Origin of the sequence: Streptomyces sp. NPDC028635 (assembly GCF_040637635.1) — a bacterium.
Lineage (GTDB): Bacteria > Actinomycetota > Actinomycetes > Streptomycetales > Streptomycetaceae > Streptomyces.
The window spans coordinates 1-110,197 of sequence record NZ_JBEZWX010000013.1; the positions used below are offsets into that span (position 1 = coordinate 1).

General features: G+C 70.3%; 120 protein-coding genes and 4 tRNA genes (1 of these 124 cut by a window edge). 26 read left to right on the plus strand and 98 right to left on the minus strand.

The features are described from left to right. Positions 1-335 precede the first annotated feature (335 nt). Both AB0E88_RS16315 and AB0E88_RS16320 read right to left on the minus strand, forming a co-directional pair. Complete coding sequence (locus AB0E88_RS16315) at positions 336-1,211, minus strand: polysaccharide deacetylase family protein (RefSeq protein ID WP_361630456.1); 876 nt, start codon at positions 1,209-1,211, stop codon at positions 336-338. Positions 1,212-1,237: 26 nt separating this feature from the next. Then, complete coding sequence (locus AB0E88_RS16320) at positions 1,238-2,188, minus strand: polysaccharide deacetylase family protein (protein WP_361630459.1); 951 nt, start codon at positions 2,186-2,188, stop codon at positions 1,238-1,240. A 110-nt stretch (positions 2,189-2,298) separates the two neighbouring features. On the opposite strand from AB0E88_RS16320, the gene AB0E88_RS16325 reads away from it, so the two are divergent. After that, the gene (locus AB0E88_RS16325; protein WP_361630462.1) at positions 2,299-3,468 is read left to right on the plus strand and encodes an SAM-dependent methyltransferase; all 1,170 of its coding nucleotides are present in this window, start codon (positions 2,299-2,301) and stop codon (positions 3,466-3,468) included. Here the strand turns inward: AB0E88_RS16325 and AB0E88_RS16330 are convergent. The 7 genes from AB0E88_RS16330 to tsaB form a co-directional block, all read right to left on the minus strand. After that, positions 3,465-4,718 (minus strand): RNA polymerase sigma factor, encoded by a 1,254-nt coding sequence (locus AB0E88_RS16330; protein ID WP_361630465.1) that lies wholly within the window; start codon positions 4,716-4,718, stop codon positions 3,465-3,467. The two genes, AB0E88_RS16325 and AB0E88_RS16330, sit on opposite strands and share 4 nt — an antisense overlap. Before the next feature lie 44 nt (positions 4,719-4,762). Beyond that, entirely contained in the window at positions 4,763-5,119 is a 357-nt protein-coding gene (locus tag AB0E88_RS16335) for a YciI family protein (RefSeq protein WP_361630468.1), read from the minus strand. 262 nt (positions 5,120-5,381) lie between these two features. Next, positions 5,382-6,437, minus strand: coding sequence for a LacI family DNA-binding transcriptional regulator (locus AB0E88_RS16340; RefSeq protein ID WP_361630471.1), 1,056 nt, complete (start codon positions 6,435-6,437; stop codon positions 5,382-5,384). A 300-nt stretch (positions 6,438-6,737) separates the two neighbouring features. Further along, positions 6,738-7,004 carry a hypothetical protein gene (locus tag AB0E88_RS16345; RefSeq protein WP_361630473.1) on the minus strand — a complete coding sequence of 89 codons (267 nt, stop codon included), beginning with the start codon at positions 7,002-7,004 and terminating at the stop codon, positions 6,738-6,740. Further along, on the minus strand, positions 7,001-8,086 hold the full coding sequence (gene tsaD, locus AB0E88_RS16350) for a tRNA (adenosine(37)-N6)-threonylcarbamoyltransferase complex transferase subunit TsaD (protein ID WP_361630475.1): 1,086 nt from the start codon (positions 8,084-8,086) through the stop codon (positions 7,001-7,003). Before tsaD ends, AB0E88_RS16345 begins: the two co-directional genes overlap by 4 nt. Continuing rightward, a complete protein-coding gene (gene rimI, locus AB0E88_RS16355; RefSeq protein WP_361630923.1) occupies positions 8,079-8,552 on the minus strand; it encodes a ribosomal protein S18-alanine N-acetyltransferase in 474 nt (157 codons plus the stop codon). Before rimI ends, tsaD begins: the two co-directional genes overlap by 8 nt. 29 nt (positions 8,553-8,581) lie before the next feature. Next, complete coding sequence (gene tsaB / locus AB0E88_RS16360) at positions 8,582-9,238, minus strand: tRNA (adenosine(37)-N6)-threonylcarbamoyltransferase complex dimerization subunit type 1 TsaB (protein ID WP_361630478.1); 657 nt, start codon at positions 9,236-9,238, stop codon at positions 8,582-8,584. Positions 9,239-9,353: 115 nt separating this feature from the next. Here tsaB and AB0E88_RS16365 point away from each other — a divergent pair, with 115 nt between their 5' ends. Further along, on the plus strand, positions 9,354-9,911 hold the full coding sequence (locus AB0E88_RS16365) for a hypothetical protein (RefSeq protein ID WP_361630481.1): 558 nt from the start codon (positions 9,354-9,356) through the stop codon (positions 9,909-9,911). 292 nt (positions 9,912-10,203) lie between these two features. On the opposite strand, the gene AB0E88_RS16370 is transcribed toward AB0E88_RS16365, so the two are convergent. The 5 genes from AB0E88_RS16370 to AB0E88_RS16390 all read right to left on the minus strand — a co-directional run bounded on the left by AB0E88_RS16370 (position 10,204) and on the right by AB0E88_RS16390 (position 15,041). After that, the gene (locus tag AB0E88_RS16370; RefSeq protein WP_361630484.1) at positions 10,204-10,368 is read right to left on the minus strand and encodes a hypothetical protein; all 165 of its coding nucleotides are present in this window, start codon (positions 10,366-10,368) and stop codon (positions 10,204-10,206) included. Between the two features lie 193 nt (positions 10,369-10,561). After that, positions 10,562-11,074 carry a tRNA (adenosine(37)-N6)-threonylcarbamoyltransferase complex ATPase subunit type 1 TsaE gene (tsaE, locus tag AB0E88_RS16375; protein ID WP_361630487.1) on the minus strand — a complete coding sequence of 171 codons (513 nt, stop codon included), beginning with the start codon at positions 11,072-11,074 and terminating at the stop codon, positions 10,562-10,564. Next, positions 11,040-12,275 carry an alpha/beta hydrolase gene (locus AB0E88_RS16380; RefSeq protein WP_361630490.1) on the minus strand — a complete coding sequence of 412 codons (1,236 nt, stop codon included), beginning with the start codon at positions 12,273-12,275 and terminating at the stop codon, positions 11,040-11,042. The genes tsaE and AB0E88_RS16380 overlap by 35 nt, the downstream gene beginning before the upstream one ends. Before the next feature lie 31 nt (positions 12,276-12,306). Next, complete coding sequence (gene alr / locus AB0E88_RS16385) at positions 12,307-13,500, minus strand: alanine racemase (RefSeq protein ID WP_361630493.1); 1,194 nt, start codon at positions 13,498-13,500, stop codon at positions 12,307-12,309. Positions 13,501-13,601: 101 nt separating this feature from the next. Beyond that, positions 13,602-15,041, minus strand: coding sequence for an NAD(P)H-hydrate dehydratase (locus tag AB0E88_RS16390; RefSeq protein ID WP_361630496.1), 1,440 nt, complete (start codon positions 15,039-15,041; stop codon positions 13,602-13,604). A gap of 136 nt (positions 15,042-15,177) precedes the next feature. On the opposite strand from AB0E88_RS16390, the gene AB0E88_RS16395 reads away from it, so the two are divergent. Then, positions 15,178-15,630: a hypothetical protein gene (locus AB0E88_RS16395; RefSeq protein WP_361630499.1), complete on the plus strand. Its 453-nt coding sequence runs from the start codon at positions 15,178-15,180 to the stop codon at positions 15,628-15,630. Between the two features lie 41 nt (positions 15,631-15,671). Here AB0E88_RS16395 and AB0E88_RS16400 read toward each other — a convergent pair whose 3' ends face one another. The 4 genes from AB0E88_RS16400 to AB0E88_RS16415 all read right to left on the minus strand — a co-directional run bounded on the left by AB0E88_RS16400 (position 15,672) and on the right by AB0E88_RS16415 (position 20,213). Beyond that, complete coding sequence (locus AB0E88_RS16400; protein ID WP_361630502.1) at positions 15,672-16,043, minus strand: holo-ACP synthase; 372 nt, start codon at positions 16,041-16,043, stop codon at positions 15,672-15,674. 55 nt (positions 16,044-16,098) lie between these two features. Then, on the minus strand, positions 16,099-17,946 hold the full coding sequence (gene glmS / locus AB0E88_RS16405; RefSeq protein WP_361630505.1) for a glutamine--fructose-6-phosphate transaminase (isomerizing): 1,848 nt from the start codon (positions 17,944-17,946) through the stop codon (positions 16,099-16,101). Between the two features lie 95 nt (positions 17,947-18,041). Then, positions 18,042-19,238, minus strand: a complete 1,197-nt coding sequence (locus AB0E88_RS16410) for an acyltransferase (protein WP_361630508.1) — start codon at positions 19,236-19,238, stop codon at positions 18,042-18,044. 192 nt (positions 19,239-19,430) lie between these two features. Beyond that, complete coding sequence (locus AB0E88_RS16415; protein ID WP_361630510.1) at positions 19,431-20,213, minus strand: hypothetical protein; 783 nt, start codon at positions 20,211-20,213, stop codon at positions 19,431-19,433. 296 nt (positions 20,214-20,509) lie between these two features. Between AB0E88_RS16415 and AB0E88_RS16420 the strand changes: the two genes are divergently transcribed. From AB0E88_RS16420 to AB0E88_RS16430, 3 genes are all read left to right on the plus strand, one after another. Further along, a complete protein-coding gene (locus AB0E88_RS16420) occupies positions 20,510-21,832 on the plus strand; it encodes a hypothetical protein (RefSeq protein WP_361630513.1) in 1,323 nt (440 codons plus the stop codon). Between the two features lie 92 nt (positions 21,833-21,924). Beyond that, a complete protein-coding gene (coaA, locus tag AB0E88_RS16425; RefSeq protein ID WP_361630516.1) occupies positions 21,925-22,893 on the plus strand; it encodes a type I pantothenate kinase in 969 nt (322 codons plus the stop codon). Positions 22,894-22,924: 31 nt separating this feature from the next. Continuing rightward, positions 22,925-23,878, plus strand: coding sequence for a DUF389 domain-containing protein (locus tag AB0E88_RS16430; RefSeq protein WP_361630519.1), 954 nt, complete (start codon positions 22,925-22,927; stop codon positions 23,876-23,878). An 18-nt stretch (positions 23,879-23,896) separates the two neighbouring features. Here the strand turns inward: AB0E88_RS16430 and glmM are convergent, their stop codons facing one another. From glmM to rplM, 3 genes are all read right to left on the minus strand, one after another. Beyond that, positions 23,897-25,255 (minus strand): phosphoglucosamine mutase, encoded by a 1,359-nt coding sequence (glmM, locus tag AB0E88_RS16435; RefSeq protein ID WP_361630522.1) that lies wholly within the window; start codon positions 25,253-25,255, stop codon positions 23,897-23,899. A 256-nt stretch (positions 25,256-25,511) separates the two neighbouring features. Beyond that, the gene (gene rpsI / locus AB0E88_RS16440; protein ID WP_145879486.1) at positions 25,512-26,024 is read right to left on the minus strand and encodes a 30S ribosomal protein S9; all 513 of its coding nucleotides are present in this window, start codon (positions 26,022-26,024) and stop codon (positions 25,512-25,514) included. A gap of 42 nt (positions 26,025-26,066) precedes the next feature. Next, positions 26,067-26,510, minus strand: a complete 444-nt coding sequence (gene rplM / locus AB0E88_RS16445) for a 50S ribosomal protein L13 (RefSeq protein ID WP_014674395.1) — start codon at positions 26,508-26,510, stop codon at positions 26,067-26,069. Positions 26,511-26,812: 302 nt separating this feature from the next. Here rplM and AB0E88_RS16450 point away from each other — a divergent pair, with 302 nt between their 5' ends. Continuing rightward, positions 26,813-27,697, plus strand: coding sequence for a hypothetical protein (locus AB0E88_RS16450; RefSeq protein WP_361630526.1), 885 nt, complete (start codon positions 26,813-26,815; stop codon positions 27,695-27,697). Between the two features lie 90 nt (positions 27,698-27,787). Then, a complete protein-coding gene (locus AB0E88_RS16455; RefSeq protein ID WP_361630529.1) occupies positions 27,788-28,948 on the plus strand; it encodes an NDP-sugar synthase in 1,161 nt (386 codons plus the stop codon). Between the two features lie 29 nt (positions 28,949-28,977). Here AB0E88_RS16455 and truA read toward each other — a convergent pair whose 3' ends face one another. The 33 genes from truA to AB0E88_RS16620 form a co-directional block, all read right to left on the minus strand. After that, positions 28,978-29,835 (minus strand): tRNA pseudouridine(38-40) synthase TruA, encoded by an 858-nt coding sequence (gene truA / locus AB0E88_RS16460; protein WP_361630532.1) that lies wholly within the window; start codon positions 29,833-29,835, stop codon positions 28,978-28,980. A gap of 81 nt (positions 29,836-29,916) precedes the next feature. Continuing rightward, positions 29,917-30,402, minus strand: coding sequence for a 50S ribosomal protein L17 (gene rplQ, locus AB0E88_RS16465; protein ID WP_361630535.1), 486 nt, complete (start codon positions 30,400-30,402; stop codon positions 29,917-29,919). Between the two features lie 185 nt (positions 30,403-30,587). Continuing rightward, positions 30,588-31,610: a DNA-directed RNA polymerase subunit alpha gene (locus AB0E88_RS16470; protein ID WP_024755423.1), complete on the minus strand. Its 1,023-nt coding sequence runs from the start codon at positions 31,608-31,610 to the stop codon at positions 30,588-30,590. Positions 31,611-31,755: 145 nt separating this feature from the next. Then, the gene (gene rpsK, locus AB0E88_RS16475; protein ID WP_003956432.1) at positions 31,756-32,160 is read right to left on the minus strand and encodes a 30S ribosomal protein S11; all 405 of its coding nucleotides are present in this window, start codon (positions 32,158-32,160) and stop codon (positions 31,756-31,758) included. Positions 32,161-32,225: 65 nt separating this feature from the next. Continuing rightward, a complete protein-coding gene (gene rpsM, locus AB0E88_RS16480; RefSeq protein ID WP_009300593.1) occupies positions 32,226-32,606 on the minus strand; it encodes a 30S ribosomal protein S13 in 381 nt (126 codons plus the stop codon). Between the two features lie 201 nt (positions 32,607-32,807). Next, entirely contained in the window at positions 32,808-32,921 is a 114-nt protein-coding gene (rpmJ, locus tag AB0E88_RS16485) for a 50S ribosomal protein L36 (RefSeq protein WP_004984509.1), read from the minus strand. A gap of 71 nt (positions 32,922-32,992) precedes the next feature. After that, the gene (gene infA / locus AB0E88_RS16490; protein ID WP_003948620.1) at positions 32,993-33,214 is read right to left on the minus strand and encodes a translation initiation factor IF-1; all 222 of its coding nucleotides are present in this window, start codon (positions 33,212-33,214) and stop codon (positions 32,993-32,995) included. Positions 33,215-33,455: 241 nt separating this feature from the next. Beyond that, the gene (gene map / locus AB0E88_RS16495; protein ID WP_361630926.1) at positions 33,456-34,292 is read right to left on the minus strand and encodes a type I methionyl aminopeptidase; all 837 of its coding nucleotides are present in this window, start codon (positions 34,290-34,292) and stop codon (positions 33,456-33,458) included. Between the two features lie 100 nt (positions 34,293-34,392). Continuing rightward, positions 34,393-35,055 carry an adenylate kinase gene (locus AB0E88_RS16500; RefSeq protein ID WP_361630540.1) on the minus strand — a complete coding sequence of 221 codons (663 nt, stop codon included), beginning with the start codon at positions 35,053-35,055 and terminating at the stop codon, positions 34,393-34,395. Then, complete coding sequence (gene secY, locus AB0E88_RS16505) at positions 35,055-36,368, minus strand: preprotein translocase subunit SecY (protein ID WP_361630543.1); 1,314 nt, start codon at positions 36,366-36,368, stop codon at positions 35,055-35,057. Before secY ends, AB0E88_RS16500 begins: the two co-directional genes overlap by 1 nt. A gap of 179 nt (positions 36,369-36,547) precedes the next feature. Further along, positions 36,548-37,003, minus strand: coding sequence for a 50S ribosomal protein L15 (gene rplO / locus AB0E88_RS16510; protein WP_067018996.1), 456 nt, complete (start codon positions 37,001-37,003; stop codon positions 36,548-36,550). Positions 37,004-37,005: 2 nt separating this feature from the next. Beyond that, positions 37,006-37,188, minus strand: a complete 183-nt coding sequence (rpmD, locus tag AB0E88_RS16515; RefSeq protein WP_003998814.1) for a 50S ribosomal protein L30 — start codon at positions 37,186-37,188, stop codon at positions 37,006-37,008. Positions 37,189-37,190: 2 nt separating this feature from the next. Continuing rightward, positions 37,191-37,796, minus strand: coding sequence for a 30S ribosomal protein S5 (gene rpsE / locus AB0E88_RS16520; RefSeq protein WP_030201551.1), 606 nt, complete (start codon positions 37,794-37,796; stop codon positions 37,191-37,193). Positions 37,797-37,833: 37 nt separating this feature from the next. After that, the gene (gene rplR / locus AB0E88_RS16525) at positions 37,834-38,217 is read right to left on the minus strand and encodes a 50S ribosomal protein L18 (RefSeq protein WP_361630548.1); all 384 of its coding nucleotides are present in this window, start codon (positions 38,215-38,217) and stop codon (positions 37,834-37,836) included. 3 nt (positions 38,218-38,220) lie between these two features. Next, a complete protein-coding gene (gene rplF / locus AB0E88_RS16530; protein ID WP_361630551.1) occupies positions 38,221-38,760 on the minus strand; it encodes a 50S ribosomal protein L6 in 540 nt (179 codons plus the stop codon). Between the two features lie 24 nt (positions 38,761-38,784). Then, positions 38,785-39,183, minus strand: a complete 399-nt coding sequence (gene rpsH / locus AB0E88_RS16535) for a 30S ribosomal protein S8 (RefSeq protein WP_361630554.1) — start codon at positions 39,181-39,183, stop codon at positions 38,785-38,787. 210 nt (positions 39,184-39,393) lie between these two features. Then, on the minus strand, positions 39,394-39,579 hold the full coding sequence (locus AB0E88_RS16540) for a type Z 30S ribosomal protein S14 (protein ID WP_003948630.1): 186 nt from the start codon (positions 39,577-39,579) through the stop codon (positions 39,394-39,396). Between the two features lie 5 nt (positions 39,580-39,584). Further along, entirely contained in the window at positions 39,585-40,142 is a 558-nt protein-coding gene (gene rplE, locus AB0E88_RS16545; RefSeq protein WP_014674377.1) for a 50S ribosomal protein L5, read from the minus strand. Further along, positions 40,142-40,465, minus strand: a complete 324-nt coding sequence (gene rplX, locus AB0E88_RS16550; protein ID WP_190181494.1) for a 50S ribosomal protein L24 — start codon at positions 40,463-40,465, stop codon at positions 40,142-40,144. The genes rplE and rplX overlap by 1 nt, the downstream gene beginning before the upstream one ends. A 2-nt stretch (positions 40,466-40,467) precedes the next feature. Then, positions 40,468-40,836, minus strand: a complete 369-nt coding sequence (gene rplN / locus AB0E88_RS16555; protein ID WP_003998823.1) for a 50S ribosomal protein L14 — start codon at positions 40,834-40,836, stop codon at positions 40,468-40,470. Between the two features lie 100 nt (positions 40,837-40,936). Then, a complete protein-coding gene (gene rpsQ, locus AB0E88_RS16560) occupies positions 40,937-41,221 on the minus strand; it encodes a 30S ribosomal protein S17 (RefSeq protein ID WP_014674375.1) in 285 nt (94 codons plus the stop codon). Then, positions 41,221-41,445 (minus strand): 50S ribosomal protein L29, encoded by a 225-nt coding sequence (gene rpmC, locus AB0E88_RS16565; protein ID WP_003974259.1) that lies wholly within the window; start codon positions 41,443-41,445, stop codon positions 41,221-41,223. Before rpmC ends, rpsQ begins: the two co-directional genes overlap by 1 nt. Next, a complete protein-coding gene (rplP, locus tag AB0E88_RS16570; RefSeq protein ID WP_009190136.1) occupies positions 41,445-41,864 on the minus strand; it encodes a 50S ribosomal protein L16 in 420 nt (139 codons plus the stop codon). The genes rpmC and rplP overlap by 1 nt, the downstream gene beginning before the upstream one ends. 5 nt (positions 41,865-41,869) lie before the next feature. Beyond that, a complete protein-coding gene (rpsC, locus tag AB0E88_RS16575; RefSeq protein ID WP_116148545.1) occupies positions 41,870-42,697 on the minus strand; it encodes a 30S ribosomal protein S3 in 828 nt (275 codons plus the stop codon). After that, a complete protein-coding gene (rplV, locus tag AB0E88_RS16580; RefSeq protein WP_019329637.1) occupies positions 42,697-43,044 on the minus strand; it encodes a 50S ribosomal protein L22 in 348 nt (115 codons plus the stop codon). Before rplV ends, rpsC begins: the two co-directional genes overlap by 1 nt. Before the next feature lie 43 nt (positions 43,045-43,087). Then, positions 43,088-43,369: a 30S ribosomal protein S19 gene (rpsS, locus tag AB0E88_RS16585; protein ID WP_041665437.1), complete on the minus strand. Its 282-nt coding sequence runs from the start codon at positions 43,367-43,369 to the stop codon at positions 43,088-43,090. A gap of 12 nt (positions 43,370-43,381) precedes the next feature. Continuing rightward, a complete protein-coding gene (gene rplB / locus AB0E88_RS16590; RefSeq protein ID WP_240118074.1) occupies positions 43,382-44,218 on the minus strand; it encodes a 50S ribosomal protein L2 in 837 nt (278 codons plus the stop codon). Positions 44,219-44,256: 38 nt separating this feature from the next. After that, positions 44,257-44,676 carry a 50S ribosomal protein L23 gene (gene rplW, locus AB0E88_RS16595; protein WP_361630562.1) on the minus strand — a complete coding sequence of 140 codons (420 nt, stop codon included), beginning with the start codon at positions 44,674-44,676 and terminating at the stop codon, positions 44,257-44,259. After that, positions 44,676-45,326 (minus strand): 50S ribosomal protein L4, encoded by a 651-nt coding sequence (rplD, locus tag AB0E88_RS16600; RefSeq protein ID WP_361630565.1) that lies wholly within the window; start codon positions 45,324-45,326, stop codon positions 44,676-44,678. Before rplD ends, rplW begins: the two co-directional genes overlap by 1 nt. Before the next feature lie 8 nt (positions 45,327-45,334). After that, positions 45,335-45,979, minus strand: coding sequence for a 50S ribosomal protein L3 (gene rplC / locus AB0E88_RS16605; RefSeq protein ID WP_129307396.1), 645 nt, complete (start codon positions 45,977-45,979; stop codon positions 45,335-45,337). Between the two features lie 16 nt (positions 45,980-45,995). Beyond that, positions 45,996-46,304 (minus strand): 30S ribosomal protein S10, encoded by a 309-nt coding sequence (gene rpsJ / locus AB0E88_RS16610; RefSeq protein ID WP_003948644.1) that lies wholly within the window; start codon positions 46,302-46,304, stop codon positions 45,996-45,998. A 395-nt stretch (positions 46,305-46,699) separates the two neighbouring features. Beyond that, on the minus strand, positions 46,700-46,909 hold the full coding sequence (locus tag AB0E88_RS16615) for a DUF397 domain-containing protein (protein WP_361630569.1): 210 nt from the start codon (positions 46,907-46,909) through the stop codon (positions 46,700-46,702). Beyond that, positions 46,906-47,781, minus strand: a complete 876-nt coding sequence (locus tag AB0E88_RS16620; protein WP_361630572.1) for a helix-turn-helix transcriptional regulator — start codon at positions 47,779-47,781, stop codon at positions 46,906-46,908. Before AB0E88_RS16620 ends, AB0E88_RS16615 begins: the two co-directional genes overlap by 4 nt. A 160-nt stretch (positions 47,782-47,941) precedes the next feature. Between AB0E88_RS16620 and AB0E88_RS16625 the strand changes: the two genes are divergently transcribed. Together AB0E88_RS16625 and AB0E88_RS16630 are read left to right on the plus strand one after the other, a co-directional pair. Beyond that, the gene (locus AB0E88_RS16625) at positions 47,942-48,397 is read left to right on the plus strand and encodes an ATP-binding protein (protein WP_361630575.1); all 456 of its coding nucleotides are present in this window, start codon (positions 47,942-47,944) and stop codon (positions 48,395-48,397) included. A 257-nt stretch (positions 48,398-48,654) separates the two neighbouring features. Then, on the plus strand, positions 48,655-49,557 hold the full coding sequence (locus AB0E88_RS16630) for a helix-turn-helix domain-containing protein (RefSeq protein ID WP_361630929.1): 903 nt from the start codon (positions 48,655-48,657) through the stop codon (positions 49,555-49,557). Between the two features lie 5 nt (positions 49,558-49,562). On the opposite strand, the gene AB0E88_RS16635 is transcribed toward AB0E88_RS16630, so the two are convergent. From AB0E88_RS16635 to AB0E88_RS16715, 17 genes are all read right to left on the minus strand, one after another. Beyond that, positions 49,563-52,223, minus strand: coding sequence for a peptidoglycan recognition protein (locus tag AB0E88_RS16635; protein WP_361630578.1), 2,661 nt, complete (start codon positions 52,221-52,223; stop codon positions 49,563-49,565). Positions 52,224-52,492: 269 nt separating this feature from the next. Next, on the minus strand, positions 52,493-53,686 hold the full coding sequence (tuf, locus tag AB0E88_RS16640; RefSeq protein ID WP_361630581.1) for an elongation factor Tu: 1,194 nt from the start codon (positions 53,684-53,686) through the stop codon (positions 52,493-52,495). Positions 53,687-53,844: 158 nt separating this feature from the next. Then, on the minus strand, positions 53,845-55,971 hold the full coding sequence (gene fusA, locus AB0E88_RS16645; RefSeq protein WP_361630584.1) for an elongation factor G: 2,127 nt from the start codon (positions 55,969-55,971) through the stop codon (positions 53,845-53,847). A gap of 39 nt (positions 55,972-56,010) precedes the next feature. Next, positions 56,011-56,481 (minus strand): 30S ribosomal protein S7, encoded by a 471-nt coding sequence (rpsG, locus tag AB0E88_RS16650; protein WP_003992340.1) that lies wholly within the window; start codon positions 56,479-56,481, stop codon positions 56,011-56,013. A gap of 2 nt (positions 56,482-56,483) precedes the next feature. Then, positions 56,484-56,855 (minus strand): 30S ribosomal protein S12, encoded by a 372-nt coding sequence (rpsL, locus tag AB0E88_RS16655; protein ID WP_003948652.1) that lies wholly within the window; start codon positions 56,853-56,855, stop codon positions 56,484-56,486. A gap of 353 nt (positions 56,856-57,208) precedes the next feature. Next, positions 57,209-57,733: a DUF1707 and DUF4190 domain-containing protein gene (locus AB0E88_RS16660; RefSeq protein ID WP_361630587.1), complete on the minus strand. Its 525-nt coding sequence runs from the start codon at positions 57,731-57,733 to the stop codon at positions 57,209-57,211. Between the two features lie 122 nt (positions 57,734-57,855). Beyond that, positions 57,856-61,755, minus strand: a complete 3,900-nt coding sequence (locus AB0E88_RS16665) for a DNA-directed RNA polymerase subunit beta' (protein ID WP_361630590.1) — start codon at positions 61,753-61,755, stop codon at positions 57,856-57,858. 97 nt (positions 61,756-61,852) lie between these two features. Further along, positions 61,853-65,338 (minus strand): DNA-directed RNA polymerase subunit beta, encoded by a 3,486-nt coding sequence (gene rpoB / locus AB0E88_RS16670; protein ID WP_361630593.1) that lies wholly within the window; start codon positions 65,336-65,338, stop codon positions 61,853-61,855. Between the two features lie 565 nt (positions 65,339-65,903). Next, positions 65,904-66,293: a 50S ribosomal protein L7/L12 gene (gene rplL / locus AB0E88_RS16675; RefSeq protein ID WP_361630596.1), complete on the minus strand. Its 390-nt coding sequence runs from the start codon at positions 66,291-66,293 to the stop codon at positions 65,904-65,906. Between the two features lie 118 nt (positions 66,294-66,411). Beyond that, positions 66,412-66,942, minus strand: a complete 531-nt coding sequence (gene rplJ, locus AB0E88_RS16680; RefSeq protein ID WP_361630599.1) for a 50S ribosomal protein L10 — start codon at positions 66,940-66,942, stop codon at positions 66,412-66,414. Between the two features lie 292 nt (positions 66,943-67,234). Then, positions 67,235-68,074, minus strand: a complete 840-nt coding sequence (locus tag AB0E88_RS16685; protein WP_361630602.1) for a DUF1396 domain-containing protein — start codon at positions 68,072-68,074, stop codon at positions 67,235-67,237. Between the two features lie 83 nt (positions 68,075-68,157). Continuing rightward, positions 68,158-69,003: a hypothetical protein gene (locus AB0E88_RS16690; protein WP_361630605.1), complete on the minus strand. Its 846-nt coding sequence runs from the start codon at positions 69,001-69,003 to the stop codon at positions 68,158-68,160. 147 nt (positions 69,004-69,150) lie between these two features. Beyond that, complete coding sequence (gene rplA / locus AB0E88_RS16695; RefSeq protein ID WP_361630608.1) at positions 69,151-69,876, minus strand: 50S ribosomal protein L1; 726 nt, start codon at positions 69,874-69,876, stop codon at positions 69,151-69,153. Positions 69,877-69,950: 74 nt separating this feature from the next. Beyond that, positions 69,951-70,385, minus strand: coding sequence for a 50S ribosomal protein L11 (gene rplK, locus AB0E88_RS16700; RefSeq protein ID WP_006130605.1), 435 nt, complete (start codon positions 70,383-70,385; stop codon positions 69,951-69,953). Between the two features lie 192 nt (positions 70,386-70,577). Next, positions 70,578-71,444, minus strand: a complete 867-nt coding sequence (gene nusG / locus AB0E88_RS16705) for a transcription termination/antitermination protein NusG (protein WP_361630611.1) — start codon at positions 71,442-71,444, stop codon at positions 70,578-70,580. Positions 71,445-71,525: 81 nt separating this feature from the next. Next, positions 71,526-71,813 carry a preprotein translocase subunit SecE gene (gene secE / locus AB0E88_RS16710; RefSeq protein WP_361630614.1) on the minus strand — a complete coding sequence of 96 codons (288 nt, stop codon included), beginning with the start codon at positions 71,811-71,813 and terminating at the stop codon, positions 71,526-71,528. 108 nt (positions 71,814-71,921) lie between these two features. After that, positions 71,922-71,994 (minus strand) — tRNA-Trp (locus AB0E88_RS16715). Positions 71,995-72,258: 264 nt separating this feature from the next. On the opposite strand from AB0E88_RS16715, the gene AB0E88_RS16720 reads away from it, so the two are divergent. After that, the gene (locus AB0E88_RS16720) at positions 72,259-73,485 is read left to right on the plus strand and encodes a pyridoxal phosphate-dependent aminotransferase (RefSeq protein ID WP_361630617.1); all 1,227 of its coding nucleotides are present in this window, start codon (positions 72,259-72,261) and stop codon (positions 73,483-73,485) included. A gap of 122 nt (positions 73,486-73,607) precedes the next feature. Then, positions 73,608-74,639: an adenosine deaminase gene (locus AB0E88_RS16725; RefSeq protein ID WP_361630620.1), complete on the plus strand. Its 1,032-nt coding sequence runs from the start codon at positions 73,608-73,610 to the stop codon at positions 74,637-74,639. A 10-nt stretch (positions 74,640-74,649) separates the two neighbouring features. Here AB0E88_RS16725 and AB0E88_RS16730 read toward each other — a convergent pair whose 3' ends face one another. From AB0E88_RS16730 to AB0E88_RS16770, 9 genes are all read right to left on the minus strand, one after another. Further along, positions 74,650-75,408 carry a thioredoxin domain-containing protein gene (locus tag AB0E88_RS16730; RefSeq protein WP_361630623.1) on the minus strand — a complete coding sequence of 253 codons (759 nt, stop codon included), beginning with the start codon at positions 75,406-75,408 and terminating at the stop codon, positions 74,650-74,652. A 52-nt stretch (positions 75,409-75,460) separates the two neighbouring features. Next, complete coding sequence (locus AB0E88_RS16735) at positions 75,461-76,516, minus strand: UDP-N-acetylmuramate dehydrogenase (protein ID WP_361630626.1); 1,056 nt, start codon at positions 76,514-76,516, stop codon at positions 75,461-75,463. A gap of 679 nt (positions 76,517-77,195) precedes the next feature. Further along, on the minus strand, positions 77,196-78,626 hold the full coding sequence (locus tag AB0E88_RS16740; RefSeq protein WP_361630629.1) for an MFS transporter: 1,431 nt from the start codon (positions 78,624-78,626) through the stop codon (positions 77,196-77,198). An 80-nt stretch (positions 78,627-78,706) separates the two neighbouring features. Further along, on the minus strand, positions 78,707-79,264 hold the full coding sequence (locus AB0E88_RS16745; protein WP_361630632.1) for a helix-turn-helix domain-containing protein: 558 nt from the start codon (positions 79,262-79,264) through the stop codon (positions 78,707-78,709). Between the two features lie 119 nt (positions 79,265-79,383). Next, positions 79,384-79,812 (minus strand): MaoC family dehydratase, encoded by a 429-nt coding sequence (locus AB0E88_RS16750; RefSeq protein ID WP_361630932.1) that lies wholly within the window; start codon positions 79,810-79,812, stop codon positions 79,384-79,386. 8 nt (positions 79,813-79,820) lie between these two features. After that, positions 79,821-80,273 carry a MaoC family dehydratase N-terminal domain-containing protein gene (locus AB0E88_RS16755; protein ID WP_361630635.1) on the minus strand — a complete coding sequence of 151 codons (453 nt, stop codon included), beginning with the start codon at positions 80,271-80,273 and terminating at the stop codon, positions 79,821-79,823. A 120-nt stretch (positions 80,274-80,393) separates the two neighbouring features. Then, a complete protein-coding gene (gene rpmG / locus AB0E88_RS16760) occupies positions 80,394-80,558 on the minus strand; it encodes a 50S ribosomal protein L33 (RefSeq protein WP_003948671.1) in 165 nt (54 codons plus the stop codon). 89 nt (positions 80,559-80,647) lie between these two features. After that, a tRNA-Met gene (locus AB0E88_RS16765) sits at positions 80,648-80,720 on the minus strand. Positions 80,721-80,766: 46 nt separating this feature from the next. Next, positions 80,767-80,839 (minus strand) — tRNA-Thr (locus AB0E88_RS16770). A 211-nt stretch (positions 80,840-81,050) separates the two neighbouring features. Between AB0E88_RS16770 and AB0E88_RS16775 the strand changes: the two genes are divergently transcribed. Further along, positions 81,051-82,292 (plus strand): amidohydrolase family protein, encoded by a 1,242-nt coding sequence (locus AB0E88_RS16775; RefSeq protein ID WP_361630638.1) that lies wholly within the window; start codon positions 81,051-81,053, stop codon positions 82,290-82,292. A 95-nt stretch (positions 82,293-82,387) separates the two neighbouring features. Then, a complete protein-coding gene (locus tag AB0E88_RS16780) occupies positions 82,388-83,044 on the plus strand; it encodes an SDR family oxidoreductase (RefSeq protein ID WP_361630641.1) in 657 nt (218 codons plus the stop codon). 17 nt (positions 83,045-83,061) lie between these two features. Here AB0E88_RS16780 and AB0E88_RS16785 read toward each other — a convergent pair whose 3' ends face one another. Next, complete coding sequence (locus AB0E88_RS16785) at positions 83,062-83,274, minus strand: hypothetical protein (protein ID WP_361630644.1); 213 nt, start codon at positions 83,272-83,274, stop codon at positions 83,062-83,064. 93 nt (positions 83,275-83,367) lie between these two features. Here AB0E88_RS16785 and AB0E88_RS16790 point away from each other — a divergent pair, with 93 nt between their 5' ends. Further along, positions 83,368-83,646 carry a hypothetical protein gene (locus tag AB0E88_RS16790; protein WP_361630647.1) on the plus strand — a complete coding sequence of 93 codons (279 nt, stop codon included), beginning with the start codon at positions 83,368-83,370 and terminating at the stop codon, positions 83,644-83,646. A gap of 166 nt (positions 83,647-83,812) precedes the next feature. On the opposite strand, the gene AB0E88_RS16795 is transcribed toward AB0E88_RS16790, so the two are convergent. Further along, positions 83,813-83,894 (minus strand) — tRNA-Tyr (locus AB0E88_RS16795). 224 nt (positions 83,895-84,118) lie between these two features. On the opposite strand from AB0E88_RS16795, the gene AB0E88_RS16800 reads away from it, so the two are divergent. Beyond that, complete coding sequence (locus tag AB0E88_RS16800; protein ID WP_361630649.1) at positions 84,119-84,607, plus strand: YajQ family cyclic di-GMP-binding protein; 489 nt, start codon at positions 84,119-84,121, stop codon at positions 84,605-84,607. A gap of 94 nt (positions 84,608-84,701) precedes the next feature. Here AB0E88_RS16800 and AB0E88_RS16805 read toward each other — a convergent pair whose 3' ends face one another. Continuing rightward, complete coding sequence (locus AB0E88_RS16805; protein ID WP_361630652.1) at positions 84,702-84,968, minus strand: GlsB/YeaQ/YmgE family stress response membrane protein; 267 nt, start codon at positions 84,966-84,968, stop codon at positions 84,702-84,704. A gap of 150 nt (positions 84,969-85,118) precedes the next feature. Between AB0E88_RS16805 and AB0E88_RS16810 the strand changes: the two genes are divergently transcribed. Beyond that, a complete protein-coding gene (locus tag AB0E88_RS16810; protein WP_361630655.1) occupies positions 85,119-86,375 on the plus strand; it encodes an APC family permease in 1,257 nt (418 codons plus the stop codon). A gap of 52 nt (positions 86,376-86,427) precedes the next feature. Here AB0E88_RS16810 and AB0E88_RS16815 read toward each other — a convergent pair whose 3' ends face one another. From AB0E88_RS16815 to AB0E88_RS16870, 12 genes are all read right to left on the minus strand, one after another. After that, entirely contained in the window at positions 86,428-86,820 is a 393-nt protein-coding gene (locus AB0E88_RS16815) for a YccF domain-containing protein (protein WP_361630658.1), read from the minus strand. Continuing rightward, complete coding sequence (gene htpX / locus AB0E88_RS16820; RefSeq protein WP_361630661.1) at positions 86,817-87,680, minus strand: zinc metalloprotease HtpX; 864 nt, start codon at positions 87,678-87,680, stop codon at positions 86,817-86,819. The genes AB0E88_RS16815 and htpX overlap by 4 nt, the downstream gene beginning before the upstream one ends. Positions 87,681-87,863: 183 nt before the next feature. Beyond that, positions 87,864-89,399, minus strand: a complete 1,536-nt coding sequence (locus AB0E88_RS16825) for an NADH-quinone oxidoreductase subunit N (RefSeq protein ID WP_361630664.1) — start codon at positions 89,397-89,399, stop codon at positions 87,864-87,866. Next, positions 89,396-90,970 (minus strand): NADH-quinone oxidoreductase subunit M, encoded by a 1,575-nt coding sequence (locus AB0E88_RS16830; protein WP_361630667.1) that lies wholly within the window; start codon positions 90,968-90,970, stop codon positions 89,396-89,398. Before AB0E88_RS16830 ends, AB0E88_RS16825 begins: the two co-directional genes overlap by 4 nt. Positions 90,971-90,976: 6 nt before the next feature. Next, entirely contained in the window at positions 90,977-92,971 is a 1,995-nt protein-coding gene (locus AB0E88_RS16835) for an NADH-quinone oxidoreductase subunit L (RefSeq protein WP_361630670.1), read from the minus strand. After that, positions 92,968-93,357: an NADH-quinone oxidoreductase subunit NuoK gene (gene nuoK / locus AB0E88_RS16840; protein WP_361630673.1), complete on the minus strand. Its 390-nt coding sequence runs from the start codon at positions 93,355-93,357 to the stop codon at positions 92,968-92,970. Before nuoK ends, AB0E88_RS16835 begins: the two co-directional genes overlap by 4 nt. Further along, positions 93,357-94,025 (minus strand): NADH-quinone oxidoreductase subunit J, encoded by a 669-nt coding sequence (locus AB0E88_RS16845; RefSeq protein ID WP_361630676.1) that lies wholly within the window; start codon positions 94,023-94,025, stop codon positions 93,357-93,359. The genes nuoK and AB0E88_RS16845 overlap by 1 nt, the downstream gene beginning before the upstream one ends. Beyond that, positions 94,022-94,567, minus strand: coding sequence for an NADH-quinone oxidoreductase subunit I (locus AB0E88_RS16850; RefSeq protein ID WP_361630679.1), 546 nt, complete (start codon positions 94,565-94,567; stop codon positions 94,022-94,024). Before AB0E88_RS16850 ends, AB0E88_RS16845 begins: the two co-directional genes overlap by 4 nt. Before the next feature lie 2 nt (positions 94,568-94,569). Further along, a complete protein-coding gene (locus AB0E88_RS16855) occupies positions 94,570-95,538 on the minus strand; it encodes a complex I subunit 1 family protein (RefSeq protein ID WP_361630681.1) in 969 nt (322 codons plus the stop codon). After that, positions 95,535-96,905: an NADH-quinone oxidoreductase subunit C gene (locus AB0E88_RS16860; protein WP_361630684.1), complete on the minus strand. Its 1,371-nt coding sequence runs from the start codon at positions 96,903-96,905 to the stop codon at positions 95,535-95,537. The genes AB0E88_RS16855 and AB0E88_RS16860 overlap by 4 nt, the downstream gene beginning before the upstream one ends. Beyond that, positions 96,902-97,540, minus strand: a complete 639-nt coding sequence (locus tag AB0E88_RS16865; RefSeq protein WP_361630687.1) for an NADH-quinone oxidoreductase subunit B family protein — start codon at positions 97,538-97,540, stop codon at positions 96,902-96,904. The genes AB0E88_RS16860 and AB0E88_RS16865 overlap by 4 nt, the downstream gene beginning before the upstream one ends. Beyond that, the gene (locus AB0E88_RS16870) at positions 97,531-97,917 is read right to left on the minus strand and encodes an NADH-quinone oxidoreductase subunit A (RefSeq protein WP_361630935.1); all 387 of its coding nucleotides are present in this window, start codon (positions 97,915-97,917) and stop codon (positions 97,531-97,533) included. Before AB0E88_RS16870 ends, AB0E88_RS16865 begins: the two co-directional genes overlap by 10 nt. A 244-nt stretch (positions 97,918-98,161) precedes the next feature. On the opposite strand from AB0E88_RS16870, the gene AB0E88_RS16875 reads away from it, so the two are divergent. The 5 genes from AB0E88_RS16875 to AB0E88_RS16895 all read left to right on the plus strand — a co-directional run bounded on the left by AB0E88_RS16875 (position 98,162) and on the right by AB0E88_RS16895 (position 104,827). Beyond that, entirely contained in the window at positions 98,162-99,358 is a 1,197-nt protein-coding gene (locus AB0E88_RS16875; protein ID WP_361630690.1) for a sensor domain-containing protein, read from the plus strand. Between the two features lie 143 nt (positions 99,359-99,501). Next, entirely contained in the window at positions 99,502-100,839 is a 1,338-nt protein-coding gene (locus tag AB0E88_RS16880; protein ID WP_361630695.1) for a sensor domain-containing protein, read from the plus strand. Between the two features lie 129 nt (positions 100,840-100,968). Next, entirely contained in the window at positions 100,969-101,640 is a 672-nt protein-coding gene (locus AB0E88_RS16885) for a response regulator transcription factor (RefSeq protein WP_361630698.1), read from the plus strand. Positions 101,641-101,847: 207 nt separating this feature from the next. Then, positions 101,848-103,776, plus strand: coding sequence for a 2-oxoacid:acceptor oxidoreductase subunit alpha (locus AB0E88_RS16890; RefSeq protein WP_361630701.1), 1,929 nt, complete (start codon positions 101,848-101,850; stop codon positions 103,774-103,776). Next, entirely contained in the window at positions 103,769-104,827 is a 1,059-nt protein-coding gene (locus AB0E88_RS16895; RefSeq protein ID WP_361630704.1) for a 2-oxoacid:ferredoxin oxidoreductase subunit beta, read from the plus strand. The genes AB0E88_RS16890 and AB0E88_RS16895 overlap by 8 nt, the downstream gene beginning before the upstream one ends. Positions 104,828-104,840: 13 nt before the next feature. On the opposite strand, the gene AB0E88_RS16900 is transcribed toward AB0E88_RS16895, so the two are convergent. Further along, positions 104,841-105,269 carry a helix-turn-helix domain-containing protein gene (locus AB0E88_RS16900; RefSeq protein ID WP_361630707.1) on the minus strand — a complete coding sequence of 143 codons (429 nt, stop codon included), beginning with the start codon at positions 105,267-105,269 and terminating at the stop codon, positions 104,841-104,843. A gap of 103 nt (positions 105,270-105,372) precedes the next feature. Between AB0E88_RS16900 and AB0E88_RS16905 the strand changes: the two genes are divergently transcribed. Together AB0E88_RS16905 and rarD are read left to right on the plus strand one after the other, a co-directional pair. Beyond that, positions 105,373-106,227 (plus strand): SDR family oxidoreductase, encoded by an 855-nt coding sequence (locus tag AB0E88_RS16905; RefSeq protein ID WP_361630710.1) that lies wholly within the window; start codon positions 105,373-105,375, stop codon positions 106,225-106,227. 129 nt (positions 106,228-106,356) lie between these two features. Next, positions 106,357-107,409, plus strand: coding sequence for an EamA family transporter RarD (gene rarD, locus AB0E88_RS16910; protein ID WP_361630713.1), 1,053 nt, complete (start codon positions 106,357-106,359; stop codon positions 107,407-107,409). A 22-nt stretch (positions 107,410-107,431) separates the two neighbouring features. Here the strand turns inward: rarD and AB0E88_RS16915 are convergent, their stop codons facing one another. Next, a complete protein-coding gene (locus AB0E88_RS16915) occupies positions 107,432-108,007 on the minus strand; it encodes a CGNR zinc finger domain-containing protein (RefSeq protein WP_361630938.1) in 576 nt (191 codons plus the stop codon). 96 nt (positions 108,008-108,103) lie between these two features. Between AB0E88_RS16915 and AB0E88_RS16920 the strand changes: the two genes are divergently transcribed. Both AB0E88_RS16920 and AB0E88_RS16925 read left to right on the plus strand, forming a co-directional pair. Further along, the gene (locus tag AB0E88_RS16920) at positions 108,104-108,571 is read left to right on the plus strand and encodes a VOC family protein (RefSeq protein ID WP_361630716.1); all 468 of its coding nucleotides are present in this window, start codon (positions 108,104-108,106) and stop codon (positions 108,569-108,571) included. Positions 108,572-108,706: 135 nt separating this feature from the next. Then, entirely contained in the window at positions 108,707-109,654 is a 948-nt protein-coding gene (locus tag AB0E88_RS16925) for a M28 family metallopeptidase (RefSeq protein ID WP_361630719.1), read from the plus strand. A gap of 18 nt (positions 109,655-109,672) precedes the next feature. Here AB0E88_RS16925 and AB0E88_RS16930 read toward each other — a convergent pair whose 3' ends face one another. Next, positions 109,673-110,197, minus strand: partial view of a tetratricopeptide repeat protein gene (locus AB0E88_RS16930; protein WP_361630722.1) — the end only. Its footprint extends 795 nt past the window's final position; the window shows 525 of its 1,320 coding nt (coding positions 796-1,320); its start codon lies beyond the right edge, outside the window; its stop codon occupies positions 109,673-109,675.

Below are 110,197 nucleotides of genomic sequence, written 5' to 3' on the forward strand. Positions count from 1 at the left end.
CGGTACGGCAGCGCGGCCACATCGTGGTTGAGCAGGTCGTAGGGGAGGACGAACTCGACGTACGGCGGTGGGGGCCGGCGTCCGCTCGGTCCGCCCGCAGCGGCCGGCACCGGGCAACGGCGCCCCTCGTCGGAAACGGCCGGCCGGACCGAGGACGGACACCCCCCACCCCGGCCCCGACCCACAACGAACCGCAGGCGCGAGAGCAACCACCCACCGGACAGCAACGGGCCGCCGCAGGCACAAAAGGGGCGCGGGGAACGGCGCGACCAGCCCCCCACCGGCCCGCACCCGAAACACGACCAACGAAACCCGCAGCCGAGACGCGCCCCGCCCTACAGGTAGTCCTCCAGCCGCCCCACCGTCAGCCCCCCGGCCTGGATCTCCCGCAGCAACCGCACCGTCCGCTCCCGCAGCAACGGCCCCGTCGTCTCGTCCGGATCCACCGCGATGATGTCCCCCGGCCCCAGCCGCCGCTCCCCCGCGACGTACGACAACGTCCCGTCACCGCCCACCGACACCCGCCACAGCACCACCGCCGAGATCCCGCAGTCCCCCGCCGCCCGCAGCGTCGTCGCGTCGTACGCGCCGTACGGCGGCCGGAACAGCCGCGGCCGCACCCCGAACCGGGCGCGCAGCCTGCGCTGCTGACCGCAGATCTCCGCCCGCTGCCCGGCGTACGACAGGCCCCGCATGGCGGGGTGGTCGAGCGTGTGGTTCTCCAGCGTCGCCCCGACCGCCCGCAGCCGCGCGAAGTGCGCCCGGCCCGGCCCGGCCCCCGGCCCGACCACGCTGTCCGTGAGGAACATCCCCACCGGCAGCCGCAGTTCCCGCACCAGGTCGACGAACCGAGGGTCCCGCTCGGCTCCGTCGTCGTACGTCAGGAAGACGACCTTGTCCCGCGTCGGCACCCGGTCGACGACCACCGGCAGACCGGCCCCGGACCCGGACCCAGGCCCGGACACGGATCCGGAGACGGATCCGGACGCCGCCCCGCCGGGCACCCGGCCGACGCGCCCGCGCGCAGCGGCCGGCGCCGGAGCCAGCGGCCGGGAAAGCCCCCAGCGCCGGTACGCCGGCCGGGCGGCGGGACGGTGCGTGCCGACCCGTTCCGCCGTCTTCTTGCCGAGCCGTTCGATGGGGTCCACCGACTGCGCGCACCCCGCCAGACAGACCACCGCCGAGCAGACCGCGGCCAGGAGAACGGCCACCGGCCCCCGCCCTCGCCCCCGCGTCCTCACAGGTAGTCCTCCAGGCGTGCCACCGCGTATCCCTTGTCCGTCACCTTCTTCAGGAACCGGCGGACCATGTCGGGCATCGTGCCCTTCCAGTCGTCCCGGCCGCGGAAGTGGGTCAGGACGATGTCGCCGGGGTGGAGGTCCTGGTCGTCCTCGCGGTACTCCCAGTGGTCGACGAAGACCTCCTCGTCCCAGAGCGGTGCGTACTTGATCCCGCAGGACTTGGCGGCACGCAGCGTGTCCTGGTTGTAGTTGCCGTACGGCGGCCGGAAGACGGTCGGCCGCTTGCCGTACTGCTTCTCGATGATGTCCTGCATGTCGCAGATCTCGTGCTTCTGCTCGGCGTAGGACAGCCCCGGCAGATACGGGTGGTGCAGGGTGTGGTTGTTCAGCGTCACCCCCCGCGCCTGCATCTTCTTGAAGTAGCCGTAGTCGTTCTTGATCAGGTAGTTGCTGAGGAAGGCGGTGTACGGGATGCGCAGCTCGCTCATCATGCGCAGGAACGCGGGGTCCTTCTCGGCGCCGTCATCGATGGTGAGGAAGACGATCTTCTGGTCGGTCGGGATCCGGGTGAAGACGGGCGGCAGGCCCAGTTCCTCCTGGTCGTCGACCTCGAAGCCCTGCCGGGTGTGGATCCTGGGCTTCAGCCGGGGCGGCGCCGGAGCGGTCAGCGGGACCTTGGACAGGCCCCAGCGCTTGGCGGCCGCCACCCGCGCGGCGTACTCGGCGCGCAGCTTGGTGGCGTAGGAGTCGAGGGCGCGCGCCGGGGGCGCGTGCAAGGCTTGCTGCTGGCCGGCGGCCGGGGCGACCCCGGTCCCCGTGGCACCCGTGGCACCCGTGCCGGCGGCGCAGCCGGAGGCGAGGGCGGTGGCGGCGAGCACGGCGAGCGAGCCACGCAGAACCCGACGTCGGACCACCCGATTTTTGTCATTTTGTACGACTACTCCCATGGGTTCGGATCTTCGCAGCCCGCCCTCCGCGAGCCGCCCCGACACCACCACCGGCCGCCCGCCGTCCACCGAGTGGCCCACACCCCGCCCCCCTGCCCGACAATGACCCGGTGAACGACCTCGCGCCCCTCCTCACCCCCGAAGGCCGCGCCCTGCTCGACCAGGTGCGTGACACCGACCCCGCCGACGAGCTCGCCGTCGCCACCCGGTTGCGCCGGGAGCATCCGGCGGAATTGGTGTCGGCCGCACTCGGCCAGGCGCGGCTGCGGCAGCGGGCGGTGGCGAAGTTCGGGGCCGAGGACGCCGCGCGGATGTTCTTCACGCCCAACGGCGTCGAGCAGTCCACGCGGGCGAGCGTCGCCGCCTACCGGGCGGCCCGTATGAAGGACCTGGGTGTCACCTCCGTCGCCGACCTGTGCTCGGGCATCGGCGGCGACGCGCTCGCCCTCGCCCGCGCCGGGATCCGCGTCCTCGCCGTGGACCGCGACCCGCTGACCGCGGCGGCGGCCCGCGCCAACGCCGAGGCGCTCGGGCTCGGCGACCTGATCGAGGTGCGGGAGGCGGACGTCACCGAGGTCGACACCACGGGATACGACGCGGTGTTCGTCGATCCCGCCCGGCGCGGCGGACGCGGCCGCATCTTCGACCCCGAGGCGTACTCACCGCCCCTGTCCTGGGCCGTGCGGGCGGCGCTGCGGGCCCCGCACGCCGCGCTGAAGATCGCCCCCGGCGTTCCGCACGAGGCGGTCCCCGCCGAGGCCGAGGCGGAGTGGATCTCCGACGGCGGCGACGTGAAAGAAGCGGTGCTGTGGTTCGGCACCGGCGCGCCGGGCGCCGTCCGGGCGACGCTGCTTCCGGGCCCGTACACCCTGGCCGGCCGCGGACTGCCCGATCCGGCCGTCCGTCCCGTCGGACGCTACCTCTACGAACCCGACGGCGCCGTCATCCGTGCGCACCTGGTCGCCGAGGTGGCCGAACAGGTCGGCGGCGGACTGCTGGACGCGACGATCGCCTACGTCACGTCCGACGAGCTGCACCCGACGCCGTACGCCTCCGCCTACGAGATCACCGACCGGCTTCCCTTCAACGTGAAGAAGCTGAAGGCGCTGCTGCGGGAGCGCCGGGTGGGCGTGCTGACGGTGAAGAAGCGCGGTTCGGCGGTCGAACCGGAGGAACTGCGCCGCAAGGTCCTCCCGAAACCCCAGGGCCCCCACCCGCTCACGGTCTTCCTCACGCGCGTCGCGGGGGCCCCCACCATGCTGCTGGGCCGGCCCGCCTAACGGCACTCCGCCGCGCGCCGCTGGAGCAGCTCACGCTCGCGCTCGTTGGACGTCAGGGACGCGGCGCGTTCGAACTCCGCGCGCGCCTGCTCCGTACGGCCGAGGCGTTGCAGCAGGTCACCTCGGACGCTGGGCAGGAGGTGGTAGTCGCGCAGCCGGTCGGCGAGGCCGTCGACGATCTCCAGGGCGGGGCCCGGGCCGTCGGCCATGGACACGGCCACCGCCCGGTTCAGTTCCACCACCGGCGAGGGGGCACGGGCGGCCAGCAGGCCGTACAGGGTGGCGATGGACGCCCAGTCGGTCTCCTCGTAGGTGTGGGCGCGGGCATGGCAGGCCGCGATGGCCGCCTGGAGCGCGTACGGCCCGGGGGAGCCCGCGGCCGTGGCCTCGGCGCGCCCCAGGGCGGCGACACCCCGGGCGATGAGCAGGCGGTTCCAGCGGCTGCGGTTCTGGTCGGCGAGCAGCACCGGCTCGCCGTTCGGGCCGGTGCGGGCGGCGGCGCGGGCGGCCTGGAACTCCAGCAGCGCGGCGAGCCCGTGCACTTCGGGCTCCTTGGGCATCAGCTGGGCGAGTTGCCGGGCGAGCCGCAGCGCGTCCTCGCACAGCGACGGGCGCAGCCAGTCGTCGCCCGCGGTGGCCGCGTACCCCTCGTTGAAGACCAGGTAGATGACGTCGAGGACCGAGCCGAGGCGGGCGGCGCGGTCGGGGCCGCAGGGGACCTCGAAGGCGACGTTCTTCGCTGCCAGGGTGCGTTTGGCGCGCACGATCCGCTGGGCGACCGTCGGCTCCGGCACCAGGAACGCGCGGGCGATCTCGGCGGTGCTCAGACCGCCGAGCAGGCGCAGGGTGAGGGCGGTGCGGGCCTCGGGGGACAGCACCGGGTGGCAGGCGGTGAAGACGAGCCGGAGCAGGTCGTCGTCGATGTCGTCCGGGTCGGCGGGCTCCTCGGGCGGGACCGTCGTGTCGAGGCCGCGGCCGATCTCCTGAAGCTTGCGGGCGTAGCTCTCCCGGCGCCGGATCAGGTCGACGGCACGGCGGCGGGCGGCGGTGGTCAGCCAGGCGCCCGGGTTGTCGGGCACGCCGTCGCGCGGCCACTGTTCCAGGGCGGCGACGAGGGCGTCCTGGGCGAGCTCCTCGGCGATGCCTATGTCCCGGACGACACGGGTGACCGCGGCGATGACGCGCGGGAACTCCATCCGGAAGACGGTCTCGATGGCGCCGCGCGGCTCGATGATGGGCTGCTCCTCCACAGCCCACCATCGAACACCGCTCACCGGCCCACGCCAAGCGGACGTCAGCCTTCGGCGATTTCGCGGACCTCGCAGGTGACCGTCCAGAACTCCTCGTGCACCTTCAGGAAGCGCTTGGTCCACTCGACGGCCTCGGCCATGTCCTTGCACTGCATGATCGCGTAACCGCCGACGACCTCCTTGGTCTCGGTGAACGGCCCGTCGGTGACGGAGAGCTCGCCGCCCTCCCAGCGGACCCGCTTGCCCTGCGCGGACGGCGTCAGCCCGTCGGTGGCGAGCATGACGCCCGCCTTGGTGATCTCCTCGATCAGCTCCCCCATGCGCTGCATCAGCTCGTCGCTGGGGCCCCCGGCGGGCGCGTTGTTCTCGTCGATCCGCACGAGCGACAGGTAGCGGGGCATGACGCCTCCTCGGTGTCCGTTCGGCCGGGTCCTTCCCGGCCTCTCACCCCTGCGTCGAACGGCGGACGACGGGATCGACATACGCGCCGGATTTTTTTCCGGGCAGTTTTCCGGGCCCGCTTCACGGGGCCGCGCCGGGGGTGAGCAGGGTGGTGGTTGACGGCGGGGAGACCGAAAGTTTCGCTTGTGCAGCCGATCACCTTCGGAGGGGCGTGCGGCACCCGCTCCCGTCGCGGGAGTACGAGGGCCCCCGGTCAGTACGTCACCTTCCGGCCGCCGGCGCCCCGGTGCTCGCCCGTACCACCAGGCTGGTCGCCAGCTCCACGCGCGTGGCCGCCGGCGTCCCGTCCCCGCGTCCCAGCTCCAGCACCAGCCGGGCCGCCGCCTCGGCCATCTCGGTCAGGGGCTGGCGCACGGTGGTCAGCGGCGGCCCGACCCAGCGGGCCACCGGCAGGTCGTCGAAGCCGACGACGCTGAGATCCTCGGGGATGCGCAGGCCCAGCTCGCGCGCTGCCTCGTACAGGCCGAGCGCCTGGAGGTCGTTGCCGGCGAAGACGGCCGTGGGCCGCTCGGGCAGCCGCAGCAGCTCACGGCCGAGCCGGTAACCGGTCTCGTGGTGGAAGTCGCCGGTCCTGATCAGCGCCGGGTCGACGGGCAGTCCGGCGGTCTCCAGGGCGGCCCGGTAGCCGTCGACGCGGGCGCGGCTGCACATCATCCGCTTCGGTCCGCTGAGCGCGCCGATCCGGGTGTGGCCGAGATCGATCAGGTGACGGGTGGCGGCGAGGCCGCCCTGCCAGTTGGTGGCGCCGATGGAGGGCACGTCGGCACCGGGGTCGCCGGCCGGGTCCATCACCACGAACGGGATGGAGCGGCTGGTCAGCAGGGCCCGCTGGGAGTCGTCGAGGTCGGACAGTACGAGGATCACGCCGTGCGGGCGGCGGGCGGCGACCTGGTCGGCCCAGGTCCGCCCGGGGGTGAGCCGCCCGGCGCTCTCGCTGAGCACGACACTCAGCCCGGCGTCGCGGGCGACGTTCTCCACGCCCCGGATGACCTCCATCGCCCAGGCGCTCTCCAGCTCGTGGAAGACCAGGTCGATCAGCGGGGAGCGGCTGGCCTCGGCCCGCCGGCGCCGGTAGCCGTGGGCCCGCAGCAGGTCTTCGACCCGGGTCCGGGTGGCCGGGGCGACATCGGCACGGCCGTTGAGGACCTTCGAGACGGTCGGGGCCGACACGCCGGCCTCACGGGCGATCTCGGCGAGCGTCGCGGTGCGGCCGGACCGGCCCGAGGGCTGCGTTCCGGCGGATTCCGAGGCTGTCATGGCGGCGATCGTATCCCCGCCCGCCCGAAACATTCGAGTCCCGGCCGCTCCCGACAATCGGGCGGACCGTGGTCGACCCCGCGCCCGGCAGCCCGCGACCCCGGCGACCACGACCGCTCCACCATGCGGGAGCTGCACCATGCGGGAGCCGCACCATCAGAGAGCTGCACGATACGGGAGCCGCTGCGCCCGCCGGAGGCGACGGCCGACCTGTGCGCCATGGACTCCGCCCCGCCGCTGGTGGTTCACGGCACCCGCAGCCACCGCCGGAAGGGGCGTGCGTGCCCCCGGTGACCCCCGTCAGCCCTGCCGGCCCTCCCCCACCGACTCGAACCGCCACCGGTGCACCGGCCGCGTCACCAAGCCGGCGTCCGGCTCGGGCAGTTCGGGCAGGTCGGCGTCGTACGGGGCGTCCCACCAGGTGATGACCAGGACGCGGTCCTGCGGGGCACGGAAGGTCTCGCGGCGCAGCGGGGTGCCGTCCACGGCCCGGGACCGGACCCAGTCGAGCAGCTCCGCACCCCGGCCCTCGGCCGCCCGCGCCTCCCACATCAGCGCGACGGTCATGAGTACAGGTTGTCCTTGCTGACCTCGTGCACATGGTCGTGCCCGGGCACGTGCGGGTCCGTGACGGGCAGGGAGGAGTCGGCGGACAGGTCCCAGCTTGAGGCGGCCCGGTTGCGGGCGACCATCTCGGCGCCGAGCGCGGCCACCATCGCGCCGTTGTCCGTGCACAGCTTGGGCCGCGGGACGCGCAGCCGGATGCCGGCCTTCTCGCAGCGCTCCTGCGCCAGGGCGCGCAGCCGTGAGTTGGCGGCCACGCCGCCGCCGATCATCAGGTGGTCGACGCCCTCGTCCTTGCAGGCGCGCACCGCCTTGCGGGTGAGCACGTCCACCACGGCCTCCTGGAAGGACGCGGCCACGTCACGCACCGGCACGTCCTCGCCCGCGGCCCGCTTCGCCTCGATCCAGCGGGCGACGGCGGTCTTCAGCCCGGAGAAGGAGAAGTCGTACGCCGGGTCACGCGGCCCGGTCAGGCCGCGCGGGAACGCGATCGCCGCCGGGTCGCCCTCCTTCGCGTACCGGTCGATGACCGGTCCGCCCGGGAAACCCAGGTTCAGCACGCGGGCGATCTTGTCGAAGGCCTCACCCGCCGCGTCGTCGATGGTCGCGCCCATCGGGCGGACGTCGGAGGTGATGTCGGAGGACAGCAGCAGCGAGGAGTGCCCGCCGGAGACCAGCAGCGCCATCGTCGGCTCCGGCAGCGGGCCGTGCTCCAGCTGGTCGACGCAGATGTGCGAGGCGAGGTGGTTGACGCCGTAGAGCGGCTTGCCGAGGGCGTAGGCGTACGCCTTCGCCGCCGACACGCCGACCAGTAGGGCGCCCGCGAGGCCGGGACCGGCGGTGACGGCGATGCCGTCGAGGTCCTTGGCGCTGACGCCCGCCTCCTTCAGCGCGCGGTCGATGGTGGGGACCATCGCCTCCAGATGGGCGCGGGAGGCGACTTCGGGGACGACGCCGCCGAAGCGGGCGTGCTCGTCGACGCTGGAGGCGATGGCGTCGGCCAGCAGGGTGGTACCGCGCACGATGCCGACGCCGGTCTCGTCGCAGGAGGTCTCGATCCCCAGGACCAGGGGTTCGTCAGCCATTGATCTCGGTTCCTTGTACGGAGGAAGAAGGGTCGGTCAGGCGCATCACCAGGGCGTCCACGTTCCCGGGCTGGTAGTAGCCGCGCCGGAAGCCGATGGGCTCGAAGCCGAAGCGCTCGTAGAGCTTCTGCGCGCGGGTGTTGTCCACCCGGCACTCCAGCATCACCTCGGCGCACTCGAAGGCGGTCGCGGCCCGCAGCAGTTCGGTGAGCAGCCGGCTGCCGAGCCCGGTGCCCTGCTGGTCGCGGGCGACGGCGATGGTCTGCACGTCGGCCTGCTCACCGGAGGAGGCGAGCCCGGCGTAGCCGACGATCCGCTCGCCCGCCTGGGCGACGACGTACCGCCTGGTCGCGTCGGCGCCGCGGGCGTGCGCCAGCTCGGACCAGAACATGCCGCGCGACCAGGCGTCCTCGGGGAACAGGTCGCGTTCCAGCTCCAGCACGGGATCGATGTCCCACCAGCGCATCTCGCGCAGGACGGCGGTGTCGGCTCCGGTCACTTGGGGGTGACCACCTTGTAGTTCTTGGGGACCTGGGCGTCGGGCCTGCGCAGATACAGCGGACGCGGTGCCTCCAGCTCCTCACCGGCGGCCAGCTTCGCCGCGGCGAGCCGGGCGAGGGCGGCGGCGGAGACGTGCTCGGGTTCGTGGACCTGCGGGAAGGTGTCCGGGTAGAGCAGCGCGCCCGCGCCGACGGCCGGTAGGCCGGCGACCTGGTCGGCGATGTCGGCGGGCCGGTCTACGGCCGGGCCGGTCAGCCGGGTGCGGGAGTCGGCGTACGTGGCCCAGTAGACCTCCTTGCGCCGGGCGTCGGTCGCCACGACGAAGGGGCCGGAGTCCAGGTCGGCGGCGTAGGCCAGGCCGTCCAGGGTGCAGACGCCGTGCACGGGCACGCCGAGCGCGAGGCCGAACGTGTCGGCGGTCATCAGGCCCACGCGCAGCCCGGTGTACGGGCCCGGGCCGGTGCCGACGACGATGTCGGTGACGGCGTCCAGCTTCAGTCCGGCCTCGGCGAGCACACGGTCCACGGCAGGCAGCAGCAGCTCGCCGTGCCGGCGCGCGTCCACCTGGCTCGTAGAGGCGATGACGTCCGTACCGTCGTGCAGCGCGACGGTCACGGCGGGTGTGGCGGTATCCAGAGCGAGCAAGAGCACGCAAACAGCCTACGGCGCCGCGGGCCCCGTGTCGGACGCGCCGGTGGGGCGGCCCGTGACTGCTACCGTCACCGAAAAGTCCGTTTCTTATGCGTTTATGGTGAGGTGTACGACGGTGGCAAGCAGCAGCGCGGGGTTCGTGGCCGGGCTCACCGCGGCGGCCCTCGCGACGGTCGGTTTCCTCGGCTGGCAGGCGTCGGCGAGCCTCCCGCCGGAGCTGGGCGGCGCCGCCAAGCCGACCGTGCCGCCCGCGGTGAGCGCCTCCAAGGCGCCCCGGGACAAGAAGAACCCGGCGGAGCTGCCCGCCGGCACCGGCAGCGGACCCCGGGTCGTGTACGGCCTGGACGACAACCGGGTGTGGCTGGTCGACCGGGGGGACAAGGTGCGCCGTACGTTCCGCGTCGATCCCGGCAGCGTGGACCCGGCACCCGGGGTCTACATGGTCACCTCGCGCTCGGGCTCGGTCACCGGCACGGACGGCATCCCCGTCGAGCACGTCGTCCGCTTCACCGCCGTCAACGGCGTCTCGATCGGCTTCAGCGCGCAGACCGGGCCCGCGACCCAGCCGCCCGACGAGGGCGTCCTGACGGGCGGCATCCGCGAGTCCCGCCCGGACGGCACGGCCATGTGGGACTTCGCGACGATCGGCCGCCAGGTGGTGGTGATCCGCTAGGCCCTCCGGGCGGACGCGGACTCAGACCCCGCCGCCGGGCGCGAGGCCGCGGGCCGACGCGGACCCGGACACCCGCCGCCAGGACGTGCCGAGGCCGCACGCCGGGCGCGAGGCCGCCGGCGGCGAGCAGACCCCGCACCCTGCCGGCCAGAAGCAGCCCGACGCCCCGCCGGACAGCGCACCGCCGGGCCGCGGACCCGGGCACCCCGGGACGCGGACCCGGGCACCGCCGGGGCGCCGACCCGGGCACCGCCCGGCCGAGGGGGCGTCGGCTCCCCGTCCGCCGGAGGCCCTACGCGGCCTTGCTGCGCTCCGGCGCCGGCACCGCCGGTTCCGGGTCGCGTGGGGGCCGGGAGAGCTCGGCTGCCGCGGCACAGGAGGCCAGCAGATCGCGCATGGACAGCCCGGGGCGCACGGCGGGGCGGGGCTGCGGCTCGGGGGTCTCGGCAGCGGGCATGGGACGCCTCCTGAGGGTCGGGGGCGAGCAGAGTTAGGTAGCCCTAACTTCAATCCGGATACCATGTGACCACGCCCCCGACCCGGGACGCAACATCTTGCCGACACTGTGTCGGAACGTACGAGACGGCGTACCGGACACCCCTCGGCCCCTCCGGACCGGGCCTCGGCCCCTCCGGACCGGGCCGCCGGCTTCAGGCCGCCAGCGCGCTCAGGTCGGTCCCCGACCAGCGCTCCCCCAGACCGGTCAGCGTCACGTGGCGGACCTCGTCCGTGGTGTCGCCGACGGCCCGGTGGATGACGACCTGGAGCCGGTCCTCGGTCAGCTCCTCGACCTTGCCCTCGCCCCACTCCACGACGATCACCGAATCCGTCAGGGAGACGTCCAGGTCGAGGTCCTCCATCTCGTCCAGGCCGCCGGACAGCCGGTAGGCGTCGACGTGGACGAGCGGCGGACCGTCCCCGAGGGACGGGTGCACTCGGGCGATCACGAACGTCGGCGAGGTGACCGCACCCCGTACGCCGAGCCCCTCGCCGAGGCCGCGCGTCAGGGTGGTCTTGCCCGCGCCCAGCTCCCCGGAGAGCATCACGAGGTCACCGGCGCGCAGTTGCTTGGCGAGCCGGCGGCCCAGCTCGCGCATCTGCTCGGGGGAGGTGACGGTCAGCTCGGTCTTATCCGGGTTGTGCGGTGCTGCTGGTGCTTCCATAGCCCTTCACGGTAGCCGCTGCCGGCACGGCACCCGCACGGGTGAGGAGGTCGGCGAGGCGGTCGGTGACCACTTCCGGGTGTTCCAGCATCACCAGATGCCCGGCGTCCGGCACCAGCACCAGCTCGGCGTCCGGCAGCAGATCGGCGATCGCCTCGCTGTGCTCGCTGGGCGTGACCAGGTCGTCCACCCCGGCCAGCACCAGCACCGGCATGTCCCGGAAGCAGGCCAGTGCCTCGGTCTTGTCGTGGTCGGTGAACGCCGGGTAGAACTCGGCGACCACGTCGATCGGCGTGCCCTCGATCATCCGCTCGGCGAACCGGGCGACGGCCGGGTCGATGTCCCGGGAGGCGAACGAGTACCGCTTGATGATCCCCGCGAACAGGTCGGCGGTCGCCCGCCGCCCCTTCTCCACCCACTCGGCCCGCTGCCCCAGCGCCTTCAGCACCCCGGGCAGCACCCGCCGCACCGCGTTGACGCCGGCCACCGGCAGGCCGAAGTTGACCTCGCCGAGCCGCCCGGAGGAGGTCCCCACGAACGCGGTGGCGACGACGCGGTCGCGGATCAGCTCCGGATACTGCGCGGCCAGCGCCATGACCGTCATCCCGCCCATGGAGTGCCCGACGAGCACGATCGGCCCCTCGGGCACGGCCGCGTCGAGGACGGCCTTGAGGTCCTGCCCGAGCTGGTCGATGGTGAGGGCGGTGTCGTCCCGGGTCTGCGCCACCCCGCGTCCCGAGCGGCCGTGGCTGCGCTGGTCCCAGTGCACGGTGCGGACGACACCGCGCAGCGCGGCCCGCTGGAAGTGCCAGGAGTCCTGGTTCAGGCAGTAGCCGTGGCTGAAGACGACGGTGACGGGCGCCGGGGTCTTACGGCCGAACAGCCGGCGGCGCCGGGGCGCGGAGCCGCCCTCCGGCTCGACGTCGTCGACCTCGTAGTACAGCTCGGTGCCGTCGTCGGCGTACGCCTTGCCGGGGGTGCCGCGCAGCGCGCCGTAGGGGCCGGCGGAGTCGAGTGCGAGCCGTGCCTTCGCCCGCATGCCGCGTCCCACGGTCATCCGCTCTATGGCGACACCGGCGGCCGCGCCGGCGGCGAGCACGCCTATCGCGGCGCCCGCGATGCCGGTGGCCCGGCGCCAGCCGGCCGAGTCCGCCGCGGCCGCGGCGGCCGACACGACGGACTCCACAGGGCTCTCGCTCACGTACCGCTCCTCTTCACCGGGCCGCTGCTGGTCACTCGTCGCCGGGTTGCCCGACCGGTCCCTCGTTCACATAGACGCGGGGAACGCGCGATGAGATGCGGGTCACGATCTCGTAGGCGATGGTGCCGGCGGCCTGCGCCCAGTCCTCGGCGGTCGGCTCGCCGCGGTCGCCCGGCCCGAACAGGACCGCCTCGGAGCCCGGCTCGGGCGTGTCGCCGCCGAGGTCGACGACGAACTGGTCCATCGCGATCCGCCCGGCGGCGGTACGCCACTTGCCGTCGACCAGCACCGGTCCGGCGCCGGAGGCGTGCCGCGGGATGCCGTCGCCGTAGCCGAGCGGGACGAGGCCGAGGGTGGTCTCGCCGGGGGTGACGTAGTGGTGGCCGTAGCTGACGCCGTGCCCGCCCGGCACCTCCTTCACCAGGGCCAGCGACGCGGTCACGGTCATCACCGGGCGCAGTCCGAAGTCGGCGGAGGTGCCGAGTTCGGGGCTGGGTGAGATGCCGTACATGGCGATACCGGGGCGGACCAGGTCGAAATGGGTCTCGGGGAGCGTGAGCACGGCCGGGGAGTTGGCGATGTGCCGCACCTCGGGGCGCACGCCCTGCGCCTCGGCGTACGCCGTCATCTCCCGGAAGCGGGTGAGCTGGGCGGCGATGGAGGGGTGGCCGGGCTCGTCGGCGCAGGCGAAGTGCGACCACAGTCCGGTGACGCGCAGGATGCCCTCGCGCTCGGCGGCCAGTGCGGCGCCGACCAGTTCGGGCCAGTCGGCGGGCTGGCAGCCGTTGCGGCCGAGGCCGGTGTCGGCCTTGAGCTGCACGCGCGCGGGGCGGGTGGCGGTGCGGGCGGCGTCGGTCAGTTCGCGCAGGGCCCACATGCCGCTGACCGAGATGTCGATGCCGGCCTCGACGGCCTCGCGCCAGGGCCCGCCGGGCGTCCACAGCCAGCACATCACGCGGACGTCCGCCGGGATCCCGGACTCCGGGGCGCGTACGGCGAGGGCCTCCTCGGGCGTGGCGGTACCGATCCAGGTGGCGCCCGCCGCGACGGCCGCGCGGGCGCACGGGATCGCACCGTGGCCGTACCCGTCGGCCTTGACCACGGCCATGAAGGCGGCGCCCGGGGCCTTCTCGCGCAGCGTGCGCACGTTGGCCCGCAGGGCGGCCAGATCGATCTCGGCGCGGGCCCGCAGTGTCGCGGTCCGCGAGGTCGCTGTCTCAGTCATCGCGCCCCCAGTGTCTCAGAGGGCCCGGACGGGCCCACGGCACCGTGCCCATGGGTACGCCACGCCCCGCTTTCCGGCAGCCGGCGTGCGCCCGCTTCCCCTCAGTCCGCGTGCCGTACGTCCCGCCAGGCGTCCGGGATCGCCGACGCCACGTCATGCGCCCCCACCGGTACGCCCCGCGCGGCGAACCGGCCCGCGAGTCCGTGCAGATACGCCCCCACGCTCCCCGCGTCCCGCGCGGAGAGCCCCGAGGCCAGCAGAGATCCGGTCAGCCCGGACAGCACATCCCCGCTCCCCGCCGTCGCCAGCCACGGTGTCCCCGTCGCGTTCACCCGGACCGCCGCCTCCCGCCCCGGGTCCGCGACCAGCGTGGTGGACCCCTTCAGCAGCACCGTCGCCCGGTAGCGCTCCGCCAGCTCGCGCACCGCGCCGAGCCGCGCCCCCTCGACCTCCTCACGGGCGACCCCGAGCAGCGCGGCGGCCTCCCCGGCGTGCGGCGTCATCAGCGTCGGCGCCGTACGCGCGCGTACCGCCTCGCGGTCGGCGAGCCGCAGCCCGTCGGCGTCGATCAGCACGGGTACGTCGCTCTCCACCACCTGCGCCACTGTCTCCGCGTCGTCCCCGGCCCCCGGCCCGACCACCCACGCCTGCACGCGTCCCGCCTTGGCGGGCCCCTGGTCGGAGACGAGCGTCTCGGGGAAGCGGGCGACGACCTCGTCCCCGGCGGGCCCCACGTACCGCACGGCCCCCGCGCCGCCCCGCAGCGCCCCCGACACCGCGAGCACGGCGGCGCCGGGGTAGCGCGCCGACCCGGCGGCGATGCCGACGACACCGCGCCGGTACTTGTCGCTCTCCGCGCCCGGCACCGGCAGCAGCCGGGCCACGTCCGCGTGCTGCAACGCCTCCAGTTCGGCCCGGTCGGGCAGCGTCAGCCCGATGTCCACGAGCCGCACGCTGCCCGCGTACTCCCGGGCCGGGTCGATCAGCAGCCCCGGCTTGTGCGTGCCGAAGGTGACGGTCAGATCCGCCCGCACGGCGGCCCCCCGCACCTCCCCGGTGTCCGCGTCGACCCCGCTCGGCAGGTCGACGGCGACGACGGCGGCCCGCGACCGCGCCGCCGCGTCCGCCAGCGGCACCGCCTCGGGCCGCAGGCCGCCCTTGCCGCCGATCCCGACGATGCCGTCCATGACCAGGTCGGCCCGCTCGATCAGCTCTTCGGCGCCCTCCGCGCCGGTGACGCGCCCCCCGGCCCGGCGCAGCGCCGCGAGTCCGCCGGCGTGCGCCCGTTCCGGACTGAGCAGCACGGCGGTGACCCCGGCGCCCCGCCGGGCGAGCCGCGCTCCGGCGTACAGGGCGTCACCCCCGTTGTCCCCGCTGCCGACGAGCAGCACGACCCGGCTGCCGTACACCCGCCCGAGCGCTTCGGCGCAGGCGGCGGCGAGTCCGGCGGCGGCCCGTTGCATGAGGGCGCCCTCCGGTAGCCGCGCCATGAGCTCCCGCTCGGCTGCCCTGACCGTCTCGACGCTGTACGCGGTACGCATGCACCCGAGTCTGCCCCGGAAACGGCGCGACGAGCACGGCCAACGCGCTGCCGCCGCAGGGCACTTATACGTGTGACGCGTCACCCCGCGGCTCATAAGCTGATCACTTCATCCGATCGACGACTCGAGAGGGCTCATGCCTCACACCAGCGCATCCCCCACGTCCGTCCCGCGTTCCCCCCGCCCCCGGCGTCTCGCCGCCGCGCTGGCCGGTGCCGCCGCCCTCGCCGCGCTGGCCACCATCACCGCGCCGTCCGCCTCGGCCGCCGTCGCACCGCCGAGCGGAACGTCGTGGGACCACGTGTGGTCCGGCACCGGCGTCAAGGTCTACGTCAAGGAGCACGGCGACATCGTCTCCGTGTGCGACACGGCCGCGAACGGCCACTCGGCGTGGGTGACGGTGGACGACGTCACCGCCAACCGCTCCGGCTACAAGCTCACCGCGAGCGGCGGCAAGGGCACATGTGCCTCGCACTCGGCCGCTGAGGGCATCCGGTACGACATGGACGAGTACGACCGCTTCGGCCTCAACTACGAGGGCGCGGGCGGGCGCGGCTCCTACTACGTGAGCTTCGTCAACGACCACTGACGGCCGAGGGGGCGGCCTGCGCGGGCCGCCCCCTTCCTGCTTCAGCCCTCCGCGATCACCACGGCGGAGGCGACTCCCGCGTCATGACTGAGCGACACGTGCCAGGTCCGCACGCCCAGTTCGGCGGCCCGGTCCGCGACCGTCCCCGTCACCCGCAGCCACGGCCGACCGCTGTCCTCGACGCAGACCTCGGCGTCGGTCCAGTGCAGTCCGGGCGGCGCCCCGAGCGCCTTGGCCAGCGCCTCCTTGGCGGCGAAGCGCGCGGCGAGCGAGGCGACACCGCGCCGCTCCCCGCTCGGCAGCAGCAACTCGTCCTCCACGAACAGCCGCTGGGCCAGCCCGGGCGTGCGCTCCAGCGACGCCGCGAACCGCTCGATCTCGGCCACGTCGATACCGACCCCGATGATGCTCATGCGGTGCACCCTACGGCGGCGGACGGCTGTTGACCTGCGTCGGTCTGGACGACCGTCACTCCACCGTCACCGACTTCGCCAGGTTGCGCGGCTGGTCCACCTCGTTGCCGCGCGCGGTGGCGAGTTCGCAGGCGAAGACCTGCAGCGGAACCGTCGCGACCAGCGGCTGGAGCAGCGTGGGGGTGGCCGGGATGCGGATGAGGTGGTCGGCGTACGGGACGACCGCCTCGTCGCCCTCCTCGGCGATCACGATGGTGCGGGCACCCCGCGCCCGGATCTCCTGGATGTTGGAGACGATCTTGTCGTGGAGGACCGACCGCCCGCGCGGGGAGGGGACGACCACGACCACGGGCAGGTCCTCCTCGATCAGCGCGATCGGCCCGTGCTTCAGCTCGCCCGCCGCGAAGCCCTCGGCGTGCATGTACGCCAGTTCCTTCAGCTTCAGCGCGCCTTCCAGCGCGACCGGGTAGCCCACGTGCCGGCCGAGGAACAGCACGGTGTTCTTGGCCGCCAGCGAGCGCGCCAGCTCCCGTACCGGCTCCATCGTCTCCAGGACCCGCTCGACCGCGCCGGGCATCTGCGTGAGGTCACGGATGACCGCGCGGATCTCGTCACCCCACTTCGTACCCCGGACCTGGCCCAGGTACAGCGCGACCAGGTAGCACGCGACGAGCTGCGTCAGGAACGCCTTGGTGGACGCGACCGCGACCTCCGGCCCCGCGTGCGTGTACAGCACCGCGTCCGACTCGCGCGGGATCGTGGAGCCGTTGGTGTTGCAGATGGCGAGCACCTTGGAGCCCTGCTCGCGGGCGTGCCGCAGCGCCATCAGGGTGTCCATCGTCTCGCCGGACTGGGAGATGGCGATCACCAGGGTCTGGGCGTCCAGGATCGGGTCCCGGTAACGGAACTCGCTCGCCAGCTCCACCTCGCAGGGGATCCGCGTCCAGTGCTCGATGGCGTACTTGGCGATCAGGCCGGAGTGGAAGGCCGTACCGCAGGCGATGATGACGACCTTGTCGACCTCGCGCAGTTCGGACGGCGTGATGCGGACCTCGTCCAGGGTCAGGGAGCCGGAGGCGTCGATACGGCCCAGCAGCGTGTCGGCGACGGCCTTCGGCTGCTCGGCGATCTCCTTGAGCATGAAGTAGTCGTAGCCGCCCTTCTCGGCGGCGGAGGCGTCCCAGTCGACGTGGTAGGAGCGGACCTCGGCGGGGGTGCCGTCGAAGCCGGTGACGTGCACGCCGTCCCGGCGCAGCTCGACGACCTGGTCCTGACCGAGTTCGATCGCGGAGCGGGTGTGCGCGATGAACGCGGCGACGTCGGAGGCGAGGAACGCCTCGCCCTCGCCGACGCCCACCACCAGCGGGGAGTTGCGCCGTGCGCCGACGACGACGTCCGGCTCGTCCGCGTGCACGGCGACCAGCGTGAACGCGCCCTCCAGCCGCCGGCACACCAGCCGCATCGCCTCCGCGAGGTCGGCGCAGGAGGAGAACTCCTCGGCGAGCAGGTGCGCGACGACCTCGGTGTCGGTCTCCGAGGCCAGGTCGTGCCCGCGCTCGGCGAGCTCGGCCCGCAGCACCGCGAAGTTCTCGATGATGCCGTTGTGGACGACGGCGACACGGCCCGCGTTGTCGAGGTGCGGGTGGGCGTTGGCGTCGGTCGGGCCGCCGTGCGTGGCCCAGCGGGTGTGTCCGATACCGGTCGTGCCGGCCGGGAGCGGCCGGTCGACCAGCTCCTTCTCGAGGTTGACGAGCTTGCCGGCCTTCTTGGCGGCGGCCAGCCCGCCGTCCGCGAGCACGGCGACGCCCGCCGAGTCGTACCCGCGGTACTCCAGCCGCTTGAGCCCGGCCATGACCACATCGAGCGCCGACTGCGCCCCCACGTATCCCACGATTCCGCACATGGCACCGCAGCCTACGATCCGGAGCGGGCGCGAACCCCCCGCTGTGTGCCCGAATTCGGAAATTCCCACGGGGATACGAACGCCCCGTGGGCGGTTCAGCGGCGCGGAGCCGGTGCCTCGAGTCCGAAGCTCGCCGACTTCAGCCAGCGCCGCATGCGGGTGGCGAGGGGGCGTTCGACGAAGCGGTGGGCCAGGTAGGACAGCAGCACCAGGGCGCTGACGGTGACGCCGACCAGCGTCCAGGGGGCGACCCGGCCGGCGAAGTGGTGGACGACGGTCATGCCGATGACGTCGTGCAGCAGGTACAGCGGGAAGGTCATCGTCCCGGCGACGGTCAGCCAGCGCCAGCGGATCCGGCTGGTCCAGCCGAGCGCGATCGCCGCGATCAGCGCGAAGAACACCGTGACCGCGAGGATCAGCGAGCCGCGCCACGGCGACCAGACGTCCCAGTTGTTGCGGCCGCCGTCGGGGGCCAGCAGGAAGTGCAGGGCGAGCAGCCAGGACATCACGACGATGCCCCACAGCAGCGGCGTCGACCGGAAGCGGTGCATCAGGTAGAACGCCATGCCCGCGATGAAGTACGGCGCGGACGGCGGGTTGACCAGCAGGGTGAGCAGCGGGACGTGTGCGGAGGGCGCCAGTACCACGCCGACGGTCCACAGTCCGCAGAAGACGACGACCCGCTGGTAGGTCAGGCCCTTCCACACCACGACCGCGAAGGTGAGGTAGAAGCACAGCTCGGGCCAGAGGGTCCAGTAGACCGAGTCGAGGTCCTTCACGCCGAGCGGCTGCTGGAGCATGGTGAGGTTGGCGAAGACGACCCGTGGGTTCGGGTGTCCGAACGGCGTGTCGAAGAGGAAGATGACGGCCGCCGCCACGACGACCGAGATCCAGTACATCGGGTACAGCCGGGTCACCCGCGAGATGAAGAAGTCACGCGGGCTGCGGCCCCAGGCGCTCATGCAGATGACGAAGCCGCTGATCAGGAAGAACAGGTCGACGCCGAGGCGGCCGTAGGCGAAGTAGGCGTGCGCCTCGGGGAACAGGTCCTGGTAGGGGCGGCCCCAGATGTGCTTCACGGTCGACGGCTTCTGGCCGACGAAGTGGAACAGCACGACCGCCAGGGCCGCGACGAAACGCAGGCCGTCGAGCGCGGCCAGCCGCTGGCCTCGCGGGCGCGCCTCCGCCGCGGGTGCTCCCGGGGGCGAGGGCACGGCGGGTGCGGTCGGCCCGTTCTCTCCTCTTTGGCCCGTGGGCGCTTCGAGGAGTCGCGTGCTGTCCGCCTGGCTCATCCGTTCACCGTTTCGTTGTCGCTGTCTGTTCCCTGTGCCTCCCCCATGGCAGCGTTCCATCCCGCACGGTACGGGTGACGGTCCGGGCCCTCGCGTCCGGGGACCCCACACAGCACCGGCACGCGGCGGTCACGCAGTGGTCACGGGATTCCCATCGGGCGTCGACGGCCCGGTGGGAACGCCCGCGACGGCTCAGCCGAGCTTGGCGAGCTGCGCCTGAAGCAGCTCGGGCGGGAAGGGGTAGTCCTTGCCGGTGGCGGCCGCACCGAAGTTGACGGCGTTGAAGTACGCGACGGTGGCGCCCTTGCGGACGACGACCGCCTTCACCGGCACCTGGTCGCCGTCCGCCTCCATCATCGACGTCAGCGCCAGCGCCTCGTCGCCGCCCTGCGGCGCGGGGGTGCTGATGACCTTGGCGTACGGCGTCTTGTCGCTGCCCGCGGTCCAGGAGTACCCACCGGCACACGCCGCCACGGCGCTCTTCAGATCGGCGAAGGCCTTCTCGGCGCCCCCGTCCGCGTAGGACGCCAGCGTCACGAAGGCGTTCGTACGGTCCAGGGCAGCGGTGAGCTTCTCCTCCGGCGCCGCTCCGGCGGCCGGCTTCTTCTGGTCGGCGAGCCAGTGCCGCTTGACGTGGGCCGCGGGGGCACCGACGTAGGTGCCGGCCTGGACGTCGGCGAGCGGCGCGCAGGCGGGCTTGTCGGTCTTGATCTCGCCCTGGGCGATCTCGTCCTTGGCCGCCACCTCGGAGACCTTGCCGCTCTTGACGTCCGCCTGGGCGACCACGACCTTCTCCAGCTCGGCGGCGGTCAGCGGCTTCGCCGCAGCCGGCGCGGCGGAGGCCGTCTTGTCGGCCTGCGCGGTCTTGCCGTCGTCGGCCTTGTCGTCGCTGCCCGACCCGCAGGCGGACACGAGGAGCGCGAGCGCGGCGACCGAGGCGGCGAGACCGGCCCGGCGAACGGTGGTGAGACTCACGAAAACTGCTCTCTCTTCTTCACAACCCGGCGTTTTACGTGGACATTACACACAGCAGACCCACAGATGATCTCCAGAACACCCATTCGCGACCCGACCGTGACCCCCACGTGATCACCACCCGCGCGACTCTCGCGCAGCGCCCATGGAGGCTTCCGGCCATTTCCCGGCCGCGCCGCACGCATCGACGACCACACATCACACACACCGCGCACGCGTCCCATGCGCAGGAAAACCCCCTACTCTCTGGGAAAAGCCCACCCGCCGAAACCTTCCGAAGGCAGGGCACCCCCACCATGGCAAGACGGCCTGAGCGGTACAGCATTCTCTACGAGGGCGACTTCGGGCTCAGCGCGCTCGCCGGGGAACTGTCCACGACGGATCACTCCCCCGACGAGACAGTGTCACTGCACCTCGCGGGCGAGATCGCCGCTCTCGCTGAGGGCGAGGGCGCCGTCGAGCTGGGCGTCGACGTGCGCTGTCTCCTGGACTCGCCGTTGGCGGACGACGACGTCCGCACCGTCTGGCTCGCTGCCACCCAGGGGCGTTTTGATCCGGCTCAGTGCGAGTCGGGCGTACGCGGCTGGCTGCGCCGGCTCGCCGAGCACCTGCCGGAGCCCGAATCCGAGCGGGCCGCCGACCAGGGGTGGAGCGTCCGGCCGACCATCGACGAGGAGGAACTCCGTACGGCCGTCGCCACGGAAATCCGCACATCGGCGGGCGCACTCGGCCGACGCGTCGCCGACAGCGGCCACGTCGCACCGCCGTCCGGCGCGCTCGCCGAGTCGCTGGAGGCCGTCGTTCGGCAAGGCGACGGCGACCTCGGACTCCGGTTCCTGCTAGGGATGTTGAAGGCGTACGACGTACCGGTCGGCAAGGACCAGTACGACCGTCTCATGGCGTTGGGCACCGCGCTCGGCTTTCCCGGACCGCTGGTGTACGACGGTCTCAACGTGCTGTGGCCACCCATCGACCCGGCACGCCGTGACGCCTCCGGCGACTTCGGGTTCTCGGCCCTCACCTGGTGGTTCGAGGGAGCCTGGCAGGAGGACACCGCACGAGAACGCGTGCGGCGGGCCGCGGCCGCCGACGACAGCGCCCAGACCCCTGGATCGGCAGCGGCACTGCTGCTCACGGACACGCAGCGCCTGCTCGGCTCCTCGCTGCCCAGCCGGACGATCGAGACGCTGTGGCTGTCCGCAACGGCCCGGGGCTACAACATCGACCGGATCGGAACCGACGCGCGGGACTGGCTCCGGCTGATCGGGAGCCTGTGCGAGGAACGCCTGAAGGAGGCATCCCCCTGCTACCGCCATACCGCCCCGCCTACCCGGACCGGCCCGCGCGAGGCGGTGCTGGGGCTGGTACGGGAGACGGCACCACTGCTGAGGGATGTCTCCATCAGCCCGCACTGGGAACCGATTCCCGGCCCCGCCGCACTGGCCGCCGTCGAGGAGGTCGCCGCCCATGTGGACGCCGACCTCGGCTTCCGGATGCTGCTGCGTTTGCTCCGCGTGGTCTCCCCGTCTCTCACCGAGGAGCAGTACGGTCGCTTCCACGAGCTCGGGAGACGGTTCGGGTACGGCGATGCCCACGTCACCGAGGTGCTGGACCTGTGATCTTCCCTGAAAGCGTCCCGGCGTGACGCACCCCACCCCCCGTCCCGTTCAAACAGCGTTAACAATGGACTGTGATCTCTCCGGTCTCCTCGATGCCCCGGAGCGCCCACCGGAACCGTCCGGAGGCGACTCCCTACGTCGATCTCACCCGTGCCGAGTGGAGCGCGCTGCGCGACAAGACTCCGCTGCCGCTGAGCGCGGAGGAGGTCGAACGGCTGCGCGGACTCGGTGACGTCATCGACCTCGACGAGGTGCGGGACATCTACCTCCCGCTGTCCCGGCTGCTCAATCTCTACGTCGGCGCCACCGACGGCCTCCGAGGGGCCCTGAACACCTTCCTCGGCGAGCAGGGCTCCCAGTCCGGCACCCCCTTCGTCATAGGCGTCGCCGGCTCGGTCGCCGTGGGGAAGTCCACCGTCGCCCGTCTCCTCCAGGCGCTGCTCTCGCGCTGGCCCGAGCACCCCCGCGTCGAGCTGGTCACCACGGACGGGTTCCTGCTGCCCACCAAGGAGCTCCAGGCGCGCGGCCTGATGTCGCGCAAGGGCTTCCCCGAGTCGTACGACCGCCGCGCCCTGACCCGGTTCGTCGCCGACATCAAGGCAGGAAAGGGCGAGGTCACCGCGCCCGTCTACTCCCACCTGATCTACGACATCGTCCCCGGCGAGAAGCTCGTCGTGCGCCGCCCCGACATCCTGATCGTCGAGGGCCTCAACGTCCTGCAGCCCGCCCTGCCCGGCAACGACGGCCGCACCCGGGTCGGCCTCGCCGACTACTTCGACTTCAGCGTGTACGTCGACGCGCGCGTCGAGGACATCGAGCGCTGGTACCTCAGCCGCTTCCGGAAGCTGCGCGAGACGGCCTTCCAGGACCCGTCGTCGTACTTCCGTAAGTACACGCAGGTGTCCGAGGACGAGGCCCTCGACTACGCCCGCACGATGTGGCGGACGATCAACAAGCCCAACCTGGTCGAGAACATCGCCCCCACCCGCGGTCGCGCCACCCTCGTCGTCCGCAAGGGCCCGGACCACAAGGTCCAGCGCCTGAGCCTGCGCAAGCTGTAGCGGCACCCGAGGCGCCTGTTAGAAAGAGCGCATGCTGCATCTGCGCCTGATCACCCCGTCCGGCACGACGGACGACGTGGTCCGCCTGATCGAGAAGACCGTCGGCACCGCCCACCTCGTGGTGCTGCCGGGCGCCGCGCGCGACCCGGCCGGGGACGTGGTGCTGTGCGACGTCGCCCGGGAGGCCGGCGACGAGCTGCTGTCGGGACTCCAGGACCTCGGTCTGGACCGCACCGGTTCCATCGCCGTCGAGAACATCGACCTGTCGCTGTCCCGCCGCGCCGACCAGGCGGAGGACGACGCACCGGGCGAGGGCGCGGACGCGGTGCTGTGGGAGCACCTCACCGAGGCCACTCACGAGGAGTCGACCCTCTCGGTCACCTACGTCGCGTTCATCACGCTGGCCACGATGATCGCGGCCTGCGGTGTGGTGCTGGACAACGCGATCCTGATCGTCGGCGCGATGGCGGTCGGCCCCGAGTTCGGGCCGCTGGCCGGCATCTGCACGGCGATCGTGCAGCGCGCGCCGCGCCTCGCCCTGCGGTCCCTGATCGCGCTGCTGGTCGGCTTCGCGGCGGCCATGGCGGTGACCGCCGGCTTCAGCCTCTTCATGGACGCCGTCGGCCTGTTCACCAAGGGCCGCTTGGAGGCGGAGCGGCCCAACACCGGCTTCATCTACGCGCCGGACTGGTTCTCGTTCGTCGTCGCGGTCCTCGCCGGCTGCGCCGGCACTCTGTCCCTGACCTCGTCCAAGTCGGGCGCCCTGGTCGGTGTCGCCATCTCCGTCACCACGGTCCCGGCCGCCGCGAACGCGGCCGTCGCCCTGATCTACGGCGACACCCACCAGACGCTCCGCTCGAGCCAGCAACTCCTGCTGAACCTCTTGGGCATCGTCCTGGCGGGCACGCTCACCCTGCTGGCCCAGAAGTACTTCTGGACCAGGCAGAGGCAACTGGCGAAGGTACGGCCGGGCAGCCGGACCTGAAGGAGCGCGGGGCTCTGCCTAGCCCAGGACCGACTTCACGACGTCCGCCAGCCGCCCGGCGACCGACCGAGCCTGCTCGATGTCCGCCGCCTCGACCATGACCCGGACCAGCGGCTCGGTCCCGGAGGGCCGCAGCAGCACCCGCCCGGTCTCCCCGAGCTCCCGCTCCGCGTCGGAGACGGCCGCGGCCAGATCGGCCGAGCTCCCCACCCGGGACCGGTCGACGTCGCGCACGTTGATCAGGACCTGCGGCAGCCGGGACATCACGGAGGCCAGCTCCCGGAGGGACCGCCCCGTCTCGGCGACCCGGGCAGCCAGCAGGAGGCCCGTCAGGGTCCCGTCACCCGTCGTCGCGTGGTCGAGGATGATCACGTGCCCGGACTGCTCGCCACCGAGCGCGTACCCGTGCTCCTTCATCTCCTCCAGCACATAGCGGTCGCCGACCGCGGTCTGGACGAGCTTCAGCCCCTCCTGCTCCAGAGCCAGCTTGAAGCCGAGGTTGGACATCACGGTGGCCACGACGGTGTCGGAGCGCAGCGCGGACCGCTCCCGCATGGCGAGGGCCAGCACGGCGAGGATCTGGTCGCCGTCGATCTCCTCACCGGTGTGGTCGACGGCGAGGCAGCGGTCGGCATCGCCGTCGTGGGCGATGCCGAAGTGGGCGCCGTGCTCGAGCACCGCGGCCTTGAGCAGGTCGAGGTGGGTGGAGCCGCAGCCGTCGTTGATGTTGAGCCCGTCCGGCTCGGCACCGATCGTGACGACCTCCGCACCGGCGCGGGTGAACGCCTCGGGCGACACACGCGCGGCAGCGCCGTGCGCCTCGTCGAGGACGATCTTCAGCCCGTCGAGCCGGTTCGGCAGCACGCCGACCAGGTGCTCGACGTACCGGTCGGAGCCCTCCTCGTAGTCGCGCACCCGGCCCACGCCGGCGCCGGTCGGGCGGTCCCACGGCTCGCCGTGGCGGTGGGAGTCGTACACCGCCTCGATCCGGTCCTCGAGCTCGTCGGCGAGTTTGTGGCCGCCGCGGGCGAAGAACTTGATGCCGTTGTCGGGCATGGCGTTGTGGCTCGCGGAGAGCATCACGCCGAGGTCGGCGCCGAGCGCGCCGGTGAGGAACGCGACGGCCGGGGTCGGCAGGACACCGACGCGCAGCACGTCGACGCCGGCGCTGGCGAGGCCCGCGACGACGGCCGCCTCCAGGAACTCCCCGGACGCGCGCGGGTCACGGCCGACCACCGCGGTCGGCCGGTGCCCCTCGAAGGTGCCCGCCTCGGCGAGTACGTGCGCCGCCGCGACGGACAGACCGAGTGCCATCTCGGCGGTCAGATCCGCGTTGGCGACACCGCGCACACCGTCCGTGCCGAAGAGTCGTCCCACGTGTCCTCCTGAGGAAGCGTCAGTTACGAAGAGCGGCGCGCCGGTGCGGCCCATGCGCGTGCCGACGTTCGTGTCCCGGGACTGCGCCGCCCGGGCACGCAATCGCACAAGCTGCTGAATGTCTTGTGCCGTTATACGCCCGAAGGCTGTGATAAACGAACGCCCCGGCGGCACACTGGCGTGCCGCCGGGGCGTTCGGAGTACGCGGGGGGCAACCGAAACGGAAGCCCGGATACGTACGAGCAGGCAGCGAAGCTTAGCGCTTGCTGTACTGCGGGGCCTTGCGGGCCTTCTTCAGACCGGCCTTCTTCCGCTCGACCGCGCGGTCGTCGCGGCGCAGGAAGCCGGCCTTCTTCAGCGGGCCACGGTTGTTGTCGACGTCGGCCTCGTTCAGGGCACGGGCGACACCGAGGCGCAGGGCACCGGCCTGACCGGAGACACCGCCACCCGCGATGCGGGCGATGACGTCGTAACGGCCCTCGAGCTCGAGCACCTTGAAGGGCTCGTTGACTTCCTGCTGGTGCACCTTGTTCGGGAAGTAGTCCTCGAGGGTGCGACCGTTGATCTTCCACTTGCCGGTGCCCGGAACGATCCGGACACGGGCGATGGCGTTCTTGCGACGGCCCAGGCCGGCGGCCGGCTGGGGCTCGCCGAAGCGGGAAGCCAGCGACTCGGAGGTGTACTCGCCCTCGACGGGGACCTCGGACTCGGTGGTGTAGCTCTCGATGTCGATCTCTTCGATCGGCTGCTCGGCAGTGGTCTCGGCCACGATTCTCCTCAGATTCTCTTCAGTCTTAGGGGGTGGCCGGACTTACTGCGCGACCTGGGTGATCTCGAACGGCACCGGCTGCTGGGCAGCGTGCGGGTGCTGGTCACCCTTGTAGACCTTCAGCTTCGAGAGCATCTGACGGCCCAGGGAGTTCTTGGGGAGCATGCCCTTGACGGCCTTCTCGATGGCCTTCTCGGGGTTCTTGTCGAGCAGCTCGTCGTAGCGGACGGAGCGCAGACCACCCGGGTAGCCGGAGTGGCGGTACGCCATCTTCTGGGTCCGCTTGTTGCCGGACAGGTGCACCTTGTCGGCGTTGATGATGATGACGAAGTCACCAGCGTCGACGTGCGGCGCGTAGATCGGCTTGTGCTTGCCCCGGAGAAGGGTGGCTGCGGTGGTGGCGAGACGGCCCAGGACAACGTCCTGAGCGTCGATGACGTGCCACTGGCGCGTCACATCGCCGGGCTTGGGGCTGTACGTACGCACGGTTCGTAGCCTTCGCTTCGAGTGAATGGTCCTAGACAAGGTCACCGAAACGATCACGACAGCCTTGACCCACGGCGGCGACGCATACCGCGTACGTGGGGTCGCTGGTCATCGGCCCGGTGGACCGGTGTAAGGGCCCGTCCCGTGAGAATGAGCAAGCCAATACACAACGAACAAGCAGAATACCGGGGCCGACGGGGTGGGTCAAAACGACCCCGCTCAGACCCCCTGCGGCCACCGCCGCCCCATCCTCCCCACTGCACGGGCCATGACACACGGGCACCCCGTCTAAGATGCGCCCCATGAGCTATGGGCAGGGGGGACCCCAGCAGCCCCAGTGGGATCCCTGGAAACCGAACTCCCAGCAGCCGTGGAGCGACGGCGGTGACGGCGAGACCCCGGACTGGGCGGCACTGGCCGAGGCGTCCGAGGCGCGCGCCAAGCGGCGCCGGATGCTGTTCATCGGCGGCGGCGCACTCGCCACCCTCGCGGTCGGAGCCGCCGTCGCCCTGGCCGTGACCTCGGCGAACGGCAGCAACGAGGCGGGCGGCGACCCCAGCTCGCTGCCGCCCACGGCGTCCATCCCGGGCGGCACGGCGACGGCACCGTCGTTCGCGCCGACGAGCGCCCCGCCCCCGCTGGACCCGAAGGAATTCGTCTCCGACAAGAAGAAGGACACCGCGCCCCTCGGCCCGGACATCCTCTTCCCCGGCTCGCAGCTCACTATGGGCTCGACCGTGTACCAGAAGGGTCCCACCGCCGACACCAAGGACTGCGCCACGGCGTCCAAGGGCACGCTGCCCAAGGCCCTCGCCGCGAACGGCTGCACCCGTGTGCTGCGTGTCACCTACACCGAGGGCGGCATCGCGGTCACGGTCGGTGTCGCCGTCTTCGACACCGAGGCGCAGGCCCTCGCGACCCGCAAGGGCAGCTCCCCGAAGACGGGCATGGTGCAGCCGCTGACCGGCAAGGGCGTCAAGCCGTTCTGCGACGGCGCGGTCTGCCGCTCCACCACGAACTCCTACGGCCGCTACGCCTACTTCACCCTCACCGGCTTCACCAGCGGCAAGAACGTCACCACCAAGGACACCAAGGCCTTCAGCGCCGGTGACGACCTCGCCCTGTTCGCCTTCAACCAGATCAAGCGGCGCGGCGAGGCCCAGGCGTCGGCGGCGGCGAACGGCTGACCCGGCGGACGCGTCGGGCAGGTTAACTTCTCCCGACAGCTCCTCCACAGGCGTTTCCCGCCCCCGGCACGCGTGCCAGCATCGGGGATCATGTCCGAAGCGATCCTGCTCGTGGGGGGTCAGGGCACCCGGCTGCGCCCCCTGACCAGCCACATCCCCAAGCCGCTGCTGCCCGTCGCCGGGGTGCCGTTCCTCACCCACCAGCTGGCGCGGGCCGCCGCCGCGGGTGTCACCCGCGTCATCCTCGCCACCTCCTACCTCGCGGAGCTCTTCGAGGCGGAGTACGGCAACGGCGCGCGGCTCGGCCTGGAGCTGGAGTACGTCACCGAGGAGAGCGCCCTCGGCACCGGCGGCGCCATCCGCAACGCGGCCCGGCGTCTGCGCAGCGCGCCCAGCGACCCGGTGCTCGTCCTCAACGGCGACATCCTCTCCGGCGTCGACATCGCCGCCCTGCGCGCCCACCACCGCCTCACCGGCGCGGACGTCACCCTGCAGCTGAAACGGGTCGGCGACCCGCGCGCCTTCGGCCTGGTCCCGACCGACGAGGGCGGCCGCGTCACCGCGTTCCTGGAGAAGCCGCAGACCCCGGAAGAGATCATCACCGACCAGATCAACGCCGGCTGCTACGTCTTCACCCGCTCGGTCATCGACCGCATCCCGCCGGACCGGGTCGTCTCCGTGGAACGCGAGACGTTCCCCGAACTGCTCGCGACCGACGCCCAGGTGCGCGGTGTGGTGGACGACACCTACTGGCTCGACCTCGGCACCCCCGCCGCCTTCGTCCAGGGCTCGGCCGACCTGGTGCGCGGCCGCGTCACCTCCCCCGCGCTGCCCGGCCCGCCCGGCGACGCGCTGGTCCTGCCGGGCGCCCGCGTCCATCCCGCCGCGGTGCTCAGCGGCGGCACGGTCGTCTCCCCCGGCGCGGTGATCGAGGAGGGCGCGGTGGTCGAGGGCAGCGTGGTGATGACCGGCGCCCACATCGCCCCCGGCGCCACCGTCCACGCCTCGGCCGTCGGCCGCCACGCCCAGGTCGGTCCCGGCACGTCACTGGAGGCGACGGTCGTCGGCGACGGCGCCCACGTCGAAGAGGGCAACGAACTCCCCCCGGGGGTGCGCATCGCCTGCGGCGCGCGCATGGCGCCGTACAGCGTGCGCCTGTCTGCGGCCCCGACGCCCTGCGCGACGGAACACACGGCGGTACGACCCACCTCGGGGGCGCGGGGAACCGCGCGACCGGCCACGACGGCGTAGCACCGGGGGACGACAGGACCCGGCACCGCCTAGCAGCAGCCGCCCCCCAGGGGCAGGCTGCGCTTGTTACGGGCCTCACGACTCCGCGCGGCCAGCAGCTCGTCGGCCGGATACCCGACCTCCTCGAGCGTCAGCCCGTGCGGCCGCACCACGTGCACCGCCGAGTCCCGCACCCCCGCGGCCAGCACCTTCGCCGGCCACTCGGGCCCCCGGTGCCCGTCGCCCACAAACAGCAGCGCCCCGATCAGCGACCGCACCATGTTGTGGCAGAAGGCGTCGGCCCGCACGGTCGCGGTGACGATCCCGTCCGCGCCCCGCGAAAGGCTCAGCTCCTGCAAGGTACGGATGGTGGTCGCCCCCTCCCGCTTCTTGCAGTACGCCGCGAAGTCGTGCTCCCCCAGCAGTCCCCGCGCGGCCTCGTTCATGGCGTCGACGTCGAGCGGCCAGTCGTGCCACAGCACGTGGTTGCGCAGCAGCGGGTCGACGCCACCGGGGTTGTCGGTGACCCGGTAGGCATAGCGCCGCCAGATCGCGGAGAAGCGGGCGTTGAATCCACTGGGCGCCGGCCGCAGCGCCCACACCCGCACGTCCTTCGGCAGCCGCCCGGCGAGCCGCTTCAGCAGCTTCTCGTGGTGCTCGCGCCAGACGTCTTCCGGCAGATCCACATGGGCCACCTGCCCGCGCGCGTGCACACCGGCGTCGGTGCGGCCGGCGACGGTCAGCTCGTACGTCTCCCGGGACCGGGTGACGGTCCGCAGCGCGTCCTCGATCTCCCCCTGCACGGTCCGCCGGCCGCCCGCCTGCTTGGCCCAACCGGAGAAGTCGGTGCCGTCGTAGGACAGGTCGAGACGGACACGGACGTAACCGGGCGCTGCTTCATCACTCACGTACAGATCCTCTCAGAACACGGAAAGCGGGCCCGCTCCTCAAAAAGGAGCGGGCCCGCAAACGCCCTGAAGGCAGAACGCTTACGCGCCCTTGGACTCCTCGGCCGGAGCCTCGGTGGCCTCGGTCGACTCGGCCTTGGCCTCGTCGGCCTCCTTGACGGCACGCTTGGTCGCCGCCTCGGCCTCGCCCACGGCGTTCTGCTGCACCGTCAGCGCCTCGACCAGCTCGATGACAGCCATGGGCGCGTTGTCGCCACGGCGGTTACCGATCTTGGTGATGCGGGTGTAGCCACCCGGACGGTTCTCGTAGCGCGGGCCGATCTCGGTGAAGAGCGTGTGGACGACGCTCTTGTCCGTGATCACCTGGAGCACCTGACGGCGGTTGTGAAGGTCGCCCTTCTTCGCCTTGGTGACCAGACGCTCGGCGTACGGACGCAGCTTGCGCGCCTTCGCCTCGGTGGTGGTGATGCGACCGTGCTCGAAGAGGCTCTTCGCGAGGTTCGCGAGGAGCAGCTTCTCGTGCGCGGCGCTGCCGCCCAGACGGGCACCCTTGGTGGGCTTCGGCATGATCAATCTCCTGTGTGTCTGCCCCGGCCGTATCAGGTACCGGAGTCAGTATCCGAGCAGGCGGTCGCCTGTCGGAGATCCGGACGACAGCCCCGAAGGGGCATGTCGTCCGGAAGGGGCGCGGGGAACTGCGCGATCAAGCACAGCGCACCCGCACCCGAGTACGGACCGTGAGTCCCGAGCTCTTAGTACTGCTCGGTCTCGACGAACCCGGCGTCCGCGTCGTCGTCCGCGCCGAAGGCGTCCGCGGCCGCGGTCGGGTCGAATCCGGGCGGGCTGTCCTTCAGGGCCAGGCCCATGCCGGCCAGCTTCGCCTTGACCTCGTCGATGGACTTCGCACCGAAGTTGCGGATGTCCAGCAGGTCGGCCTCGGAACGGGCGACGAGCTCACCCACGGAGTGGATGCCCTCACGCTTGAGGCAGTTGTACGACCGAACGGTGAGCTCGAGCTCCTCGATCGGCAGCGCCAGGTCGGCGGCGAGCGCGGCGTCCGTCGGGGACGGACCCATGTCGATGCCCTCGGCGTCGATGTTCAGCTCGCGAGCGAGACCGAACAGCTCGACCAGAGTCTTACCGGCGGAGGCCATGGCGTCACGGGGACGCATCGCCTGCTTGGTCTCGACGTCGACGATCAGCTTGTCGAAGTCGGTGCGCTGCTCGACACGCGTGGCCTCGACCTTGTACGTGACCTTCAGCACCGGCGAGTAGATGGAGTCGACCGGGATACGGCCGATCTCCTGGCCCGCCTGCTTGTTCTGCACGGCGGAGACGTAGCCGCGACCGCGCTCGACGGTCAGCTCCATCTCCAGCTTGCCCTTGCCGTTGAGCGTGGCGAGGACGAGGTCGGGGTTGTGCACCTCGACACCGGCCGGGGGCGCGATGTCGGCGGCGGTGACCAGACCCGGGCCCTGCTTGCGCAGGTACATCACGACCGGCTCGTCGTGCTCCGAGGAGACGACCAGCTGCTTGATGTTGAGGATCAGGTCGGTGACGTCCTCCTTGACACCCGGCACGGTGGTGAACTCGTGCAGGACGCCGTCGATCCGGATCGAGGTGACGGCGGCACCCGGGATCGAGGAGAGGAGCGTGCGGCGGAGGGAGTTGCCGAGGGTGTAGCCGAAGCCCGGCTCCAGCGGCTCGATCACGAACCGGGAGCGGAACTCGTCGACGACCTCTTCGGTCAACGAGGGACGCTGAGCGATCAGCATGTGTGGATCAGATCCTTCTTTCGTGGACGCCCGCTATTTGACGCCCGACGGAAACCGCGCCCGGTGAAAAGCGCGGGTACTGCAAGGGTACGGGCGGCACGACCCGACAGCGCCGTACCGCCCGAGAAGCCCGGAGAAAGCGAGGTCAGACGCGACGACGCTTCGGCGGACGGCAGCCGTTGTGCGGGGTCGGGGTGACGTCCTGGATGGAGCCGACCTCGAGGCCCGTGGCCTGCAGGGAGCGGATCGCGGTCTCACGACCGGAACCCGGGCCCTTCACGAACACGTCGACCTTGCGCATGCCGTGCTCCTGAGCGCGGCGGGCAGCCGACTCGGCAGCCATCTGCGCGGCGAACGGCGTGGACTTCCGGGAGCCCTTGAAGCCGACGTGGCCGGCGGAGGCCCAGGAGATCACGTTGCCGGACGGGTCCGTGATGGAGACGATCGTGTTGTTGAACGTGCTCTTGATGTGCGCGTGGCCGTGAGCGACGTTCTTCTTTTCCTTGCGGCGCACCTTCTTGGCAGCGCCCTGACGACCCTTGGGGGGCATCTACTAACTCCTACGGGAGGTGGTCGGTCCTACAGCGAAGACCGTGGACAGAGGTCCGCTGCGGACTACTTCTTGCCCGGCTTCTTCTTGCCGGCGATGGCGCGACGCGGGCCCTTGCGGGTACGAGCGTTGGTGCTGGTGCGCTGACCGCGGACGGGCAGACCGCGACGGTGACGCAGACCCTGGTAGCAGCCGATCTCGACCTTGCGGCGGATGTCGGCCTGGATCTCGCGACGGAGGTCACCCTCGGTCTTGATGTTGTTGTCGACGTACTCGCGGATCGCGACGAGCTGCTCCTCGGAGAGGTCGCGGACGCGGGTGTTCGGGTCGACGCCGGTCGCAGCCAGCGTCTCCTTCGAAAGGGTCCGGCCGATGCCGAACACGTAGGTGAGGGCGACCTCCACGCGCTTTTCGCGCGGGATGTCAACACCGGAAACGCGTGCCATTCAATGGCTCCTGGTGATCTTCGGAGGTCTTCCGCAGGACCGGTTCCCAGCCGCCGTATCAGGTACGAACTGGGTCCCCGGCCTCCGAACCGGGGGTGTCAGGCAGAAAGAAACCCCGCCTGGGTCCTGCGTATGAACAAATTCAGCTCGCGTCGCGCGAAAACTCTGCGAAGAGATGCAGAGGGTGCGATCCGTGTGCGATCAGCCCTGGCGCTGCTTGTGGCGCGGGTTCTCGCAGATGATCATGACCCGGCCGTGACGGCGGATCACCCTGCACTTGTCGCAGATCTTCTTGACGCTCGGCTTGACCTTCATGGGATGTGAGGTTCTCCGGGTCAGTTGCCGGCGGCCCCGTGCACAGGGAGGGCACGGGACGTGGGCAAGATCTACTTGTACCGGTAGACGATCCGGCCACGCGTCAGGTCGTACGGAGACAGCTCCACCACGACCCGGTCGTCAGGGAGGATGCGGATGTAGTGCATACGCATCTTGCCGCTGATGTGTGCCAGGACCTGGTGGCCGTTCTGGAGCTCGACCTTGAACATGGCGTTCGGAAGAGACTCGACGACAGTGCCCTCGATCTCGATGGCACCTTGCTTCTTGGCCACGCTTCGCCCTTCGAATCGACTACCTTGATCGACTCCGGTGAGCACCGTTCGTAAGCATGCGGACATGCGGGTGCACCAGAGCCGACGAGTCAGTCTACGTCAGCACACCCGAAAAGGCGAAACGAGGAAGTCTGCCCTACGAGGGAGATCGTCATGCATCAGGGGCACGGCTCACCCCCGCGGGCCGGCGGGCAGGGGCGGGACACTCAGCCCCGCGGGCCGGCGGGCAGGGGCGGGACACTCAGCCCAGCGGGTCCGGGGCCACCGTCACGCCGTACTCGGCCAGCTTGGCCTTGCCGCCGTCGGGGCTCGTCAGGACCAGGGGGCCCTCTTCCGTCAGGGCGACGGAGTGCTCCCAGTGGGAGGACCACGTGCCGTCGGTCGTGATGACCGTCCAGTCGTCGGAGAGCACCTCGGTCTTCGGTGTGCCGAGGGACACCATCGGCTCGATCGCCAGGCAGAAACCGGGGACCAGCTTGGGGCCCTTGCCGCGGCGCTTCTCGACGTAGTTCAGCAGGTGCGGGTCCATGTGCATCTCGGTGCCGATGCCGTGGCCGCCGTAGTCCTCGATGATCCCGTAGCGGCCGCCGCCGGGCTTGGGCTGGCGGCGGATGTACGTCTCGATCGCGCGGGAGATGTCGACCAGCCGGTTGCCGAGCTTCATCGCGGCGATGCCCGCCCACATCGACTCTTCGGTCACCCGGGACAGCTCGACCAGCTCCGGGGCGTGACCGGATCCCACGAACGCCGTGTACGCGGCGTCGCCGTGCCAGCCGTCGACGATCGCGCCGCAGTCGATGGAGATGATGTCGCCGTCCTTCAGCACGACGTCATCCGAAGGGATGCCGTGGACGACGACCTCGTTGACGGAGGTGCAGATCGTCGCGGGGAAACCGCCGTACCCGAGGAAGTTCGGCTTGGCCCCGTGCTCGGCGAGGACCTTGCGCGCGACCTCGTCCAGGTCCTTGGTCGTGGCGCCCGGCACCGCGGCCTCGCGGGTGGCCTTGTGGATGGCGGCGACGACCAGACCCGCCGCACGCATCTTCGCGATCTGCTCGGGCGTCTTGATCTGCACCATGGGGGGCCTGCGCTCTCCGTCACTCACGTCAACCGGTTACCAACACAACAGTACGGCCGTGACGCCCCCCAGGGCGCCACGGCCGGCTGCGGACCGACGGCTACTGGCCGTCGTCCTCACGCTTCAGCGCACCGAGTGCGCGCTGGGTGACCTCGTCCACTTCGCCCATGGCCGAGATCGTCACGACCAGGCCCTGGGCCTTGTAGTAGTCGATGATCGGCTCGGTCTGCGTGTGGTAGACCTCCAGCCGCGTGCGCACCGTCTCCTCGGTGTCGTCGTCACGCTGGTACAGCTCGCCGCCGCAGACGTCGCAGACGCCTTCCTTGGCCGGCTTCTTGTACGTCACGTGGAAGACGTGCGCCGAGTCGTTGCGGCAGATGCGACGGCCGGCGATGCGCTTCACGACCTCGTCCTCGGGGGCTTCGAGGTCGAGTACCGCGTCCAGCTTGATGTTCTCGGTGGTCAGCAGTTCGTCCAGCGCCTCGGCCTGCGAGACGTTGCGCGGGAAGCCGTCCAGCAGGAAGCCGTTCTCGGCGTCCGGCTGCTCCATGCGGTCCTTCGCCATCGCGATGGTGACCTCGTCGGGGACGAGGTTGCCGGCGTCCATGTAGGACTTCGCGAGCTTCCCGAGCTCCGTCTGCTGGCTGATGTTGGCGCGGAAGAGGTCGCCCGTGGAGATGTGCGGGACGCGCAGGCGCTCGGCAAGGCGCGTGGCCTGCGTACCCTTTCCGGCACCCGGCGGCCCGACGAGGACGATTCGCATCAGCGGAGGAACCCTTCGTAATTGCGCTGCTGGAGCTGGCTCTCGATCTGCTTCACCGTCTCGAGACCCACACCCACGATGATCAGGATGCTGGTCCCGCCGAACGGGAAGTTCTGGCTTGCCCCGAAGCCCACCAACGCCATCGTCGGCACAAGAGCGATCAGACCCAAGTACAGCGAACCCGGCCAGGTGATCCGGTTGAGCACGTACGAGAGGTACTCAGCGGTCGGTCGGCCAGCCCGGATGCCCGGGATGAAGCCACCATACTTCTTCATGTTGTCCGCGACTTCCTCGGGGTTGAAGGAGATCGCCACGTAGAAGAACGCGAAGAACACGATGAGCAAGAAGTACAAAGTGATGTAAATCGGGTGGTCGCCCTTCACCAGGTTCTGCTGAACCCAGGTCTTCCACCCGGAGTTGCCCCCGGCGAACTGCGCGATCAGCGCGGGGATGTAGAGCAGCGACGAGGCGAAGATGACCGGAATCACACCCGCCTGGTTCACCTTCAGCGGGATGTAGGTCGACGTACCGCCGTAGGAACGGCGGCCGATCATCCGCTTCGCGTACTGGACCGGGATGCGGCGCTGGGCCTGCTCCACGAAGACCACGAGCCCGACCATGATCAGGCCGACCAGGATCACCGTGCCGAACTCGATCCAGCCGCCGGCCAGGTTGCCGGACTTCTTGATGGACCACAGGGCGGACGGGAAGGTCGCGGCGATCGAGATGAACATCAGGATCGACATGCCGTTGCCGATGCCGCGGTCGGTGATCAGCTCACCCAGCCACATGACGACGGCCGTGCCGGCGGTCATGCAGATGACCATGGTGATGGTGGAGAAGATGGCCCGGTCGGGCACGATCTGCGACGCGACGGTGCAGCCGTTGAAGAGGGCGCCACTGCGGGCGGTGGCCACCAGGCCGGTGCCCTGCAGGATGGCCAGCGCGATGGTCAGATAGCGCGTGTACTGCGTGATCTTGGCCGTGCCGGCCTGGCCCTCCTTCTTCAGGGCCTCCAGGCGCGGGATCACCACGGTCAGCAGCTGCAGGATGATGCTCGCCGTGATGTACGGCATGATGCCCAGCGCGAAGACGGTGATCTGCAGCAGCGCGCCGCCACTGAACATGTTGACCAGACCGAAGAGGCCCTGGTTGCCGGACGCCTCGTCCACGCACTGCTGGACGGACTTGTAGTCCACGCCGGGAATCGGGATGTGGGTACCGACCCGGTAGACCACGATGATGCCGAGCGTGAAGAGCAGCTTCTTGCGCAGGTCGGGCGTCTTGAACGCCCGGGCGAACGCGGTGAGCACGGTGCCTCCTGCGACCCCCGCGCAACTGCGTCGAAGGGCGGTCTTGAGGTTCGACGAATACGAAAAGAAACAGTGGACGCTACCTTACCGGCGACACTGCTCCCCTAGGAACGACCAACCGGGGATACCCCAATTGTGGGGTATCCCCGGTTGACGCGTTACGCGTTACGTCATCGGGCTCAGACGAGCTCGGTGACCGTACCGCCGGCGGCGGTGATCTTCTCCTTGGCGGAGCCGGAGACGGCGTCGACCGTCACCTGCAGCGCCACGGAGATCTCGCCCTGGCCGAGGACCTTGACGAGGCTGTTCTTGCGCACGGCACCCTTGGCCACGAGGCCCTCGACCGTGACCTCGCCACCCTCGGGGTAGAGCGCGGCCAGCTTGTCGAGGTTCACGACCTGGTACTCGGTCTTGAACGGGTTCTTGAAGCCCTTGAGCTTCGGGAGACGCATGTGGAGGGGCATCTGCCCACCCTCGAAGCGCTCCGGAACCTGGTAGCGGGCCTTGGTGCCCTTGGTACCACGACCGGCCGTCTTACCCTTCGACGCCTCACCACGACCGACACGGGTCTTGGCGGTCTTGGCGCCCGGGGCGGGACGGAGGTTGTGGATCTTGAGCGGGTTGTTCTCCGCCATGATCAGTCGACCTCCTCGACCGTCACGAGGTGGCGGACGGTGTGCACCATGCCGCGGAACTCGGGGCGGTCCTCCTTGACGACCACGGTGTTGATCCCCTTGAGACCAAGCGACCGCAGGGTGTCACGGTGGTTCTGCTTGCTGCCGATGTAGGACTTGACCTGCGTGATCTTGAGCTGCGCCATGATTACGCACCCGCCCCGGCACGCGCACGCAGCAGGGCCGCGGGAGCGACGTCCTCGAGCGGCAGACCACGGCGGGCCGCGATCTCCTCGGGGCGCTGCAGACCCTTCAGGGCCTCCACGGTCGCGTGCACGATGTTGATGGCGTTGTCGGAGCCCAGGGACTTCGACAGGATGTCGTGAACGCCCGCGCACTCGAGCACGGCACGCACGGGACCACCGGCGATAACACCGGTACCCGGCGAAGCCGGCTTGAGCAGCACGACGCCGGCAGCCTTCTCACCCTGGATCGGGTGCGGGATGGTGCCCTGGATACGGGGGACCTTGAAGAAGTGCTTCTTGGCCTCCTCAACACCCTTGGCGATGGCGGCCGGCACCTCCTTGGCCTTGCCGTAACCGACACCCACGGTGCCGTCACCGTCGCCCACCACGACCAGCGCGGTGAAGCTGAAGCGACGACCACCCTTCACAACCTTGGCGACACGGTTGATCGCGACGACGCGCTCGACGTACGCGGTCTTCTCGGCGGCAGCAGCGCCGCCGTCACGGCCCTTCCGGTCCCGCCGCTCGCCGCCACCGGCACCGCTTCCGCGGCGCTGGGGTCCAGCCATTGGATTACCTCTCTCTTTTTCCGCTAGCTACGGCGGCTCAGAACTTGAGCCCGGCCTCGCGGGCGGCGTCCGCCAGGGCAGCGATGCGCCCGGCGTACTGGTTGCCACCACGGTCGAACACGACGGCCTCGACACCGGCGGCCTTGGCACGCTCGGCGACCAGGGCGCCGACCTGCTTGGCCTGGGCGGACTTGTCGCCCTCGGCACCGCGGATCGAGCTGTCCAGGGTGGACGCCGACGCCAGGGTGTGGCCCTTCAGGTCGTCGATCACCTGCGCCACGATGTGACGGTTGGAGCGGGTCACGACCAGGCGGGGACGCTCCGCGGTACCGGAGACGTTCTTGCGGATCCGAAGGTGACGGCGCTTGATAGCAGCACGCTTGTAAGCGTCGCCCTTGAGAATCTTCTGTCCGTATGCCATGGCTTACTTACCCGCCTTTCCGACCTTGCGGCGGATGACTTCGCCCTCGTACTTGACGCCCTTGGCCTTGTACGGGTCGGGCTTGCGCAGCTTGCGGATGTTGGCCGCAACCTCGCCGACCTTCTGCTTGTCGATGCCCTCGACCGAGAAACGGGTCGGGGTCTCCACCTTGAAGGTGATGCCCTCGGGGGCCTCGACGGTGATCGGGTGGCTGTAGCCCAGCGCGAACTCGAGGTTCGAACCCTTGGCGGTCACTCGGTAACCGACACCGCTGATCTCGAGCTTCTTGACGTATCCCTGGGTCACACCGGTGATCATGTTCGCCACCAGCGTGCGGGACAGGCCGTGCAGGGCCTTGCTCTGCCGCTCGTCGTTCGGGCGGAGCACCTGGAGGGTGCCGTCCTCGCCCTTAGCGATGTCGATCGGCGCGACGATGGTGTGGGTCAGCTCGCCCTTGGGGCCCTTGACCTTGACCGTACGGCCGTCGATGGTGACGTCCACGCCGGCGGGAACCGGGATGGGGAGCTTGCCGATACGCGACATAGCTGTTTCCTCCGTTCCCTTCCGTTACCAGACGTAGGCGAGGACTTCCCCACCCACGCCCTTCTTCTGCGCCTGCTTGTCGGTCAGCAGGCCGTGAGACGTGGAGATGATCGCCACGCCGAGGCCGCCGAGCACCTTCGGCAGGTTGGTGGACTTCGCGTAGACCCGGAGACCGGGCTTCGAGATCCGCTTGATGCCCGCGATGGAGCGCTCACGGTTCGGGCCGAACTTCAGGTCGAGCACGAGGTTCTTGCCGACCTCGGCGTCCTCGACCTTCCAGCCGGTGATGAAGCCCTCCTGCTGGAGGATCTCCGCGATGTGAGACTTGATCTTGGAGTGCGGCATCGACACGGAGTCGTGGTAAGCCGCGTTCGCGTTCCGCAGACGCGTCAGCATGTCTGCGATCGGATCAGTCATGGTCATGAATTGGCCTGTGGCCTTTCTCGCCGGGGTTTCCTATATGCGCCATCCCTCTCCCCATACATGGACGGGACGGGTGCGGTGCGGGGACCTACGGCGTAGTAAGTCGTTCAGGGCGGCAGAGGCCCAACCCTCCTAGCCTAAGCCATGAGAGCGGCGGCCTCTGCCGTCCCGGTTGCTTACCGAGAGGTCCAGGTATCCCTAACTAGGGGATTACCAGGAGCTCTTGGTCACGCCCGGCAGCTCGCCACGGTGAGCCATCTCACGAAGGCACACGCGGCACAGGCCGAACTTGCGGTACACGGAGTGGGGACGACCACAGCGCTGGCAGCGGGTGTAGCCACGCACACCGAACTTGGGCTTGCGAGCAGCCTTCGCGATGAGAGCCTTCTTCGCCATCTCGCTCACGCCTCCTTGAACGGGAAGCCGAGGTGACGGAGGAGCGCGCGGCCCTCTTCGTCGTTGGTCGCCGTGGTGACCACGGTGATGTCCATACCCCGGACACGGTCGATCTTGTCCTGGTCGATCTCGTGGAACATGACCTGCTCCGTGAGACCGAAGGTGTAGTTGCCACGGCCGTCGAACTGCTTGGGGGACAGGCCGCGGAAGTCGCGGATGCGCGGCAGCGCGAGCGACAGGGTGCGGTCCAGGAACTCCCACATGCGGTCGCCACGGAGCGTGACGTGGGCACCGATCGGCTGACCCTCACGCAGCTTGAACTGCGCGATGGACTTGCGGGCCTTGGTGACGGCCGGCTTCTGACCGGTGATCGTGGTGAGGTCGCGGATGGCGCCCTCGATCAGCTTGGAGTCGCGGGCGGCGTCGCCCACACCCATGTTGACCACGATCTTGACGAGGCCGGGGACCTGCATGACGTTCTCGTACTTGAACTCGTCACGCAGCTTGCCCGCGATCTCCTCGCGGTACTTCGTCTTCAGACGCGGAGTCGTGGTGGTAGCCATCAGATGTCCTCACCCGTCCGCTTGGCAACGCGGATCTTGTTGCCCTCGTCGTCGAAGCGGTAGCCGACACGCGTGACGACCTTCTGGCCGTCCTTCTCCACGACCAGCTGGACGTTGGAGACGTGGATCGGGGCCTCGGTCGTGACGATGCCACCGGCCTGCGAACCGCCGGCGGTGGGGCCGGCCTTCGTGTGCTTCTTGACCCGGTTGACACCCTCGACCAGGACGCGCTCCTCGCGCGGGTAAGCGGCAATGACCTTGCCCTGCTTGCCCTTGTCCTTGCCGGTGATGACCTGGACCAGGTCGCCCTTCTTGATCTTCATGCTTACAGCACCTCCGGAGCCAGCGAGATGATCTTCATGAACTTCTTCTCGCGCAGCTCACGCCCGACCGGGCCGAAGATGCGGGTGCCGCGAGGGTCGCCGTCGTTCTTCAGAATGACGGCGGCGTTCTCGTCGAAGCGGATGTACGAGCCGTCCGGACGGCGGCGCTCCTTGACGGTGCGAACGATGACCGCCTTGACGACGTCACCCTTCTTCACGTTGCCACCGGGGATCGCGTCCTTGACGGTGGCGACGATGACGTCACCGATGCCCGCGTAGCGGCGACCGGAGCCACCGAGCACACGGATGCAAAGGATCTCCTTCGCACCAGTGTTGTCGGCGACACGCAGTCGCGACTCCTGCTGGATCACGTCTATCTCCTGGATGTCTGCCGGTTCCCGGCAGGGGTTCCTTCACGAAACCCCTGCCGAGCCTGGCGGAACGATGCGTAGGGGGTCCCCCTACGAGGGATTACTTGGCCTTCTCGAGGATCTCGACGACGCGCCAGCGCTTCGTCGCGGACAGCGGCCGGGTCTCCATGAGGAGGACGCGGTCGCCGACGCCCGCAGCGTTCTGCTCGTCGTGGGCCTTGAGCTTGTTCGTACGGCGGATGACCTTGCCGTACAGCGCGTGCTTGACACGGTCCTCGACGGCGACGACGACGGTCTTGTCCATCTTGTCGCTGACGACCAGACCCTCACGGGTCTTGCGGAATCCGCGTGCCTCGGTGTTCTCAGTCACGTTGCTCTCGCTCATCAGGCGCTCTCCACCGTCTCGATGCCCAGCTCGCGCTCACGCATCAGGGTGTAGATCCGCGCGATGTCCTTACGGACGGCCTTGAGCCGACCGTGGTTCTCGAGCTGACCCGTCGCCGCCTGGAAGCGGAGGTTGAACAGCTCTTCCTTGGCCTCGCGGAGCTTCGCCAGAAGCTCCTCGTTGCCCAGCTCGCGCAGCTCGGACGCCTTGGTACCGGCCGACATCACGCTTCACCTGCCTCGCGCTTGACGATCCGGCACTTCATCGGCAGCTTGTGGGCCGCACGAGTCAGCGCCTCACGGGCGATCTTCTCGTTGGGGTACGACAGCTCGAACATCACACGTCCGGGCTTGACGTTCGCGATCCACCACTCCGGCGAACCCTTACCGGAACCCATGCGGGTCTCGGCCGGCTTCTTGGTGAGGGGACGGTCCGGGTAGATGTTGATCCAGACCTTGCCGCCACGCTTGATGTGACGGGTCATCGCGATACGAGCCGCCTCGATCTGGCGGTTCGTCACGTAGGCCGGGGTCAGCGCCTGGATGCCGTATTCGCCGAACGCAACCTGCGTTCCACCCTTGGACATACCGTTGCGCTTCGGGTGGTGCTGCTTGCGGTGCTTGACCCTACGGGGGATCAGCATTTCGGTCAGGCCTCCGTTCCGGTGCTCTCAGCCGGAGCGGACGCGGGAGCCTCGGCCTTGGGGGCCTCGGCGCCGGCAGCCTGCTGCGGCTTGCGACCGCGCCCGCCACGCTCGCCACCACGGCCACCACGGGCCGGGCGGTCGGCGCCGCCACGGGCCGGGCGGTTACCCGCACGGGCCGCAGCGTTCTCGGCGCGGACCTCGGCGATGTTCTTCACGTCGCCCTTGTAGATCCAGACCTTCACGCCGATGCGGCCGAAGGTCGTCTTGGCCTCGAAGAAGCCGTAGTCCACGTTCGCACGGAGCGTGTGCAGGGGCACACGGCCCTCGCGGTAGAACTCCGAGCGGGACATCTCGGCGCCACCGAGGCGGCCGCCGCACTGGATCTTGATGCCCTTGGCGCCGGCCTTCATCGCCGACTGCATGCTCTTACGCATGGCGCGGCGGAAGGAGACGCGGGAGGAGAGCTGCTCGGCGACGGCCTGGGCAACCAGCTGAGCGTCGGTCTCGGGGTTCTTGACCTCGAGGATGTTCAGCTGGACCTGCTTGCCCGTGAGCTTCTCGAGGTCACCGCGGATGCGGTCGGCCTCGGCGCCACGGCGGCCGATGACGATGCCCGGACGAGCGGTGTGGATGTCCACACGCACGCGGTCACGGGTGCGCTCGATCTCAACCTTCGAGATGCCGGCGCGCTCCATGCCGGACGTCATCATCCGACGGATGGCGACGTCTTCCTTGACGTAGTCCTTGTACAGCTTGTCGGCGTACCAACGCGACTTGAAGTCGGTCGTGACACCGAGCCGGAACCCGTGCGGGTTTACCTTCTGGCCCATTACCGGGTTCCTTCCTTGCTGCTGACGACCACGGTGATGTGGCTGGTCCGCTTGCGGATCCGGTAGGCGCGGCCCTGGGCACGCGGCCGGAACCGCTTCAGGGTCGGGCCCTCGTCGACGTAGGCCTCGGAGATGTAGAGGCTGTCGGCGTCGGTGTGGTCGTAGTTGTGCGCGGCGTTGGCGATGGCGCTGTCCAGCACCTTGCCCACCGGCACCGAGGCGGCCTGCGGAGCGAATCGCAGGACGGCCTGGGCCTCCGTGGCGTCCATGCCACGGATGAGGTCCACCACGCGGCGGGCCTTCATGGGCGTGACGCGGATGTACCGCGCCTGGGCCCTGGCTTCCATGGTTGTCCCTTCAGTTACTTACGTGTCTGAATGCGATCCGCTACTAGCGGCGCTTCGACTTCCGGTCTTCCTTGACGTGACCCCGGAAGGTGCGCGTCGGCGAGAACTCGCCGAGCTTGTGGCCGACCATCGACTCGGTGACGAACACCGGGATGTGGGTCTTGCCGTTGTGCACCGCGATCGTGTGGCCCAGCATCGCCGGGACGATCATGGAGCGGCGGGACCAGGTCTTGATGACGTTCTTGGTGCCGGCTTCGTTCTGCGAGTCCACCTTCTTGATGAGGTGGTCGTCGACGAAGGGCCCCTTCTTGAGACTGCGCGGCATCTAAACCCGCTCCTAGCGCTTCTTGTTCGTCTTGCGGCGGCGGACGATGTACTTGTTCGAAGCCTTCTTCGGCGAACGAGTACGACCTTCCTTCTGACCCCAGGGGCTGACCGGGTGGCGACCACCGGAGGTCTTGCCCTCACCACCACCGTGGGGGTGGTCAACCGGGTTCATCGCCACACCGCGAACGGTCGGGCGGACGCCCAGCCAGCGCTTGCGGCCGGCCTTGCCCCAGTTGATGTTGCTCTGCTCGGCGTTGCCGACCTCGCCGACGGTGGCGCGGCAGCGCACGTCGACCAGGCGGATCTCACCGGAGGGCATGCGCAGGTGGGCCATCTGGCCCTCCTTCGCGAGCAGCTGCACGGAGGCACCGGCGGAGCGGGCGAACTTGGCGCCGCCGCCCGGACGAAGCTCCACGGAGTGGATCGTCGTACCGACCGGGATGTTGCGCAGCGCCAGGTTGTTGCCGGGCTTGATGTCGGCACCGGGGCCGTTCTCGATCCGGTCACCCTGGTTCAGCCCGCGGGGGGCCAGGATGTAGCGCTTCTCGCCGTCCGCGTAGTGCAGGAGCGCGATGCGCGCGGTGCGGTTCGGGTCGTACTCGATGTGCGCGACCTTCGCCGGCACGCCGTCCTTGTCGTGACGACGGAAGTCGATCACTCGGTAGGCGCGCTTGTGGCCACCGCCCTGGTGGCGGACGGTCACACGACCGGCGTTGTTACGGCCGCCCTTGCTGTGCAGCGGGCGGACCAGCGACTTCTCCGGCGTGGACCGCGTGACCTCGACGAAGTCGGCAACGCTGGCGCCACGACGGCCCGGCGTAGTCGGCTTGTACTTGCGGATTCCCATTTCTCAGTCCTCGTCCGATATCGGACGATCCGACCCGCTTACGCGGTCGGACCGCCGAAGATGTCGATACGGTCGCCCTCGGCGAGGGTCACGATCGCGCGCTTGGTCCCCGCGCGCTGGCCGAAGCCGGTGCGGGTCCGCTTGCGCTTGCCCTGGCGGTTGATCGTGTTGACCCCGGTGACCTTGACCGAGAAGACCGCCTGGACGGCCTGCTTGATCTGGGTCTTGTTGGCGTTCGGGTCGACGATGAACGTGTACTTGTTCTCGTCGAGGAGCGCGTAGCTCTTCTCGGAGACGACCGGCTTCAGCAGGACGTCACGGGGGTCCGTGTACGACTTGCTCAGCGGGGTCTCGACGGTGTTCTTGCCCTCGGTGGCGTGGCGACGCGCCTTGGCGACGCGCGCGGCCTTGGCGGCCTTGGCGGCCTTCGAGGCGATCGCGGGGTGACGGATAGCCATCAGGCCTCGCTCCCTTCGGTGTCAGCGGCCTTGGGGCCAGACACGAAGGACTCGAAAGCGGCCTGGGTGAAGACCACGTCGTCCGAGACGAGAACGTCGTACGTGTTCAGCTGGCCCGGCTCCAGGATGTGGACCTGGGGCAGGTTGCGGGCGGACAGCCACGCGGCCTCGTCGGAGCGCTCGGCGACCAGGAGCAGGTTCTTGCGCTCCGAGATCTTGCCGAACAGGCTCTTCGCGGCCTTGGTGGAGATCGCACCCTCGACCACGCCGGCGACGACGTGGATGCGGTTGTGACGCGCCCGGTCGGTGAGGGCACCGCGCAGGGCGGCGGCCTTCATCTTCTTCGGGGTCCGCTGCGAGTAGTCACGCGGCACGGGACCGTGCACGACGCCACCACCGGCGAACTGCGGCGCGCGGGTCGAACCCTGGCGGGCGCGACCGGTGCCCTTCTGGCGGTAAGGCTTCTTGCCACCACCACGGACTTCACCGCGGGTCTTGGTCTTGTGCGTGCCCTGGCGGGCAGCGGCCAGCTGCGCGACGACGACCTGGTGGATCAGCGGAACGCTGACCTTGGCGTCGAAGATCTCCGCGGGGAGCTCGACGGAACCGGCCTTGTCGCCAGCCGGCGAAAGGATGTCAACAGTGCTCATCGGTTACCTCAGGCCCCCTTGGCCGCGGTGCGGACCAGGACGAGGCCGCCGTTCGGACCGGGAACCGCGCCCTTGATGAGCAGCAGACCCTTCTCCGCGTCAACGGCGTGGACGGTCAGGTTCTGGGTGGTGACCCGCTCGTTGCCCATGCGACCCGCCATGCGGAGGCCCTTGAACACGCGGCCCGGGGTGGCGCAGCCACCGATGGAACCGGGAGAGCGGTGCTTGCGCTGGGTGCCGTGTCCGGCGCCGAGGCCCTTGAAGTTGTGACGCTTCATGACACCGGCGAAGCCCTTGCCCTTGCTCTTGCCGGTGACGTCGACCTTCACGCCGGCCTCGAACACCTCGGCGGTGATCTCCTGGCCGAGGGTGTACTCGCTGGCGTCAGCGGTACGGATCTCGACGAGGTGGCGACGGGGGGTGACGTCGGCCTTGGCGAAGTGACCCTTGAGGGGCTTGTTCACCTTGCGCGGGTCGATCTCGCCGAAGGCGATCTGGACCGACTCGTAGCCGTCGACGTCGTTCGTACGGACCTGGGTGACGACGTTGGGGCCGGCCTTGACGACGGTGACCGGAACAACACGGTTGTTCTCGTCCCACACCTGCGTCATGCCGAGCTTCTCGCCCAGGATGCCCTTGATCTGCTTAGCCATTCTCAGCCCACCAGCCTCAGAGCTTGATCTCGATGTCGACACCGGCCGGGAGGTCGAGTCGCATCAGAGAGTCAACGGTCTTGGGGGTCGGGTCGAGGATGTCGATCAGGCGCTTGTGCGTGCGCATCTCGAAGTGCTCGCGCGAGTCCTTGTACTTGTGCGGCGACTTGATGACGCAGTACACGTTCTTCTCAGTGGGCAGCGGCACCGGGCCCGCGACCGACGCACCAGTGCGCGTCACCGTCTCGACGATCTTCTTCGCCGAAGAGTCGATGACCTCGTGGTCGTAGGCCTTGAGCCGGATGCGGATCTTCTGTCCCGCCATGGCTACTCAGTAGTCCTGTCTCTCTACAGCTCTGGAACCTGGTGTTCCCTTGACTTCCGCCGACCCACGCGGTCGGGCGTGTCGCACTCCCGCTGACACAGATGTCCCTTGTTCGAACATCCCTTGTCGTGGGGAAGAGGTTCACCGGGTGCCTGGCCAGTGCCGCACCACACTTCCCGGAAGATTCCCGTACGTCCGCCCCAGCGCTGCCCGAGGGCAGTTAGGGCGACGAGTACTGTGGGACTCGCTTCCGGTCCTCCCGGCGGGAGGCGCGCAGCATCAACACTCGACCGAGCAACTCCGACAGTCTGCCATAAGGGGCAGGCCGGATGCCAATCGAGCCGAAGAGATTACCCCGGGGGTGACGCAGGTCAAACCCGGGGCGCGCCCCACCCTCAGCTTTGCGTGGCGTAGCTCACAAAATCCGCCCAGGCGCTCTCCGTGAGCGCCAGCCGGGGGCCGGCGATGTGCTTGGAGTCACGCACGTGCACGGTGCCGGGAGCGTGGGCGACCTCGACGCAGGAGTTGCCGTCGTTGCCGCTGCTGTAGCTGCTCTTGAACCACGCCAGCTCGGATGCGTCCCCGGCCGTGGTCTTGCGGATCATGTTTCTCCCAGCAGTGTCTCGACGAAGGCCAGCGACTCCCTGGGCGAGAGCGCCTGAGCCCGGATCGTGCCATACCGCAGCTCAAGGATGCGCAGGTGCTTTGGATCAGGCGTCGGCCGACCGCTGAACGCGCCGTCGGAGCGGCCCACGGCCGTCCCGTCCGCGAACTTCAGCAGCTCGATCCGGCCGTCCAGCCCCGAGTGGGTGTCGCAGTCCATCGGCATCACCTGAAGCACGACGTTGTGCAACCGGGCCACCTCCAACAGCCGTTCGAGCTGCCGCCGCCAGGCCATTGTGCCCCCGAGAGGACGCCGAAGGACCCCTTCTTCCAGCACGAAGTGGATCGAGGGTGCCGGGTCGCGCTCAAAGACCGACTGCCGGGCGAGCCGAGCAGCCACCATGCGTTCGACTTCGTCCGGTGAGTAGGGCGGCTGGGTCGCACCGATGACCGCCCGCGCGTGATCCGGTGTCTGGAGCAAGCCGTGCACGCTGTTGCACTCGTACACCCCGATCTCCACCGCCTGGGCTTCCAGCTTCGCCAGCTCCCGTACCCGCTTCGGATACCGGACCTTCTTCACGTCCTCCCAGGTCGCCGCGATGAGTCCGCCGGCGTGCAGGACCTGGTCGGCGGCGACCAGGTAGTCCTGGCGCGGGATCCGCTTCCCGGCCTCGATCTTGTACACCATGTCTTCGCCGTAACCGACGAGCCTGCCGAACTCCGCGGCCCGCAGCCCGGCCGCCTCCCGGCGCAGCTTCAGCTGCCGCCCGACCGTGGCGATGACGGCCACACCCCACTCGTCGTCCGGGTCCACTTCCCAACCCGGCTCGTCCGCCTCACTCTTGAGCCGTACCGCCTCGCCGTCCACGGACATCCGCGCCCCTCCGTCGTCCCGTTCCCGCGCCGTACGTCGGCGCCCTACCCGTGGGAACCGCGCGGACAGCCAAGACAACACCGGACAAGCACCGGACAGTGACCGTACGCAACCGCCCCGTCACTCCTCACGGTAGGCAGAAACCGCCACGCTGAGTGACGTGAACCAGGAAATCGCCGAGTTCGATCCCGAACTCGCCCATGCCGTCCCGCACTTCAGCGTGCTGCTGTCGTCCACCGCGCGCGGTGCCCGTCTCGCCCGGCTGCTGGCCGACACCCAGCTGCGCCGCTGGGGACTGCCGACCGAGCCCGCGAACCAGCTGGTGGCCGAGCTGGCGGCCAACGCGGCCACCCACGGACGCGTCCCCGGGCGCAACTTCCGGCTGACGCTGTACGTCGTCGGCGGCACGCTGCGCATCGAGGTGACCGACACGCGGGGTGAGCGTCTGCCGGAGGTGCGGTGCCCGGAGGGGATGGCCGAGTCCGGGCGGGGACTGCTCCTGGTGGAGGCACTCGCGGACCGGTGGGGGGTGCGGGAGGAACGCTGCCCGCGCAAGACCGTCTGGGCGGAGATCGGCACGGGGAACGCCGCATCGCGAACGGTCACGTCCCGGTGAGCGGCCACCCGGACCGTCGCGAGGTCAATGCTTTAAAGAACCCCGGGGAAAGTACCGTCCAAACCCCGCCCCACCCCGCCGTCTCCCCTGCGGACCCCCGTCACCCGCACGAGTGGTCTTCGCCAACTGGGCTGGATCTCCGCCCAGTTCGACGGCATATGCTCGCCGCGACCACAACCGAAGACATGCGACGGCCCCCGGCCGGGACTGGCATCCCGATCGAGGGCCTGACCACCGAGGAAGGCAACAACTTCCCGATGGGTACCGAGCACTTTAGCGCGCCCCCGTGCGCCCAGCCGGTGATTCCGCGCGGGATCACCCACATCAACTCCCCGCACCCCGATCGCTTCACGGTCGTCGGCAACCACCTCGCGCAGCACCACGAGCTGTCGCTCACCGCGATCGGGCTCGCCACCCACATCCAGTCGCTGCCCTCCGGCTCCCCGGTCGGCATCAAGTCGCTCGCGGCCCGCTTCCCCGAGGGCGAGACCCGGATCGCCGCGGCCCTGCGGGAGCTGGAGGCCCACGGCTATCTGGCCCGCATCCGCGAGAAGCTCCCGAACGGCCGGATCGTCACGCACACGCTGTCGTACAACCGGCCCGTCACCGACGAGCCCCCCGGCCCCGGGACACCGCCACCCCCACCGCCGCCGCGGCGGGCACCCGCTCCCCCGCCACCGCCGCCGGCCCCCGTCATCGCCTTCGCGGCCGAGACGCCCGCGAAGCCCGCTCCACCCCCGCTCCCCGAACCGCACCACTCCGACCCGGTGCGGGACCGCGCCGCCACGGACCTCCTCGCCACCCTCCACCGCCATGACCCGCGCCTGCTGCTCTCCGCGCACGACGTCCGCCGGCTCGTCCCGGCCGTCGCCACCTGGCTGGAGCGGGGCGTCCGGCCCGAGGCCGTACGCCACGCCCTGACCGCGAACCTCCCCCACGAGCCTGTGCGCAGCCCCGTACGCCTGCTCGGGCACCGCCTGACCGAGCTGCTGCCGCCGCCCGCGCCGCCAGAACCCCCACCTGCCGCGCACCACCGGCCGGCCGGGCGTCTGCCCCTGCACAGCTGTGAGGGGTGCGAACGCGCGATTCGCACCCCTCACCCGGGCACCTACTGCCGTGACTGCCGGGAAGCCCACCCCGGCAACCGGTCAGCGGCGTGATCACATCACTTCGTGAAGTACCCCGTGATGTCGGCGATCAGGTCCACCGAACCCCACTGGTTGTAGAAGTCCACCTTGCCGTTCACGACCGGGACGATCACCAGGTTGGGGATCGTCAGGCCCGACGTGAAGTTCAGGTTCGACGCCGACGTGCGGGCCGTACCGTCCGGGTAGACCGACACGAAGCTCGACGAGGTCGGGTTCGTCGCCGTCACGTTCAGGACCACCGCCGTCACACCCGACGACGGGACGCCCTGGACACCGGCCACCGGCAGGGACACCACGCCCTGCGGGCCCACCGGGGCCTTCGGGACGCCGATGCCGTACCGGGTGTCCATCAGCCGCTTCGGACCCAGGTTGATGTGCGAGGCGCCGTCGGTGCCGGAGGTGAAGTAGCCGGTGATGTCGGCGAGCAGGTCGACCGAGCCCGCGTGGTTGTAGAAGTCCACCTTGCCGTTGACGACCGGGACGATGACCAGGTTGGGGATGGTCTGGCCGGCGGTGAAGTTCAGGTTCGACGCCGACGTGCGGGTCGTACCGTCCGGGTAGACGGACACGAAGCTCGACGAGGTCGGGTTCGTCGCCGTCACGTTCAGGACCACCGCCGTCACACCGGACGACGGGACGCCCTGGACACCGGCCACCTGGAGGCTCACCACGCCCTGCGGACCGACCTTCGCCTTGGGCGTGCCGGTGCCGTACCGCGTGTCCATCAGCCGCAGCGGGCCGTGGCTGACGTGGGTCGAGCCGCTGGTGTCGGTGGCGTAGTAGCCGGTGACGTCGGCGATCAGGTCGACCGTGCCCGCGTGGTTGTAGAACCGGACCTTGCCGTCGATCACCGGGACGGTCACCAGGTTGGGGATCGTCTTCCCGGCGGTGAAGTTCAGGTTCGACGCCGACGTGCGGTCGGTGCCGTTCGGGTAGACCGACACATAGCTGGTCGCCGTCGGGTTCGTGGCCGTCACGTTCAGGACGACCGCGCCGACACCGGTGGACGGCACGACGCTGTTGCCGGTGACGTCGAGGACGACCTCGCCGCCGGGACCGACCTTGGCCTTCGCCACGCCCGTGCCGGACCGGGTGTCCATCAGGCGGGTCGGGGTGACCGGCTTGAAGGTCTTCGGACCCGGCACGGTCACGGTGACCGGCGCCGACGTCGTGACCTTGCCGGAGGTGTGGGTGGCGCGGATCGCCACCGTGTGGTCGCCGTAGCCGCTCAGGGTGAGCGTCGCGCTGCGGACATGGCCCCAGCTCCAGGTGGCGACCTGGCCGTCGACCAGCACCTCGAACTTGTAGATCAGCGGGGTCTGCGTGCTCGTGGACCAGTTGACCGTGGCCGGGCCTGGCGTCTGGTAGCCGCTGCCGGCCTTCGTCGCCTCGCCGCCCACCGAGGTGATCGCCAGGTTCTGGACCGTGCCGCTCGCATAGCCGCGGATCGTGCCCAGCTGCCCGTACAGCAGGTTGCCGGGGCACTCGGTGGCGTAGCCGTCACGGTGACCGGAGACCGTGTTGAACGTGTAGTCCTGGCCCAGGGTGTACGAGGTGCCGAAGTAGTTCTTCTGCGTGGCACCGGAGGTCAGCAGGGTCGTGCCGGACGGGTCGACGCCGTACTGACCGAGCTTGTAGGCGATGATCCGCGACGCCGAGACCAGGGACGCGTCCGACGCGTTCTGCTGGTTGTAGTCGCCGAGGAAGGCCACGCTCGTCGACTGGGAGTTCCAGCCGTAGGTGTGGGCCCCGTACACCGGCTGGTCGATACCGCCCTTGCGGCCCTCGAAGAGGGTGCCGCACTTGTCGACCAGGAAGTTGTAGCCGATGTCCTTCCAGCCGTTCGACTTCACGTGGTACGTGTAGATGCCCCGGACGATCGCCGCGGACTCGGAGCAGTCGTACGGCGTGGCGTCCGCGGTGTGGTGCACGAACGCGGCCCGGATGGTGCCGCCGTTCGGCAGGTAACCGGGCTCCTCCGGGCTGATGCTCTCGTCCGCGCCCCAGCCGGCACGCGAGACGACCGGCGGCTGCGGGGCCGTCGAGGCCGGCCCGGGCGTCGTGGGCGGGGTCTCCTGCACGAAGGCCGCGGGCTCCGCGTCCAGGCCGGCCGAGGTCCTGCCCGCCGTGGCGGTGCCCGGGTCGACGAGGTCCAGGCGCAGGCCGGCCGGGAGCTTGCCGTTGCGGGCGCCGTCGGTGACCCGGACCTCGGCGCCGTCGGAGGCGTCCACCCAGACCGGCTCGGTGGAGCCGCGCGCGCCGGCCCGCTTGCCGTCGAGCATCGCCGGGTACGGCGTCAGGTCCTGCCACGCCGTCCACTGGCCGGTCTCGGCGTTGCGGGCGCGTGCCTGGATGGTGCCCTGGATCTTCGCCAGGGGGTCCGTCCAGGAGACGCCCATGAGGGCGAAACGGTCGGTGTCCCGCTTCGACAGGACCGCCTCGCCGTGGCCCTGGTCGGTCAGCGCCAGCTTGTGCACGGCGGTGCGGACCGGGCCGTGCTCCTTCCCTCGCGCGCTGTAGACGCTCGGCTGACGCGCCGGATCGTCCCCGCTCCCGAAGGCGGCGCCGTTCGCGATGGACTGGATGCCCAGAATCGCTGCGATACCGAGGGCGGCCCCGGCGGCTGTGCGCCGCGCCCGGACAGCGGTCGTACGACGTGCTCGACGTCCCGATCTCAAGTTGTTTCCCACCCCTGAACGGCCCCCCTGGGACCTCTAGATGGACATGACACGGATAAGTGGCGGCATGCTACAGGGGTCCGTGGGAGCGCTTTCCACCGGGGCGCGGGAAACACCCGTGGGACTGCTGTGGGACGGCTGCGGGGCCGCCCTGGCGAGAACGGCGCCGGAACACAAAAACGAGGGGCCCGTACGACCGAAGTCGTACGGGCCCCTCGCGGAGCTCGCGGCTGGAGCTACCGGGTCACTGGACCCCCAAGCAAGCGGACTTACTTGGTGATCTTGGTGACCTGGCCGGCGCCGACGGTCCGGCCACCCTCACGGATGGCGAACTTCAGGCCCTCCTCCATGGCGACGGGCTGGATGAGCTCCACCTTCATCTCGGTGTTGTCACCCGGCATGACCATCTCGGTGCCCTCGGGGAGGGTCACGACGCCGGTCACGTCCGTCGTACGGAAGTAGAACTGCGGGCGGTAGTTGTTGAAGAACGGGGTGTGGCGGCCACCCTCGTCCTTCGACAGGATGTACGCCTGCGCCTCGAACTCGGTGTGCGGCGTGACCGAACCCGGCTTGATGATGACCTGGCCGCGCTCGACGTCCTCGCGCTTGATGCCACGGAGGAGCAGACCGACGTTCTCACCGGCCTGGCCCTCGTCGAGCAGCTTGCGGAACATCTCGATGCCGGTGACCGTGGTGGTGGTCTTCTCGGTCTTGATGCCGATGATGTCGACGGTCTCGTTGACCTTCAGGACACCACGCTCGATACGGCCGGTGACGACCGTACCGCGACCGGTGATCGTGAAGACGTCCTCGATGGGCATGAGGAACGGCTTGTCGACGTCACGCTCGGGCTCGGGGATGTTCTCGTCGACAGCCTTCATCAGGTTGAGGACGGACTCACCCCACTCCTTGTCGCCCTCGAGGGCCTTGAGCGCGGAGACGCGGACGACCGGCAGGTCGTCGCCCGGGAACTCGTACTCGGAGAGGAGCTCACGGACCTCGAGCTCGACGAGCTCCAGGATCTCCTCGTCGTCCACCATGTCGGCCTTGTTCAGGGCGACGACGATGTACGGAACGCCGACCTGGCGGGCCAGGAGCACGTGCTCCTTGGTCTGCGGCATCGGGCCGTCGGTGGCGGCGACCACGAGGATGGCGCCGTCCATCTGGGCAGCACCCGTGATCATGTTCTTGATGTAGTCCGCGTGACCGGGGCAGTCGACGTGGGCGTAGTGACGGGTCTCCGTCTGGTACTCGACGTGCGCGATGGAGATGGTGATACCGCGCTGGCGCTCCTCAGGAGCCTTGTCGATCTGGTCGAACGCCGAGGCCTCGTTCAGGTCCGGGAACGCGTCGTGCAGCACCTTGGTAATGGCGGCCGTGAGGGTCGTCTTACCGTGGTCGATGTGACCGATGGTGCCGATGTTGACGTGCGGCTTAGTCCGCTCGAACTTCGCCTTCGCCACTGGGGTCCTCCTGTGGAGTGGTTCTGGTACGCCTTACTTCATCGGCGCCAGGTGATCTTTGCTGAAAAGGCCCGGAACCCGGGGGCAAACCCTCGCGATTGCGGGTGTTTGCCCCTGGAGGCTCCGGAGTCAAGCCTACGGCGTGTGAACGCGGTGCGTTACTCGCCCTTGGCCTTCGCGATGATCTCCTCGGCGACGTTCCGCGGAACCTCGGCGTAGGAGTCGAACTGCATCGAGTAGCTTGCGCGACCCGACGTCTTGCTGCGGAGGTCGCCGACGTAGCCGAACATCTCCGACAGGGGCACGAGGCCCTTCACGACACGGGCACCGGCCCGCTCCTCCATGGCCTGGATCTGACCACGGCGGGAGTTGATGTCGCCGATGACCTCACCCATGTAGTCCTCGGGCGTGGTGACCTCGACGGCCATCATCGGCTCGAGCAGCACGGGGCTGGCCTTGCGCGCGGCCTCCTTGAAGGCCTGCGAACCGGCGATCTTGAACGCGAGCTCGGAGGAGTCGACCTCGTGGTAGGCGCCGTCGTGGAGGATGACACGGACACCGGTCATCTCGTAGCCGGCCAGGATGCCGAACTGCATGGCCTCCTGCGCACCGGCGTCCACCGAAGGGATGTACTCCTTCGGGATACGGCCACCGGTGACCTTGTTCACGAACTCGTACGAGACGTCGCCGCCCTCGAGGGGCTCGATGCCGATCTGCACCTTCGCGAACTGACCGGTACCACCGGTCTGCTTCTTGTGGGTGTAGTCGACGCGCTCGACGGCCTTGCGGATCGTCTCGCGGTAGGCCACCTGCGGCTTGCCGACGTTGGCCTCGACCTTGAACTCGCGCTTCATGCGGTCGACGAGGACCTCGAGGTGAAGCTCGCCCATACCGCCGATGACGGTCTGGCCGGTCTCCTCGTTGGTGTGCACCTGGAAGGAGGGGTCCTCCTCCGCGAGACGCTGGATGGCGACACCCAGCTTCTCCTGGTCACCCTTGGACTTGGGCTCGATCGCGACCTCGATGACCGGCGCCGGGAAGTCCATGGACTCCAGGATCACCGGGTTCTTCTCGTCGCAGAGCGTCTCACCGGTGGTGGTCTGCTTCAGGCCCATGACGGCGACGATGTCGCCGGCGCCCACCGACTCGATCTCCTCACGCTTGTTCGCGTGCATGCGGTAGATCTTGCCGATGCGCTCCTTCTTGCCCTTGACGGAGTTCAGCACCGAGGTGCCGGACTCCAGGCGGCCCGAGTAGACCCGGACGAAGGTGAGCTTGCCCAGGTGCGGGTCGCTCATGATCTTGAACGCGAGCGCCGACAGCGGCTCGTCCTCGGACGGCTTGCGCTTGATGACCGTCTCCGGGTCCTTGACGTCGTGGCCCTCGATGGCCTCGATGTCGACCGGGGACGGCAGGTAGCGCACGACCGCGTCGAGCAGGGGCTGGACACCCTTGTTCTTGAACGCGGTACCGCAGAACACCGGGGTCACGGTGGTGCCGGTGCCCTTGCCGGACGCGATGGTGATACGACGGATCGCGGCGTACAGCTGCTCCTCGGAAGGCTCCTCGCCCTCCAGGTACAGCTCCATGATCTCTTCGTCGTTCTCGGCCACGGCCTCGATCAGCTTGCCGCGGTACTCCTCGGCAGCCTCGGTGTGCGTGGCCGGGATGTCGACGACGTCGTACATCTCGCCCTTGGTGGCCTCGGCGGACCAGACGAGCGCCTTCATGCGGACCAGGTCCACGACGCCCTGGAAGTCGGCCTCGGCACCGATCGGGAGCTGCATGACGATCGGCTGCGCGCCCAGGCGGTCCGAGATCATGTCCACACAGCGGTGGAACTCGGCGCCCGTGCGGTCGAGCTTGTTGACGAAGCAGATACGCGGAACGCCGTAGCGGTCCGCCTGACGCCACACCGTCTCGGACTGCGGCTCAACGCCGGCGACACCGTCGAACACCGTCACGGCACCGTCGAGCACGCGCAGCGAGCGCTCCACCTCGACGGTGAAGTCGACGTGACCGGGGGTGTCGATGATGTTGATGGTGTGGTCGACGTCTTCCAGCGACCAGTGGCAGGTGGTGGCAGCAGAGGTGATCGTGATGCCACGCTCCTGCTCCTGCTCCATCCAGTCCATGGTGGCAGCGCCGTCGTGGACCTCACCGATCTTGTAAGACACACCGGTGTAGAACAGGATCCGCTCGGTGGTGGTCGTCTTGCCCGCGTCGATGTGGGCCATGATCCCGATGTTGCGGACCTTGGCCAGGTCAAGTGAAGTGGTAGCCATAAGGCTTCAGTCTTCTCTCGGTCTCGATGTGGGTAGCGACTACCAGCGGTAGTGCGCGAAGGCCTTGTTGGACTCGGCCATCTTGTGCGTGTCCTCGCGCTTCTTCACAGCGGCACCCAGGCCGTTGGAGGCGTCGAGAAGCTCGTTGAGCAGACGCTCGGTCATGGTCTTCTCGCGACGGGCGCGGGAGTAACCGACCAGCCAGCGCAGCGCGAGCGTGTTGGCACGACCGGGCTTGACCTCGATCGGAACCTGGTACGTCGCACCACCGACACGGCGGGACTTGACCTCGAGGGTCGGCTTGATGTTCTCCAGCGCGCGCTTCAGCGTGATGATCGGGTCGTTGCCCGTCTTCTCACGCAGACCCTCCATGGCGCCGTAGACGATGCGCTCGGCGGTGGAGCGCTTGCCGTTCAGCAGCACCTTGTTGATCAGGGAGGTCACCAGAGGAGAACCGTAGACCGGGTCGATGATGACCGGGCGCTTCGGGGCGGGGCCCTTACGAGGCATTCTTACTTCTCCTTCTTGGCGCCGTAACGGCTGCGAGCCTGCTTGCGGTTCTTGACACCCTGGGTGTCGAGCGAGCCACGGATGATCTTGTAGCGAACACCCGGCAGGTCCTTCACACGGCCGCCGCGCACGAGCACGATGGAGTGCTCCTGCAGGTTGTGTCCCTCACCCGGAATGTAGGCCGTGACCTCGATGCCGCTGGTCAGACGCACACGCGCGACCTTACGGAGGGCCGAGTTCGGCTTCTTCGGGGTGGTCGTGAACACACGCGTGCAGACGCCACGACGCTGAGGGGAACCCTCGAGTGCGGGCGTCTTGTTCTTCTCGACCTTGTCCTGCCGGCCCTTCCGGACCAGCTGCTGGATCGTAGGCACTACTTCTCCGGTTTCTGTGTGCCGAATGGTGAAGCTAACCTGGAACGTCGCCGACCCACGCGGTCGGGTGTGTCGAATCGTGCGGGCTTCTGCCGAGCGGCATAAGAGACGCAGATTGCGGTGGCCGTTCATGGCTCCTGTGCGGTTGAAGGCACGCAGGAGAGCCAAGGCACACCCCAGGCACAAGGTCTGAGCGTACCTACCTCAAACGCTACGGTCAAAACAAATGGGCCCCGCCCGCAGCGACACACGCCACATGTCAAGCCCGCCGAGCACAAGTGATCTACGAATCGGCGGCCGCTGTCCGCTTCGAACACTTTCCTCACGCCCTTGCGCCGGGGGTCGTGGCCCGGTCAGCCGACCGCGAGGGACACGGCCGTCATCAGGAGCAGTACGAGTGCCCAGCCGGCCGTGGCCAACCACCCCAGCACCAGACCGGTCATCGCCAGCCCCTCCCCCAGCTCCCCCGTCCGCCGGATCTCCGAGCGCGCCACGTGCCCCAGCACGACCGCAGGAATCCCGGTGAGCCCGGCGGTGGGCACACACAGCAGCCCGCACACGGCGGCCCCCACGGCCTTGCCGTTGGTCCGCGGCCGGGGCACGGCACCGAACACCCCCGGAGCGAGGACAGCGGGCACAGAAGGCGGTACGGGGCCCTGCGGCAGGTCGGCGACGAGGGAGGCCAGCTCCCCCACCGTACGGGCCGCGTACGCCCGCCCGACCCGCTCCTCGAACTCCGCGCGCTCCAGGCGCCCCTCGCCGTACCCGGCCCGCAGCACATCGACGGCCCGCTCACGCTCGGCATGCGAGGCGAGCACCGCCCTCCAGCCCTGCTGCCCGGACTGAGAAGGCTGCCACGGATACGGCGACTGCGACACGAGCACCTCCCCGAAGCGCCGGCGTCCCTCCATGATGCGCCGATCCGGCGCGCGCGGCACGGGCACGACGCCGAAGGGCGGCCACCCCGTGCGGGGTGGCCGCCCTTCAGTGGACGTGCACCTTACTGGTTGTACGGACCGTAGTCGTAGTCCTCCAGCGGAACGGCCTGGCCGGAGCCGGTGCCGAACGGCGAGTAGTCGATGTCGTCGTAGCCGACGGCCGAGTACATCGCGGCCTTGGCCTCCTCGGTCGGCTCGACCCGGATGTTGCGGTAGCGGGACAGACCCGTACCGGCCGGGATGAGCTTACCGATGATGACGTTCTCCTTGAGGCCGATGAGGCTGTCGGACTTGGCGTTGATCGCCGCATCCGTCAGGACTCGGGTCGTCTCCTGGAAGGAGGCGGCCGACAGCCAGGACTCCGTCGCCAGCGAGGCCTTGGTGATACCCATCAGCTGCGGACGACCGGAGGCCGGGTGACCGCCCTCCTGGACCACACGACGGTTCTCGGTCTCGAACTTCGAGCGCTCGACCAGCTCACCGGGCAGCAGCTCGGCGTCGCCGGACTCGATGATCGTCACACGGCGCAGCATCTGCCGGATGATGATCTCGATGTGCTTGTCGTGGATCGACACACCCTGCGAGTTGTACACCTTCTGGACCTCGCCGACCAGGTGGACCTGGACGGCACGCTGGCCCAGGATGCGCAGCACGTCGTGCGGGTTGGTGGCACCCACGGTGAGCTTCTGGCCCACCTCGACGTGCTCGCCCTCGCTGACCAGGAGACGGGCGCGCTTCGAGATCGGGTAGGCCGTCTCGTCGCTGCCGTCGTCCGGCGTGATGACGATCTTCTTGGTCTTCTCGGTCTCCTCGATCCGCACGCGGCCGGAGGCCTCGGAGATCGGGGCGACACCCTTCGGGGTACGGGCCTCGAAGAGCTCGACGACACGGGGCAGACCCTGGGTGATGTCGTCACCGGCCACACCACCGGTGTGGAAGGTACGCATCGTCAGCTGGGTACCGGGCTCACCGATGGACTGGGCGGCGATGATGCCGACCGCCTCACCGATGTCGACCAGCTTGCCGGTGGCCAGCGAACGGCCGTAGCACATCGCGCAGGTACCGACCGCGGACTCACAGGTCAGGACCGAACGGGTCTTGACCTCCTCGATGCCGCGCAGGACCAGCTCGTCGATCAGGACGTCACCGAGGTCGGTGCCGGCCGGGGCCAGGACCTGACCGTCGACCACGATGTCCTCGGCGAGGCAGCGCGCGTACACGCTGGTCTCGACGTCCTCCGCCTTGAGCAGCGTGCCCTCGGCGTCGCGCTCGGCGATCCGCAGCTTGAGGCCACGGTCGGTGCCGCAGTCCTCCTCGCGGATGATGACGTCCTGGGAGACGTCGACCAGACGACGGGTGAGGTAACCCGAGTCGGCGGTACGCAGAGCGGTGTCCGCCAGACCCTTACGGGCACCGTGCGTGGAGATGAAGTACTCCAGCACGGACAGACCCTCACGGAACGAGGCCTTGATGGGACGCGGGATCGTCTCGTTCTTGGCGTTCGACACCAGACCACGCATACCGGCGATCTGACGCATCTGCATCATGTTGCCTCGTGCACCCGAGTTCACCATCATGAAGATCGGGTTGGTCTTCGGGAAGTTCTCGTTCATCGCCTCGGCGACCTCGTTGGTCGCGTTGGTCCAGATGCCGATCAGTTCCTGGGTGCGCTCGTCCTTGGTGATCAGACCACGCTCGTACTGGCGCTGGACCTTCTCGTCCGCGGCCTCCCAGCGGGCGACGATCTCCTTCTTCGCCTCGGGGACGACGACGTCGGAGATGGCCACGGTGACGCCGGAACGGGTCGCCCAGTAGAAGCCCGCCGCCTTCAGGTTGTCGAGCGTCGCCGCCACGATGACCTTCGGGTAGCGCTCGGCCAGGTCGTTGACGATCTGGGAGAGCTGCTTCTTGCCGACCTCGTAGTCGACGAACGGGTAGTCCTCGGGCAGCAGCTCGTTGAAGAGCGCACGGCCCAGCGTGGTCTTCAGCGTGAAGCTGTCACCCTGCTGCCACTCCGGCTCGCCCTCCTCGCGCACCGGCGGCACCCAGCCACGCGGCGGGATGGTGCCCACCGGGAAGCGGATCTCGGTCGGCGTCTGCAGGGACAGGTCGCCGGCGTCGAACGCCATGATCGCCTCGGCGACGGACGCGAACGCGCGGCCCTCGCCCTTGGGGTTGCGGCCCTCGGCGTCGGTGGTGAGGAAGAACAGACCGAGGACCATGTCCTGGGTCGGCATCGTCACCGGGCGGCCGTCGGCCGGCTTGAGGATGTTGTTCGAGGACAGCATCAGGATGCGGGCCTCGGCCTGCGCCTCCGCGGACAGCGGCAGGTGCACGGCCATCTGGTCACCGTCGAAGTCCGCGTTGAACGCGGTGCAGACGAGCGGGTGGATCTGGATGGCCTTGCCCTCGACCAGCTGCGGCTCGAAGGCCTGGATGCCGAGGCGGTGCAGGGTGGGAGCACGGTTCAGCAGAACCGGGTGCTCGGCGATGACCTCTTCGAGGACGTCGTACACGACCGTGCGGCCGCGCTCCACCATGCGCTTGGCGCTCTTGATGTTCTGCGCGTGGTTCAGGTCGACCAGGCGCTTCATCACGAACGGCTTGAAGAGCTCCAGCGCCATCGCCTTCGGCAGACCGCACTGGTGCAGCTTCAGCTGCGGACCGACGACGATCACGGAACGCGCCGAGTAGTCGACACGCTTGCCGAGCAGGTTCTGACGGAAACGACCCTGCTTGCCCTTCAGCATGTCGCTGAGGGACTTCAGCGGGCGGTTACCGGGACCGGTCACCGGCCGGCCGCGACGACCGTTGTCGAAGAGGGCGTCAACAGCCTCCTGAAGCATGCGCTTCTCGTTGTTGACGATGATCTCCGGAGCGCCCAGGTCGAGCAGGCGCTTCAGACGGTTGTTGCGGTTGATGACACGGCGGTACAGGTCGTTCAGGTCGGAGGTCGCGAAGCGGCCACCGTCCAGCTGCACCATCGGACGCAGGTCCGGCGGGATGACCGGGACGCAGTCCAGGACCATGCCCTTGGGGCTGTTGGACGTCTGCAGGAACGCGGAGACGACCTTCAGGCGCTTGAGCGCGCGGGTCTTCTTCTGGCCCTTGCCGGTGCGGATGATCTCGCGGAGACGCTCGGCCTCCTCCTCGAGGTCGAAGGACTCCAGGCGCTTCTGCAGCGCCGCGGCACCCATCGAACCGTCGAAGTACGTGCCGAAGCGGTCACGCAGCTCGCGGTAGAGCAGCTCGTCGCCCTCGAGGTCCTGGACCTTGAGGTTCTTGAACCGGTTCCACACCTCGTCGAGGCGGTCGATCTCGCGCTGCGCACGGTCGCGCAGCTGCTTCATCTCGCGCTCGGCACCCTCGCGCACCTTGCGGCGCACGTCGGCCTTGGCGCCCTCGGCCTCCAGCTCGGCCAGGTCGGTCTCGAGCTTCTTGGCACGGGCCTCGAGGTCGGCGTCGCGGCGCTGCTCGATCTGCTGACGCTCGACGGAGACGTGCGCCTCCAGCGAGGGCAGGTCGCGCTGACGGCGCTCCTCGTCCACGTACGTGATCATGTACGCCGCGAAGTAGATGACCTTCTCCAGGTCCTTCGGGGCGAGGTCCAGCAGGTAACCCAGGCGCGACGGGACGCCCTTGAAGTACCAGATGTGCGTGACGGGAGCGGCCAGCTCGATGTGGCCCATCCGCTCACGGCGCACCTTGGCACGGGTCACCTCGACGCCACAGCGCTCACAGATGATGCCCTTGAAGCGAACGCGCTTGTACTTGCCGCAGTAGCACTCCCAGTCCCGGGTCGGACCGAAGATCTTCTCGCAGAAGAGTCCGTCCTTTTCGGGCTTGAGGGTGCGGTAGTTGATGGTCTCGGGCTTCTTGACCTCGCCGTGGCTCCACTGACGGATGTCGTCAGCGGTGGCCAGGCCGATCCGGAGCTCGTCGAAGAAGTTGACGTCGAGCACTATGCGTCAATCCCTCTCAGGGTCGAAAGTCTGTGGTCTGAAACGGGGGCCTGGGGGTCGGCGGGGCCCTGTGGGTGGGGGCCCCGCCGGACTCCCGTCAGACCTCTTCGACGCTGCTCGGCTCGCGCCGGGACAGGTCGATACCGAGCTCCTCCGCAGCGCGGAAGACGTCCTCGTCGGTGTCGCGCATCTCGATGGACATGCCGTCCGAGGACAGCACCTCCACGTTGAGGCACAGGGACTGCATTTCCTTGATGAGCACCTTGAAGGACTCGGGAATGCCGGGCTCAGGGATGTTCTCGCCCTTGACGATGGCCTCGTAGACCTTCACGCGGCCGGTGACGTCGTCGGACTTGATGGTCAGCAGCTCCTGGAGGGCGTACGCGGCGCCGTAGGCCTCGAGGGCCCACACCTCCATCTCACCGAAGCGCTGGCCACCGAACTGGGCCTTACCACCCAGCGGCTGCTGGGTGATCATCGAGTACGGACCGGTCGAACGGGCGTGGAGCTTGTCGTCGACCAGGTGGTGGAGCTTGAGGATGTACATGTAGCCGACCGAGATCGGGTCCGGGAACGGCTCACCGCTACGGCCGTCGAACAGCCGCGCCTTACCGGTCGGGAGCACCATGCGCTCGCCGTCGCGGTTCGGGATGGTGTGCTGCAGCAGACCCGCCAGCTCGTCCTCACGGGCACCGTCGAAGACCGGGGTCGCGACGTTGGTGCCGGGGGCGACGGAGTCGGCGCCGATCGCCTGGAGGCGCTGCGCCCACTCGTCGGCGAGGCCGGAGACGTCCCAGCCGCGGCTGGCGAGCCAGCCGAGGTGGATCTCCAGGACCTGTCCCGGGTTCATTCGGGACGGCACACCCAGCGGGTTGAGGATGATGTCGACCGGGGTGCCGTCCTCCAGGAACGGCATGTCCTCGATCGGCAGGATCTTGGAGATGACACCCTTGTTGCCGTGACGGCCGGCGAGCTTGTCACCGTCGGTGATCTTGCGCTTCTGCGCCACGTACACGCGCACGAGCTGGTTCACACCGGGGGGAAGCTCGTCGCCCTCCTCGCGGTCGAAGACGCGGACGCCGATGACCTTGCCGATCTCACCGTGCGGCACCTTCAGCGAGGTGTCGCGCACCTCGCGCGCCTTCTCACCGAAGATCGCGCGGAGCAGGCGCTCCTCGGGGGTCAGCTCGGTCTCACCCTTGGGCGTGACCTTGCCGACGAGGATGTCGCCGGCGACGACCTCGGCACCGATGCGGATGATGCCGCGCTCGTCGAGGTCGGCGAGGACCTCCTCGGAGACGTTCGGGATGTCCCGGGTGATCTCCTCGGGGCCGAGCTTGGTGTCACGGGCGTCGACCTCGTGCTCCTCGATGTGGATCGAGGAGAGGACGTCGTCCTGCACGAGGCGCTGCGACAGGATGATCGCGTCCTCGTAGTTGTGACCCTCCCACGGCATGAACGCCACGAGCAGGTTCTTGCCCAGCGCCATCTCGCCGTTCTCGGTGGCCGGGCCGTCGGCGAGCACCTGGCCCGTGATGACGCGGTCGCCCTCGTTGACGATGACCTTCTGGTTGACCGAGGTGCCCTGGTTGGAGCGGGCGAACTTGGCCAGGCGGTACGTGATGTACGTGCCGTCGTCGTTGGCGGTGGTGATGTAGTCCGCGGAGACCTCCTGGACCACACCGGCCTTCTCGGCCTTGACGACGTCGCCGGCGTCGACGGCGGAGCGGTACTCCATGCCGGTACCGACGAGCGGGGCCTCCGACTTAATCAGCGGAACGGCCTGGCGCATCATGTTCGCGCCCATGAGGGCACGGTTGGCGTCGTCGTGCTCGAGGAAGGGGATCATGGCGGTCGCGACCGACACCATCTGGCGCGGCGAGACGTCCATGTAGTCCACGTCCTCGGGGCCGACGTAGTCGACCTCGCCGCCCTTGCGGCGGACGAGCACGCGGGCCTCGGCGAAGCGCAGGTCGTCGTTGAGCGTGGCGTTGGCCTGCGCGATGACGAAGCGGTCCTCCTCGTCGGCGGTCAGGTAGTCGACCTCGTCGGTGACCTGGCCGTCGATGACCTTGCGGTACGGGGTCTCGACGAAGCCGAACGCGTTGACCCGGCCGTAGGAGGCGAGCGAGCCGATCAGACCGATGTTCGGGCCTTCAGGGGTCTCGATCGGGCACATGCGGCCGTAGTGCGACGGGTGCACGTCACGGACCTCGAAGCCGGCCCGCTCACGGGAGAGACCACCCGGGCCAAGAGCCGACAGACGGCGCTTGTGGGTGAGACCCGACAGCGGGTTGTTCTGGTCCATGAACTGCGACAGCTGGCTGGTGCCGAAGAACTCCTTGATGGAGGCGACGACCGGCCGGATGTTGATCAGGGTCTGCGGCGTGATCGCCTCGACGTCCTGGGTGGTCATCCGCTCACGGACGACGCGCTCCATACGGGCCAGACCCGTGCGGACCTGGTTCTGGATGAGCTCGCCGACGCTGCGCAGGCGACGGTTGCCGAAGTGGTCGATGTCGTCGGTCTCGACGACGATCGTCTGACCGCTGTCACCGACCGTCTCGGTCTCGCCGGCGTGCAGCTTCACCAGGTACTTGATCGTCGCGATGATGTCCTCGACGGTCAGGATCCCGGCGTCCAGCGGGGCGTCCGCGGCCAGCTTCTTGTTGACCTTGTAGCGGCCGACCTTGGCCAGGTCGTAGCGCTTGGGGTTGAAGTAGAGGTTCTCGAGCAGCGTCTGCGCGGCCTCACGCGTGGGGGGCTCGCCCGGACGCAGCTTGCGGTAGATGTCGAGCAGCGCGTCGTCCTGGCCCTGGGTGTGGTCCTTCTCCAGGGTGGCGCGCATGGACTCGTACTCGCCGAACTCCTCGAGGATCTGCTCGGTGGTCCAGCCGAGGGCCTTGAGGAGGACGGTCACGGACTGCTTGCGCTTGCGGTCGATGCGCACACCGACCATGTCGCGCTTGTCGATCTCCATCTCCAGCCAGGCACCCCGGGACGGGATGATCTTGGCGGAGAAGATGTCCTTGTCGGACGTCTTGTCGATGGAGGAGTCGAAGTAGACACCGGGCGAACGGACCAGCTGCGACACCACGACACGCTCGGTGCCGTTGATGACGAAGGTGCCCTTGTTCGTCATGAGCGGGAAGTCGCCCATGAAGACGGTCTGGGACTTGATCTCGCCGGTCTCGTTGTTGGTGAACTCGGCGGTGACGAAGAGCGGGGCCGCGTAGGTGAAGTCGCGGTCCTTGCACTCGTCGATGGAGTTCTTCGGCGGCTCGAAGCGGTGGTCGCGGAAGGTCAGCGACATCGACCCGCTGAAGTCCTCGATCGGGGAGATCTCCTCGAAGATCTCCTCCAGACCGGACTTGGTGGGGACATCCTGACCGTTCTCGAGGGCCTCCTCGACGCGAGCCTTCCACGCGTCGTTGCCGAGCAGCCAGTCGAAGCTCTCGGTTTGCAGCGCGAGAAGGTTCGGAACCTCGAGGGGCTCCTTGATCTTTGCAAAGGAGATGCGCAGCGGGGCGGTGCTGGCAGCGTTGTTCGTATTCGCGGTCGAGGCGTTGCGCGAGGCGGCCAAGAGGGGGTCCTTCCGAGGGCTCGGACTCACTACGCGCGTACCGTCCCCTCCCCCGCGCACAAAGACAGAAGTCCCAGGTCGGAGACGATCTGTCGGTCAGTGCTCGAGTGAGGGCAGACCCCTGGTGACGGGCAGGGGACAGCTAACAGGCAGCGCAAAGGGTCAGTGTAGCCACTTGGCACACTGATGTCCAGTCCCGCATTTCGGAGACCTCACTCTTCCAAACGCCTGCGGCATACCTGCCTTCAACGCACGTTGATACTGCCCTCTTCGCCGTCGATCCATGCCTCGGATTGGATCCTTGTGACGACGCGTCCTGAGAATTGCGCGCTGCGTGCGGTTCGTCAAGGCCCCCCTTGGCCGAACCGGGGCGACCGAGACACGACGAAGATCACCTTACCCCTCGCGAACACAGGTGCAAGGCAGCCCGGGCCGTCCCCCGGGGAACGCCGAAGGGCGACCACCCGGATGGATGATCGCCCTTCGGTGCGTTCGCGTTACAGCCCCAGGGAAGTCGTTCTCACGACCTGGGCCCTGGGAGGCCGCTCATGCGGTCGCGAAGGTCTTACTTGACCTCGACGGAGGCGCCGGCGCCCTCGAGGGCCTCCTTGGCCTTGTCGGCGGCGTCCTTGGCGACCTTCTCGAGAACGGGCTTCGGGGCGCCGTCCACGAGGTCCTTGGCCTCCTTCAGACCCAGGGAGGTCAGCTCACGCACGACCTTGATGACCTGGATCTTCTTGTCGCCGGCACCGGTGAGGATGACGTCGAACTCGTCCTTCTCCTCGGCGGCCTCGGCGGCACCGGCGCCACCAGCGGCACCCGGGGCGGCAACGGCGACGGCCGCGGCGGCGGTGACGTCGAACTTCTCCTCGAACGCCTTCACGAACTCGGAGAGCTCGATGAGGGTCATCTCCTCGAACTGCGCGAGCAGGTCTTCCTGGCTGAGCTTCGCCATGATGGCGGTCCTTCCACTAATTCGGCAGGTGCCGGATGTACGGGGTGAGGCGGGCGTACGTTGGCCCGCTGGCGACACGCGCCGCGATCAGGCGGCGAGCGTCAGAAAGCGAGCCGAATTACTCGGCACCGCCCTGCTCGTCCTGCTTGGCGCGCAGCGCGTCCACGGTGCGGACGAGCTTCGACGGCAGCGCCTGGAAGAGCTGAGCAGCCTGGGACTGCTTGCCCTTGAAGGCACCGGCCAGCTTGGAGAGCAGAACCTCGCGGGACTCGAGGTCCGCAAGCTTCTTGATCTCGTCGGCGGAGAGGGCCTTGCCCTCGAGCACACCGCCCTTGATGACGAGATTCGGGTTGTCCTTGGCGAAGTCACGGAGACCCTTCGCCGACACCACCGGGTCACCGGTGATGAAGGCGACGGCCGTCGGACCAGCGAACTGGTCGTCCAGCGTCGTGATCCCGGCCTCGTTGGCCGCAATCTTGGTCAGCGTGTTCTTCACCACGGCGTACTGGGCGTTCTCACCGAGCGAGCGGCGCAGCGTCTTGAGCTGCGCCACGGTGAGACCGCGGTACTCGGTCAGCACGGCGGCGTTGGAGTTGCGGAACTTGTCCGTCAGCTCCGCAACCGCGGCAGCCTTGTCGGGCCTCGCCATAGAGCCTCGGCCTCCTTCCGGGTGATTCTGACCGCGCGGACCCGAAGGAGGACTGGGGAAAACGAAACGCCCCGGCGCAGGCGCACGGGGCGGACTCGACCGGCAGCACACGCATGTGAACACACACATGCTCCGGGAGTTCTTCCACAGTCACCTGCGCGGGTCGCCCGCATTTTCAGCGGATCCTTCGGCCACCGGCCCCGTTGTTGGGGCACGGCAACGACCAGCGGTCTTTGGCTTCTGTAGGAGAGTACGGGAACGGGTCGCCCTCGAGCAAATCCGCCCGTACGGGTCAGCCCTGCATGGCCTCTTCCATGGCCTTCTTCATCATTTCCTCGAAGGTCGTGACGTCCTTGGCCGGCGGAGCGGTCACCGTCACCGGCTTGTTGACGTCGAGGAAGGTGATCGTCATGTCCAGCGGGCCCTTGTCGGCGTCACCGCGCATGCGGAACTGCTTGGTGTGCTGCTCGCCGTCGATCCACATGTCCATGGTGAACTTGTCGATGCCGAGCTTCTCGTACTCCTTGAGGCTCTCCTGCCGCTTCTCGCGAGCGGCCTGCCCCTGGCCGTTCAGGGAGGCCTTGAGGTCCGCCAGGGTGACCGTGCCGGTGTAGTGCGTCGTGCCGACGCCGTCGACGGTCTCCGTGCCGACCTTCTTCACGTCCTTGGAGCCGGTGAGGAACGTGGACTCCGCCGCCGGGTTCTTCTGGGCCTGGCCGGCCTTCCCCAGCTCGTCCAGGTCCTTGGTGCTCTTGGACATGTCGAACTTGAGCCAGGTCTTGCCGTCCATGTCCTTCGCGGCCTCCTCGCCGCCGTTGACGAACAGCGCCTTGCCGACGAGCCGGATCTCCGTCTCGCCGGCGTCGGCCCCGCCCTCGATCCCCATCTTCATGCTCATGGCGAGCGGCTTCAGGCTCATCGCCGCGTCACCGTGCAGCTTGCCCTCCCCCGGGATGGTGCCGCGCATGCGGTAGTGGAAGGACGTGACCGCGTCGGCGTTCTTCGCGGCCGCCGCGACCGCCGCCGCCGGGGACATCTCCGGCGACTGCGCGTCGCCCTTGCCGCAGCCGACGGCCCCGGCGAGCAGCAGCGCGGCGAGCGTGGCAGCGGGTATGACAGAGGACTTCTTCATGATTTCCCCCCACGTAAGGCACAGCTGCCCCACGGCAGCCCTGCGAGGCTAACGGTAAGGGAGGGGTAAGACACTCGCTTTTCTCAGGGTGCCGTGGTGCCCATGAGCTGCGCGAAGTCCTCGGTGTCGGCCGCCGGGGGGCGTTGCACGGCGACGTGGACGCCGTAGTCGCCGTAGGTGGCCGTCTGGGTCATCGGGCCGCTCTCCAGCGTGGCCTGCTCGGTCTTCCTGACGATCAGGTGGTGGTCGTCGACCCACAGGTCGATGTGCTCACTGCGCACACCGGCGTCGGTGAGCTGCTTCTTCAGGGACGCGTCGGTGAGGGAGGCGACGTCGACCGTGCCCGTGTAGTGCCGGGCGCGGCGGCCGGCGACGGTTTCCTCGCCGACGGCACGGGCGTCACCGGAGGACAGCAGCAGCTTCACGGGCGGCACGGGCGCGGTGTTGCGCAGCTGGTCGCGCAGATAGCTGCCGGAGTCGCCGGGCAGGCCGGCGAGGTCGTCGTAGTCGTAGCGGATCCAGTGCCGGCCGCCGATGCGCCGGGCGAACTCGGCTCCCACGCGCGCGTAGTACGCGTCGGGCAGCAGCCGCGCCTCCATGGTGGTGCTGCCGAGCGCCCGCAGGGGTTCGGCGAGGCTGCCGCCGGTGTAGGTGATGGTGAGCGTGCCGGTGGACCCGCCGGCCCACTCCAGGGTGCCCTCGCTGCGGGTGGACAGCAGCCCGGCCATGACCGTGGTGGAGCTGATCCGCGCCGAGCCGGCCCGGGTGGTGGCCTGTTCCACGGCGCGCAGCGCGGCCGTGGTGCGCGCGTCGGGGTGGCCGGGCGACGCCGTGGGCCGCGGCCGGCCGCCTCCGCCGCCACAGGCCGCCAGGCTGCTCAGTACGGCCGCCACCAGGACCGCCGCGATCCCCCGTCGGATGGTTCTCATCCGTCTCCCTCCGCTCCCCCGCGATCTTCACGCTAACCCGCGTCGGACCGCTTCGGGGGCGGAACGCCCTGGGCCGGGAACGGGAACGGGCCCCGCCCCCTGAGAACAGGGTGCGGGGCCCGGAACCGACTTCGGTGAGCGTCAGGCTCAGACCGCGGCCGGGTCCTCCTCGACGAGGAGGTTGCGGGTGCGGTTCGGGTCGACCGGAATGCCGGGGCCCATGGTGGTGCTGAGCGCGGCCTTCTTGATGTAGCGACCCTTGGCGGCGGACGGCTTCAGACGGAGGATCTCCTCCAGGGCCGCGCCGTAGTTCTCCACCAGCTTGTCGTCGTCGAAGGACGCCTTGCCGATGATGAAGTGCAGGTTCGCGTGCTTGTCGACACGGAACTCGATCTTGCCGCCCTTGATGTCGGTGACGGCCTTGGCCACGTCGGGGGTGACGGTGCCGGTCTTCGGGTTCGGCATCAGACCACGCGGACCGAGCACGCGGCCGAGACGGCCGACCTTGCCCATGAGGTCCGGGGTGGCGACGACGGCGTCGAAGTCCAGACGGCCCTTCGCGACCTCGTCGATCAGTTCGTCGGAGCCGACGATGTCGGCGCCCGCGGCCTCCGCGGCCGCAGCACGGTCACCGGTCGCGAAGACCAGGACCCGGGCGGTCTTGCCGGTGCCGTGCGGCAGGTTCACGGTGCCACGGACCATCTGGTCGGCCTTGCGCGGGTCGACACCCAGACGGAAGGCGACCTCGACGGTCGAGTCGAACTTGGTCGTGGAGGTCTCCTTGGCGAGACGGACGGCCTCGAGCGGGGCGTACAGCTTGTCCCGGTCGACCTTGGCGTCCGCAGCCTTGAGAGCCTTGCTGCGCTTGCTCACGTGATGCTCCTGTGTGTGCTGAGGAGTTGTGGTGCGGGCCGAGCAGGCCCTGCCACTTCTGCTGGAAGGTGGGGTCAGCCCTCGACCGTGACGCCCATGGAACGGGCGGTGCCGGCGATGATCTTCTCGGCGGCGTCCAGGTCGTTGGCGTTGAGGTCGGGCATCTTGGTCGTGGCGATCTCACGGACCTGGTCACGCGTGATCTTCGCGACCTTGGTCTTGTGCGGCTCGCCGGAGCCCTTCTCCACGCCCGCGGCCTTGAGGATCATCTTCGCGGCCGGCGGCGTCTTGGTGATGAAGGTGAAGGAGCGGTCCTCGTAGACCGTGATCTCCACCGGGATGACCCAGCCACGCTGCGACTCGGTCGCGGCGTTGTAGGCCTTGCAGAACTCCATGATGTTCACGCCGTGCTGACCCAGCGCGGGGCCGACCGGCGGGGCCGGGTTGGCGGCACCGGCCTGGATCTGGAGCTTGATGAGCCCCGTGACCTTCTTCTTCTTGGGAGGCATGGCTCTCCGGGTCCTTTCACTTCGGGTCCATGCCCGCCTCCGGGGACCACCCGGACGCAGGCATACCGCACAACGATAACGGGTATAGATGCGCGGCCAAAAACCGTGCAGGTCAGACCGTCCCCCGCGAGCGGGGGCGCCCCCAGTGGAAGCTCGGTCTGACCTGCGCGGAAGCGGTAAGTCCAGAAAGAACTAGTTCTTCTGGATCTGATCGAAGGACAGCTCGACCGGGGTCTCGCGGCCGAAGATCTCCACCAGACCCTTGACCTTCTTGGAGTCCGGGTTGATCTCGTTGATCGTTGCCTGGAGCGTGGCGAACGGGCCGTCGGTGACGGTGACCGAGTCGCCGACCTCGAAGTCCAGCACCTGGACCTCGACCTTGCGCTGCGGCGCCGGCTTGCCCTCGGCCTCGGCGGCCTCGCGGGCGGCCTTGGCCTCCGCCTCGGGGGCGAGCATCTTCACGATCTCGTCCAGCGACAGCGGGTACGGGTCGTAGGCGTTGCCGACGAAGCCGGTCACGCCGGGCGTGTTGCGGACGACGCCCCAGGACTCGTTCGTCAGATCCATCCGGACGAGCACGTAACCGGGCAGCTTGTTCTGCTTGACGGTCTTGCGCTCGCCGTTCTTGATCTGGACGATCTCTTCCTCGGGCACCTCGGCCTGGTAGATGAAGTCCTCGACGTTCAGCGAGACGGCGCGCTGCTCCAGGTTGGCCTTCACGCGCTTCTCGTAACCGGCGTAGGTGTGGATGACGTACCACTCGCCGGGCAGCAGGCGCAGCTCTTCGCGGAGCTTCTCGACCGGGTCGCGGTCGTCCTCGGGCTCGGGCTCCTCGGCCACGGCCTCGGCGACCTCGTCCTCATCGGCCTCGTCGCCGGCGACGGCCTCGTCCTCCTCGTGGAGGGCGGCTTCCTCGGCGGGCTCGCCCGCTTCGAGGTCGGCAGCCTCGGCCTCGTCCAGCTCCTCGTCCGCGCCCTCGACGATGTCGAGCTCGTCGTCGACCGACTCTGCCGCAGTCTCGCTTGGCTCAACGGCGTCGTTCAGGTTCTGGTCAGACACGGTGGCTGCTTCTTCCTGGATACATAGGGGTGGAACACGCGAAAAGGGGCGCCGGATACCTCGGCGCCCTTCGCTTCTGGCTCAGCCGAAGACGTACTTGGCCGCGTGGTTGAGCCCATAGTCAATCACGGTCACCAGGCCGATCATGATGGCGACGAAGAAGATCACCACAGTCGTGTACGACGTCAGCTGGTTGCGCGTGGGCCAGACGACCTTGCGCAGCTCCGCAATGATCTGCCGGTAGAAGGTGGCCAGGCGCTTGAGCGGACCCTTCTTGGCCCGCTTGCCGCCCTTACGGGCCTTCTTCCGACTCTCCGGCGCCTCGTCCTGGGCGTCAGGCGTGTCGATGGAGCCCACGGCGTCCGCCATTAGTCCTCACCTGATCCCGGGTCGTGGCCGTGCCGCGCCCGGTCTGAGCCGCACGGCGGTGCATTGCTGTACGTACATGCGCACACATCCTGGCGAAGGTGTGTGTAGCAGGGCCGGAGGGACTTGAACCCCCAACCGCCGGTTTTGGAGACCGGTGCTCTACCAATTGAGCTACGACCCTTTGGTGTGTCCCCCAACGTACCGCATCCGGCCGGATGCTTGGTGTGCACCGGTTGCGGGCGCGGCTGCTGAAGGCCAACGAGGTGAGAGTGTACGTGGTCCGGAGCGTGCAGTCGAACGGAAAGCGCCCCCGGGGGTGGTTGGTTCTGATGTTCGTGGCCGGAGCCGTGTCGATCACGCCGGGCGTTCCGTCTGACGTTCGGTCGGTGCCCACTGGGTGAAACCGGCGTGCCGGGCGGGTTTCCGGTCTGAAAGCATGGGCCGTATGAGCGCTGCAATCCCTCCCACCGAGCGCCGGGTCTCGGCCCGCATCGGCGCGATCTCCGAGTCCGCCACCCTCGCCGTGGACGCCAAGGCCAAGGCCCTCAAGGCCGCCGGACGCCCGGTGATCGGCTTCGGCGCCGGTGAGCCCGACTTCCCGACTCCGGACTACATCGTCGAGGCGGCCGTCGAGGCCTGCAAGAACCCCAAGTACCACCGGTACACCCCGGCCGGCGGCCTGCCCGAGCTGAAGGCCGCCATCGCCGCGAAGACGCTGCGCGACTCCGGCTACGAGGTCGACGCGTCCCAGGTCCTGGTGACCAACGGCGGCAAGCAGGCGATCTACGAGGCGTTCGCCGCGATCCTCGACCCGGGCGACGAGGTCATCGTCCCGGCGCCGTACTGGACGACCTACCCGGAGTCGATCCGGCTGGCCGGCGGTGTCCCCGTCTTCGTGACCGCCGACGAGACCACCGGCTACCGCGTCTCCGTCGAGCAGCTGGAGGCCGCCCGCACCGAGAAGACGAAGGTCGTCCTCTTCGTCTCCCCGTCCAACCCGACCGGCGCGGTCTACTCCGAGCACGAGACCGAGGCCATCGGCCGCTGGGCCCACGAGCACGGCCTGTGGGTGCTCACCGACGAGATCTACGAGCACCTGGTCTACGGCGACGCCTCCGCCGTGTCGCTGCCCGCGGTCCTGCCCGAGCTGCGCGACAAGTGCATCGTCGTCAACGGCGTCGCCAAGACGTACGCCATGACCGGCTGGCGGGTCGGCTGGATCATCGGCCCGAAGGACGTCGTGAAGGCCGCGACCAACCTCCAGTCGCACGCCACCTCCAACGTCTCCAACGTCGCCCAGGTGGCCGCGCTGGCCGCAGTCTCCGGTGACCTGGACGCCGTCGCGAAGATGCGCGAGGCCTTCGACCGGCGCCGCAAGACGATCGTGCGGATGCTCAACGAGATCGACGGCGTGCTCTGCCCGGAGCCCGAGGGCGCCTTCTACGCCTACCCGTCGGTCAAGCCGCTGCTCGGCAAGGAGATCCGCGGCAAGCGCCCGCAGGACACCGTCGAGCTGGCCGCGCTGATCCTGGAGGAGGCCGAGGTCGCGGTCGTCCCGGGCGAGGCGTTCGGCACGCCGGGCTACCTGCGGCTGTCGTACGCGCTCGGTGACGAGGACCTCGTCGAGGGCGTGAGCCGGATCCAGAAGCTGCTGGCGGAGGCGCGGGACTGACGTCCACGCCGAGCCGGACACGGGCCGCTTCCCTCGGGAGGCGGCCCGTTTCTTCGTGCGAGCAAGACCTCGATCGGGGAAAGAGGTACCGGGACGCCGGGGGCGTGCGGCAGGATCCTGGAATGGAGCGCGTACGTGATCTGTCTGCCCTGCCCAAGGCCCATCTGCACCTGCACTTCACCGGCTCGATGCGGCCCAGCACCCTCCTGGAACTCGCCGACAAGCACGGCGTCCGGCTGCCCGACGCGCTGACCGACGCGCTCGCGAGCGGGGAGTCGCCGCGCTTGCGGGCCACGGACGAGCGGGGCTGGTTCCGGTTCCAGCGGCTCTACGACGCCGCGCGCTCGTGCCTCCAGCAGCCGGAGGACATCCAGCGGCTGGTGCGGGAGGCCGCGGAGGAGGACCTGAAGGACGGCTCCCGGTGGCTGGAGATCCAGGTCGACCCCACGTCGTACGCGCCGCGGCTGGGCGGGCTGATCCCGGCGCTGGAGATCATCCTGGACGCGGTGGAGACCACCAGCCGGGAGACCGGGCTCGGGATGCGGGTGGTGGTCGCCGCCAACCGGATGAAGCACCCGCTGGACGCGCGCACCCTGGCCCGGCTGGCCGTGCGGTACGCCGACCGCGGCGTGGTCGGCTTCGGGCTGTCCAACGACGAGCGCCGGGGCATGGCGCGCGACTTCGACCGGGCCTTCGCCATCGCGCGCGACGGCGGGCTGCTGTCCGCGCCGCACGGCGGTGAGCTGACCGGCCCGTCCTCGGTACGCGACTGCCTGGACGACCTGCACGCCGACCGGCTCGGGCACGGGGTGCGCGCCGCGGAGGACCCGTGGCTGCTGCGCCGGCTCGCCGAACAGGGCGTGACCTGCGAGGTCTGCCCCGCGTCCAATGTGGCCCTCGGTGTCTACGAGAAGCCCGAGGACGTGCCGCTGCGCACGCTGTACGAGGCGGGCGTGCCGATGGCGCTGGGCGCGGACGACCCGCTGCTGTTCGGCTCGCGGCTCGCCGCGCAGTACGAGATCGCGCGCCGGTACCACGCCTTCACGGACGAGGAGCTGGCGGAGCTGGCCCGGCAGTCGCTGCGCGCGACGGCGGCACCGGAGGGGGTCAAGCGGGAGCTGCTGGCGGCGGTGGACGAGTGGCTGGACGGCTGAGGCCGCCGGGTCACTGGCTCATGGAGCCGATCACCATCGGGAACGACGTCTTGTCGAAGATGCCGTTGGCCAGGTTCTGCGGAACGATCTTGCCGTTGACCTTCAGCGTGGGCGTGCCGGTCGCGCCGGACGTGTCGAAGGCCTTCTCGGAGGCGCTGACGAAGGAGCGGTGCTTCATGCCCTTCACCGCCGCGTCGAACCCGGCGCCGCGCAGGCCCGGCACCTGGGACGCCGTCCGCAGCAGGAACGCGTCCGTGTAGCCGTCGACGCTCTCGTCGGGCTGGTGGGCGAAGAGGGCGTCGTGGAGCTCCACGAACCTGCCCGCGTCCAGCGCGGCCCGCAGCGCGTTGGCGGCCTTCTTCGAGCCCTGGCCGCCGAGCTTGTCGTCCAGGAAGGACGCGAGGGTGTACTCGGCCCGGACCTGGCCGGAGCGGACCATCTCGCGCAGGGCCTCGCCACCGCCCTGGGTCTCGAACCGCTCGCAGACCGGGCAGCGCATGTCCTCGTAGACGTGCACGACGGTCTTCGCGTCCGGGGAGCCGACGCGGACGGTGGTGCCGTCGGGCGCGAGGGACTCGGGCAGGTCGGCATCCGTGGCGTAGGTCTGTGCCGGGGCGGACGCCTTCGCCTGCTTGTCGTCGGGCGCGGTGCCGTCGCCGTCCGCCCCGCCCTTCCCGCCGCAGGCCGTCGTGACGGCTCCCAGCAGTACGGCCGCCGCGGCGAGGGCGGCGGCGGTACGGGTGCGGTGCGTGCGGCGGGCGGCGTGCATGGTCGTTCCCCTCGTGGTGCGCGGTCGGGAACGACCCTATGTGATCCCCGCGCTACAGACTGACGCCCACCGTCACCGGTTCGTTGACGAGGGTGATGCCGAACGCCTCGCGGACGCCGGCCACGACCTCGCGGGCGAGGGCGAGGAGATCCTCGGTGGTGGCCTCGCCGCGGTTGGTGAGGGCGAGGGTGTGCTTGGTGGAGATACGGGCGGGGCCGGTGCCGTAGCCCTTGGTGAAACCGGCCTTGTCGATCAGCCAGGCCGCGGAGGTCTTGGTGTGGCCGTCGCCGGCCGGGAAGGCGGGCGGTTCCGTGTCGGCGCCGAGGCGGTCGTGGACGCGGGCGCGGAAGGCCGCGAAGGCGGTGTCCGTGAGGATGGGGTTGGTGAAGAAGGAACCGGCGGACCAGGTGTCGTGGTCGTCGGGGTCCAGCACCATGCCCTTGCCGGCGCGCAGCTTCAGGACGGTCTCGCGGGCCGTGGCGAGGGGGACGCGGTCGCCGGGTTCCACGCCGAGGGCGCGGGCGGTCTCGGCGTAGCGGATCGGGGCGGAGAGGCCGTCGGCGTCCTCCAGCGCGAAGCGGACGCGGAGGACGACGTAGCGGTCCGGGTCCTGCTTGAAGCGGCTGTGGCGGTAGGAGAAGGCGCAGTCGGCGTTGGTGAGGGTGACCGTGCGGTGGGCGCGGCGGTCGTAGGCGATCACTTCGGTGATCGTGGCGGAGACGTCCTGGCCGTAGGCGCCGACGTTCTGGATCGGGGTGGCGCCGGCGGAGCCGGGGATGCCGGCGAGGCACTCGATGCCGGCGAGGCCGGCCTCCACGGTGCGGGCGACGGCGTCGGTCCAGATCTCGCCGGCGGCGAGTTCCAGGGTGGTGCCGTTCAGCTCGACGCCGCGGGTGGCGATGCGCAGGGCGGTGCCGGCGAAGCCCTTGTCTCCGACGAGCAGGTTGGAGCCGCCGCCGATGATCAGCAGCGGGGTGCCGGTCGCGTCGGCCTCGCGGACGGCTTCGATCACCTCGGCGTCACTGCTCGCCGTGAGCAACCGGGTGGCGGGACCGCCGAGCCGGAGGGTGGTGAGGGGGGCGAGGGGGGCGTCGTGTTGTTCGAGCACGCGAGCAAGCGTAAGCCTGCCGGCGGCTTGGCTGGTGGGGGGTGGGGTGGGGGCGGGGGCTTCGGGGGGACTGTGCGGGTTGCGTCGTGGTTGCTCGCGCAGTTCCCCGCGCCCCTTTTTGTGCCTGCGGCGGCCCGTTGCGGTGCGTGGTGGGCTGGTGTCGCGCCTACGGTGCGTTGTGGGTCGGGGCCGGGGCGGGGGGTGTCCGTCCTCGGTCCGGCCGGCCGTCGCTTGATATGGCGCCGTTGCCCGGTGCCGGCCGCTGCGGGCGGACACCCCCCACCCCGTCCCCTTCCCGCCGTACGCGCCTGCGGCCCGGCGCCCCGTCCGGGTCCGGTGCGGGGCGCGGGGCGTGCGGTCCGTTCAGGCGGTCGGTCACCGTGGACACCTAGGGGCGCGGGGAACTGCGCGACCAGCCACAACACACCCGCACAGGCCCTCGCGCCCCCGCGCATCGGGACCGGGGCGGGCGGGCCGTTCAGGCGGTCGGTCACCTTAGACACCCAGGGGCGCGGGGAACTGCGCGACCAGCCACAACGCACCCGCACAGGCCCTCGCGCCCCCGCGCATCGGGACCGGGGCGGACGGTCCATCCCATGGCCGACGGCCACCACCACCCCCCAGGGGCGCGGGGAACTGCGCGACCAGCCACGACGCACCCGCACCCCTAGTGGCAACGTCAGCTTGCCGATGGTGACAAGGTGCGCGGTGTCTCCAGCGTCGGGTGGTCCGGCGTGGTGCGGTGGCTTCGGGGGATCAGCAGGGTCGCCACTCCCGCCAGGGCGACGACCCCCGCCCCCGTGAACACCGCCGGCCGCAGCCCGTCGACGAAGGACTGGGCCGACTCGTAGCCGCCCTGCGCCGAGAAGATCGACGACATCACGGCGATACCGAGCGCACCCCCGACCTCCCGCAGCGCGTTGTTCGCGCCGGAGGCGATGCCCTGCTCGGTGGCGCGGACGCTGGACATCACCAGATGGGATGCCGGGGCGAAGAAGAGGGCCATCCCGATGCCGCTGAGGATCAGTCCCGGCAGCTGCGAGGCGTACGACGCGTGGTCGGTGGACGCGGCGGCCAGGTAGCCGAGCCCCGCGGCCTGGAGGAAGAGGCCCACCGCGACGACCGGCCGGCCGCCGACACGGTCGGCCAGGATGCCCGCGACCGGCGCGACGAGCATCGGCATGCCGGTCCACGGCAGCATCCGCAGCCCCGCCTCGGTGGGCGAGTAGCCGAGCACGCCCTGCATGTACTGGCTGAGCAGGAAGATCGACCCGAACATGCCCAGGAACATCAGCATGCTCGCCGCGTTGATCCCGGAGAACGCCCGCGAGCGGAACAGCCGCATCGGCAGCATGGGGTTCTTCGCTCGCGTGCCGTGCAGGACGAAGCCGGCCAGGAGCGCGCCGCCCGCGATCAGGCCGAGCAGGACGAGGGAGCTGGTCCAGCCGTCCGCCGGCCCGCGGACCAGGCCGTAGACGATCCCGAAGAGGCCGCCGCTGGCGAGGAGCGTGCCGGGCGCGTCGAGCGGCGCCCCGGTGCCGTAGGACTCGGCGAGGCGGAGCCGGGCGAGGGGCAGCAGGGCGATGCCGAGGGGGACGTTCAGCCAGAAGATCCAGTGCCAGGAGATGTGCTCGGTCAGGCTGCCGCCGATCAGCGGCCCGGAGGCGACGGCGAGGCCGTTCACCGCGCCCCAGATGCCGTACGCCATGCCGCGCTTGGCGGCGGGTACGGCGGCCGTGAGCAGGGTGAGGGTCAGCGGCATCATGATCGCCGCGCCCACGCCCTGGACCGCCCGCGCGGCGATCAGCGCGCCGATGCCGGGCGCCATGGCCGCGGCCGCGGAGGCGACGGTGAAGACGGTGACGCCCACCTGGAAGAGCCGGCGGCGCCCGAAGCGGTCGCCGAGGGCCGCACCGAACATCAGCAGGACGGCGAAGGTGAGCGTGTACGCGCTGACCGTCCATTCGAGGTCGCCCAGCCCGCCGCCGAGGTCCTCGCGGATCGAGGGCAGCGCGGTGGTGACGACGAGGTTGTCGAGGGCCGCCATGAATCCGGCGACGCTGGTGATGACCAGGGCCCAGGCGGTGCCCCGGGTGGTGGGTTGTGACATCTCTCCCCCAGGGAGTTCGTTAGTTAGTGATTACTAAGTTTTGTGGGTGCGGGAAGGCCGGCCCCTGGGGGCCGCTTCCTTCAGTCCGCCGGGCGGCCGGGCAGCGCCAGCCCCGACCACACGCGGTGGTCGGCCGGGAAGCCCATCGCCACCAGGCAGTTGAGTAGCATGCCGTGCGCCATGAAGCTCGTCGTCTCGCCTGCGTCCGCTCCGAGGGAGAGGTGCACGGCGTCCCACAGCCGCACCCAGCCCTGCCGTACGACCTCACCGAACTCGTGATCGCCGTCGGCCTCGGCGGCCGCGACCGCGAGGTAGGTCTGCATCTGCATCATCAGCCGCTCGGGCTGCTCGGCGGTGACCCGCCGGTAGGCCCGGCCCATGGCGGCGACGGCCTCCTCGCCCTGCAGCCCTTCGGCCGCCTCCTCGAAGGTCCGGATGGTGTCCTCGATGCAGCGCTGGGCCGCGGCGAGGAAGATAGCCCGCTTGCCGGGGAACAGCCGGAAGAGATACGGCTGCGACACCCCGACCCGCTTGGCGATCGCCTCCGTGGAGGTGCCGTGGTATCCGCCCCGGGCGAACTCGGCGGTCGCCGCCCGGATGACGCTCTCCCGGCGCTCTTCTGCGCTCATCCTGACCATGGGTAGTAAGTTAGTGGTCAATTACTAACTAAGTCAAGCGGTCGGGCATGGGGGGTGATGCGTAAGGGGCGCTCGCTCAGGGGGAGCGCCCCTTACGGGACTGGTGCGGCGTGAGTGGCTCAGGCGAGGCGGACCACGGCACGGGACATGCCGAGGACCTTCTGGCCTGCGCTCTTCGCCAGGAGGTCCACGCGCACGGTCTGGTCGTCCAGCTTGGCGGCGACCTTGGCGCTGACCTCGATCGTGGCGCCCTGGTCGTCGTTGGGCACGACGACCGGCTTGGTGAAGCGGACGCCGTACTCGACGACCGCGCCCGGGTCGCCGGCCCAGTCGGTGACCACCCGGATCGCCTCGGCCATGGTGAACATGCCGTGGGCGATGACGTCCGGGAGGCCCACTTCCTTGGCGAACCTCTCGTTCCAGTGGATCGGGTTGAAGTCCCCGGAGGCGCCCGCGTACTGCACGAGCGTGGCGCGGGTCACGGGGAAGGACTGGGCCGGCAGCTCGGTGCCGACCTCGACGTCGTCGTAAGCGATCTTCGCCGCCATGAGTCGCGTCACACCTCCTCGGCCGCGCGGGCCACGAGCTTGGTCCAGGCGGTCACGACGTGCTCCCCGGCCTCGTCGTGGACCTCGCCGCGGACGTCCAGGATGTCGTTGCCCGCCATCGACTTGATCGCCTCGATGGTCGAGGTGACCGTGAGCCGGTCACCGGCCCGCACCGGGCGCCGGTAGGCGAACTTCTGGTCCCCGTGCACCACCCGGCTGTAGTCCAGGCCGAGCTGCGGGTCGGCGACGACCTGCCGGGCGGCCTTGAAGGTGATGGCGAACACAAAGGTCGGCGGAGCGATCACATCCGGGTGGCCGAGCGCCTTGGCGGCCTCCGGGTCGCTGTACGCCGGATTGGTGTCCCCCACCGCCTCCGCGAACTCCCGGATCTTCTCCCGGCCCACCTCGTAGGGCTCGGTGGGCGGGTAGGTCCGCCCCACGAAGGACTGGTCGAGCGCCATGGCCCGGCACCTCCTGGTGTGAATCACTCCTGGTGTGAACAACGAACGTTCGCCGCAGTGACGAAACGACGCGAGGCCGCCCCCCAGTGTCTCGGGGGCGGCCTCGTGTACGAGCCTGATTTATCGCGTTTCGCGGTGCGCGGTGTGCGCGTTGCAACGCGGGCAGTGCTTCTTCATCTCAAGACGGTCCGGGTTGTTACGCCGGTTCTTCTTGGTGATGTAGTTCCGCTCCTTGCACTCCACGCAGGCCAGCGTGATCTTCGGGCGGACGTCGGTGGCAGCCACGTGAGTGCTCCTTGATGAACGGTTGCTAGAGATTAATGCACATGAAGAGTAGCCGATCGACGGACCGACCCACCAATCGGCTACTGAAGTAGCGGTGACCGGACTTGAACCGGTGACACAGCGATTATGAGCCGCTTGCTCTACCGACTGAGCTACACCGCTGCGGTGTGATCGAATCCCGCCTTGCGACGAGAACCTCTCTCACCAGAGCCCCAAAACGGAATCGAACCGTTGACCTTCTCCTTACCATGGAGACGCTCTGCCGACTGAGCTATTGGGGCGAGCGAGGAAGACATTACACGGTCGCCCGCCGTTCGCCCAAATCCGATTCCTCCGGCCCCCTCAGCGGCCCCAGCAGCCCCTCCCGCACGCGGACCACACCGGTACGACTATTGCGCTCCTCCCTGACGTGCGGGGGAAGCCACCCTAGGCTCGACCCACTCTGTGTGATCTTGCGCCGCCGCGCGCGGTCCGACGAGCCCCTGGAGCGCGATGCCCGACAGTCAGCCGACGCAGTCGACCCCGTCCTCGGGACCTGCCGACCCGGGCCTGCTGCTGTGCGGAGCACGGCTCACCGACGGCCGGCGGGTCGACGTACGGCTGTGCGGCGGGCGCATCGAGGCGGTCGGCACCGCGGGAAGCCTCGCGGCCGAGACCCGGTGCCGCGGCACGCGCGTGGACCTGCGCGGCTACCTGCTGCTGCCGGCCCCGGCCGAGCCGCACGCCCACGCCGACACCGCCCTGTCGGCCGACGGCGACGGCCCGGCCTCGTCCGACCCCGAGGACGTCCAGCGACGCGCCACCGAGGCCGCGCTCCTCCAGCTCGGCCACGGGGCGACCGCCCTGCGCGCCCACGTGCGCGTGGGCGACGTTCAGGGCCTCGGCGCGCTGGGCGCGGTGCTGCAGGCGCGGCGGGCGCTGCGCGGGCTCACCGAGCTGACGACGGTGGCCGTACCGCGCGTACTGACGGGACGGGCCGGGGCCGACGGGCTGGCGATGCTGCGGGACGCGATGAAGATGGGCGCCTCGGTCGTCGGCGGCTGCCCCGACCTCGACCCGGACCCCACGGGCTATGTGGAGGCGGTCCTGGACGTCGCCTCCGAGCACGGTTGCCCCGTCGACCTGCACACCGACGCCGCCGACCCGGCCCGTCTGGCCCGGCTCGCGGCCATGGCGGGCGGCCTGCGCCCGGGCGTCACGCTCGGTCCGTGCGGCGGCCTGGACCGGCTGCCCACGGAGGCGGCCGCGCGCACCGCGGACCAGCTCGCCGCGGCCGGTGTCGCCGTCGTCTGCCTGCCGCAGGGCGGGTGCGCGGGCGCCCAGGGCCGCGACACGGCGCCGGTCCGTCTCCTGCGCGCCGCAGGCGTCCAGGTGGCGGCCGGCAGCGGCGCGCTGCGGGACGCCGCCAACCCGGTCGGCCGCGGCGACCCCCTGGAGGCCGCCTATCTGCTGGCCTCCCGCCACGGCCTGCGCCCCGAGGAGGCGTACGACGCCGTCAGCGGCTCCGCCCGCGCGATGCTCGGCCTGCCCGAGGTGCGGGTGGAGGCGGGCTTCCCCGCCGAACTGCTGGCCGTGCGCGGAGACGGCCTCGCCGCGGCCCTGTCCCTGGCCTACAGCCGCATCGTGATCCACCGGGGCCGGGTGGTGGCCCGCACCAGCGCGGTCAGGGAGTTCTGCGACTCGACGGCGGCGGACCTGGATCTGCCCCGCCAGGGCCGCACCGAGCTGTCCTGACACCCGCCGCGCAGGACACTCAACCGCCGGACGGGGGACACCGGCGCGCCCGACGCCGCGGGCACCCGTCCCCCACCAGGCGTACGGTCGAAAGCATGCGCATTGTCATCGCTGGTGGTCATGGTCAGATCGCGCTGCGGCTGGAGCGGCTGCTCGCCGCGCGCGGGTACGAGGCCGCGGGGCTGATCCGCAAGGCCGAACAGGGCGACGACCTGAGGGCGGTCGGTGCCGAACCGGTCCTGCTGGACCTGGAGTCGGCGTCCGTCGAGCAAGTCGCGGCCGCCCTGGAGGGAGCCGACGCGGCGGTGTTCGCCGCCGGCGCCGGCCCGGGCAGCTCGGTGGACCGCAAGAACACGGTGGACAAGGGTGCGGCGGTGCTCTTCGCGGACGCCGCCGTCCGGGCGGGCGTACGCCGGTTCGTGGTCGTGTCGTCGATGGGCGCGGACGCCCGGCACCAGGGCGACGAGGTGTTCGACGTGTACCTGCGCGCCAAGGGCGAGGCGGACGACCACGTGCGCGGCCTGGACGCCCTCGACTGGACGATCCTGCGCCCCGGTTCGCTGACGAACGACGCCGGCACCGGCCTGGTCCGGCTGGAGGCACACACCGGCCGCGGTCTGATCCCCCGCGACGACGTGGCCGCCGTACTGGCGGAGTTGGTGGACACCCCGGCGACGGCGGGCCTGACCCTGGAACTGGTGAGCGGGTCGACGCCGGTGTCGGTGGCGGTGAAGTCGGTGGCGGGCAACTGAGACCGGGCCGGCGGCCCTCAGAACAACGGCAGCTGCCCCGGGAACTCCGCGACGGCGTATCCGTCCAAGGACGGCTGCGCCGCGCCCAGTTGCGCCGGTCTGCGCGAGCCCGGGCAGGAGACGAGCGCGCCGCTCTCCCGGGTGCCGGGCGGGTCGTGCCGGGCGTAGCGTCCCGCCACGACGGCGATCTCTCGACGGCACTCGGGGCAGTGTCTGCGACGGCTGGACATGCGACCAGTGTGCCCGGGGGCACTGACAACGACGTCCGCGCGGCGCGCACGGCTCGGCGCGCAAAACCTCCGCCGCCTCCTTAGCCTTCGTACGTGGCACACACCTTCGACGAGCTCGTGGAGAAACAGCGCGCCGCCAACGAGGCGCACACGCGCGTGCTGGAGCTGCGCGAGGCCTACGGCCCGCCCACGGCTGCCCCGTGGACGCAGGAGCAGACCTCGACGTACGAGACGGCCTGGCGCGCCTGGCGGGACCTCGCGCGCGACGTGCAGGCATCGGTGTCCGAGTTCGCCAAGGACGCCGGCCGCATGCGCAACGAGGTCGAGGCGGAGGTGAAGAAGGCGTCGACCGAACCCGCCGAGGGCGACTGAGCACCGCGCCGGGACCGGGCGGGCCGGGACCAGGCGGGCCGCCCACGCGGCTCGCCTCCCGAAGATGACCGAAGGCCCCGGCCGGACCACTGACACGGCCGCACCGCTGAAACGGCGAGACCCCCTCGCGCTGCTTTTCAGCAGAGCGAGGGGGTCTCCCTCAGCGTGGCGGCGCCAGGATTCGAACCTGGGAAGGCTGAGCCGGCAGATTTACAGTCTGCTCCCTTTGGCCGCTCGGGCACACCGCCAAGTGGTGCTGCCGTCGAGCCGCCTTTCGGCGCTGCTCCCCGGCAACGACGTAAACAATACCCGATGCCCAGGGGTGCTTCGCCACCCGATTGATGACCACCCCGGCAGGGCTGGGTGACTAGGCTGGGCGGGATGTGGCCCGGGACCTACGCCGGGCCCGGCGGCAGCCGCACGGACGCCGACACGCACCCGTTTCGCACCCCGATACAAGGAGCCACAGGACATGGCCGACTCCAGTTTCGACATCGTCTCGAAGGTCGAGCGGCAGGAGGTCGACAACGCCCTCAACCAGGCCGCCAAGGAGATCTCGCAGCGCTACGACTTCAAGGGCGTGGGTGCCTCGATCTCGTGGTCCGGTGACAAGATCCTCATGGAGGCGAACTCCGAGGACCGGGTGAACGCAGTCCTCGACGTCTTCCAGTCCAAGCTGATCAAGCGCGGCATCTCGCTGAAGGCCCTGGAGGCGGGCGAGCCGCAGCTGTCCGGCAAGGAGTACAAGATCTTCGCGGAGATCCAGGAGGGCATCTCCCAGGACAACGCCAAGAAGGTGGCGAAGATCATCCGCGATGAGGGCCCCAAGGGCGTCAAGGCGCAGGTCCAGGGTGACGAGCTGCGGGTCAGCTCCAAGAGCCGTGACGACCTGCAGACCGTCATCGCGCTGCTGAAGGGCAAGGACTTCGACTTCGCGCTGCAGTTCGTGAACTACCGGTAGGACCGCCTGCCGGCCACGCGCGCGTACCGGCCGGCGGCGAGGACGACAAAGGGTGGGCTCCCTCGGGGGCCCACCCTTCGCGTTGCCGCGGCGGTCAGTCGCGCGAGTTGCCGAACAGGATGCGGTAGGCGATCAGCAGGACCAGGGAGCCGCCGATGGCCGCCGCCCAGGTGGCGCCGTCGTAGAAGTCCTTGGCGATGGGGTGGTCCAGCCAGCGGGCCGAGATCCAGCCGCCGATGAAGGCACCCGCGACACCGATGAGCGTGGTGCCGATGAAACCGCCCGGGTCGCGGCCCGGCAGCAGGAACTTGGCGATGGCTCCGGCCAGCAGGCCGAGGATGATCCAGCTGATGATTCCCATGCCGTGAACCTGCCCTTCCGCGCCGTGCCGGCCCCGTCCGAGCTCTGTGATCCTCGTCCTGGCGGCCCACGCGCGTGTGTTCGTGCGTCGTTGATGAACAGGACGTCACACGGACGGCCGATGGTTGCGGCGATCAGTAGGGTGCGGGGCATGACACAGTCGGGCCCCGCCGTCGGCGGTGAACTGCGGCGCACCCTCGGCGTCGGTGACGCCGTCGTCGTCGGGCTCGGCTCGATGATCGGAGCCGGGATCTTCGCCGCCCTGGGCCCCGCCGCCCACGCCGCCGGGTCCGGCCTGCTGCCCGCTCTCGCCCTCGCCGCCGTCGTCGCCTGCTGCAACGCCCTGTCCTCGGCCCGGCTGGCGGCCCGCCATCCCGCCTCGGGCGGCACGTACGTGTACGGCAGGGAGCGGCTGGGCGCGTTCTGGGGGTACCTCGCGGGCTGGGCGTTCGTGGTCGGCAAGACGGCGTCGTGCGCGGCGATGGCCCTGACCGTGGGCGCGTACGTGTGGCCGGGGCAGGCGCATGCCGTGGCGGTCGCGGCCGTCGTGGCGCTCACCGCCGTGAACTACGGCGGTGTGCAGAAGTCGGCGTGGCTGACCCGGGTGATCGTGGCGGTCGTCCTGGCCGTGCTGGCGTGCGTCGTCGTGGCGTGCCTGGGGTCGGGGGCGGCGGACGCGGGACGGCTGGACGTCGGCGCCCCGGGCGGCGCGGGCGGTGTGCTGCAGGCGGCCGGTCTGCTGTTCTTCGCCTTCGCCGGGTACGCCCGGATCGCCACGCTCGGCGAGGAGGTGCGCGATCCGGCGCGGACCATTCCGCGGGCGATCCCGCTGGCGCTGGGCATCGCGCTGGGCGTCTACGCGTGCGTGGCGGTGGCCGCCCTCGCCGTGCTGGGCGCGGGCCGGCTGGGCGAGGCGGGCGCGCCGCTGGCCGACGCGGTGCGCGCGGCGGGCGTGCCGGGGCTGGTACCGGTGGTGCGGGCGGGGGCGGCCGTGGCGGCGCTGGGCTCGCTGCTGGCTCTGATCCTGGGTGTGTCGCGGACGACGCTGGCGATGGCCCGGGACCGCCATCTGCCGGGCGTGCTGGCGGCCGTCCATCCGCGCTTCCAGGTGCCGCACCGGGCCGAGCTCGCCGTGGGCGCGGTGGTGGCGGTGCTGGCCGCCACGGTGGACGTACGCGGCGCGATCGGCTTCTCGTCCTTCGGCGTCCTCGCCTACTACGCCGTCGCCAACGCCTCGGCCTGGACGCTGGCGCCGGCCTGGCGGACGCGCGTGGTGCCCGCCGTGGGCCTCGTGGGCTGCGCGGCGCTGGCCTTCGCCCTGCCGGGCCTGTCGGTGGCCATCGGCGCGGGCGTGCTGGCGGTGGGCGCGGGGGCGTACGCGCTGCGGCGGTGGACCGGCCGCGCGTGACCCCGTGACGGCATCGGTGCGCGGCCCTTCGGCATCTGTGCGCGGCCCTTGGTCAGCGCGCGGCGAAGGGCTCGTCCGTGGGGACGATGTCCCGGCCCAGCGGGAACAGCGAGACCGGGATCAGCTTGAAGTTGGCGACGCCGAACGGGATGCCGATGATCGTGACGCACAGGGCGATGCCGGTGACGATGTGGCCGATGGCCAGCCACCAGCCCGCGAGGACCAGCCACAGGACGTTGCCGACGCAGGAGGGCGCGCCGGCGTCGGCTCGCTCGACGGTGGTGTACCCGAAGGGCCACAGCGCGTAGACGCCGATGCGGAAGGCCGCGATCCCGAACGGGATGCCGATGATCGTGATGCAGAGCAGTACGCCGGCCGCGAGATAGGCGAGGAACAGCCAGAAGCCGCTCAGGACCAGCCAGATGACGTTCAGAATGGTTCTCACAGCGGGCGACCTGCCATCTTCTCGAGCCGGGCGATTCGGTCCGCCATCGGCGGGTGGGTGGAGAACATCTTCGACAGCCCCTGACCGGCGCGGAACGGGTTCGCGATCATCATGTGGCTCGCCGTCTCCAGGCGCGGCTCGGGCGGCAGCGGGAGCTGCTGGGTGCCCGTCTCCAGCTTGCGCAGGGCGCTCGCGAGGGCGAGCGGGTCGCCGGTGAGGCGGGCCCCTGAGGCGTCCGCCTCGTACTCCCGGGAGCGGCTGATGGCGAGCTGGATGACGCTGGCCGCGATCGGGCCGAGCAGCATGATCAGCAGCATGCCGAGCAGGCCGGGGCCCTCGTCGTCGTCCGAACGGCCGATGGGGATGAGCCAGGCGAAGTTCACCAGGAACATGATCACCGAGGCGAGCGCTCCGGCCACCGACGAGATCAGGATGTCACGGTTGTAGACATGGCTCAGCTCGTGGCCGATGACGCCGCGCAGCTCCCGCTCGTCGAGCAGGCGCAGGATGCCCTCCGTGCAGCACACGGCGGCGTTGCGCGGGTTGCGGCCGGTCGCGAAGGCGTTGGGCGCCTCCGTCGGCGAGATGTACAGGCGCGGCATGGGCTGGCGGGCCTGCGTCGAGAGGTCGCGGACCATGCGGTAGAGCCCCGGCGCCTCGAACTCGCTGACCGGGCGCGCCCGCATCGCGCGCAGGGCCAGCTTGTCGCTGTTCCAGTACGCGTACGCGTTGGTGCCCAGGGCCACCAGAACGGCCACGATCAGGCCCGTACGGCCGAAGAAGCTGCCGATGACGATGATGAGTGCGGACAGCCCCCCGAGGAGTACTGCCGTCCTGAGCCCGTTGTGCCGGCGGTGCACGGTACACCCTCCAAGTGGTGCGGCAGGGGAACCCTTTGCCTTGCTGATCTGCGGTACCCACTGAGGTCGTGGTGTCACGTCCAGTGGACCCTCCCGCTCTGGTCAACGCCAGGCGAGGGCCGCCAGTTCCCCGGCGATCGCGGGGGCCCCTGCGCCACTCGGGTGAGGGCCCCCGCGGCACCGTCAGAAGAGCGCCGTGTCCGCGAAGTGCAGGACCAGCTGCGGTGCGCCGGACAGCGCGACGGCGACGACCGCGGTGAGGGCGAGCGCCGCGGTGAGCGGGGCCGGGAGGCGGTGCCGGGCGGTCTCGCCGTCGGGGGCGCGGAACAGCAGGGCCGTCCACTGCAGGTAGTAGAACAGCGCGATCACCACGTTGACCGCCATGATCACCGCGAGCCAGCCGAGGCCGGCGTCGACGGCCGCGGAGAAGACGGTGACCTTGGCGAACAGGCCGATGATGCCCGGCGGCAGGCCGGCCAGGCAGAGCAGGAAGAAGGCCAGCAGCAGGGCGGTGAGCGGGTTGGCGGCGTACAGGCCGCGGTAGTCCGCGACGCGGTTGAGCAGCTTCGTACGGCCCACCAGCGCGGCCACCGCGAACGCGCCGAGGTTGACCGCGCCGTACATCAGGGCGTAGGCGACCGTGGAGCCGATCGAGTGCGCGGGGTCGTCCGTGGAGGCCGCGGCGGCGATCGGCACCAGCAGGTAGCCGGCCTGGCCGACGGAGGACCAGGCGAGCAGCCGGACGGCGCTGTACGCGCGCGTGGCCTGCTGGCGCAGGGCGCCGACGTTGCCGACGGTCATGGTGAGGGCGGCGAGCACGGCGAGCGCCGGACCCCAGGCGTCGGCGTACGACGGGAGGGCGACGACGGTGACGAGGATCAGGCCGGAGAAGCCGACGGCCTTGCCGACGACCGACAGATAGGCGGCGATCGGCAGCGGCGCGCCGACGTAGGTGTCGGGCACCCAGAAGTGGAAGGGGACGGCCGCGGTCTTGAAGGCGAAGCCGACGAGGGTGAGGACGACACCCGTCTGGGCGAGGGTCTGGAACTGGCCGTCGACGTGCTGGATGCGGTCGGCGATCTGGGTGAGGTAGAGGGTGCCGGTCGTGGCGTACAGGAAGCTGACGCCCATGAGGCTGACGGCGGTGGCCGTCACCGAGGACAGGAAGAACTTCAGGGCCGCCTCGGAGGACCGCTTGTCGCCGTGGCGCAGGCCGACGAGAGCGAAGGCGGGCAGGGAGGCGACCTCGAGGGCGACGATGAGCGTGGCGAGGTCACGGGAGGCGGGCAGCAGGGCGGCGCCGGCGGCGGAGGACAGCAGCAGGAACCAGTACTCGCCCTCCGGCATGTCCTTGCGGGCGTCCTTGAGGGCGGTGACCGACAGCAGGGCGGCCAGCAGGGCGCCGCCGAGGACGAGCAGCTGGATGACGAGGGTGAAGCGGTCCGCCGTGTAGCTGCACGCGTCCTGACGCGTGGGCAGGCAGAAGGTGGTCCGGTCGCCGTCGAGGAGCGGCAGCAGCAGGACGGCGGAGGCGGCGAGTCCGGCCACCGAGATCCAGCCGAGGACGGCCTTCTTGGCGTCCGGCACGAACAGGTCGGCGACGAGGACGGCCAGGCCGACGACGGCCGTCAGGGTGGGCGGCGCGATCGCGAGCCAGTCGACGGACTGGACGAGGGATTCTGCGAGCGGCTGGGCGAGCGGCTGGGCCGGGGAGCTCATCGGGTGCCTCCTGCGAGGAGCTGCTGCACGGCCGGGTCGGTCAGTCCGAGCAGGGCCTTGGGCCACAGGCCCGCGACGACGGTGAGGACGACGAGCGGGGTCCAGGCCGCGAACTCGTACGTATGGACGTCGGCGAGCTTCGGGGTGTCCTGGGGGACGGCACCCATGCAGACACGGCGCACCACCGCGAGCATGTACGCGGCCGTGAGCAGGGTGCCGAACGCGCCGATGGCCATGAAGGTGAGGAAGGCGGCACGGCTGAGGTCGGCGGCGGGCTTGAACGCGCCGAACAGGGCCAGCATCTCGCCCCAGAACCCGGCCAGGCCCGGCAGGCCGAGCGAGGCGACCGCGCCGAAGGCGAGCAGTCCACCGAGGCGCGGGGCCCTGCCGTACAGCGCCGCGCCGGTCTGCTCGGCGAGGGTGTCGAGGTCGGTGGTGCCGGTGCGGTCCTTCACCCCGCCGACCAGGAAGAACAGCAGGCCGGTGATGAGGCCGTGGGCGATGTTCGCGAACAGGGCGCCGTTGACGCCGGTCGGGGACATCGTGGCGATGCCGAGCAGGACGAAGCCCATGTGGCCGACGGAGGAGTACGCGATCAGCCGCTTGAGGTCGCCCTTCGCGCCGCGCTTGGCGAGGGCCAGGCAGGCCAGGGATCCGTAGACGATCCCGACGACGGCGAGGGCGGCGAGGTAGGGCGCGAAGGTGCGCATGCCGTCCGGGGCGATCGGCAGCAGGATCCGGACGAACCCGTACGTACCCATCTTCAGCAGGACACCGGCCAGCAGGACCGAGCCGACGGTCGGCGCGGCGGTGTGCGCGTCGGGCAGCCAGCTGTGCAGCGGCCACATCGGGGTCTTCACGGCGAGCCCGATCCCGATCGCCAGTACGGCGATGACCTGCACGGACGTGGTCAGCGACCGGCCGTTGTCAGTGGCCAGTGCCACCATGTCGAACGTGCCCGCCCGCAGACCGATCAGGAGCAGGCCGAGCAGCATGACCACGGAGCCGAGCAGCGTGTACAGGATGAACTTCCACGCCGCCGCGGCCCGGCCCTCGCCGCCCCAGCGGGCGATGAGGAAGTACATGGGGATCAGGACCATCTCGAAGGCGAGGAAGAACAGGATCAGGTCGAGGACGGCGAAGGTGGCGAGGGTGCCGGACTCCAGGACCAGGATCAGGGCGACGAAGGCCTTCGGGGACGGGCCCTGGGGCATCTTGAAGTAGCTGTACAGGGCGCTGAGGAAGGTCAGCAGCGCGGTCAGGACCACAAGGGGGAGGGAGATGCCGTCGATGCCGAGGTGGATGCGCACGTCGAGTGCGGGGATCCAGCTGATGTCGGTACTGGCCTGCATCTTCGACGGGTGGTCGTGGTCGAAGCCGAGCGCCAGGGCGATCGCGGCGACGAGGACCACGCCGGTCACGGTCACGCCGTGGCGGAGCACGGCCTGCTCCGGGGACTTCCCCTTCAGCCCGGGCGGGGCCGGCAGGAGAGCGGCGACGGCGCCGAGGAGCGGGCCGACGACGACGAACGCCAGAAGGAACTGCATCACGGACTCGCTGATATCGATCACGCCTGCTCACGCTCCCGTAGCGACGAGGACGGCGGCGACCGCGAGGACGACGGTGCCGGCGAGCAGCGCGCTCACATAGGTCTGCACATTGCCGGTCTGGGCGCGCCGCACGGCGGCCCCGAGCCAGCGGGGAAGAGCACCCGCCCCACGGACGTAGGTGTCGACGACCTCGCGGTCGAGGAACCGCACGAGGCTCGCCCCGGCCTGCACGGGCCGCACGAACAGCGCGTCGTACACGGCGTCCAGGTGGAAGCCGGCGGCCGCCGGGCGGTGCAGCGGGCCGAGCAGCAGGCGTCCGGGGTCGGCCGGGTCGGGGGCGTACGCGATGTCCCCGTAGGCCGGCTCGTGGGTGGCGATGGCCTCGGCCTCGACCAGAGCGGCGTCGCCCTCGGGATGGGCGGCGACCGCGCCGAGCGGGACCCGGGCGGCACGTGCGGTGGTGTGGCGCCATGCGGCATAGGTGACGACGCCGCCGGCCAGGGCCACGCCGGTCCCGATGACGGAGGTCGTCAGGGCCGGAGCCAGCGACCGGCCGTCGAACCAGTCGGGCAGCAGCCGGTAGGCGAGCCCGCCGAGCGCGAGGGAGGGCACGGCGAGCACCCACAGCACGACGGTCATGGTCAGCGGCTGGCGGCCGTGGTCCGGGGCGTCGGTGCCGTGGCCGCGGAAGGCCAACAGCCACAGCCGCATCGCGTACGCGGCGGTCAGCAGGGCGGTGACCAGGCCGGCGACGAGGACGATCCAGCCGGCCGCGCCAGGAGCGTGCGCGGTGTGGCCGGTGGCCACGTGCTCGGCGGCGCCGAGGACCGTCTCCTTGGAGAAGAAGCCGCTGAACGGCGGGATCGCGGCGAGCGCGAGGAGCGCCACGGTCATCGTCCAGTAGGCGTCCGGGACGCGGTCGCGCAGGTGGCCCATCCGGGACATGGCGGCGAGCGAGTTGGTGCCGGCGGCGTGGATGACCGCGCCGGCGGCCAGGAACAGCAGCGCCTTGAAGGCGCCGTGGGACAGGAGGTGGAAGACGGCGGCGCCGCGGTCGCCGACGGCGAGGGCGCCGGTCATGTAGCCGAGCTGGCCGATCGTCGAGTAGGCGAGGACGCGCTTGATGTCGTCCTGGGCGAGCGCGGCGAGGCCGGAGCCGGCCATCGTCACGGCGGCCATGACGGCGAGGGTGACCATCGCGGCCTGGGATGCCTCGAAGACCGGGAGGAGACGGGCGACGAAGTAGACACCGGCGGCGACCATCGTCGCGGCGTGGATCAGCGCGGAGACGGGTGTGGGGCCCGCCATCGCGTCGGGGAGCCAGGTGTGCAGCGGGAACTGCGCCGACTTGCCCGCCACGCCGGCCAGGAGCAGCAGGGCGATCAGAGTGGGGTGGTCCAGGCCGCCGTGCGCGACCGCCCCGAGGATCCGGGTGATCCGGAAGGAGCCGGTGTCGCCGGCGAGGACGAACAGGCCGATCAGGAAGGGGACGTCGCCGAGCTTGGTGACCAGGAAGGCCTTGATCGACGCGGCGCGCGCCTCGGGGGTCTCCCAGTAGTGGCCGACCAGGAAGTACGAGCAGATGCCCATGACCTCCCAGCCCACGAGCAGCACGATCAGATCGCCGGAGTAGACGACCAGCAGCATCGCGGAGGTGAACAGCGAGACCAGGGCGGCGTACGACGGGTAGCGCGGGTCGTCGCGCAGATAGCCCGTGGAGTAGATCTGGACGCACGTCGCGACGACACCGACGAGGACGGCGACGAGCGCGGCGAAGCCGTCGATGTGCAGCGCCAGCTCGATCGGCACCGAGCCGGTCGGGGTCAGCTCGGTGGCGGCGTCGATCGCGGCGCCCCCGCCCTGGTCCGCGGCGACGGCGACGGCCAGCGCCAGGGCGGCGAGGGTCGGCAGGATCGCGAGCGGGCGGACGAAACCGGGAGCGGTGCGGCCGAGCAGCAGACCGGCGGCGGCGCCGAAGAACGGCAGGAGGGGGACGAGGACGGCGAGAGTGGTCGTGGTCACGCGGTGGCCTCAGCCTTCTCGGTCGTGTCGGCCGTGAGGGCGTCGCCGCGGGAGCCGTCGGGCTCGGGGCCCTCGGCGGTGTCGCGGAGCCGGTCGATGTCGGAGGTGCCGCGGTTGCGGTGGACGGCCAGGACGATCGCCAGGCCGATGCCGATCTCGGCGGCGGCGATGGCGATGGTGAACAGGGTCAGGGCCTGACCCGAGTGCAGGGTCTCCACGGCGGCCTTGTTCAGCCACACGTCGAAGGCGACCAGGTTCAGGTTGACGGCGTTGAGCATCAGCTCGACCGACATCAGCACCAGGATCGCGTTGCGGCGCACGAGGACGCCGTACAGACCGGCGCAGAAGAGGAGGGCGGAGAGGACGGCGGGATAGGCGAGGTGCATCAGGCGCCTTCCTTCCCGGCGGCGGAGGGGGCTTCGGCGGCGTTCGGTCCGGCCGGTGTCCCGGCGGCCGTGGCGCGGGAGGCAGCGGTGCCGGCCTGCGTCGCCGCCTCCGCCTTCGCCTTGCGGGACAGGACGATCGCGCCGACGAGTGCGGCGAGGAGGAGGACGGAGAGGGCTTCGAAGGGCAGCACCCAGTTCTGGAACAGACTGGCGCCGGTGACCGCGGTGGAGCCGGCGGCGGGGCCGTCCAGGTCGATCCAGGTGGTGCGGAAGGCGTCGACGACCACCCAGACCAGGGCGGCCGCGGCGGCGAGCGCCACGGTCAGGGCGGCCCACCGGTTGCCGGAGTCGGCGTCCGGGGAGCGGCCGATGGGGGCCCTGGTGAGCATCAGACCGAACAGCAGGAGGACGACGACGGAACCGACGTAGATCAGGACCTGCACCCAGGCGATGAACTCGGCCGTCAGCAGCAGGTACTCGACGGCGAGACCGCCGAGGGTGACGACGAGCCACAGGGCGGCGTGCACCAGCTGCCGGGTGGTGACGGTGACGAGGGCGGCGCCGAAGGTGAACAGGCCGACCAGGACGAAGGCGATCTCCACGCCGGTCGGGGAGAGGAAACCGTGAGGGGCGGCGGCGGTCACGGCCGGTACGGCGGCGAGAGTCACGACGTTCCCTCCTCCTCGTCGCGGGCGGCGGCCAGCTTCTCGGCGCTCTTGCGGGCGGCCGACAGCTCCTTCGGCTCCTCGGCGCCCGGGTCGAGGGCGGGCGGGGCCGGCACGGTCCACATCCACTCGCGCAGCTTGTCGCGCTCGTGGGTGAGTTCGCGGATGTCGGTCTCGGCGTACTCGAACTCCGGGGACCAGAACAGCGCGTCGAAAGGACACACCTCGATGCAGATACCGCAGTACATGCACAGGGAGAAGTCGATCGCGAACCGGTCGAGGACGTTGCGGCTGCGCTCGCGGCCGCCGGGGGTGGCCGCGGGGACCGTCTCCTTGTGGGAGTCGATGTAGATGCACCAGTCGGGGCACTCGCGGGCGCAGAGCATGCAGACCGTGCAGTTCTCCTCGAACAGGCCGATCACGCCGCGGGTACGGGGCGGGAGGTCGGGCTGGACGTCCGGGTACTGCGCGGTGACGTGCTTCTTCGTCATCGTGCGGAGGGTGACGGCCAGGCCCTTGGCCAGGCCGCTGCCGGGAATCGCCATAGCTACTGGATCACCACCTTGACGATGCCGGTGAGGGCGATCTGGGCGAGGGAGAGGGGGACCAGGAGGGTCCAGGAGAGCTTCTGGAGCTGGTCCTCGCGCAGCCGGGGGTAGGTGACGCGCAGCCAGATCACGATGAAGGCGAGGACGGCGGTCTTCAGCAGGGTCCACACCCAGCCCAGACCGTCGGCGCCCCACGGGCCGTGCCAGCCGCCGAGGAAGAGGACGGTGGTCAGGCCGCACAGGACGATGATCCCGGCGTACTCGGCGAGCAGGAACAGGGCGAAACGCAGGCCGGTGTACTCGGTGTACGCGCCGAAGATGATCTCCGAGTCGGCGACGGGCATGTCGAACGGCGGCCGCTGGAGCTCGGCGAGACCGGCGACGAAGAAGACGATCGCGCCGACGATCTGCCAGGGCAGCCACCACCACTCGAACGCGTCGAGGATGCCGGGGAGGGACACCGTGCCGGCCGCCATGGCCACGGAGGCGGCGGTGAGCAGCATCGGAAGTTCGTAGGCCAGGAGCTGGGCGGCGGTGCGCAGACCGCCGAGCAGGGAGAACTTGTTCGCGCTGGCCCAGCCGGCCATGAGGGAGCCGAGCACGCCGACGCCCATGACGGCGAGGACGAAGAAGACACCGGCGTCCAGGACCTGGCCGACCGCGCCCTCGCCCGGGCCGATCGGGATGGCGAGCAGCACGAGCAGGTACGGCAGCAGGGCTACGGCGGGCGCGAGCTGGAAGATACGGCGGTCGGCGCCCGCGGGGACGACGTCTTCCTTCTGCGCGAACTTCACACCGTCGGCGATCAGCTGCGCCCAGCCGTGGAAACCACCGGCGTACATCGGGCCGAGGCGGCCCTGCATGTGGGCCATGACCTTGTGTTCGGTCTGGCCCACGATGAGGGGGAAGGTGAGGAAGACGACGAAGACGACCACGAGTCGCAGGGCGACGTCGAGCGCGCCGTTCACTGCGGGCCTCCTGCGGGGTCGTGGGGGTCTCGGGGACTCGGGGGGTTCTGCGGGTTCTGGGGAGCCTGGGAGTTCTGGGGGGCCTGGGCGTCGTCGCCGGTCGGCTCGCTCGCCGACTCGGGCTCGGTCGCCAACTCCGGCTCGGGCCGGGACTCCGGCTCGGGCCGGGACTCCGGCCCAGGCCCGCTCTCCTGCTCCGGCTCCGGCTGCGGCTCCGGCTCCGGCTCCGGCTCCGGCTGGGTGTCGTCGAAGGCCGGGCGGGCGTGGTGCCACGGGGCGTCCGAGCTGCGGCGGGCGGGTTTTTCCGGTGCCGTCGGCTCCGCGGGCTGGGCGGCCTCGGCCTGCTGGGAGGCCGAGCCCTGCGCGGCACTGCGTGCCCGGCGCGGGCGGGCCGGTGCCGGGCCGGGCTCATGCGCCACCGAAGCCTCGGCGGCCGGGCCCTCGGCCGCCGCCCGGGAAGCGTCGCCCTCGGTCGCGTCCTGCTTGCGCGTCGCCGCGTCCGCCTGCCCGGCGACGGCGTCGTCACTGTCCTCCTCCACCGAGCGCGCCGCGGCCTGGCTCGCCGAGCCCTCCGACGCCGTGCGCGTCCGGCGCGGCCGGGCAGCGGCTGCCGACGAGGCCTCCGGCACCTCGGTGCCCGCAGCCTCCGCAGCACCCGCCGCGGCCTGGCTCGCCGAGCCCTCCGACGCCGTGCGCGTGCGGCGCGCCGGGCGGTCCCCCGCCGCGGCACGCCCGGCGCCCGCGGCGCGGCCCGCGCCCGCCGCGCGGGACGGGCGGGCCGGGGCGGGCGGGAGCTGGCCCTTGAGCGGGCCCCACTCGTTGGGGTCGGGGACGCCCGGCGGCAGCATCTGGCGGCGCTTGGGGCCGCCGTGCTCGGACTCCCCCGGTTCCTTGGCGCCGGGCCAGGCCTTGGCGACCCGCGCGGCCAGGACGAAGTCCTTGCGCAGCGGGTGACCCTCGAAGGTGTCGGGAAGCAGCAGGTGGTCGAGGTTCGGGTGGTCCTCGAAGCCGACGCCGAACATCTCGTGCGTCTCGCGTTCGTGCCAGGCCGCGCCCGCGTAGACCGACACCGCCGACGGCAGCACCGGCGCCTCGTGCGGCACGGTCGTGCGCACCAGCAGGCGCCGCACCGGGCCCAGCGCCGCCACGTGCGCGGCGACGCGGAAGCCGACGCCGGGCTCGTCGACCGCGCTCAGCCAGTCGAAGTAGGTGCAGCCCAGCCGGTCGCGGGCCGTCGTCAGCGCCGCCAGCCAGGACTCCGGCGGGACGTCGACGGTCAGGACGTCGTACGACTCCTCGGCCGTCGCCGCCGTACCGAAGAGCTCCTCGGTGTCGGCGGGCAGCCAGGCGACCGTGCCGGCGCTCATCGGTCCTCCTCCCGCGCGGGCCGCGGCGGCTGCACCAGGCCGCTCTGCAGCGCCGCCGGCGACGGGCGGGACGCGCCGTGGCCGTAGCGCTCGCCGAGCGACTCGCGGGCGATCTTCTCCTGGAGCTTGAGGATGCCCTGGAGCAGCGCCTCGGGCCGCGGCGGGCAGCCGGGGACGTACACGTCGACGGGGATGATCTGGTCGACGCCCTTGGTGACGGAGTAGGAGTCCCAGTACGGGCCGCCGCAGTTGGAGCAGGCGCCGAAGGAGACGACGTACTTCGGCTCGGGCATCTGCTCGTACAGGCGCTTGACCGCCGGGGCCATCTTGTCGGTGACCGTGCCCGAGACGACCATCAGGTCGGCCTGGCGCGGTCCCGGCGCGAACGGGATGACGCCGAGCCGGATGAAGTCGTGGCGGGACATCGACGCGGCGATGAACTCGATCGCGCAGCAGGCCAGCCCGAAGTTGAAGACCCACAGCGAGTAGCGGCGGCCCCAGTTCAGGACCACCTTCATCGGCTCGGGGGCCAGGCGGGCAAGCGCGCCCAGCCTCTTCGGCTCGGGAAGCGGCACGGGTTCCGGGACGGCAATCTGTGGAACAGCGGGCTCCGGAACAGCCGGGTTCACGTCCATGCCAGGACGCCCTTCTTGTACGCGTAGAGCAGGCCCACGGCGAGGAAGCCGAGGAAGATGAACATCTCCACCAGGGTGGCCGCGCCGTAGCCGGGCGCGGCGAAGACCGTCGCCCAGGGGAAGAGGAAGATCGAGTCGACGGCGAAGATGACGTACAGGAACGCGTAGACGTAGTAGCGGACCTGGGTGTGCGCCCAGCCCTCGCCGACGGGGTCCACGCCGCACTCGTACGTCAGGAGTTTCTCGGGCGTGGGCACGACGGGCCGCAGCAGGCGGCCGGCCCCGAAGGCGACGGCGACGAAGAGCACGCCGACGACGGCGAGCAGTCCCACGACCGAATAGGAGTGGAAGTAGTCCGCCGCGACGACGACGGTCATATCCCGCACGTCCGTCTCCTCGCTCCCTGGCTTCGCGTTTCTCGGCTCTCGACGACCGTCGAGGAGTGTTCGACGATCTGTACGCACGGGAGTCTAGGCCCTGATAAAGAGGCGGTAAGCAGCCCGTCACACCTTGAGACGCGTGGCCGGGGGGCAGGCTGGGGCGGGGGTGGGGTTTTCCCCACCGGGGCGAGGCCGGGCGACCTCATGGCGCGGCGCGGCGGCGCGCGGCACGCTAGCCCATATGACCGCAACCGACCCCGCCCGCCGGCCGGCCGACGACGACCGTCCGCCACCGGCCCGCCTGGCCTACGACGCGCACACCTGGAAGGAGATCGCCCATCTCCTGGCGAACCTTCCGCTGGCGCTGATCGGCTTCGTCTACGTCATGACCGTGCTGCTGGTGAGCGGCACGCTGACGATCACCGTGATCGGTTTCCCGCTGCTGGCGCTGGCCCTGATGGGCGCGCGGCTGCTGGGCCGGTTCGAACGGGCCCGGGCGCGGGCGCTGCTGGGGGTGCGGGTCGAGGAGCCGAGCCGGCTGCCGCTGCACCGCGCGGACGGTGTCCTCGGCCGGATGTGGATGGTGCTGAAGGACTCGGTGGCCTGGCGGACCGCGCTGTACGACCTGGTCCGGCTGCCGTGGGGCATCGTCACCTTCGTCGTGACGCTCACCTCCCTGTTCGTGCTGTGGCCGGTGCTGCCGTTCCTGGCGCGCGGGATGAGCAACGTGGACCGGGCGATGGTGCGCGGGCTGCTGTCGCCGTCCGACGAGCTGGAGCGCCGAATCGCGGAGCTGGAGTCGGACCGCGGGGTGGTCGTGGACACGGCGGCGGCCGATCTGCGGCGCATCGAGCGCGACCTGCACGACGGGGCGCAGGCCCGGCTGGTGAACCTGGCCATGGGGCTCGGTCTGGCGAAGGAGAAACTCCTGGAGGGCCAGGCCGACGAGCAGGTGGCGGCGATGGTCGACGAGGCGCACGGCGAGGTGAAGCTGGCGCTGCAGGAACTGCGCGATCTGGCCCGCGGCATCCATCCGGCGGTGCTGACCGACCGCGGTCTGGACGCGGCGCTGTCGTCCGTGGCGTCGCGGTGCACGGTGCCGGTGAAGGTGACCGCCGAGCTGTCCTCGCGGCCCGCCGCAGCGATCGAGGGCATCGCCTACTTCACGGTGTCCGAGCTGCTGCAGAACATCAGCAAGCACAGCGGTGCGCGGTCGGCCACGGTGGAGGTGTGGCGGTCCGGCGACCGGCTGCTGATCCAGGTGTGGGACGACGGGCGGGGCGGCGCGTCATCGGAGCGCGGGAGCGGGATGCGGGGGCTCGCGGAGCGGCTGGACGCCGTGGACGGCCTGTTCGTCGTCGACTCGCCGCCGGGCGGCCCGACGACGGTCACGGCGGAGCTGCCGTGGCGCGACCGTGCGCAGGACGCCGCCTCCTGACCCAGGGGGCCCGGGGTGGGGAAAACCCCCCGTCCAAGACGCCGACGGCCTCCATGGTCCGCGGACCTGCGGCGCAGCAGGCTGGACGAGGTGACAGGGCGTGCGGCCGGACGGCGGCCACGAGCAGAAACGGACGGACACCGATGGCCATGCAGTATCAGGAGCGCTACGGGTCGGGGTACGACGACGGCTCCGGCCGGCACCGGATGCCCGCGGCGCTGCGGGCGCCGTTCGAGGGCCGCACCTGGCGCGAGCTGGGGTATGTGCTGCTGGGCCTGCCGATCGGGATCGTGCTGTTCGTCTTCGCGGTCACGATGGTCTCGCTCGGGGCCGGCCTGCTGGTGACGTTCCTCGGCGTCCCGGTGCTGGCCGCGGCGCTCGCCGGCTGCCGCGGCTTCGGCGCGCTGGAGCGGGCGCGGGCGCGTGGGCTGCTCGGCCTGGACGTGGCCGACCCGGAGCCGCTGCGGGCCCGCAGGAACGGCCTCATGGGCTGGATCGGCGCGGTCCTCAAGAGCGGCGCGAGCTGGCGGCATCTGCTGTACGCCGTGCTGCAGTTCCCGTGGGCGGTGCTCTCCTTCTGCGTGGCGGTGGCGTTCTGGGCGTACGGCTGGGCGATGCTGACCTACCCGCTGTGGTTCTGGGTCTTCCCGATGTACGCCGGCCAGGGCGGCCTGCAGCTGTACGGCGACGAGCACCACCGGATCTACCTCGACAACCCGTTCGAGATCACCGTGACGGTGCTGGTGGGGGCGCTGTTCACGATGGCCACGCCGTGGATCGTGCGGGCGCTGACGACGGTGGACCGGCTGCTGGTGCACGGGCTGCTCGGCCCGTCGCGGCTGGGGGCGCGGGTGGTGGAGCTGGAGTCGGACCGCGGGGTGGTCGTGGACACGGCGGCGGCGGACCTGCGGCGCATCGAGCGCGATCTGCACGACGGGGCGCAGGCCCGGCTGGTCAACCTGGCGATGGACCTGGGGCTGGCGAAGGAGAAGCTGCGGGAGGACCCGCGGGCGGCCGCGCGGATGGTGGACGAGGCGCACGGCGAGGTGAAGACGGCGCTGCAGGAGCTGCGGGACCTGGCGCGCGGCATCCATCCGGCGGTGCTGACCGACCGGGGTCTGGACGCGGCACTGTCCGCCGTGGCCTCCCGGTCCGCGGTGCCGGTGCGGGTGGAGGTGGACCTGCCGTCGCGACCGGTCCCCGCGATCGAGGGCATCGCCTACTTCACGGTCTGCGAGCTGCTGACGAACATCGGCAAGCACAGCGGGGCGCGGTCCGCGACGGTGGATGTGTGGCGCGCGGACGACCGTCTGATGCTCCAGGTCACGGACGACGGCACCGGTGGCGCAGCCGCCGCTCCCGGCTCCGGCCTCACCGGCCTCGCCGAACGCCTCGACGCGGTCGACGGCATCCTCGTCGTCGACTCCCCGCCCGGCGGACCGACCCGCGTCACGGCGGAACTGCCCTGGCGCACCCACTGAGCCGCCGCACACGCCCCGGCCCCGGCCGAAACCCGACCCCCTCCCCCGTCTCCGGCCTCCCGCGCCCGCGCTTCGCGCCCGTTGATGGAATGCTTGGGCTGTTGTCGCGCAGCGTGGGGGAACGGCGTCGTGGAGGTCAGAGTGCGGGTGGTCATCGCCGAGGATTCGGTGCTGCTGCGGGAAGGGCTGACGCGGCTGCTCACCGACCGCGGGCACGACGTCGTCGCCGGTGTGGGGGACGCCGAGGCGCTGGTGAAGACCATCGCCGAGCTGGACGCGGAGGACGCGCTGCCCGACGTCGTCGTCGCGGACGTACGGATGCCGCCCACCCACACCGACGAGGGCGTACGGGCCGCCGTACAGCTGCGCAGGGCGCATCCGGGGCTCGGGGTGCTGGTGCTGTCGCAATACGTCGAGGAGCGGTACGCCACCGAGCTGCTGGCCGGTTCGAGCCGCGGCGTCGGCTATCTGCTCAAGGACCGCGTGGCCGAGGTGCGTGAGTTCGTGGACGCCGTGGTGCGCGTCGCCGAGGGCGGTACGGCCCTCGATCCCGAGGTCGTCGCCCAGTTGCTGGGCCGCTCCCGCAAGCAGGACGTCCTCACCGGGCTCACTCCGAGGGAGCGGGAGGTCCTCGGGCTGATGGCCGAGGGGCGTACGAATTCGGCCATCGCCAAGCAGCTCGTCGTCAGTGACGGCGCGGTCGAGAAGCACGTCAGCAACATCTTCCTCAAGCTCGGTCTGTCCCCGAGCGAGGGCGGCCACCGCCGGGTGCTCGCCGTACTGACGTATCTGAACTCCTGACGCATCCGAACTCCTGAGCCCCTCGCCGGGACACCGGCGCCCGCCGGGGAACCCGGACGGGGCGGGTACGGCTCGCGGCGGTGCCAGGGCGGTCGAGCGCCACCATGCGGAAAGTCAAGGGAAGGCGACCCTTACAGACGTAGGGTTGATCCTGGGAGGCCCTGGGAGGGCCGCTCCCGACAGCCGCCTCGAGGGAGGTCCAGTTCAGTGACCAGTCAGGTCAGCAGCCCAGCGGAGCAGGCCGACACCACCGTCGTAGGAGAGCAGCGCAGACCGGCCGGGGGGAAGGACGTCCGCCGGCTGGACCGGGTGATCATCCGGTTCGCGGGGGACTCGGGTGACGGCATGCAGCTCACGGGCGACCGGTTCACCTCGGAGACCGCGTCGTTCGGCAACGACCTCTCCACCCTGCCGAACTTCCCGGCCGAGATCCGCGCGCCCGCCGGCACCCTGCCGGGTGTCTCCAGCTTCCAGCTGCACTTCGCCGACCACGACATCCTCACCCCTGGCGACGCGCCGAACGTGCTCGTGGCGATGAACCCGGCCGCCCTGAAGGCGAACATCGGCGACATTCCGCGCGGCGCGGAGATCATCGTCAACACCGACGAGTTCACCAAGCGGGCCATGCAGAAGGTCGGCTACGACTCCAACCCGCTGGAAGACGGCTCGCTGGACGGCTACAGCCTGCACCCGGTGCCGCTGACCACGCTGACGGTCGAGGCGCTGAAGGAGTTCGACCTCTCCCGCAAGGAGGCCGAGCGCAGCAAGAACATGTTCGCGCTGGGGCTGCTGTCGTGGATGTACCACCGCCCGACCGAGGGCACCGAGAAGTTCCTGCGCACGAAGTTCGCGAAGAAGCCGGAGATCGCCGAGGCGAACATCACCGCGTTCCGCGCGGGCTGGAACTTCGGTGAGACGACCGAGGACTTCGCGGTCTCCTACGAGGTCGCGCCGGCGGCGACGGCGTTCCCGCCCGGCCTGTACCGCAACATCTCCGGCAACCTGGCCCTCGCCTACGGCCTGATCACCGCCTCCCGCCAGGCCGACCTGCCGCTGTTCCTCGGCTCGTACCCGATCACCCCGGCCTCGGACATCCTGCACGAGCTGAGCCGGCACAAGAACTTCGGTGTGCGCACCTTCCAGGCCGAGGACGAGATCGCCGGCATCGGCGCCGCCCTGGGCGCGGCGTTCGGCGGCTCGCTGGCGGTCACCACGACCTCCGGCCCCGGTGTGGCGCTGAAGTCGGAGACGATCGGCCTCGCGGTGTCGCTGGAGCTGCCGCTGCTGATCGTGGACATCCAGCGCGGCGGCCCCTCCACGGGTCTGCCGACCAAGACCGAGCAGGCGGACCTGCTGCAGGCGATGTACGGCCGCAACGGCGAGGCGCCGGTGCCGGTCGTCGCGCCGAAGACCCCGGCGGACTGCTTCGACGCCGCGCTGGAGGCCGCGCGGATCGCGCTGCTCTACCGCACCCCGGTGTTCCTGCTCTCGGACGGCTACCTCGCCAACGGCAGTGAGCCCTGGCGCATCCCCGAGGTGGACGACCTGCCGGACCTGCGGGTGCAGTTCGCGCAGGGCCCGAACCACACCCTGGACGACGGCACCGAGGTCTTCTGGCCGTACAAGCGCGACCCGCACACCCTGGCCCGGCCGTGGGCGGTGCCGGGCACGCCGGGTCTCGAGCACCGGATCGGCGGCATCGAGAAACAGGACGGTTCCGGGAACATCTCCTACGACCCGGCCAACCACGACTTCATGGTCCGCACCCGGCAGGCCAAGGTCGACGGCATCGAGGTCCCGGACCTGGAGGTCGACGACCCGCAGCAGGCGCGCACGCTGGTGCTCGGCTGGGGATCGACCTACGGACCGATCACGGCGGCGGTACGGCGGCTGCGGACGGCCGGGGAGGCGATCGCGCAGGCGCACCTGCGTCACCTCAACCCCTTCCCGCGCAACCTCGGCGAGGTCCTGAAGGCTTACGACAAGGTCGTGATCCCCGAGATGAACCTCGGCCAGCTCGCCACCCTGATCCGGGCGAAGTACCTCGTCGACGCCCGCTCCCACACCCAGGTCAACGGCATGCCGTTCAAGGCGGAGAGGCTCGCCGCGGCGCTGAAGGAGGCCATCCATGACTGACGCCGACACGCTGCTTCAGCTGGTCCCCAAGGCCGAGGCCAAGCAGACGATGAAGGACTTCAAGTCGGACCAGGAGGTGCGCTGGTGCCCGGGCTGCGGTGACTACGCGATCCTGGCGGCGGTGCAGGGCTTCATGCCCGAGCTGGGCCTGGCCCGCGAGAACATCGTCTTCGTCTCCGGCATCGGCTGCTCCTCCCGCTTCCCGTACTACATGAACACCTACGGGATGCACTCCATCCACGGCCGCGCCCCGGCCATCGCGACCGGTCTGGCGGCCTCGCGCCGGGATCTGTCGGTGTGGGTGGTGACCGGCGACGGTGACGCCCTGTCCATCGGCGGCAACCACCTCATCCATGCCCTGCGCCGCAACGTCAACCTCAAGATCCTGCTGTTCAACAACCGGATCTACGGTCTGACCAAGGGCCAGTACAGCCCGACGTCCGAACTCGGCAAGATCACCAAGTCGACGCCGATGGGCTCCCTGGACGCCCCCTTCAACCCGGTGTCGCTGGCGCTCGGCGCGGAGGCGTCCTTCGTCGCGCGCACCATCGACTCCGACCGCAAGCACCTCACCGAGGTCCTGCGGCAGGCGGCCGCCCACCCGGGCACCGCGCTGATCGAGATCTACCAGAACTGCAACATCTTCAACGACGGCGCCTTCGACGCCCTGAAGGACCAGCAGCAGGCCGCCGAGGCCCTGATCCGCCTGGAGCACGGGCAGCCCATCCGTTTCGGCACCGACGGCGGCCGCGGGGTCGTACGGGACGCGCGCACCGGTGATCTGCGGGTGGTGGACGTGACGGCCGAGAACGAGGGCGACGTCCTCGTCCACGACGCTCACGCCGCCTCCCCGACCACGGCGTTCGCGCTGTCCCGGCTCGCCGACCCGGACACCCTGCACCACACCCCGATCGGCGTGTTCCGCTCCGTCGAGCGGCCGGTCTACGACACCCTCATGGCCGACCAGCTCGACACCGCGGTGGAACAGCGCGGCAAGGGCGACCTCGCCGCGCTCCTCGCCGGCGGCGACACATGGACGGTCGTCGGCTGACGACGCCCTCCCCTCACGAGGCCCGGGACGACGAGGACACGTCCCGGGCTTCGTCGCGTACGGCCCGGGCGTCGTCGTACGCGCTGCGGGCCCGCTCCACGTCGGGCATGCGCCGCTCCGTCCACTGGGTGAGGGCGCGGACCTGCCCGGCGGCCTCCCGGCCCAGTTCGGTCAGGGAGTAGTCGACGCGGGGCGGGATGACCGGCTTGGCGTCGCGGTGGACCAGACCGTCGCGCTCCAGCGTCTGCAGGGTCTGGGTGAGCATCTTCTCGCTGACCGCCCGGCCGACGCGGCCCACCTCGCGGCGCAGCTCGCTGAACCGGTAGGAGCGCTCCAGCAGCGCGATCAGGACGAGCACGCCCCACCGGCTGGTGACGTGCTCCAGGACGAGCCGGTAGGGGCACATCGCCTCGGCGCCGGAACCCTCTGCACTTACTGTCATGCCAGTACCTTACTTCAAAGTGGGTACTTTCATAAAGTTAGCGCCATCCTTAGGGTGGGTGTCAGTCAACGGAGAAGTCACACCCCCCGAGGAGATCGCGGACATGAGCATCGTCGTCACCGGAGCCACCGGACATCTCGGCCGTCACGTCGTGGAGCAGTTGCTGGAGAAGGTCCCGGCCGACCAGGTCACCGCCGTCGTGCGCAGCCCGGAGAAGGCCGCCGGCCTCGCCGAACGGGGCGTACGCCTCGCGGTCGCCGACTACAACGCCCCGGAGACCTTCGACGGTCTCTTCGCCGCCGGCGACAAGGTGCTGCTGATCTCCGGCAACGAGTTCGACAAGGGCCGGACCGGCCAGCACCGGGTCGTCATCGACGCCGCCAAGGCCGCGGGCGTCGCCCTGCTGGCCTACACCAGCGCTCCGGGCAGCCTCACCGCCGCGCTCGCCGACGACCACCGGGCCACCGAGGAGGCGCTGCTCGCCTCGGGTCTGCCCTACGTGCTGCTGCGCAACGGCTGGTACCACGAGAACTACACGGAGAACCTGGCGCCGGCCCTGGAGCACCGCGCCGTCGTCGCGGCGGCGGGCAAGGGCCGCGTGTCCTCGGCCTCGCGCGCCGACTACGCGGCCGCCGCCGTCGCCGTGCTGACCGGCGAGGGACACGAGAACCAGACGTACGAACTGGGCGGTGACACCTCCTGGAGCTTCGCCGAGTACGCGGCCGAGCTGAGCCGGCAGACCGGTGAGGAGATCGTCTACAACCCGGTCACCCCGGAGGCGCTCACCGGCATCCTGACCGGCGCCGGGCTGCCCGAGCCGCTCGCCGCGGTCTTCGCCGGCGTGGACGTCTCCATCGAGAAGGGCGAGCTGGAGGTCACCTCCGGCGACCTGTCCCGGCTGACCGGCCGCCCGACCACCCCGCTCGCCGAGGCGATCGCCGCCGCGCTGAAGGGCTGAGCGGCCGGCAGCAGGGCCGAACGTCTCACCCGCCCGCACTGTCATGACCGTATGGCGATACGGACATGACAGCGCGGGCGGCGCGGCGCTACCTTCGTGGAGGCATGTGCGGAGGCGAAGGAGGAGCCCGTGGGCGGGACGTCGAAGGGTGAGCAGCGCGTAGGTCTGCTGAACGGCTTCGCTGCGTATGGGATGTGGGGGCTGTTCCCGCTCTTCTTCCCCCTGCTGGAGCCCGCCGGGGCCGGCGAGGTGCTTGCCCACCGGATGATGTGGTCCTTCGTCGTCGTCGCCGCGGTGCTGCTCGTCATGCGGCGTTGGCGGTGGGCCGGCGAGCTGCTGCGCCAACCGCGCCGGCTGGCCCTCGTCGCGGTCGCCGCGGGCGTCATCAGCATCAACTGGGGCGTCTACATCTGGGCCGTGAACAGCGGCCATGTCGTCGAGGCGTCCCTCGGTTACTTCATCAACCCGCTCGTCACCATCGCCATGGGTGTGCTGCTGCTGAAGGAGCGGCTGCGACCCGCTCAGTGGGCCGCCGTCGGCGTGGGCCTGGCCTCGGTGATCGTCCTGACCGTCGGCTACGGCCGCCCGCCGTGGATCTCCCTGATCCTCGCCTTCTCCTTCGCCACCTACGGCCTGATGAAGAAGAAGGTGAACCTCGGCGGCGTGGAGTCGCTGGCCGCCGAGACCGCGATCCAGTTCGTGCCCGCGCTCGGCTATCTGCTGTGGCTGACCGCGCAGGGGCACTCGACGTTCACCGGCGAGGGCCCGGGCCACACCGCGCTGCTCGCCTCCACCGGCGTGGTCACCGCGATACCGCTGGTCTGCTTCGGCGCCGCCGCGATCCGCGTGCCGCTGTCCACGCTGGGGCTGCTGCAGTACCTCGCCCCGGTCTTCCAGTTCCTGTGCGGAGTGCTCTACTTCCACGAGGCCATGCCGCCCGAGCGCTGGGCCGGCTTCGCCCTCGTCTGGCTGGCCCTGATCCTCCTCACCGCCGACAGCCTCCGCACGGCCCGCCGCACCGCCCGCCTCCGGACGCCCCTCGCGGCGGCGGCGACCGAACCCGCGGCGGCCGAGGCGGCAGCGGCCGATCCCGCGGCGGCCGGGCTTCCGGCCATCGAGTCCCCGACTCCGGCCGCCACCCCCACCACCGGGACACCGGCGACGCCTCGCGTGGAGGCGTAGTCCGGCTGCGCGGCGGCGGCGCCTAGCCGGCCGAATCCTGGGCGCGGGCGCGGTGGGCGCGGACCTTCTCGCGGTTGCCGCAGTGTTCCATCGCGCACCAGCGGCGGCGGCCCGGGCGGGAGGTGTCGACGAAGAGCAGGTAGCAGTCGTGGGCGCCGCACTCGCGGACACGGTCCGCGTACGGGCCGCTGAACAGGTCGATCGCGTCGCGGGCGACCGTGGACAGCAGCTGCGCGCCGCTCGCGCCCGGCGCCCACCCCCGCGTGCCGTCCGGCGCGAGCCGGGACACCAGGGACGGCCGCGCGGCCGCCTCGTTGAGCCTCGCCACCAGATCCGCACGCAACGGGCGTCCGTGCGCGCGGTCGGCGGTGAGCAGGAAGAGCGCGTCGCGTACGTCGCGGACCCGGGCCAGCTCGGCATCCGTGACGCGCAGGTCGAGCCCCTGCGGGAGTCGGCTGCGCCCGGCCCAGGCGACCAGGTCGGCGGGGGTGTGCAGCGTCTCGTACCGGGCGAAGGCACCCGGCCCACCGGTCGTGAGCAGCTCCAGGCACAGCGCGCCGGGATCGAAGCGGTAGGGCCGGCCGTCGTGCGTGTGCAGGACCAGCCCGGTGGGGCCGCTCGGCCGGGCGGAAAGCCCCGGCGGTCCCGGCGATTCCGTTGCCCGCTCACTCATGTAACCATTATTACTGGTTACATGACCACGACGGCACCGGCTCCGGTGCACTTCAAGATCGTCATCGACGCCGCCGATCCCCACGCGCAGGCCGACTTCTGGGCCGCCGCGCTGCACTACGCGGTGGAGGACAACGCCGCGCTCATCGAGCAGCTGCTCGCCGCCGGCGCACTGCCGGGCACGGCCACCGTGGAGTACCACGGCCGCCCCGCCTTCCGCGACCTGGTCGCCGTACGGCATCCGCAGGACCCGTACGACCCGCACAGCGGCACCGGGCTGGGGCGGCGGCTGCTGTTCCAGCGGGTGCCGGAGCCGAAGACCGTGAAGAACCGGCTCCATCTCGACCTGCACCCGGGCGAGGGGCGGCGCGCGGGCGAGGTGGAGCGGCTGAAGGGGCTCGGCGCGAGCGTGCTGCGGGAGGTGAAGGAGCCGAGCGGGCAGTGGGTGGTGATGGCGGATCCGGAGGGCAACGAGTTCTGCGTGCACTGAGCGTGGGGCTCCCGCGCGGGTCCGGTGAATGATCCGGTATGCGAACGGCAGTGCCCGGATTGTGCTCTTGACGGAGCGTCAGGTCCGGCCTCACCATCGGGCACCCCATTCCTCAAGGAATTCGGAGCCCCCCACATGAAGCTCTCCGTTTCCGCGCGGGCGACGGCCGCCGCCGTCGTCGCCGGCGCCACCCTGATCGCCACCGGCTCCATAGCCGGGGCGGCGCCCGCCCCCACCGCGGCCGCCGCCGCTCCCGACATCCCCGTCGCGGCCGTCAAGGCACACCTCGCCCAGCTGCAGTCCATCGCGACCGCCAACGGCGGCAACCGGGCACACGGCCGCGCCGGCTACAAGGCGTCCCTCGACCATGTGAAGGCCAAGCTGGACGCGGCCGGGTTCACCACCACCGTCCAGCAGTTCACCTCTTCCGGCCGCATCGGCTACAACCTGATCGCCGACTGGCCCGGCGGCGACACGGGCCAGGTCCTCATGACCGGCGCCCACCTCGACAGCGTGACCGCCGGACCCGGCATCGACGACAACGGCTCCGGCTCCGCGGCGATCCTGGAGACCGCGCTCGCCGTGGCGCGGACCGGCTACCACCCCGCCAAGCACCTGCGCTTCGCCTGGTGGGGCGCGGAGGAGCTGGGCATGGTCGGCTCGCGCTACTACGTCGGCAGGCTGTCCTCGGCCGACCGCGCCCGCATCACCGGCTATCTGAACTTCGACATGATCGGCTCACCGAACCCCGGGTACTTCGTCTACGACGACGACCCGGCCCTCGAGAAGACCTTCAAGGACTACTACGCCGGGCTCGGCATCCCCACCGAGCCCGAGACCGAGGGAGACGGCCGCTCCGACCACGCGCCCTTCAAGAACGCCGGCGTGCCGGTGGGCGGACTGTTCAGCGGCGCCGACTACATCAAGACGTCGGCCCAGGCCGCCAAGTGGGGCGGCACCGCCGGACAGGCCTTCGACCGCTGCTACCACTCGTCGTGCGACACGACGGCCAACATCAACGACACGGCACTGGACCGCAACAGCGACGCCATCGCGTACGCGGTGTGGACGCTGTCCTCGTGACGCCCTCCTGAGTGCGCGTCAGCCGGCGTCGGCGGCGCGGGCGGTGAGGCGGTCCATGCGGGCCCGGGCCGACCGCAGCTCCTCGGCGTCATCGGCGGCGGGGCCCTTCTCGGCGGCGAGTGCGGCCCACAGGGCGATCAGCTCGCCGCCCAGGCTCAGGCCCTGCCGCGGATCGCGCACCGCCCGCCACGCGGTGGCGGCGCTCTGCACATTGCCGTACGCGGCCTCCGCGTCCCGCTTCCTGCGGTGGATGCCGGCCAGGTCGAGGGAGACCCGGAAGGCGCGCTCCGGTTCGCCGGCCAGGTAGGCGATGTAGGCGGTGAGTTCGCGCAGCCGGAGCACCTCCGGGTGCTCCGGCCCCAGCGTGGCCGCGGCCTCGGCCACGGTCTCCTCGGCCAGTTCCGCCGCGACATCCGTCCGCCCGGCCCGCACTGCCTCGTTCACCCGGGCGACCCGCCCGGCCGGCAGCGCCGACGCGGCACCGCCCTCGGCGGACGGCACGTCCTCCAGTACGGCCTCGGCGATGGCGTCGAACCCACGGGC

Excerpts from the sequence above, each read along its gene's own strand:
- AB0E88_RS16320 (WP_361630459.1), bottom strand. The coding sequence starts at position 2,188 with ATGGGAGTAGTCGTACAAAATGACAAAAATCGGGTGGTCCGACGTCGG.
- AB0E88_RS16335 (WP_361630468.1), bottom strand. The coding sequence starts at position 5,119 with ATGCCCCGCTACCTGTCGCTCGTGCGGATCGACGAGAACAACGCGCCC.
- AB0E88_RS16340 (WP_361630471.1), bottom strand. The coding sequence starts at position 6,437 with ATGACAGCCTCGGAATCCGCCGGAACGCAGCCCTCGGGCCGGTCCGGC.
- AB0E88_RS16345 (WP_361630473.1), bottom strand. The coding sequence starts at position 7,004 with ATGACCGTCGCGCTGATGTGGGAGGCGCGGGCGGCCGAGGGCCGGGGT.
- tsaD (WP_361630475.1), bottom strand. The coding sequence starts at position 8,086 with ATGGCTGACGAACCCCTGGTCCTGGGGATCGAGACCTCCTGCGACGAG.
- rimI (WP_361630923.1), bottom strand. The coding sequence starts at position 8,552 with ATGCGCTGGTGGGACATCGATCCCGTGCTGGAGCTGGAACGCGACCTG.
- AB0E88_RS16370 (WP_361630484.1), bottom strand. The coding sequence starts at position 10,368 with ATGCCCGCTGCCGAGACCCCCGAGCCGCAGCCCCGCCCCGCCGTGCGC.
- tsaE (WP_361630487.1), bottom strand. The coding sequence starts at position 11,074 with ATGGAAGCACCAGCAGCACCGCACAACCCGGATAAGACCGAGCTGACC.
- alr (WP_361630493.1), bottom strand. The coding sequence starts at position 13,500 with ATGACTGAGACAGCGACCTCGCGGACCGCGACACTGCGGGCCCGCGCC.
- AB0E88_RS16390 (WP_361630496.1), bottom strand. The coding sequence starts at position 15,041 with ATGCGTACCGCGTACAGCGTCGAGACGGTCAGGGCAGCCGAGCGGGAG.
- AB0E88_RS16395 (WP_361630499.1), top strand. The coding sequence starts at position 15,178 with ATGCCTCACACCAGCGCATCCCCCACGTCCGTCCCGCGTTCCCCCCGC.
- AB0E88_RS16400 (WP_361630502.1), bottom strand. The coding sequence starts at position 16,043 with ATGAGCATCATCGGGGTCGGTATCGACGTGGCCGAGATCGAGCGGTTC.
- glmS (WP_361630505.1), bottom strand. The coding sequence starts at position 17,946 with ATGTGCGGAATCGTGGGATACGTGGGGGCGCAGTCGGCGCTCGATGTG.
- AB0E88_RS16410 (WP_361630508.1), bottom strand. The coding sequence starts at position 19,238 with ATGAGCCAGGCGGACAGCACGCGACTCCTCGAAGCGCCCACGGGCCAA.
- AB0E88_RS16420 (WP_361630513.1), top strand. The coding sequence starts at position 20,510 with ATGGCAAGACGGCCTGAGCGGTACAGCATTCTCTACGAGGGCGACTTC.
- coaA (WP_361630516.1), top strand. The coding sequence starts at position 21,925 with ATGCCCCGGAGCGCCCACCGGAACCGTCCGGAGGCGACTCCCTACGTC.
- AB0E88_RS16430 (WP_361630519.1), top strand. The coding sequence starts at position 22,925 with ATGCTGCATCTGCGCCTGATCACCCCGTCCGGCACGACGGACGACGTG.
- AB0E88_RS16450 (WP_361630526.1), top strand. The coding sequence starts at position 26,813 with ATGAGCTATGGGCAGGGGGGACCCCAGCAGCCCCAGTGGGATCCCTGG.
- AB0E88_RS16455 (WP_361630529.1), top strand. The coding sequence starts at position 27,788 with ATGTCCGAAGCGATCCTGCTCGTGGGGGGTCAGGGCACCCGGCTGCGC.
- rplQ (WP_361630535.1), bottom strand. The coding sequence starts at position 30,402 with ATGCCGAAGCCCACCAAGGGTGCCCGTCTGGGCGGCAGCGCCGCGCAC.
- AB0E88_RS16470 (WP_024755423.1), bottom strand. The coding sequence starts at position 31,610 with ATGCTGATCGCTCAGCGTCCCTCGTTGACCGAAGAGGTCGTCGACGAG.
- rpsK (WP_003956432.1), bottom strand. The coding sequence starts at position 32,160 with ATGCCCCCCAAGGGTCGTCAGGGCGCTGCCAAGAAGGTGCGCCGCAAG.
- rpsM (WP_009300593.1), bottom strand. The coding sequence starts at position 32,606 with ATGGCACGCGTTTCCGGTGTTGACATCCCGCGCGAAAAGCGCGTGGAG.
- rpmJ (WP_004984509.1), bottom strand. The coding sequence starts at position 32,921 with ATGAAGGTCAAGCCGAGCGTCAAGAAGATCTGCGACAAGTGCAGGGTG.
- map (WP_361630926.1), bottom strand. The coding sequence starts at position 34,292 with ATGGTGCAGATCAAGACGCCCGAGCAGATCGCGAAGATGCGTGCGGCG.
- AB0E88_RS16500 (WP_361630540.1), bottom strand. The coding sequence starts at position 35,055 with ATGCGAATCGTCCTCGTCGGGCCGCCGGGTGCCGGAAAGGGTACGCAG.
- rplO (WP_067018996.1), bottom strand. The coding sequence starts at position 37,003 with ATGGCGGAGAACAACCCGCTCAAGATCCACAACCTCCGTCCCGCCCCG.
- rpmD (WP_003998814.1), bottom strand. The coding sequence starts at position 37,188 with ATGGCGCAGCTCAAGATCACGCAGGTCAAGTCCTACATCGGCAGCAAG.
- rpsE (WP_030201551.1), bottom strand. The coding sequence starts at position 37,796 with ATGGCTGGACCCCAGCGCCGCGGAAGCGGTGCCGGTGGCGGCGAGCGG.
- rplR (WP_361630548.1), bottom strand. The coding sequence starts at position 38,217 with ATGGCATACGGACAGAAGATTCTCAAGGGCGACGCTTACAAGCGTGCT.
- rplF (WP_361630551.1), bottom strand. The coding sequence starts at position 38,760 with ATGTCGCGTATCGGCAAGCTCCCCATCCCGGTTCCCGCCGGCGTGGAC.
- rpsH (WP_361630554.1), bottom strand. The coding sequence starts at position 39,183 with ATGACCATGACTGATCCGATCGCAGACATGCTGACGCGTCTGCGGAAC.
- AB0E88_RS16540 (WP_003948630.1), bottom strand. The coding sequence starts at position 39,579 with ATGGCGAAGAAGGCTCTCATCGCGAAGGCTGCTCGCAAGCCCAAGTTC.
- rplE (WP_014674377.1), bottom strand. The coding sequence starts at position 40,142 with ATGGCTACCACCACGACTCCGCGTCTGAAGACGAAGTACCGCGAGGAG.
- rplX (WP_190181494.1), bottom strand. The coding sequence starts at position 40,465 with ATGAAGATCAAGAAGGGCGACCTGGTCCAGGTCATCACCGGCAAGGAC.
- rpsQ (WP_014674375.1), bottom strand. The coding sequence starts at position 41,221 with ATGAGCGAGAGCAACGTGACTGAGAACACCGAGGCACGCGGATTCCGC.
- rpmC (WP_003974259.1), bottom strand. The coding sequence starts at position 41,445 with ATGTCGGCCGGTACCAAGGCGTCCGAGCTGCGCGAGCTGGGCAACGAG.
- rplP (WP_009190136.1), bottom strand. The coding sequence starts at position 41,864 with ATGCTGATCCCCCGTAGGGTCAAGCACCGCAAGCAGCACCACCCGAAG.
- rpsC (WP_116148545.1), bottom strand. The coding sequence starts at position 42,697 with ATGGGCCAGAAGGTAAACCCGCACGGGTTCCGGCTCGGTGTCACGACC.
- rplV (WP_019329637.1), bottom strand. The coding sequence starts at position 43,044 with ATGGAAGCCAGGGCCCAGGCGCGGTACATCCGCGTCACGCCCATGAAG.
- rpsS (WP_041665437.1), bottom strand. The coding sequence starts at position 43,369 with ATGCCGCGCAGTCTCAAGAAGGGGCCCTTCGTCGACGACCACCTCATC.
- rplB (WP_240118074.1), bottom strand. The coding sequence starts at position 44,218 with ATGGGAATCCGCAAGTACAAGCCGACTACGCCGGGCCGTCGTGGCGCC.
- rplW (WP_361630562.1), bottom strand. The coding sequence starts at position 44,676 with ATGGCTATCCGTCACCCCGCGATCGCCTCGAAGGCCGCCAAGGCCGCC.
- rplD (WP_361630565.1), bottom strand. The coding sequence starts at position 45,326 with ATGAGCACTGTTGACATCCTTTCGCCGGCTGGCGACAAGGCCGGTTCC.
- rplC (WP_129307396.1), bottom strand. The coding sequence starts at position 45,979 with ATGGCTAAGCAGATCAAGGGCATCCTGGGCGAGAAGCTCGGCATGACG.
- rpsJ (WP_003948644.1), bottom strand. The coding sequence starts at position 46,304 with ATGGCGGGACAGAAGATCCGCATCCGGCTCAAGGCCTACGACCACGAG.
- AB0E88_RS16615 (WP_361630569.1), bottom strand. The coding sequence starts at position 46,909 with ATGATCCGCAAGACCACGGCCGGGGACGCATCCGAGCTGGCGTGGTTC.
- AB0E88_RS16620 (WP_361630572.1), bottom strand. The coding sequence starts at position 47,781 with ATGTCCGTGGACGGCGAGGCGGTACGGCTCAAGAGTGAGGCGGACGAG.
- AB0E88_RS16630 (WP_361630929.1), top strand. The coding sequence starts at position 48,655 with ATGGGTACCGAGCACTTTAGCGCGCCCCCGTGCGCCCAGCCGGTGATT.
- fusA (WP_361630584.1), bottom strand. The coding sequence starts at position 55,971 with ATGGCTACCACTTCACTTGACCTGGCCAAGGTCCGCAACATCGGGATC.
- rpsG (WP_003992340.1), bottom strand. The coding sequence starts at position 56,481 with ATGCCTCGTAAGGGCCCCGCCCCGAAGCGCCCGGTCATCATCGACCCG.
- rplL (WP_361630596.1), bottom strand. The coding sequence starts at position 66,293 with ATGGCGAAGCTCAGCCAGGAAGACCTGCTCGCGCAGTTCGAGGAGATG.
- rplJ (WP_361630599.1), bottom strand. The coding sequence starts at position 66,942 with ATGGCGAGGCCCGACAAGGCTGCCGCGGTTGCGGAGCTGACGGACAAG.
- AB0E88_RS16685 (WP_361630602.1), bottom strand. The coding sequence starts at position 68,074 with ATGAAGAAGTCCTCTGTCATACCCGCTGCCACGCTCGCCGCGCTGCTG.
- AB0E88_RS16690 (WP_361630605.1), bottom strand. The coding sequence starts at position 69,003 with ATGAGAACCATCCGACGGGGGATCGCGGCGGTCCTGGTGGCGGCCGTA.
- rplK (WP_006130605.1), bottom strand. The coding sequence starts at position 70,385 with ATGCCTCCCAAGAAGAAGAAGGTCACGGGGCTCATCAAGCTCCAGATC.
- secE (WP_361630614.1), bottom strand. The coding sequence starts at position 71,813 with ATGGCGGACGCCGTGGGCTCCATCGACACGCCTGACGCCCAGGACGAG.
- AB0E88_RS16720 (WP_361630617.1), top strand. The coding sequence starts at position 72,259 with ATGAGCGCTGCAATCCCTCCCACCGAGCGCCGGGTCTCGGCCCGCATC.
- AB0E88_RS16725 (WP_361630620.1), top strand. The coding sequence starts at position 73,608 with ATGGAGCGCGTACGTGATCTGTCTGCCCTGCCCAAGGCCCATCTGCAC.
- AB0E88_RS16730 (WP_361630623.1), bottom strand. The coding sequence starts at position 75,408 with ATGCACGCCGCCCGCCGCACGCACCGCACCCGTACCGCCGCCGCCCTC.
- AB0E88_RS16740 (WP_361630629.1), bottom strand. The coding sequence starts at position 78,626 with ATGTCACAACCCACCACCCGGGGCACCGCCTGGGCCCTGGTCATCACC.
- AB0E88_RS16745 (WP_361630632.1), bottom strand. The coding sequence starts at position 79,264 with ATGGTCAGGATGAGCGCAGAAGAGCGCCGGGAGAGCGTCATCCGGGCG.
- AB0E88_RS16750 (WP_361630932.1), bottom strand. The coding sequence starts at position 79,812 with ATGGCGGCGAAGATCGCTTACGACGACGTCGAGGTCGGCACCGAGCTG.
- AB0E88_RS16755 (WP_361630635.1), bottom strand. The coding sequence starts at position 80,273 with ATGGCGCTCGACCAGTCCTTCGTGGGGCGGACCTACCCGCCCACCGAG.
- AB0E88_RS16775 (WP_361630638.1), top strand. The coding sequence starts at position 81,051 with ATGCCCGACAGTCAGCCGACGCAGTCGACCCCGTCCTCGGGACCTGCC.
- AB0E88_RS16780 (WP_361630641.1), top strand. The coding sequence starts at position 82,388 with ATGCGCATTGTCATCGCTGGTGGTCATGGTCAGATCGCGCTGCGGCTG.
- AB0E88_RS16785 (WP_361630644.1), bottom strand. The coding sequence starts at position 83,274 with ATGTCCAGCCGTCGCAGACACTGCCCCGAGTGCCGTCGAGAGATCGCC.
- AB0E88_RS16800 (WP_361630649.1), top strand. The coding sequence starts at position 84,119 with ATGGCCGACTCCAGTTTCGACATCGTCTCGAAGGTCGAGCGGCAGGAG.
- AB0E88_RS16805 (WP_361630652.1), bottom strand. The coding sequence starts at position 84,968 with ATGGGAATCATCAGCTGGATCATCCTCGGCCTGCTGGCCGGAGCCATC.
- AB0E88_RS16810 (WP_361630655.1), top strand. The coding sequence starts at position 85,119 with ATGACACAGTCGGGCCCCGCCGTCGGCGGTGAACTGCGGCGCACCCTC.
- AB0E88_RS16825 (WP_361630664.1), bottom strand. The coding sequence starts at position 89,399 with ATGAGCTCCCCGGCCCAGCCGCTCGCCCAGCCGCTCGCAGAATCCCTC.
- nuoK (WP_361630673.1), bottom strand. The coding sequence starts at position 93,357 with ATGCACCTCGCCTATCCCGCCGTCCTCTCCGCCCTCCTCTTCTGCGCC.
- AB0E88_RS16850 (WP_361630679.1), bottom strand. The coding sequence starts at position 94,567 with ATGGCGATTCCCGGCAGCGGCCTGGCCAAGGGCCTGGCCGTCACCCTC.
- AB0E88_RS16860 (WP_361630684.1), bottom strand. The coding sequence starts at position 96,905 with ATGAGCGCCGGCACGGTCGCCTGGCTGCCCGCCGACACCGAGGAGCTC.
- AB0E88_RS16865 (WP_361630687.1), bottom strand. The coding sequence starts at position 97,540 with ATGGACGTGAACCCGGCTGTTCCGGAGCCCGCTGTTCCACAGATTGCC.
- AB0E88_RS16870 (WP_361630935.1), bottom strand. The coding sequence starts at position 97,917 with ATGACCGTCGTCGTCGCGGCGGACTACTTCCACTCCTATTCGGTCGTG.
- AB0E88_RS16875 (WP_361630690.1), top strand. The coding sequence starts at position 98,162 with ATGACCGCAACCGACCCCGCCCGCCGGCCGGCCGACGACGACCGTCCG.
- AB0E88_RS16880 (WP_361630695.1), top strand. The coding sequence starts at position 99,502 with ATGGCCATGCAGTATCAGGAGCGCTACGGGTCGGGGTACGACGACGGC.
- AB0E88_RS16895 (WP_361630704.1), top strand. The coding sequence starts at position 103,769 with ATGACTGACGCCGACACGCTGCTTCAGCTGGTCCCCAAGGCCGAGGCC.
- AB0E88_RS16900 (WP_361630707.1), bottom strand. The coding sequence starts at position 105,269 with ATGACAGTAAGTGCAGAGGGTTCCGGCGCCGAGGCGATGTGCCCCTAC.
- AB0E88_RS16905 (WP_361630710.1), top strand. The coding sequence starts at position 105,373 with ATGAGCATCGTCGTCACCGGAGCCACCGGACATCTCGGCCGTCACGTC.
- AB0E88_RS16920 (WP_361630716.1), top strand. The coding sequence starts at position 108,104 with ATGACCACGACGGCACCGGCTCCGGTGCACTTCAAGATCGTCATCGAC.
- AB0E88_RS16925 (WP_361630719.1), top strand. The coding sequence starts at position 108,707 with ATGAAGCTCTCCGTTTCCGCGCGGGCGACGGCCGCCGCCGTCGTCGCC.